This is a genomic window from Pseudomonas karstica (genome assembly GCF_009707515.1).
Lineage (GTDB): Bacteria > Pseudomonadota > Gammaproteobacteria > Pseudomonadales > Pseudomonadaceae > Aquipseudomonas > Aquipseudomonas karstica.
Window position 1 is genome coordinate 1 of sequence record NZ_WLYI01000016.1, and the last position, 113,779, is coordinate 113,779.

Genomic DNA, 113,779 nt, shown 5'->3' on the forward strand with positions numbered 1-113,779 from the left:
GAAATCAGATTGGGCTTACTTGAAGGACGATTTTTTCGCGCTGAACAGTCACCATCCTCTACATAAAACAGCGACTCAGCTTATTGACTTCCTCACGACCTGCTTTTGCCGTAAGCGGCATAACTCCGCCGTTTTTTCGACTCCGTGTTCATTCCTGTTTCCCTCTGCCTAAGCGCAAGCCATTGCCCTGCATGGACTTTTTATCGTTTAAGAAAGTTGGTTCGCAAATTGCTTAAGCCTCATCAGTACAGCGGTGGGCGGCAAACGTCCGTCAGAGAGAGGAATGAGCGTGGACAAGTACCTTTATGTGGCAATGACCGGCGCCAGCCAGAACGCACTGGCGCAAAAGGCTCATGCCAACAATCTGGCGAACATCTCCACCAATGGTTTTCAGCGTGACCTGGAACAGGCGCGTTCGATGCCGGTGTTCGGTGACAGCTTTGCGGCGCGGGCGTTTGCGCTGACTGAGCGGCCAGCGACGGATTTTTCTCCGGGATCGATGATTGAAACCGGTCGCGACCTCGATGTTTCGGTCAGCGGTGACGGCTGGATCGCCGTGCAGTCGCCGGACGGTGGCGAAGCCTACGTGCGCACCGCCAGCATGAACGTCGATGCCCTCGGCGTGCTGCGAGCCGGCAACGGTATGCCGATCATGGGCAACGGTGGCCCGATTGCCGTGCCGCCAGAACAGAAGATTGAAGTGGGCGATGACGGCACCATCAGCATCCGCGCCATGGGTGAAGGCCCACGGGTGATGGCCGAAGTGGACCGGATCAAGCTGGTCAGGCCGGACTTCGCCAACATGACCAAAGGCCTGGACGGTGCGATCCACACCAAGGATGGCCAGCCGGCTCAGGCTGACGCTGGGGTCAAACTGGTCTCGGGCTTCCTGCAGTCGAGCAACGTCAATGCCGTTGAGGAAATGACCGCGGTGTTGGCCCTGTCCAAGCAGTTCGAGCTGCATATCAAGATGATGAACAGCGCCAAAGAAGACGACCAGGCCATGACCCGCGTCATGCAGATGAGCTGATTCAGCGTCATTACTTGGCTTATTAAACAGACAGCGCAACGCAGCGCCAACAAACAGGCGCACGAAGGAGAACAGCATGCTTCCGGCTCTATGGGTTGCCAAAACAGGCCTGTCCGCCCAGGACACCAACCTGACCACCATTTCCAACAACCTGGCGAACGTATCGACCACGGGTTTCAAGCGTGATCGCGCCGAGTTCCAGGACTTGCTCTATCAGATCAAGCGTCAACCAGGTGCCAACTCGACCCAGGACAGCGAACTGCCATCGGGCCTGCAACTGGGTACCGGTGTGGCAATTGTCGGCACCCAGAAAAACTTCAGCGCCGGCAACCTGCAGCAGACCGGACAGCCGCTGGACATGGCCATCAACGGCCGTGGTTTCTTTCAGATCCTGCAACCGGACGGCACTACGTCTTACACCCGTGACGGTACCTTTCACCTGGACTCCGATGGCCAGATCGTCACCGCCAACGGTTTTGCCCTGGAGCCGGCCGTCGTGGTACCTGCCGACGCGAAGACCTTTACCGTCGGCAACGACGGTACCGTGTCCATCACCGTTGCCGGCAACCCGGCTTCGCAAGTGATCGGCAACCTGCAAACCGCTGACTTCATCAACCCGGCCGGCCTGCAAGCCATGGGTAATAACCTGTTCCTGGAAACCGCTGCCAGTGGCGCGCCGCAGATCGGTACGCCAGGGCTCAACGGTTTTGGTACCACCCTGCAAAGCACCCTGGAAACGTCCAACGTCAGCACCGTTGAAGAGATGGTCAACATGATCACCACTCAGCGCGCCTACGAGATGAACTCCAAGGTGATTTCCACTGCCGACCAGATGCTTTCGTTCGTCACGCAGAATCTGTAATCCAGTCTATGGGGCGCTCTTGAGAGTGCCTGCAACACCGTGAGGTAAGGGTCATGAATCGCTATGTTTGCGTCCTGGTAATGAGTGGGATCGCCGTGCTCGCGGGCTGTGTCGCCCCGGCGCCGAAACCCAATGACCCGTATTACGCGCCAGTGTTGCCGCGCACGCCGCTGCCGGCGGCGGCCAACAATGGCTCGATCTACCAGGCCGGTTTTGAACAGAACCTGTACAGCGACCGTAAGGCATTCCGGGTCGGTGACATCATCACCATCACCTTGAACGAGCGGACCCAGGCCAGCAAGAACGCCAATTCGCAGATCAACAAGAACAGCAAGACCAGCATTGGCTTGACTTCGCTGTTCGGCGGCGGCCTTAGCACCAACAACCCACTGGGCAGCGGTGACCTGAGCCTGGACGCCGGCTACAGCGGCGACCGCGCCACCAATGGTAAAAGCGCGGCGGGGCAGGGTAACAGCCTGACCGGTTCGATCACCGTGACTGTGGCCGATGTGCTGCCCAACGGCATCATCGCCGTGCGTGGCGAAAAGTGGATGACCCTCAACACCGGTGACGAGTTGGTGCGCATTGCCGGGATGGTCCGCGCCGATGATATCTCTACCGACAACACCGTACCGTCGACGCGGATTGCCGATGCACGCATTACCTATTCGGGTACGGGTTCGTTTGCCGACGCCAGTCAGCCGGGCTGGTTTGACCGTTTCTTCCTTAGCCCGCTGTTCCCTTTCTAGGTGATCACTTTGAACCTCAAACAGCTGATGGCCGCCGCAGTGTTGCTGGCCTTGAGCGCAGGCGCCCAAGCCGAGCGCCTGAAAGACATCGCGAGTATTTCCGGGGTGCGCAGTAACCAGTTGATTGGCTACGGCCTGGTGGTGGGGCTTAACGGTACCGGTGACCAGACTACCCAGACCCCGTTCACCCTGCAGACCTTCAACAACATGCTCTCGCAGTTCGGGATCAAGGTGCCGCCGGGTTCGGGCAACGTGCAATTGAAAAACGTCGCGGCGGTGTCTATCAGTGCCGACTTGCCAGCGTTCTCCAAGCCCGGGCAGGTGGTGGATATCACCGTGTCGTCCATCGGTAACTCGAAAAGCCTGCGGGGTGGGACCTTGCTGATGACCCCGCTCAAGGGTATCGACGGCAATGTCTACGCCATCGCCCAGGGCAACCTGGTGGTGGGTGGTTTTGATGCCGAAGGTCGCGACGGTTCGAAGATCACCGTCAACGTCCCGTCAGCCGGTCGAATTCCCGGTGGTGCCATGGTGGAACGTACCGTGCCCAGCGGTTTCAACCAGGGCAACAGCCTGACCCTGAACCTCAACCGTTCGGACTTCACCACTGCCAAGCGTGTGGTGGACAAGATCAACGACATGCTCGGCCCTGGCGTGGCCCAGGCCATCGACGGTGGCTCGGTTCGCGTGACCGCGCCGTTGGACCCAAGCCAGCGCGTGGACTACCTGTCGATCCTGGAAAACCTCGAAGTGGATCCGGGCCAGGCAGTGGCCAAGGTCATCATAAACTCCCGTACCGGTACCATCGTGATCGGTCAGAACGTCAAGGTGTCGCCGGCAGCGGTGACCCATGGCAGCCTGACCGTGACCATTACCGAAGACCCGATCGTCAGCCAGCCAGGGCCGTTTTCCAATGGCCAGACGGCGGTGGTTCCACGCTCTCGGGTCAATGCCCAGCAAGAAACCAAGCCGATGTTCAAGTTCGGCCCCGGCACTACCCTGGATGAAATCGTCCGTGCGGTGAACCAGGTGGGCGCGGCGCCCGGCGACTTGATGGCAATCCTTGAAGCCCTGAAACAGGCCGGCGCCTTGCAAGCCGACCTGATCGTGATTTGAGGCCATGGCCATGGACATGCGCAAGAGTGGCCTGACCAGCACGGCGGATTCGGGTTCCTACTCCGACCTCAACCGGCTTAACCAGCTCAAGGTCGGCGACAAGAACAGTGAAAGCAACATGCGCAAGGTGGCGCAGGAATTCGAGTCGCTGTTTCTCAGCGAGATGCTCAAGTCCATGCGCTCGGCCACTGAAGCCCTGGGCAAGGACAACTCGTTGAACACGCCGGCGGCCAAGCAGTATCAGGAAATGTACGACCAGCAACTGGCCGTGTCGTTGTCCCGCGAGGGCGGTGGCATTGGCCTGGCGGATGTGTTGATGCGCCAGATGAGCAAGGACAAACCAGTGGCCGCCGCCGATGCCACTTTGCAGGGGCCGGCCGTACCTGTGAAGAAAGTCGATGTGCCGACCGCGATCGCGGCGGGTACCTTGCCGGAGGGTCCGCTGGGTCGTTCCAATGGCCAGCGTCCATTGTGGGCTTACCGTGTAGCGACCACCGAGCGCAGCAACGATCCGACGGCCCATGCCAACGACATGGAACTGATGAATCAGCGGCGCATCGCGTTGCCGAGCAAGCTGACGGATCGCCTGTTGGCCGGCATTGTGCCAAGCACCGATAGCGCCACCACGGTCAAGACTGCACCGTTGCGTAACAGCGCTGCCGAAGACCGCGTCATTAATGGCGCTGCCCAGAGCTTCGCGGTACCGAGCGGGCACATGCAGGTCTATGGCCGCGCCATGGCCCAGCCGCCATTGGCGCCGGCGAAGAAGGCGTTCAGCTCACAAGATGAATTTGTCGTCAGCATGTTGCCGATGGCTAAAGAGGCCGCCGCGCGTATTGGCGTCGACCCACGGTACCTGGTGGCCCAGGCAGCCCTGGAAACTGGCTGGGGCAAGTCGGTGATGCGCCAGCAGGACGGCACCAGCAGTCACAACCTGTTTGGCATCAAGGCCGGCCAGAGTTGGCAGGGTGCCCAGGCGCGGGCGATCACCAGTGAGTTTCGTAACGGTGAAATGGTCAAGGAAACGGCGCAATTCCGTTCCTACGCCTCTTATCGAGACAGCTTCCATGACTTGGTCACGTTGCTGCAAAGCAATGATCGGTATCAAGAAGTCCTGAAGTCGGCCGACAACCCGGAACAGTTTGTACGCGAGTTGCAAAAAGCCGGTTATGCAACCGACCCGAACTACGCCAGCAAGATTTCGCAGATAGCCAAAACGATGAACAGCTACCAGAACTACGCTGCGGCAGGCGCTTCCACTCATTTATAAGGTCTGAATCATGAGTTTGCTCAATATCGGGATGTCGGGGCTCAATGCGGCACAAGGGTCGCTGGCGACCTTGAGTAACAACATTGCCAACGCCAACACCCCGGGATACTCGCGTCAGCAGACCACCCAGAATGCTAACGCGGCAAACCAGTTCGGTGGCGTGTTCATCGGCAGCGGTACCACCCTGGCCGACGTGCGCCGGGTGTACAACGAGTACCTAGACGCGGCTTACCAGAACAGCACTTCGCTCAACAGCGACGCCAAGGCCTACGCCAATCAGATCAGTGCTGTGGACAAGACCCTGTCGGACAAGACCACCGGCATGTCCTCGGTGCTCAGCGCATTCTTCTCTGCTGTGCAGACCGCTGCGGCTAACCCCAGCGATGTGTCTGCCCGGCAAGTGTTGCTGACCAGCGCCCAGACCTTGAGCAACCGTTTCAACTCGATCTCCGGCCAGTTGAACGAGCAGAAAGAAACCATCAACAGCCAGTTGGGCACCATGAGTGATCAGGTCAACCAATTGACCACGTCGATTGCCGCCCTGAACAAACAGATCACCCAGGCCCAGGGCTCGAGCAACACCGCTCCGGCCAACCTGCTGGATGCGCGCAACGAAGCCGTGCGCTCGCTCAATGAGCTGGTGGGTGTGACCACCAGCGAAAAGAACGGGGTGTTCAGTGTCAGCACCGGCACCGGCCAGTCCCTGGTGCTTGGCGATCAGGCCAACAGCATTTCCGCTGTGCCGAGCAAGGATGACCCAAGCCTGTACACCATCCAGCTCAACCTGGGCAGCACGTCGGTGGACATGGGCAACGTGCTCACCGGCGGCAGTATCGGTGGCCTGTTGCGTTATCGCAGTGATGCGCTGATCCCAGCCATCAATGATCTGGGCCGCATTGCCATTGCGACTGCCGACACCGTCAACAGCCAGTTGGGCCAGGGCCTGGACCTGAACGGAGAGTTTGGTTCGTCGCTGTTTTCGGACATCAACAGCGCCGCCGCGATTGCCCAGCGTAGCCAGGGAGCGGCGGGCAACAGCAGCGCCGGCAATCTGCATGTGACGATAACCGACAGCAGCAAGTTGTCGACCTACGACTATAAGGTCACCTTTTCCGACGACAAGAACTACACCGTGATGCGCTCGGATGGCAAGGCCATGGGCGCGTTCGTGATCGACCCGACCAAGCCGGCACCGGTGATTGATGGTTTCACCCTGGCCCTCGATGGCAAGGGGGATATGGCCAAGGGTGACAGCTTCAAGATCAGCCCAACCGCCAGCGGTGCCAGCAACATCAGCACCGAGCTCAAGGACGCCAACAAAATTGCGTTTGCCGCGCCCTTGCTCGGTGAAAACGGCAAGAACCAGGGTACCGGGACCTTTACGCCGCCGAGCCTGAGCGTGCCGCTGGATATCCATGGCGGTGCAGATACGGCGCAGTTGCGGACCGGGATCGAGCATTCGATGCCAGTGAAGATGGTGTTCGGCAAGCCCGCAGCCGACGGCACGCAGTCGTATACCGTCAACGATGCCCAGGGTAATTCTATCGGCAACGGCACCATTGTTCCGGGGCAGGGCAACAAGATCAGCATCGATGTGCCGATGCGCGATGCCAATGGCACCTTGCTCGACCCGGCCAAGAGCTTCAGTTTCGAGACCACTGTCGGCGGTTCGCCAGCCGACGGTGACAGCACCACCTTTTCTTTCAATGCCTCGGGCAAGTCGGATAACCGCAATGCCCAGGAACTGCTGAACCTGCAGACCAAGGCTACCGTGGGCCTGGCGGATGGCAGCGGTGGCGGGGTGAGCCTGGTGAGTGCCAACAGTCGCCTGGTGTCCTCAGTGGGCGCCAAGGCCGCCGCGGCGAACACCGACACCACCGCGACCGGTGCGGTGCTGGCTGCCAACAAGGCAGCCAGCAACTCGGTGTCCCAGGTCAACCTGGATGAAGAGGCGGGCGACATGATCAAGTTCCAGCAGTACTACACCGCGTCGTCGCAGATCATCAAGGCCGCGCAAGAAACCTTCAGCACACTGATCAATAGTCTTTAAGGGAGTCTGGGACGATGCGCATTTCTACACAGCAGTATTTCGACACCAGCTCCGCCAAGTATTCGGACAACTATTCCAGCGTGGTGAAGGCCCAGGACCAGGCGAGTTCCGGCGTGCGTGTGCAAACCGCCGCGGATGACCCGGTCGCGGCGGCGCGCTTGCTGATGCTGCAACAGCAGAAAGACATGCTGGGCCAGTTCAATGGCAACATCGCCAGCCTGAAAAGCTCCCTGACCAACGAAGAAAGCGTGCTCAGCTCGATCAACGACGCCATGCAGCGGGCCAGTGAGTTGGCCCTGCGTGCCGGCGGTTCGGTCAGTGATGCCGATCGCAAGTCCATTGCCAGCGAGATCGGCGCGATTGAGGACCAGGTGCTCGGCTTGCTCAACAGCAAGGATTCGTCCGGCAACTATATGTTCTCCGGGTCCAAGACCCAGACCCCGCCGTATTCGCGTAACAACGACGGCACTTACACCTACCAGGGCGATGAAACCCCCCTGAGCCTGCAAGTGTCCGACACCTTGAACGTCGCCGCTGGCGACACCGGCAAGAACATCCTCGAAGGTGCGGTCAACTCGGGTCGCACCCAGGCCTCGTGGATCCAGCCGCCGACGGTCCCGCCGGCGGATCCGGTGGTCAATGACAACAAGGTGTCGCTGTCTGCCGGGCTGGTCACCTCGGGCACCGACTACACCAAGAAGTTTGCCGACGGCCAGCCTTACAAGCTGACCTTCACCAGCAGCACCCAGTACACCGTGTCCGACAAGGACGGCAACGACATCACCTCCGAGATTCCAGGCAACGGTACATTTGACTCCACCAAGGAAGGCAGCTCCAGCGTGAGCTTGCGGGGCGTGAAGTTTGATATCAGCGCCGATCTCAAGGATGTCGCGACAGGTGTAGAAGCCGATGCACTGGTTGCGGGGCGCGAGTTTACCCTGGAAGCCAAGCCGGACAGCTTCAATGTCTCGCGTACGCCGAGCAATACCTCGACGGCGCAATTGACCAATGCCCATGTCGGCAGCCAGGCGGACTACAGCAGTACCTTCCCGGGCAATACGGGGGTGGTGATCAAGTTCAACGACCCCGACTCCACGGGCTATAACGTGTATGCCCAGCCTTACACGTCCAACAGCAAAGCGATTGCTTCCGGCGTTGTCTCGGATGCGACTACACCTAAAACCATCACGGCGGCGGGAGTTACCTTTGACCTGAGCGCCGATCCGGCACCAGGCGATCAGTTCTCGGTGGGCGCCAGCACCCAGAAGACCCAGAGCGCGCTGGACACCTTGAGCCAGCTGCGCAAGGCCCTGGAACTGCCGGCAGACGGCAACCCGGCGGCACAGGTCAAACTCAAGGATGCCCTGGACGCGTCCATCAGTAACCTGGCTAACTCCCGGACCCAGATGGATAACGTGCGCGGTTCCATCGGCGCGCGAATGAATGCGCTGGAGATTCAAACCGCCGAAAACACCAGTATCGGCCAAGCCAATACCAGCACCATGAGCGATCTGGCCAACGTCGACCTGGGGGAAGCAGCGATCAACCTGGCGTTGCAGCAAACCATGTTGCAGGCCTCGCAACTGGCCTTCGTGAAGATTTCTCAACTGAGCCTGTTCAACAAGATGTAATTATTCGCCCGATGCAGGTCAACGGCTCACCCTGGAAACAGGCTGGGCCGTTGGCGTTTTTGATGCGTGGGTTTGGTTCGTTTTTGCACAAAGCGCACAAAATTGAGTGACCTGTGAGTCATAAAGCGCATCTTCACTGTATCGTGTGAAAAGGATAAGCCGTCGCCAAGGTGTTCAGGCGGTTGACGTGGCGGGTTTTTTGCGGGGTTATCCCCTTTATTGTCAGCACTCCTGAATGCTTTCAGGGGTGTTCTCCAGCTATTTAGTATTGGGAAGCCACAATGATTGGCATAAAAAGCATCGCCAGCTACGTGCCGGCAGACGGGCTTGATAACTACGCCCAGGGTGCCAAATTCGCCAAGGATGAAGAATTCATCATTGGCAAGATCGGGTCGGCCTTTCTGCCGCGCAAGGATGCCGCGCAAGAAACTTCCGACCTGTGCGTCGAGGCCGTCAATGCCTTGTTCGCCAATAACCCGGATTTGAAGCGCGAGTCTATCGATGCGCTGATCGTCGTTACCCAGAACGGCGACGAAGAGGGTTTGCCCCACACTGCAGCTATCGTCCAAGACAAGCTGGGCCTGCCAACCCACGTGGCAGCCTTCGATATCTCCCTGGGATGCTCCGGCTACGTCTATGGCATTTATGCCATGAAAGGCTTCATGGAAGCCGCCGGCCTGAAAAACGGCTTGTTGGTGACCGCCGACCCGTATTCCAAGATCGTCGACCCGGAAGACCGCAACACCACCATGCTCTTTGGCGATGCCGCCACCGCCACCTGGATGGGTGAAGATGCACCTTGGGTGCTGGGCAAGGCCAAGTTCGGCACCGACGGCTCTGGTGCACCGCATTTGAAGGTCAGCGACGGCGTGTTCTTCATGAACGGCCGCCAGGTGTTCAACTTCGCTTTGCTCAAGGTGCCGGCGCATTTGCATGAGCTGCTCAATGAGTCGGACCTCAAGGCTGATGAGATCGATGCGTTCTGCATCCACCAGGGCAGTGCGGCGATTGTCGATGCCGTGGCCCGGCGTTTCGAAGACGCGCCGGTGGAGAAGTTCATCAAGGACATGGTCGAAACCGGTAATACCGTGTCCTCGAGCATTCCGCTGCTGCTGGAAAAGCACGTGATGGACGCCGAGTGGAAGCGCGTAGCCATCAGCGGTTTCGGCGTGGGCCTGTCCTGGGGCTCGGCGATTCTCTATCGGCCGTGATGCTTTAATAGGCTGCACAAAAAAACGCCCATGATCGAAAGATCATGGGCGTTTTTTTGTGGGGATTCCTGGGCTGTAACGCCTTGAATTGCAAGGGATGGCACAGGGCTAGTAAAAAAATTCAAAAAACCCCTCAAGCAACCTGCTTTCACGACGATAACTATTACGAAGGTTCTCAGGCCACACCCGGCGGTTGCCAGGGCCGGAAGCCACAGTATCCATCCAACGAGGATTTCGTCATGGCTTTAACAGTAAACACCAACATTGCTTCGATCACGACTCAGGGCAACCTGAACAAAGCTGGCGGCGCCCTGGCCACTTCCATGCAGCGCCTGTCTTCCGGCCTGCGTATCAACAGCGCTAAAGACGACGCTGCCGGCCTGCAGATCGCCAACCGCCTGACCAGCCAAATCAACGGCCTGGGCCAAGCGGTAAAGAACGTGAACGACGGTATCTCCATCGCTCAGACCGCTGAAGGCGCGATGCAGGCTTCGACCGACATCCTGCAAAAAATGCGTACCCTGGCCCTGTCCTCGGCTACTGGCTCCCTGAGCGCCGACGACCGTAAGTCGAACAACGACGAATACCAGGCCCTGACTTCAGAACTGACCCGTATCTCGCAAACCACTACTTTCGGTGGCCAGAAGCTGCTGGACGGTTCGTACGGTACTAAAGCTATCCAGGTTGGCGCCAACGCTAACGAAACCATCAACCTGAGCCTGGAAAACGTTTCGGCTAACAACATTGGTTCGCAGCAGGTCAAGAGCGCTCAGGTAGCTATTAATACTACTGGCCTCGCTGCTGCGGATATGGTCGTTACGGGTAACGGTCAATCCAAAACCATCGCTTACGATGAAGGTGCTTCTGCAAAAGACGTAGCTTCTCTGCTCAATGGCGCTGTAGGTGGCCTGAGTGCAACTGCAAGCACCCAAGTTAAGCTGAGTGTTGGTGCTGCAGCTGGCACCACTCCTGCCAACTTCACCCTGGCTGTGGGCACAGGCGCTGCTGTGAGTTTTATCGGTGTGACCGATACCGCTAGCCTGGCGGACCAGTTGAAGTCCAACTCGGCCAAGCTTGGTATCAGCGTCAACTACGACGAAGTGAATAAGACTCTCGAAGTGAAGTCCGATTCGGGTGAGAACCTGTCGTTTACCGGTGGTGCAGGTGCCGCTGCTATCTCGGTCAACGCCAAAGACGGTAACGGCGATTACAAAACCGTTGCTGCCACTGGTGCGGATGATTCTACCGGTCTGGTTGACGGTACTGTAAGCGTTGTGACTGGTCAGGTTTCTCTGGATTCCGCCAAAGGCTACACCTTGGCCAACGGTGCAACTGGTACCGGTGTTACGGATCTTTTTGGTCTGGCTACTGTATCGGCCAAGAAAACCGCTATCTCCGACACCACAGTGACTGACGCCAACAGTGCGCAAAACGCCCTGGCCGTTATCGACAAAGCCATCGGCACCATCGACAGCGTGCGTTCGGGCCTGGGTGCTACCCAGAACCGTCTGACGACCACTGCAGACAACCTGCAAAACATTCAGAAGAACTCCACCGCTGCACGTTCCACCGTTCAGGACGTCGACTTCGCTTCCGAAACCGCCGAACTGACCAAGCAACAAACCCTGCAATCGGCCTCCACCGCGATCCTGTCGCAGGCTAACCAACTGCCATCCGCTGTACTGAAACTGCTTCAGTAATCAGCGCGCTTGGTAACTGACGGAAGGGCGCGTTTACGTGCCCTTCCGTTTTTTCGGTTTAGAGGAGCTTGGGCATGGACATGAGTGTAAAGCTGAACCAGTTTTATCCACCGGCCGCACCTCAAAGCGCCCCGACACCAGTGGTTTCTGACAAAGACAAGTTGAGCGTTGAAGCCGTTGCGCCAACCGCAGGCGAGCCCGAGCGGGCCGACCTGGAAAAGGCGGTGACGGATATTCGAGAATTCGTACAAGCGGCCCAGCGCAAACTGGATTTCTCCATTGACGACTCGACCCATCGGGTAGTGGTCAAGGTCATTGCCACTGACAGTGGTGAAGTGATCCGCCAGATCCCTTCGGAAACGGCACTGAAACTGGCACAGAGCCTGTCCAGCGCAAGCCATGTGTTGTTTGACGACAAGGCCTGAGCTGGCATGAAACTTGTTGCTGCCATGGCTTGAGGCGTTGTTAGTCAAGAAAGCGGCAGCCACCGATTAGGAGATAGATGATGGCGGGTTCAACGGTTAGCGGTATTGGTTCGAATATCGATACGCAAGCGATCGTGAAGTCCTTGGTGGATGCTGAAAGAGCACCCAAGCAGACTCAGATCAATACCCAGACGCAGAAAGCGACCACTACGCTGTCGTCGATCGGCAAGATTCAAGCGGCTCTTGACGCTTTTCGCGGTGCCTTGGAATCGATGTCCACAGACACCAGTTTCACTGGCTTGACCGGCTCATCCTCGGATGAAAAGGTCGCCACCATGACGGCGAGTAATAGCGCTTCCAACGGCAGTTTCCGCTTGATCGTCGATCAATTGGCCCAGGCTTCCAAGTTGTCGAGCAAAACCTTTTCCGGCGGAACATCGACGGTGGTCAACACCACCGACAAGCCGACTACCCTGACGATCAGTCAATCGGGCAAAAGCTTTGATGTCAGTGTTCCGTCGGGCGCGACCCTGCAACAGGTGCGTGACTCGATCAACACCCAGTTCTCCACCTCGGGCCTGAGTGCCAACATCCTGACCGACTCCAACGGGTCGCGGTTGATCCTCACGTCGACGACCATGGGCACAGGCTCGGACCTGACGTTGTCAGGCACTTCGGGGCTGGATGTTGGCGCGACCGTAGTCGACAAGCCGTTGGACGCCCAGTACAGCATTGACGGCATCGCTGCGGTCTCCAAGACCAACAATATCGAAGGTGCCCTCAGTGGCGTAAACATCAAATTGGTCTCTGTTTCAACGGCCAAGACTGGCAGCACCGAAGTTCCTCCGGAAAAAAACGCCACACTCATTACTGTCAGCACCAATAACGCGGCACTCAAATCCGGGGTCAAGGGCTTTGTAGATACCTACAACGCCTTGCTGAGCGCGATGAACGCTGAAACCAAAGTCACCAAGAACGCCGACGGCACCTTCACCTCGGCAACCTTGACCAATGACTCGACGATGCGCTCGTTGCAGAGCTCCTTGCGTAATGAATTCAACGCCCTGTCCGGCACAGGCACGCTCAAGTCCCTGGCACAATTCGGTATCGGCAGCGACTCCAGCACTGGCCTGCTGACCATGGATGACAAAAAATGGGACAAGGCCGTGGCGACCAACGCCGCTGATATCAACAGTATGTTTGCCGGCAAGGACGGAATGCTGGCGCGCATGAAAGCCGCCACTGAAGACTACGCCAAGCCTGCCACCGGTATCCTGGCGACTCGTTCGACCACGCTGTCCGATAGCCTGAATGACTTGATCAAGCAGCAGTCCAGCCTGGACGAGCGCATGGAGGCACTGACCAAAAGCCTCTCCGACAAATACAACGCCATGGACACCTTGGTGGCGCAAATTCGCCAGCAAAGCGAAAACATCCTCGGCACGCTTAATGCCTTGAATAACCAGAAGAACAACTCGTAGCACCGACGGCGGGGTCTAAAGTTTTTTATGGCCCTGTCGACATATTGGTTACTGAAACCCTTTTCGCTGTTGCCTGTCACGAGGTAGAAACATGAATCCCATGAGAGCCCTTCGCCAATACCAGAAGGTCAATTCCCATGCCCAGATCTCCGAAGCCAGCCCGCATCGCCTGGTGCAGATGTTGATGGAAGGCGCGTTGGACCGCATGGCGCAGGCCAAGGGAGCATTAGCGCGCGGCGACATCGCGCAAAAGGGCCTGATGCTGGGCAAGGCCAGCGATATCATCATCGGCCTGCGTGACGGCCTGGACGCCGAAAAGAGCGAAAACCCGGCTTACGTGCAGCAACTGGAAAGCCTGTATGTCTACATGACAAACCGGCTGATGGACGCCAACCAGCAAAACGATGCCGGCCTGATCGACGAAGTCGCCCGTTTGATGATTACCGTAAAAGAAGGTTGGGATGCCATCGCAATGCCACAAGGCACAGCACAATAAGGCCGCAGGCCTTGAGGAACACGTCATGAGCCACGCACTGCAACGGATTGACGAAACCCGCGAAGCCCTGCTCGGCGCGTTGGCTGAACGCAACTGGGATGCCATCGGTGAACTGGATATGGGCTGCCGCACCGTGATCGATGAGGTGCTCAGCGAAGCGCCGGTGGATGAGGATGCCTTGCGTGAGAAGCTGGAAAGCCTGCTGGCGGTTTACCAGCAGTTGCTTAAGGTGACGACTGGGGAGCGTCAAATCATCTTCGAAGAGATGTCGCAGATCAACCAAGCGAAAAATGCGTCAAAGGTTTACCATCTGTTCGGTTGATCTGGCTCAGTTAATCCGAACATAGCGCGTCATAAATTTGACTGTGCACATTTTCTTGACTTAACTAGTGCTTTTTTCCGACATCAGATAGCTGTACCGCAGAGAATGCCTACAGTTTTCTAGATTGCCCCGACTCGAGGGCATTTGAGTTTTACTAGGGAAGTTGCTATTGCATGTGGCGTGAAACCAAAATCCTGCTGATCGATGACGATAGCGTGCGCCGCCGCGACTTGGCGGTGATCTTGAATTTTCTTGGGGAAGAAAATCTATCCTGTGGCAGCCATGACTGGCAGCAGGCGGTCAGCTCGTTGTCATCGAGCCGTGAAGTCATTTGTGTGCTGATCGGGACGGTAAGCGCTCCTGGCGCAATTCTCGGCTTGTTAAAGACACTGTCAACCTGGGATGAGTTCCTTCCAGTGTTGCTAATGGGCGATATTTCTTCCGTGGACCTTCCGGAAGACCAGCGTCGCCGCGTGCTTTCCACTCTGGAAATGCCTCCCAGCTACAGCAAATTGCTCGATTCCCTGCACCGTGCCCAGGTCTACCGCGAGATGTACGACCAGGCCCGCGAGCGCGGACGTCATCGTGAGCCCAACCTGTTCCGTAGCCTGGTCGGCACCAGCCGCGCCATCCAGCACGTGCGCCAGATGATGCAGCAAGTGGCCGACACCGACGCCAGCGTGTTGATCCTTGGCGAATCCGGCACCGGCAAGGAGGTGGTGGCGCGCAACCTGCACTATCACTCCAGGCGTCGCGACGGGCCTTTTGTGCCGGTCAACTGCGGGGCGATTCCCGCCGAGCTGCTGGAAAGCGAACTGTTCGGCCACGAGAAGGGCGCCTTTACCGGCGCGATCACCAGCCGTGCCGGGCGTTTCGAGTTGGCCAACGGCGGCACCTTGTTCCTCGACGAAATCGGCGACATGCCACTGCCGATGCAGGTCAAGCTGCTGCGGGTCCTGCAAGAGCGCACCTTTGAGCGCGTGGGCAGTAACAAGACCCAGAGCGTCGACGTGCGCATCATTGCTGCGACTCACAAGAACCTCGAAAGCATGATCGAGGTCGGCAGTTTCCGCGAAGACCTGTACTACCGCCTTAACGTATTCCCCATCGAGATGGCGCCCCTGCGCGAGCGGGTTGAAGACATCCCGTTGCTGATGAACGAGCTGATCTCGCGCATGGAGCACGAAAAGCGTGGCTCCATTCGTTTCAATTCGGCGGCGATCATGTCTCTGTGTCGTCACGGCTGGCCGGGCAATGTCCGTGAGTTGGCCAACCTCGTGGAGCGCATGGCGATCATGCACCCGTACGGGGTGATCGGCGTGGTTGAACTGCCGAAAAAATTCCGCTACGTCGACGACGAAGATGAGCAATTGGACAGCCTGCGCACTGACCTGGAAGAGCGGGTGGCGATCAACGGCCATACCCCGGACTTCAGCGCCCCCGCCATGCTGCCGCCAGAAGGCCTGGATTTGAAGGACTACCTCGGCAACCTGGAACAAGAGCTGATCCAGCAGGCCCTGGACGACGCCGGCGGTATCGTAGCCCGTGCCGCCGAGCGCCTGCGCATTCGCCGTACCACGCTGGTGGAGAAGATGCGCAAGTACGGCATGAGCCGTCGTGACGGTGATGAACAGGCGGATGATTGACGCCTGTTTTTCAACTGGCTGTTTTATAGGAAGTTTTTTTTAGGCACGGGTATTGCTATAGCACTCGCAACGTTCCGTTTAACTGACGGTCAGCCAAGCGAGAGAGCATGATGCCCCACGCCGCCCAACTATCTTCGGTCCCTGACACTCAGGGGCCTGCCCCTACCAAAGAGCAGATCAGCCGACTTGGACTTGAGCAGGCGTTTTCGCTGTTCAACCAGATGTCCAGTCAGTTGACCGATTCCTACAGCCTGCTGGAAGCCCGGGTATCCGAGCTTAAGGGCGAGCTGGCGGTGGTCAGTGCTCAACGCATGGAAGAACTGGCTGAGAAAGAGCGCTTGGCCAATCGCCTGCAAAACCTCCTCGACCTGTTGCCTGGTGGCGTAATCGTCATCGACGACCAGGGCCGCGTGCGCGAAGCCAACCCCACCGCCTGCGATTTGCTGGGGCTGCCCCTGGAGGGTGAGCTGTGGCGCCACGTCATCAGTCGTTGCTTTGCGCCACGTGAAGATGATGGCCATGAAGTATCGCTCAAGGACGGCCGCCGGCTCTCCATCGCCACGCGCTCCCTGGATGCCGAGCCTGGGCAGTTGGTGTTGCTCAACGACCTGACGGAAACCCGTCACCTGCAGGATCAATTGGCACGCCACGAACGATTGTCGTCCCTGGGGAGGATGGTTGCTTCCCTGGCGCATCAGATTCGTACACCGTTGTCCGCTGCGCTGATCTATGCCAGTCATTTGACTGACGAGCAGTTGCCTGCGGCCACCCATCAGCGTTTTGCCGGGCGGCTCAAGGAGCGTCTGCACGAGCTGGAGCATCAAGTGCGCGACATGCTGGTATTCGCCCGGGGCGAATTGCCCCTGACCGACCGCGTCACACCAGCAGCATTGATGCAGGCCCTGCAAGCGGCCGCGGCGACCCATATTCAAGACGTATCGATGCGCTGGCAGTGCGATAGCCACCTGGGTGAGTTGCTGTGCAATCGCGACACCCTGGTGGGTGCGCTGCTCAACCTGATTGAAAACGCCACCCAGGCCAGCGGCCCCGGGGCGCGTCTCAAGGTGCATCTGTATAACCGTGGCGACACCCTGCGCCTGTGTATCAGTGACAGCGGCAGCGGGATCGAGCCGGCAGTGCTGCAACGCCTGGGTGAACCGTTTTTTACCACCAAGACCAACGGCACCGGCCTCGGGCTGACCGTCGTCAAGGCTGTCGCCCGTGCTCATCAGGGGCAATTGCAACTGCATTCCCGGTTGGGTCGTGGCACATGTGCGCTGATGACGCTGCCGCTGTTTTCAAGCGCGCCATGCGCGGAGTAAAAACAATGGCGATCAAGGTTCTACTGGTTGAAGACGACCGCGCCCTGCGCGAAGCCCTGGCGGACACGCTGCTGTTGGCCGGTCATGACTATCGGGCGGTCGGTTGCGCCGAGGAAGCCCTCGAGGCGGTCGCAGAGGAGTCCTTCAGCCTGGTCATCAGCGACGTCAACATGCCGGGCATGGACGGCCATCAATTACTCGCCTTGCTGCGTGCCCGCCAGCCGCAATTGCCGGTCTTGCTGATGACGGCACATGGCGCCGTTGAGCGTGCCGTGGATGCCATGCGCCAGGGCGCGGCGGATTACCTGGTCAAGCCGTTCGAGCCCAAGGCCCTGATCGAACTGGTCGCCCGGCATGCCTTCGGCACTCTGGGCGCGGCCGATGGCGAAGGCCCGATTGCCTTTGAGCCGGCCAGTGCCCAGTTGTTGGAACTGGCTGCCCGCGTAGCTCGCAGCGATTCCACGGTATTGATCTCCGGCGAGTCCGGCACCGGCAAGGAAGTCCTGGCGCGGTATATCCATCAACAATCCCATCGCGCCAGCCAGCCGTTTATTGCGATCAACTGTGCGGCGATCCCCGACAACATGCTTGAAGCTACCTTGTTCGGCCATGAAAAAGGCTCGTTCACCGGTGCCATTGCGGCCCAGGCCGGTAAGTTCGAGCAAGCTGATGGCGGCACAATCCTGCTGGACGAAATCTCGGAGATGCCCCTGGGCCTGCAAGCCAAATTGCTGCGGGTACTGCAAGAGCGTGAAGTGGAGCGGGTGGGGGCGCGCAAACCGATCCAGTTGGACATTCGAGTGGTTGCTACCACCAACCGCGACCTGTCGGGCGAAGTGGCGGCGGGGCGTTTTCGCGAAGACCTGTTCTATCGGCTCTCGGTCTTCCCCTTGGCCTGGCGCCCGTTGCGTGAGCGCCCGGCGGATATCATTCCCCTGGCCGAGCGCTTGCTGGGCAAGCACGTCAATAAAATGAAGCACGCCCAGGCGCGACTGTCGGCTGAGGCCCAGGCCTGCCTGATCGGTTATCCATGGCCCGGCAACGTGCGGGAATTGGACAATGCGATCCAGCGTGCGTTGATTCTGCAACAGGGCGGCTTGATCCAGCCCCAGGACTTCTGCCTGCCCATGGGAGGCACCAGTGCGCCGTTGCCAAGCCTGGCGGCCACCGCAGACGTTGAAAGGGTTCACGTTGAATCGGCCGGGGTCTTGGGTGACGACCTGCGCCGGCGTGAGTTCCAAATGATCATCGACACCCTGCGCGCCGAGCGCGGCCGCCGCAAAGAGGCCGCCGAGCGCCTGGGCATCAGCCCGCGCACCTTGCGTTACAAGCTGGCGCAAATGCGTGATGCCGGGATGGACGTTGAAGCTTACCTTTTCGCCACCTGATACTCCCTTGAGCTGACAGGGTCAGTCGTCTTTTCTTACGGGTAGCCACGGAGCTGGCACCCTTGTTGCTACCACCCCAGGTAACCGCTGCGTAGTGTCAAAAAATTGCGGGTCGTCGGAGAGAGAAGGTCATGAGCCAAGGTGTTGAGTTCAATCGGTTGATGTTGGATATGCGATCCATGCAAATGGATGCCATGGCTCGTCCAAAATCCGTCGCCGAAGTGCCGGAGTTGGGCAAAAGCAATTTTGCCGACATGCTCGGCCAGGCCATCAATAAAGTCAGCGATACCCAGCAAGCGTCCAGTCAGTTGGCCAGTGCCTTCGAGATCGGCAAGAGCGGCGTGGACCTGACCGATGTGATGATCGCTTCGCAAAAGGCCAGTGTTTCGTTTCAGGCGTTGACCCAGGTGCGTAACAAGCTGGTGCAGGCCTATCAAGACATCATGCAGATGCCGGTTTAAGGACGAGATTTAAGTCATGGCAGAAGCAGTCGTGGATAACGTACCCGCCAAGACAGACGGCAAGCCGCCGCTGTTTGGCCTGTCGTTCCTGGAAAACCTCTCCGAGATGACCATGTTGCGTCAGGTGGGCCTGATGGTCGGCCTGGCTGCCAGTGTGGCGATCGGTTTTGCCGTGGTGTTGTGGTCCCAGCAACCTGATTATCGGCCGCTCTACGGCAGCCTGGCGGGAATGGACGCCAAGCAGATCATGGAAACCCTGGCCGCTGCCGACATTGCCTACACTGTCGAACCCAACTCTGGCGCCTTGCTGGTCAAGGCCGACGACGTGTCTCGTGCGCGGATAAAACTGGCTGCGGCTGGTGTCACGCCGACTGACGGCAATATCGGCTTTGAGATCCTCGACAAGGATCAGGGCCTGGGCACCAGCCAGTTCATGGAAGCCACCCGTTACCGGCGTGGCCTGGAAGGCGAGCTGGCACGGACTATTTCCAGCCTGAACAACGTCAAGGCCGCCCGGGTACACCTGGCGATTCCGAAAAGCTCGGTGTTTGTGCGCGACGAACGCAAGCCCAGCGCTTCGGTACTGGTTGAACTGTTTGCCGGCCGCTCCCTGGAGCCTGGCCAGGTGTTGGCGATCATTAATCTGGTGGCCACCAGTGTCCCTGAACTGAGCAAGTCGCAAATCACCGTGGTCGACCAGAAGGGCAACCTGCTCTCCGACCAGGCGGAAAACTCCGCGTTGACCATGGCCGGCAAGCAGTTCGACTACAGCCGCCGGATGGAAAGCATGTTGACCCAGCGGGTGCATAACATCCTGCAACCGGTACTGGGCAATGATCGCTACAAGGCCGAAGTGTCCGCCGACGTGGACTTCAGTGCCGTCGAATCGACCTCCGAACAGTTCAATCCGGACCAGCCGGCCCTGCGCAGCGAACAGTCAACCAGTGAGCAACGCACTGCCGCCAACGGCCCGCAAGGTGTGCCCGGTGCCCTGAGCAACCAGCCGCCGGCCCCGGCCACAGCCCCGCAAACCACCGGTGGCGCTGCTGCTACCGCTGGTGCGATTCAGCCTGGCCAACCTCTGCTGGACGCCAATGGCCAGCAAATCATGGACCCGGCCACCGGCCAGCCGATGCTTGCACCGTACCCTGCGGACAAGCGTCAACAATCCACCAAGAACTTTGAACTGGACCGCTCCATCAGCCACACCAAGCAGCAACAAGGCCGCTTGAACCGGCTGTCGGTGTCGGTGGTGGTGGATGACCAGGTCAAGATCAACCCGGCCAATGGTGAAACCACCCGCGCTCCGTGGGGCACCGATGAATTGGCGCGCTTTACTCGGCTGGTGCAGGACGCCGTCGGTTTTGATGCCAGCCGTGGTGACAGCGTCAGCGTGATCAACATGCCGTTCTCCCTGGAGCGCGCAGAGGTGATCGCCGATATTCCTTTCTACTCCCAGCCGTGGTTCTGGGATGTCGTCAAGCAAGTACTGGGGGTGTTGTTCATTCTGGTGCTGGTGTTCGGCGTGCTGCGTCCGGTGCTCAACAACATCACCGGCGGTGGCAAGAAACAACTGACGCCGTTCGGTGGCAGTGATGTCGAGTTGGGTGGCATGGGCGGCCTGGATGGCGAACTGGCCAACGACCGGGTCAGCCTCGGCGGCCCGCAAAGCATTCTGTTGCCAAGCCCGAGCGAAGGCTATGACGCGCAGTTGAACGCAATCAAGAGTCTGGTGGCAGAAGACCCGGGTCGTGTGGCCCAGGTCGTGAAAGAGTGGATTAACGCAGATGAATGATCGAGCCGTCGTGGCCAAGCTCTCCCGGGTCGACAAAGCCGCCGTGCTGCTGCTGTCCCTGGGCGAAACCGACGCTGCACAAGTGCTGCGCCACATGGGCCCCAAGGAAGTCCAGCGGGTCGGCGTGGCCATGGCGCAAATGCGCAACGTGCACCGCGAGCAAGTCGAGCAAGTGATGAGCGAGTTCGTCGAGATCGTCGGCGACCAGACCAGCCTGGGCGTCGGCTCCGACAGCTACATTCGCAAAATGCTCACCTCCGCCTTGGGCGAGGACAAGGCCAATGGCCTGATCGACCGCATCCTGTTGGGCGGCAACACCAGCGGCCTCGACAGCCTGAAGTGGATGGAACCCCGGGCTGTGGCGGACGTGATTCGCTATGAACACCCGCAGATCCAGGCGATCGTCGTGGCTTACCTGGACCCGGACCAGGCGGGTGAAGTGCTCGGCCACTTCGACCACAAGGTGCGGCTGGATATCATCCTGCGGGTGTCATCGTTGAATACCGTACAGCCGGCCGCCCTGAAAGAATTGAACAACATTCTCGAGAAACAGTTCTCGGGCAACTCCAACGCTTCGCGTACCAGCCTGGGTGGCATCAAGCGTGCCGCCGACATCATGAATTTCCTCGACAGTTCTATCGAGGGCCAGTTGATGGACTCGATCCGCGAGATCGACGACACCCTGTCCGTCCAGATTGAAGACCTCATGTTCGTCTTCAACAACCTCTCCGATGTCGATGACCGTGGCATCCAGGCGCTGCTGCGCGAAGTGTCCTCCGACGTGCTGGTGCTTGCCCTTAAAGGCTCGGATGAGGGCGTCAAGGAGAAAATCTTCAAGAACATGTCCAAGCGAGCCTCCGAACTGTTGCGCGACGACCTCGAGGCCAAGGGCCCGGTGCGCGTCAGCGATGTGGAAACCGCGCAGAAGGAAATCCTCACCATTGCCCGCCGTATGGCCGAAGCCGGAGAAATCGTTCTCGGCGGCAAAGGCGGCGAAGAAATGATCTAAGGCGCCGCCTATGTCGAACAAAGATGAGACGCCCAGCGATCTGATTCGCGCCCGGGACGTCGGAGGGTTCGACGTCTGGTCGCTGCCCAGTTTCGACCCGCACCCGCCTGAACCCGAGCCCGAACCGGTAGAAGACGTGCCGGTGGCGATGGAAGAAGTGCCGCTGGAAGAAGTCCAGCCACTGACCCTGGAAGAATTGGAAAGCATCCGCCAGGAGGCCTACAACGAAGGCTTTGCCACGGGTGAAAAAGAAGGCTTCCACAGCACCACGCTCAAGGTCCGCCAGGAAGCTGACGCCGCCCTGAGCGTTAAACTGGCCAGCCTTGAGCGGTTGATGGGGAGCCTGTTCGAGCCGATCGCCGAACAGGATTCGCAGTTGGAAAGGGCCATGGTCGAGTTGGTGCAGCATATCGCTCGCCAAGTGATCCAGCGCGAGTTGGTGATGGACTCCACGCAGATTGAAAGCGTGATGCGCGAAGCCCTGAAGTTGTTGCCCCTGGGTGTTGGTAACGTCCGGTTGTATATCAACCCCCAGGACTTCGAGCAGGTCAAAGCCTTGCGCGAGCGCCATGAGGAAACCTGGCGGATTGTCGAAGACGCTTCGTTGCAACCGGGTGGTTGCCGGGTCGAGACAGAACATAGCCGGATTGATGCAACGGTCGAGACCCGCATCAGCCAGATCATGGCCAAGCTGTTCGATCAGTTGCACGAGCAGGCGCTGCACCCGGCGGCAGCTGATTTGAGCCTCGAGCTGGATAGCCCCGATGCGCCTTGATCGCACCAGTTTCGTCAAGCGCCTTGGAGGTTATGCCGAGGCTACCCGGTTACCCGGACAGCCGGTTCTTGAAGGTCGTTTGTTGCGCATGGTCGGCCTGACTCTCGAGGCCGAAGGCCTGCGTGCCGCCATGGGCAGCCGCTGCATGGTGATCAACGATGACAGCTACCACCCGGTGCAGGTGGAGGCGGAGGTCATGGGGTTTTCCGGCAGCAAGATTTTCCTGATGCCTGTCGGCAGTCTCGCCGGTATCGCCCCTGGCGCGCGGGTTGTGCCGCTGGCCGACACTGGCCGCCTGCCCATGGGCATGAGTATGCTCGGGCGCGTCCTTGATGGCGCCGGTCGCGCCCTCGACGGCAAGGGTGGGATGAAGGCCGAAGACTGGGTGCCAATGGACGGACCCACCATCAACCCCCTCAAGCGCAACCCCATCAGCGTGCCGCTGGACGTGGGCATTCGTTGCATCAACGGTTTATTGACAGTGGGGCGTGGCCAGCGCCTGGGCCTGTTTGCCGGTACCGGCGTGGGCAAGAGTGTGCTGCTGGGGATGATGACCCGCTTTACCGAGGCCGACATTATTGTGGTGGGGCTGATCGGTGAGCGGGGGCGTGAGGTGAAGGAGTTCATCGAGCATATTCTTGGCGAAGAAGGCCTCAAGCGTTCGGTGGTGGTCGCCTCGCCAGCGGATGACGCGCCGCTGATGCGTTTGCGCGCCGCCATGTACTGCACGCGGATCGCCGAATACTTTCGCGACAAGGGCAAGAATGTCCTGTTGCTGATGGACTCCCTGACCCGTTTTGCCCAGGCGCAACGGGAAATTGCCTTGGCCATCGGTGAGCCGCCTGCGACCAAGGGTTATCCCCCATCGGTGTTCGCCAAGCTGCCGAAGCTGGTGGAGCGGGCCGGTAATGCCGAGGCCGGCGGCGGTTCCATCACTGCGTTTTACACCGTACTGTCGGAAGGCGATGACCAGCAGGACCCGATTGCCGATTCGGCCCGTGGCGTGCTCGATGGGCACATTGTGTTGTCCCGTCGCCTGGCGGAGGAGGGGCACTACCCGGCCATCGATATCGAGGCGTCCATCAGCCGGGTGATGCCGTCGGTGGTCACTCCCGAGCACATGGCCCGTGCCCAGCAGTTCAAGCAGTTGTGGTCGCGCTATCAGCAGAGTCGCGACCTGATCAGCGTCGGCGCCTATGTGGCCGGTGGTGATCGTGAAACCGACCTGGCGATTGCCCTGCAACCGCAGTTGGTGACCTATCTGCGCCAGGGCCTGAACGACAACATCAGCATGGCCGAAAGCGAGGCCCACCTGGCCTCGGTGTTCGCCCCTGCGCCAGGCGGCTAAGCCATGGCCACCCGTCGCGCCGCCCGTCTTGCACCCGTGGTGGAAATGGCTGAAAGCACTGAGCGCACCGCTGCCCAGCGCCTGGGGCATTTCCAGGGACAAGTCCGCTTGGCGCAAAGTAAGCTGGGCGACCTGGAAGGGTTTCGCGGAGAGTACCAGCAGCAATGGATCAGTCGCGGCAGCCAAGGTGTTTCCGGGCAGTGGTTGATGAATTACCAGCACTTCCTCAATCAGCTGGAAACCGCCGTCGGCCAGCAACGCCAAAGCCTGGCCTGGCACCAGGCCAATCTCGACCAGGCCCGCGACAGTTGGCAGCAGGCCTATGCCCGCGTCGAAGGGCTGCGTAAGTTGGTGCAGCGCTATATCGATGAAGCCCGGATGCTGGAAGACAAGCGCGAACAGAAATTGCTGGATGAGTTGTCCCAGCGCTTGCCGCGTCAGGACCACTACTGACTGTGGCTACAGGGACCATCGATCACCGATCACTTGTAGCCGCTGGCGCAGCCTGCGATCGGCTGTGCAGCAGTCGCCTGGATTTTGAAATCGCCGAAGGTCCTTCGGCCCTTATCGCAGCCTCGTGCCTCGACAGCGGCTACAAGGACCGATCACCGATCACTTGTAGCCGCTGGCGCAGCCTGCGATCGGCTGTGCAGCAGTCGCCTGGATTTTGAAATCGCCGAAGGTCCTGCGGCCCTTATCGCAGCCTCGTGCCTCGACAGCGGCTACAGGGACCATCGATCACCGATCACTTGTAGCCGCTGGAGCAGCCTGCGATCGGCTGCGCAGCAGTCGTTTGGGTTTTGAGATTGCCGAAGGTCCTGCGGCCCTTATCGCAGCCTCGTGCCTCGACAGCGGCAAGGACCGTCGATCACTGATCACCTGTAGCCGCTGGCGCAGCCTGCGATCGGCTGCGCAGCAGTCGCCTGGATTTTGAAATCGCCGAAGGTCCTTCGGCCCTTATCGCAGCCTCGTGCCTCGACAGCGGCTACAAGGACCGATCACCGATCACTTGTAGCCGCTGGCGCAGCCTGCGATCGGCTGCGCAGCAGTCGTTTGGGTCTTGAGATTGCTGAAGGTCCTGCGGCCCTTATCGCAGCCTCGTGCCTCGACAGCGGCTACAGGGACCATCGATCACCGATCACTTGTAGCCGCTGGCGCAGCCTGCGATCGGCTGCGCAGCAGTCGCCTGGATTTTGAAATCGCCGAAGGTCCTTCGGCCCTTATCGCAGCCTCGTGCCTCGACAGCGGCTACAGGTAAACCTGCTCACACATTTGGTTTGGTATGTTGCCCATCTCCCCATCAACTGCTAAACCTTGTTTCATATTATCAATGGCCGGGAAGCAGTCGTATGTCAGTTGAGTCAGAAGTATCCCAGGATGGGAAAAAGTTGACGATCGCAATCAAGGGGCGATTTGATTTCACCAGCCACCAACACTTTCGTGATGCCTACGAGCGCTTCTACAAAGTGCCCGAAACCTACGTGGTGGACTTGAAAGAGGCCACCTATATGGACAGTTCGGCCTTGGGCATGCTCCTGCTCCTGCGTGACCATGCCGGTGGTGACGATGCAGAGATACAGGTGGTCAACGGCAACTCTGATGTGCGCAAGATCCTCGCTATTTCCAACTTCGACAAACTGTTCGATATCAATTGAGCACCCTGGCGCCGGTACTGGAAGCCCTCACCGTGCTGATTGCCGAAGACAGTGCGGCCGACCGACTGTTGCTGTCGACTATCGTTCGCCGCCAGGGTCATGGTGTGCTGACCGCCAGCAACGGTGAAGAAGCGGTGCAGGTGTTCGCCCGTGAGCGCCCGCAGTTGGTGTTGATGGACGCACTGATGCCGGTGATGGACGGTTTTGAGGCCGCCCGACAAATCAAACAATTGGCGGGTGAGGCGTTGGTGCCGATCATCTTTCTCACGTCCTTGCGCGAGAGTGAAGCCCTGGCCCAGTGCCTGGATGCGGGTGGCGACGATTTTCTGCCTAAACCCTATAACGAGGTGATCCTCGCAGCAAAGATCAACGCCATGGACCGCCTGCGCCGTTTGCAGGCCACGGTTCTGCATCAGCGGGACCTGATCGCCCGACACCATGACTACCTGCTCCAGGAGCAACGCGTCGCCAAGGCCGTGGTCGACAAGGTGGCCCATTCCGGCTGCTTGAACGCCGCGCCCAATATCCGTTATCTGCAATCGCCTTTGGCCCTGTTCAACGGTGATTTGCTGTTGGCAGCGTATACGCCGTCGGGGGATATGCACGTCCTGCTGGGCGACTTCACCGGGCATGGCTTACCGGCAGCAGTGGGGGCGATGCCCCTGGCGGAAGTATTCTATGGCATGACGGGCAAGGGCTATGGCCTGGCGCAGATCCTGCGGGAGATGAACGCCCGGCTCAAGCGCATCCTGGCGGTAGACATGTTTTGTTGTGCCACGTTGTTGTGCCTCAGCACTGAGCGGCGAGTGGTGGAGGTGTGGAACGGCGGCATGCCGGATGGTTATGTGCACGAGATTGCTACTGGGCAGCGCACGTCGTTGGTGTCGCGGCACTTGCCCCTTGGCGTGCTGGCGACCGAGGCCTTCGAGGATCGCACGGAAGTCTGGCCCATGGCCCTGGGCGACCGGATCTTCCTGCTGTCTGATGGCGTTCTGGAAACCGCTGATGTCAATGAGCAGTTGTTTGGTGCCGAGCGCCTGCAACAGGTATTCGCCGCCAATCGTGATCCTGATCACCTGTTCGAGGAGATTGAACAGGCATTGGCGGGCTTTCACGGCCAGGTGCGGGATGACATCAGCATGGTGGAAATCAGCCTGTCGCCCGATCAACCCTTGCGTTCGCCGGCCCTGGCCTATTCCGACAGCGGCCAGCCGAGCCCGCTGGATTGGTCGGTGAGTTTTGAGTTTCGCGCCGAAACCCTCAAGCGCTACAACCCGTTGCCGTATTTGCTGCAACTGTTACTGGAAATCCATGGCCTGCGCGGGCAGAGCGGGACACTGTATAGCGTGATGGCCGAGGTGTATTCCAATGCCCTGGAATATGGGGTGTTGGGCCTGGACTCCAACCTCAAGTGCGATGCCCAGGGGTTTGCCGATTATTACCGTCTGCGCAATGAGCGTTTGGCGCAATTGAGCAGCGGTTATGTGCGTGTGCATATTCAAGTGCTACCTGCTCATCTGGGCGGTCGCCTGACGTTGCGGGTCGAGGACAGCGGGGCGGGATTCGACGTGGAAAAGGTCCTGGCTCGACCGCTGGAGGTCGACCGCCTGTCCGGTCGTGGCCTGAACCTGGTCCGTGAACTCAGTAGCGATGTGCGCTGGTCGGACGGAGGGCGTAGTGTCTGCGTGGAGTTTTGCTGGGAGGCTCTGGCATAATTCGCCGATTCTTGATCAAGGAGCGAGCAAGTGGCTGAAATTCATCTGGACCCGGCAGTGTTGACGGACCTGCAGGACGTCATGGAGAGCGAGTATCCGAAACTGCTCGACACGTTTCTGGACGACTCGCAAAAGCGCGTCGATGCGTTGTGCAAGGCGCGGGACGATGCCAAGGCGCTGGGCAGGATTGCCCACAGTTTCAAAGGCAGCAGTGGTAACTTGGGGGCTGCGCGGCTGGCGGAACTTTGCCAGCAGTTGGAAGACTGCTCGGCGCAGCGATCCGATGGCGACCTTGGAGAACTGGTGGATAAGATCGACCACGAGTTTGCCCTGGTAAAACCGCTGTATGAGCAGGAACGGCAACGCTTTCCGCTTTGATTGCAGGCTGGGTCAGCACGGGTTGAGTCATCTGGCCCGACTCTTGCTCTGGCTCTTCTTACTGCGCCCTCGACCCCTGTGCAGTGGAGACCTTTACTCATGCCTCTTGTCCCGAATTCGCTCCTTCAGGCTGCCTCCGTGGCCAAGCCTCAAGCGCCTGCTGCCAATTCTCTGGCCCCGGCCGCGGACCCGTGGAGCAGGGCCCCGGCTTTCGCTCAGGTGCTTGCCAAGCAGGCGTCCGCACCTGTGGCGAGGTCTACCGATGTCGGCGTCAAAACGGGCCGTGACAAGTCCGTCGACATCGGCTCCAAGCCTGCGACCAATAACGATAAGCCTGCCACCCAAGCCCCTGCGATTGCCGATAGCGGCAAGACTTTGCCTGCCAATCCAGCAGGCAAGTCCGATACGTCGGTCAGTAATGAGAATGATGCCGCCTCGGAGCCTGCGGTGGTGCAGCAGCCTTCAGTCGACCCGGCGCTGATGGCGGCGGTGGTGCCGGTTGAAACCCCGGTGCCGGCAGTCACGGATGAGAGCGTCCAGCCCGCCGTCGCGGCCGCACTGGTGGTGTCGACCGCTGAAGCCGACCCGGCATTCGATCCCGAGGCCGACCCACTGGATGCATTACCGGCCGTACGCCTGGCGATGGAGCAGGGCGGACACGTCTCCGCCAGTAGTCAGGCAGCGCAAAAAAATACCCAGGCCCAGGCTGAGCCGACCGCTGCACAGAGCTTTGCCAACGGCCTGGCGGCCATGGTCGATCAGCAAACTGCCAAAGACAGCACCGATCAAGGTGGCGACAAGGCTTTCAGTGGCTTGATCGAAGAGGGCCTCAAAGACTTGATGAGCGCCGACAGCGACACCCGTGTCGACGACTTTGCCAATCGCCTGGCCGCACTGACCCAGGCCGCCACGCCGAAAACCGTCAACGCCTTGCCACCGGTGGCCAATGCGCCGTTGGCCATGCACCAGAGCGGTTGGACCGAAGAGGTAGTGAACCGGGTGATGTACCTGTCCAGCGCCAACCTGAAATCAGCGCAGATTCAGCTGCAGCCAGCGGAATTGGGTCGCCTGGATATTCGCGTGAATATCACTGCCGACCAACAGGCCCAGGTCAACTTCATCAGTGGCCATGCTGTGGTGCGCGAAGCCCTGGAAAGCCAGTCGGGCCGCCTGCGGGAAATGTTCGTCCAGCAGGGCATGGGGCAGGTGGACGTCAATGTCTCTGACCAGTCCCGCGGATGGCAGGGGCAAGGACAGGAGCAACAGCAACAACAGGAGCAACAGCAACAACAGAGCCAGGCTCGTGGTGTCAGTGGCAATGGCGGGCGTGGCGATGGCATTGACGCTGGCATCGCTGGCGACGTGCCTGAAGCCGCGGCTTCGATCGTCAGCACCGTCATCGGCTCCAGCGCCGTGGACTACTACGCCTGATTTTCTCCCTCAATTACGCCTGACTTCCCTTGTAGAGACCGTCTTGCCCGTCACCGGGCAAGAGCCAATTTCGGGTTATACATTTGGCCCGACTTGAGAGCGCCGAATGATGTGCAGCATTTTACGCATCCCCGCGCAGCCGATCGCAGGCTGCGCCAGCGGCTACACGTCTTGCAACTCTGGCATAACACTTGCTCTGGCCTTGCCGTGGATCTGTGAAAACCCGAATAGTGACGGATTATTGGCATGGCAAAGAGCGACGAAGCAGCGCAAGAACCCGCAGGCAAGGGCAAGCTCAAGCTTGTCCTGTTGATTGTCCTGGCTTTACTCCTGGCGATCGGCGTGTCCGTGGGGGCTACCTGGTACTTCATGCACAGCGCCCAGAGCGAACCGTCCCCGGCGCTTGAGACCACCAGCAACGCCAGGCAACCGGCGATCTACGAATCGATGCTTCCGGCCTTTGTCACCAACTTCAATCAGAACGGCCGTCAGCGCTACCTGCAGGTGAGCATTACCCTGCTGGCGCGTAACCAGGCGGACCTGGATGCCCTCAAGGTGCACATGCCGGTACTGCGTAACAATCTGGTGATGCTGTTCTCCGCCCAAAGTTTCGACACCCTGGCCACCCCGGTGGGCCAGGAAATGCTGCGCCAGAAAGCCACTGCCAGTGTGCAGGAAGTGGCCCTGAAGGAAGTCGGCAAAGTTGTGGTCGAGCAGTTGCTCTTCACTAATTTCGTATTGCAGTAGGATCACGACATGGCCGTGCAGGACCTGCTGTCCCAGGATGAAATCGATGCGCTGCTGCATGGCGTCGATGATGGTCTGGTACAGACCGAAATGGCTGCCGAACCCGGCAGCGTCAAAAGCTACGACCTGACCAGCCAGGATCGCATCGTCCGTGGGCGCATGCCGACCCTGGAAATGATCAACGAGCGTTTTGCCCGGTATACCCGCATCAGCATGTTCAACATGCTGCGCCGTTCGGCGGACGTGGCGGTAGGCGGCGTACAGGTAATGAAGTTCGGTGAATACGTGCACTCGCTGTACGTGCCCACCAGCCTCAACCTGGTGAAGATCAAGCCGTTGCGCGGCACTGCGTTGTTCATCCTCGACGCCAAACTGGTGTTCAAGCTGGTGGACAACTTTTTTGGCGGCGACGGCCGCCACGCCAAGATCGAAGGACGTGAATTCACCCCCACCGAACTGCGCGTGGTGCGCATGGTGCTGGAGCAGGCTTTCATTGATTTGAAAGAAGCCTGGCAGGCGATCATGGAAGTCAATTTCGAGTACATCAACTCGGAAGTGAACCCGGCCATGGCCAACATCGTTGGCCCCAGCGAGGCCATTGTGGTCTCCACGTTCCACATCGAACTCGATGGCGGCGGCGGCGATCTTCACATCACCATGCCGTACTCGATGATCGAACCGGTGCGGGAAATGCTCGATGCGGGCTTCCAGTCCGACCTGGACGACCAGGACGAGCGCTGGGTCAAGGCCCTGCGCGAAGACCTGTTGGACGTTGACGTGCCGCTGAGCGCCACCGTGGCCCGACGCCAGTTGCGCCTGCGGGACATTCTGCACATGCAACCGGGAGACGTGATTCCCGTCGAGCTACCGGACGAGTTGATCATGCGCGCCAATGGCGTGCCGTCGTTCAAGGTCAAGTTGGGCTCCCACAAGGGCAACCTGGCGTTGCAAGTGATCGAACCGATCAACCGTCGCTGATCCACCCTAACTCATGAATCAATGCTTCGCCGAGGACATGTAATGGCTACCGAACACGAGAACACTTCCGCCGAAGACCAGGCCCTGGCTGATGAGTGGGCGGCGGCCCTGGAAGAAACCGGCGATGTTGGCCAGGACGATATCGACGCGCTGCTGGCTGCCGATGCGGCCAGCGCGCCGGCCGGCAACCGGCTGCCCATGGAAGAGTTTGGCAGTGTGCCGAAGAATAACGACCCGGTAACCCTGGACGGTCCGAACCTGGATGTGATTCTCGACATCCCGGTGTCGATTTCCATGGAAGTGGGCAGCACCGAAATCAATATCCGCAACCTGCTGCAACTCAACCAGGGCTCGGTGATCGAACTCGACCGCCTGGCCGGTGAGCCGCTGGATGTGCTGGTCAACGGCACGCTGATCGCTCACGGCGAAGTGGTGGTGGTCAATGAGAAGTTCGGGATTCGCCTGACCGACGTGATCAGTCCCAGCGAACGCATCAAGAAGTTGCGCTGATATGCAGTATTTCTCTGCAGGTTGGGCGGTGGCAGGGCTTTCAGTCGCGCTGCCATTGAGCGCCCTGGCAGCCGAACCCGTGGCCCAGGCCGTGGCGGCAGCGCCGCTCGGCAGTGGTATCGGTGGGCAATTGACTCAGTTGGTGCTGGGCCTGTTGCTGGTGGTCGGGTTGATCTTCGTTCTCGCCTGGCTGATGCGCCGCGTGCAGCGCATTGGCCCGGGCAATGCCCAAGTCATCGAACTGATCGGCTCACGGGCCCTTGGCCCGCGTGATCGCCTGGTGCTGGTGCAGGTGGGCGAGGAGCAGGTTCTGCTGGGTATCACCCCTGGCCGTATCACCCCGCTGCATGTGCTCAAGCAACCGGTGGACGTGGCCCCGACCCAGGCGGCCACGCCGGAGTTCGCCCAGCGCCTGCTGGAACTGATGGGTAAGGACCAGAAGGATAAGAAGTAATGCGCGTTCTATTGACGCTCATGTTGTTGCTGGCTGCGCCGATGGCGTGGGCGGCGGACCCGTTGTCGATCCCGGCGATCACCTTGGGCACCAACGCGGCGGGCGCCCAGGAGTATTCGGTCAGCCTGCAGATCCTGCTGATCATGACCGCGCTGAGCTTTATCCCGGCGTTTGTCATGCTGATGACCAGCTTCACCCGGATCATCATCGTCTTCTCGATCCTGCGCCAGGCCCTGGGCCTGCAGCAGACGCCGTCGAACCAGATCCTCACTGGCATGGCGTTGTTCCTGACCCTGTTCATCATGGCGCCAGTGTTCGACAAGGTGAACCAGCAAGCCCTGCAACCCTACCTGGCGGAAAAGCTCTCGGCCCAGGACGCGGTGGACAAGGCCCAGGGGCCGATCAAGGACTTCATGCTGTCGCAGACCCGCTCCAGCGACCTCGAGCTGTTTATGCGCCTGTCCAAGCGCACCGACATCGCCACCCCCGACCAGGCACCGTTGACGATCCTGGTGCCGGCGTTCGTGACCTCGGAGCTCAAGACCGCGTTCCAGATCGGCTTCATGATCTTCATCCCGTTCCTGATCATCGACCTGGTGGTTGCCAGTGTGCTGATGGCGATGGGCATGATGATGCTGTCACCGCTGATCATTTCCCTGCCGTTCAAGATCATGTTGTTTGTGTTGGTGGATGGTTGGGCGCTGATTATCGGCACGTTGGCGGGCAGTTTTGGAGGCGTATAGCGCATGACCCCGGAAGTTGCAGTCGACCTGTTCCGTGAAGCCCTGTGGCTGACCACCATGATGGTCGCCGTGTTGGTGGTGCCCAGTCTATTGGTGGGCTTGCTGGTGGCAATGTTCCAGGCCGCGACCCAGATCAATGAACAGACCTTGAGCTTTCTGCCGCGTCTGTTGGTGATGCTGATCACCCTGATCGTCGCGGGACCCTGGCTGGTACAAACCTTCATGGAATACATCCTGCAGTTGTACGGCAGTATTCCGCAGTTGATCGGCTGACATGGATTCCCTGCTGGCGTTGACTGACACTCAGATCAGCACCTGGGTGGCCTCGTTCATCCTGCCGCTGTTCCGGGTGACGGCAGTGCTGATGACCATGCCGGTGTTCGGTACCACTCTGGTGCCGCGGCGTATCCGCCTGTATTTCGCCGTAGCGATCACGGTGGTGATCGTCCCGGGGTTACCGCCGATGCCGCCGGTCAATGCCCTGGACCTCAGCGCGTTGCTGTTGATTGCCGAGCAGATCCTCATCGGCACGCTGCTGGGCTTCTCCCTGACGCTGTTCTTCCAGGCCTTTGTGATTGCCGGGCAAATCATCTCGATCCAGATGGGCATGGGGTTCGCGTCCATGATCGACCCCACCAACGGCGTGTCGGTGGCGGTGATCGGCCAGTTCCTGACCATGCTGGTGACCTTGCTGTTCCTGGCCATGAACGGCCATTTGGTGGTGTTCGAGGTCATGACCGAAAGCTTCACCACCTTGCCGGTGGGGTCGGGGTTGGCGGTCAACCATTTCTGGGAACTGGCGGGGCGCCTCAGTTGGGTATTGGGCGCGTCGCTGTTGCTGGTATTGCCGGCCATCACCGCACTGCTGGTGGTCAACATCGCATTTGGCGTGATGACCCGCGCGGCGCCGCAGTTGAATATCTTCTCTATCGGCTTCCCGTTGACCCTGGTGCTGGGCATGGGGATTTTCTGGGTCGGCCTGGCTGACATTCTCAATCAGTATCAACCGCTGGCCAGCGAGGCCTTGCAGTTTTTACGTGACTTGGCACGGGCGCGCTGAGCCATGGCAGAGAGCGAGAGTGGCCAGGACAAAACAGAAGACCCCACGGAAAAACGCAAAAAGGATTCCCGGGAAAAGGGCGAGATTGCTCGCTCCAAGGAGCTCAACACCCTGGCGGTGATGCTGGCCGGCGCTGGTGGGTTGCTGGTCTATGGCGGTGCTTTGGCCGTAGACCTGATGGACCTGATGAAGCTCAATTTTTCCCTGCCCAGGGAGGTGTTGCTCGATACACGCTCCATGGGGCTCTACCTGCTGCACTCCGGGAAAATCGCCATCCTGGCGGCGCAACCGGTGTTGATCACCTTGTTGCTGGCGGCGATCATCGGGCCGATTTCTCTCGGTGGCTGGTTGTTCGCGGCCGGCAGCCTGGCTCCCAAATTCAGCCGAATGAATCCGGGCGCCGGGCTCAAACGGATGTTTTCGGCCAAGGCGCTGGCGGAGTTGCTCAAGGCCCTGGCCAAGTTCTTTCTCATCCTGTTCGTGGCGTTGACGGTGTTGTCGTCCGACATCGACGATTTGCTGCGCATTGCCCATGAACCGCTGGACCTGGCGATCATTCACAGCGTTCAGGTGGTGGGCTGGAGTGCGTTGTGGATGGCCTGCGGGCTAATCCTGATTGCCGCCGTGGATGTGCCGATCCAGTTGTGGGAAAGCCACAAGAAACTGCTGATGACCAAGCAGGAAGTACGCGACGAACACAAGGACCAGGAAGGCCGTCCGGAAGTGAAGCAGCGGATTCGTCAGCTACAGCGGGAAATGTCCCAGCGCAAGATGATGGCAGCCGTGCCCGATGCTGACGTGATCATCACCAACCCGACCCACTACGCCGTGGCCCTCAAATACGATTCGGAGAAAGGCGGGGCGCCGATGTTGCTGGCCAAGGGCAGCGATTTCATGGCGCTGAAGATCCGCGAAATAGGCGTGGCCAACGACGTGCTGCTACTGGAATCGCCGGAGTTGGCCCGTTCGATCTTCTACTCCACCGAACTGGAGCACGAGATTCCCGCCGGGCTGTACCTGGCCGTGGCCCAGGTATTGGCCTACGTCTACCAGATCCGCCTGTACCGCGCCGGTAAGGGCAAGCGCCCGGATCCGCTGAAGGATCTGCCGATTCCGCCGGATTTGCGTCGCGACGCGTGATCCCTGGTGGGTTATGTGGGCAGATTAGTCATGTATGACTCTTGCTCAGTATTTTGAATGATGTTTCCTCTGGTGTTTAATACTAAACTAGTAGAGGTATAAGTTTGTCCTGCTGTTTTACGTAACGTTTGAGTTGAAGTTCCGGTATGTAAGTGGTGCGGCAGTTATTCTGCTTTTACTCTTGGATGCAATGTCTTGATGCTTTTGCGCAGGGAACGTGCGGTGCTTTGGTTCCACTAACCAATTGCAAGTCAACGCGGCATGTTCACTGTTCAGGATGTGCCAAAAACATAGTCATTCAGGAATTGATCAATGAAGTGGAATATTGCTCCGTATATGCCTGCACCCATTAGCACTTTTGAACACCGGCATAGTGAGAAGCCGGAAACCAAAGGCCGGCCAGGGAGTTTTCCCGGCGTTCAACACAACACACAAAATGTGCAGGGCGATAGCGATGTTTGGCGCAGCCCGCTCCAATTGATTGACCGGAACCGACCAGGGCTCGGAATGCGATATCAACCTTCGAGTCTTTCCCCGTCGACACACAGCTTGCCGATCCAGCCGCCTTTCCTGGCCTTTTTGAATCAGATCACCCCGGACGAGCTTGGGACGTTCCAGAAGCTGCAGGGGCGCAGGCCTGAAACGGTGGATGAGCAGAACGTTGCGAATAAATTCGACAGGCTTGCCCGTGGTGGAGTCGAAGACGTTCGCCCGGTCAGGGTGGATTACACGCCAAAGGCTGCGAATAAAGCAAGTAGCATGGGCAAACTTCTGGCGACAGCCATGGAGACGATTACTTCTCGAGATCAGCAAATTTTTGAAATGCTCGACGGGCGGCGGCCAAAGACCAAGGAAGAGTTAAGTGCGGTCGAGAAGTTTGAAATTATCGAAAAGGAGTTACAGAAAACGTTAACCAAACACCCAAGTGAATACACCCATCAAACAATACCAATTGAAACGACTGACCTTGAGCAAATATTACTGCATGAAGGATTTCCTACGCGCCGTGAAAGTGATGTTATCTGCAAGTTGTATGAAGGAGGGACTTTGACGTTGGAGGAGCAGATAATTGCTTTGAAAATAAACCTTCTTGGTTATTGATGTTGACTGCCAGGCTCACTGGTGTGCCCTCCTGTTAGAAACTGCGGATGGCTAGGGGCTGGAGGTCAAGGAAGGTCAAAAAATCCACAAGCGGATAACGCCTGTCCGATCCAGGGTGTCTGCCTCCAACAAAAACTATCCACCGATATCCCTCAGGCAAAAGTTGGAAGGCTTCTTGCAATAGCGCCTGCAAGTCGCCTTCAGGCGTCAAAAGTTTGCTTCAAGGAAACGAGGAATACCGGTGGATCGTTCTCAAATGCTCAGCACTGCCCGTGGCACGGTGGCCGACCTTTCGCGAGGGAATCTGGGTGTGCCGTTGTTGCTGCTGGTCATGCTGGCAATGATGATGTTGCCGATGCCGCCGTTCCTGCTGGACGTGTTTTTCACCTTCAATATCGCCCTGTCCATCGTCGTGCTGCTGGTCTGTGTGTACGCCCTGCGGCCGTTGGATTTTGCCGTGTTTCCCACCATTTTGCTGGTCGCCACGTTGCTCCGGCTGGCGCTCAACGTCGCTTCCACCCGGGTGGTGATGCTCCACGGCCAGGATGGCCATGCCGCGGCAGGCAAGGTGATCCAGGCGTTCGGCGAGGTGGTGATCGGCGGTAACTACGTGGTCGGTATCGTGGTGTTCGCGATCCTGATGATCATCAACTTCGTGGTGGTGACCAAGGGCGCCGGGCGGATTTCCGAGGTGAGCGCGCGTTTCACCCTCGACGCCATGCCCGGCAAGCAGATGGCTATCGACGCCGACCTCAATGCCGGCCTGATTGATCAAAACCAAGCCAAATCCCGCCGCCTGGAAGTGGCCCAGGAAGCCGAGTTCTATGGCTCCATGGACGGTGCCAGCAAGTTTGTGCGCGGGGATGCCATCGCCGGCCTGCTGATTCTGTTTATCAACCTGATCGGCGGCATGGCGGTCGGTATCTTCCAGCACGGCATGACCTTCGGCGATGCTGGCAAGGTGTACGCCTTGCTGACCATCGGTGACGGTTTGGTGGCGCAATTGCCATCGCTGCTGTTGTCCACCGCCGCGGCGATCATGGTGACTCGTGCTTCGGGCTCTGAAGACATGGGCAAGCAGATCAATCGCCAGATGTTTTCCTCGCCCAAGGCCCTGGCCGTGGCGGCCGGCATCATGGCGATCATGGGCATTGTGCCGGGCATGCCGCACGTGTCTTTCCTGAGCATGGCCGCCTTGGCGGCGGGCGGTGCTTATCTGTTCTGGAAAAAGCAGAACACCGTCAAGGTTCAAGCGTTGCAAGAGGTCGCGCGCCAGCAAGAGTTGCTGCCGTCGCCGGCCCGCGCCCAGGAAACCAAAGAGCTTGGCTGGGATGACGTTACCCCCATCGACATGATCGGCCTGGAGGTCGGCTACCGCCTGATTCCGCTGGTGGATCGCAACCAGGGCGGCCAGTTACTGGCGCGGATCAAAGGCGTGCGCAAGAAGCTGTCCCAGGACCTGGGCTTTCTGATGCCCACCGTGCACATTCGCGACAATCTCGACCTGGCCCCCAGCGCCTACCGCCTGACCTTGATGGGGGTAACGCTGGCTGAAGCCGAGATCTATCCCGACCGCGAATTGGCGATCAATCCGGGCCAGGTGTTCGGCACCCTCAACGGCATTACCGCCAAAGACCCGGCCTTTGGCCTGGAAGCGGTTTGGATCGAAGTCAGCCAGCGCAGCCAGGCACAGTCCCTGGGCTATACCGTGGTGGATGCCAGTACGGTGGTCGCCACTCACCTCAACCAGATTCTCTACAAGCACTCCCATGAGTTGATTGGCCACGAAGAAGTCCAGCAACTCATGCAATTGTTGGCCAAGGCCTCGCCGAAGCTGGCCGAAGAGCTGGTGCCGGGGGTGCTGTCGCTGTCGCAGTTGCTCAAGGTGCTGCAAGCGCTGCTGGCCGAGCAGGTGCCCGTCAGGGATATTCGCAGCATTGCCGAGGCCATCGCCAACAATGCCGCCAAGAGTCAAGATACTGCCGCCCTGGTGGCTGCGGTGCGCGTTGGATTATCCCGCGCCATCGTTCAAAGCATTGTAGGGCTTGACTCTGAGCTGCCTGTGATCACCCTGGAGCCCAGGTTGGAACAAATATTGCTCAATAGTATTCAAAAGGCCGGGCTTGGCCAGGAAGAAGGCGTTTTGCTGGAGCCAAGCATGGCTGAAAAGCTGCAGCGTTCGTTGATCGAGGCCGCGCAGCGCCAGGAAATGCAGGGCCAACCGGTGATTTTGCTGGTGGCGGGCCCGGTCCGGGCGATGTTGTCGCGGTTTGGACGCCTGGCAGTACCGAATTTGCATGTTTTGGCTTACCAGGAAATTCCTGACAATAAGCAAGTGACTATCGTCGCGACAGTAGGGCCCAACGGCTGAGGTAGTGGGTTATGCAAGTGAAGCGTTTTTTCGCCGCCGATATGCGTCAGGCCATGAAGCTGGTGCGTGATGAGCTGGGCGCCGACGCCGCGATTATCGGAAACCGCCGCATTGCCGGCGGCGTCGAGCTGACGGCTGCCCTGGACTACACACCTTCGGCGCTGGCGCCGCGGGTACCGAACATGGAGCTGGAAGACGAGCTGCGCAAGACCGCCTCGCGCATTGTCTCGGCCCAGGCCGAATTGAGCATGCGTGGCGACAGCGACGCCAATACCAATCGCCAACTGTTTGCCGGCCTGCCCCTGACCGCCTCCGAGCCGCTGGTAGAGCCGACCTTCGTCGAGCCGCCGCGTCCAGCAGCGCTAGCTCCTGCTCCAGCTGTCGATCAGCGGGTGTTCGACTCAATGCGTTTTGAACTCAATGGCCTGCGTGAGCTGCTGGAAGTACAGTTGGGCTCCCTGGCGTGGAACCAGTTGCAGGGCAGTCGTCCGCAACAGGCAAACCTGTGGCGTCGCCTGCAACGCATCGGCCTGTCCGGTCCGCTGTCTCGCGACCTGCTGGCGCTGACCAGTGAAATTGAAGAACCTCGCCAGGCCTGGCGCATGCTTTTGGCCCATCTGGCGCGGATGATCGCTACTCCCGAAATCGAACCCCTGGAAGAAGGTGGTGTGATTGCCATGGTCGGCCCCGCCGGCATGGGCAAGACCACCACCCTGGCCAAGCTGGCTGCCCGTTATGTGCTCAAGTACGGCGCACAGAACATCGCTTTGGTGAGCATGGACAGCTATCGCATCGGCGCCCAGGAACAGCTCAAGACGTTGGGCCGCATCCTCAATGTACCGGTAACTCACGTCGACCCGGGCCAGTCCCTGGCCAACGCCCTCGACCCGCTGCTGCGAAAACGCGTAGTGTTGATCGACACTGCGGGGCTGCAAGCCAGCGATCCAGCCTTGCGCATGCAGTTGGAAAGCCTGGCCGGGCGAGGGATCAAGTCCAGGAATTACCTGGTGCTGGCCACGACCAGCCAGAAGCAGGTGCTGACTGCCGCCTATCACAGCTACAAGCGGTGTGGGCTGGCGGGCTGTATTCTGACTAAACTGGACGAGACGGCGAGCTTGGGCGAGGTGTTGAGCCTGGCCATCAGTCATGAGTTACCGGTTGCCTACCTGACCGACGGGCCGCGGATCCCGGATGATTTGCATCTGCCGCGCCGTCATCAATTGGTCAGCCGGGCCGTCAGTGTGCAAATGCAGGAAGAACCCAGTGAAGAAGCGATGGCTGACATGTTCGCTGATCTTTACCACAGTCCCGCCAAGCGGGTCGGCTGAGGTCAATGTGAACATGCAACATCAACGACAGTGCAATGTACCTACATCGATGGCCTGCAAGCAGTTACCGCGGCCAACTTATGTAGCCTGCGTCTAAGCAAGACAAGGTAAAGAAAGAACATGGGCAGCATGCATCCCGTACAGGTGATCGCGGTGACCGGCGGCAAAGGTGGCGTCGGGAAAACTAACGTGTCAGTGAATTTGTCCCTGGCCCTGGCAGAGCTTGGCCGTCGCGTCATGCTGCTGGATGCCGACCTGGGCCTGGCGAATGTCGACGTTCTGCTGGGGCTGACGCCCAAACATACGCTGGCCGATGTCATCGAAGGCCGCTGTGAGCTGCGCGACGTACTGTTGCAGGGCCCCGGTGGAATCCGCATCGTGCCGGCTGCCTCGGGTACCCAGAGCATGGTGCATCTGAGCCCGGCGCAGCATGCCGGGCTGATCCAGGCCTTCAGCGATATTGGCGACAACCTCGACGTACTGGTGATCGATACCGCCGCGGGGATTGGCGAGTCGGTGGTCAGCTTCGTTCGCGCAGCCCAGGAAGTGCTGCTGGTGGTATGCGACGAGCCTACCTCAATCACCGACGCCTATGCGTTGATCAAACTGCTGAACCGTGACTATGGAATGAACCGCTTCCGGGTGCTGGCCAACATGGCCCAAAGCCCGCAAGAAGGGCGAAACCTGTTCGCCAAGTTGACCAAGGTCACGGATCGCTTCCTCGATGTCGCCTTGCAATACGTCGGCGCAGTTCCCTATGACGAGTGTGTGCGCAAGGCTGTGCAAAAGCAGCGTGCAGTCTATGAGGCGTTCCCTCGTTCCAAGTGCGCACTGGCGTTCAAGGCCATTGCCCAGAAGGTCGACTCCTGGCCGTTGCCTGCCAATCCCCGGGGGCATATGGAGTTTTTCGTCGAGCGATTGGTGCATCAGACGAGTGCAGGACCGGTGCTATGACAGCCAGCGGCTACAACCTTTACAAAACGTCGGCACGTGACAGCCAGGGTGAGTTGATCGAGCGCTATGCGCCTCTGGTCAAGCGCATTGCCTATCACTTGCTGGCACGCCTGCCAGCCAGTGTCCAGGTCGAAGACCTGATCCAGGCCGGGATGATCGGTTTGCTCGAAGTGTCGACCAAGTACGACGCGAGCAAAGGCGCGAGTTTCGAGACGTATGCGGGTATCCGCATCCGTGGTGCGATGCTCGATGAAGTGCGTAAAGGTGATTGGGCGCCGCGTTCGGTCCACCGCAATACACGGATGGTGAGTGATGCCATTCGGTCAATTGAAGCAAAAACCGGTCGTGACGCTAAAGATCACGAAGTTGCGGCCGAACTCCAATTGAGTCTCGACGATTACTACGGGATTTTGAACGATACCTTGGGCAGTCGCCTGTTCAGTTTCGACGACCTCTTGCAGGACGGCGAACATGAAGGGCTGCACGAGGACGGCGCGAGTGCTCATCCCGAACCGTCGCGCGATCTGGAAGATGAACGTTTCCAGGGTGCACTGGCGGACGCAATCGCCAATTTGCCGGAGCGTGAGCGACTGGTGCTGGCGCTGTACTACGACGAAGAGCTGAACCTCAAGGAAATCGGTGAGGTCCTGGGGGTCAGCGAATCGCGTGTCAGCCAACTGCACAGCCAGTGCGCGGCCCGCTTGCGGGGGCGTTTGGGAGAGTGGCGAGCGCGCTGACAGGCAGTGTGGGGACACTGCGAACGACACCGTCCATGGTTTGCCCCGGACGGGTTCACCCCGTGGTGCGCCCCTGGTAGTCCTTATGTGTAACGCCTGAATGATTGAAATGGCGCGCCCAGGTGCTGGACGCGTTTAAGACTGCTTGGAGGTCGAATTGGACAAGAACATGAAAATCCTCATCGTTGATGACTTCTCAACGATGCGGCGGATCATAAAAAACCTGTTGCGTGACCTTGGGTTCACCAACACGGTCGAGGCGGATGACGGCACCACGGCGATTCCGATCCTCAACAGCGGGAGCATCGACTTTCTGGTAACCGACTGGAACATGCCGGGCATGACCGGTATCGATCTGCTGCGCCATGTGCGCGCGGATGAAAAACTGCGCAGCCTTCCTGTGCTGATGGTGACCGCCGAAGCCAAGCGTGAACAGATCATCGAAGCCGCCCAGGCCGGGGTCAACGGCTATGTGGTCAAGCCATTCACTGCATTGGCCTTGAAAGAGAAGATCGAGAAAATCTTCGAACGCATCGGTCATTGATGTCGCCACGGGGGAGCTATGGAGCATAACGAATCATCACAGGCCGACTTCGAGTCGACCCTGAAAAAGCATGCTCACCAGTTGGTCGACAGCCTTGAAAAAGGCCAGTTCGGCGACGCGGTGCAGTTGATCCATGAGCTCAACCAGACCCGTGATCGCGGCCTGTACCGGGAGGTCGGCAAGCTGACGCGCGAGTTGCACAGCGCGATCGTGAATTTCCAGATTGACCCGCACATGCCCCAGGCTGAGGAGGTCTCGCAGATCACCGATGCTACCGAGCGCTTGTCCTATGTGGTCAAGCTGACCGAGGCGGCAGCCAATCGCACTATGGACCTGGTGGAGAACGCCACGCCGCTGGTCAATGGCATGACCAGCGAAGCCAAGGCCCTGGGCATCGACTGGGGGCGCTTCATGCGTCGGGAAGTGGGCGCTGAAGAGTTTCGCGAACTGGCCCGCCGGATCGAAGGCTTCCTGGCTCGCAGCGAGCAGGACAGTCGCACGGTGTCGAGCAACCTCAACGACATCCTGCTGGCCCAGGATTACCAGGACCTTACCGGCCAAGTGATCAAGCGCGTGACCCAACTGGTCACCGAAGTGGAAAGCAACCTGCTCAAACTGGTGCTGATGGCCAGCCAGGTCGACCGTTTTGCCGGCATCGAACATGACCGCGAAGCGATCCTCTCGGAAAAAAATCCACAAAAACACCTCGCCAAGGGTGAAGGTCCGCAGATTCATGCCGATAAACGTGAAGACGTTGTATCCGGTCAGGACGACGTAGACGATTTGCTGTCCAGTTTAGGCTTCTAGGGAGCACGCAATATGAGCTTCGGCGCCGATGAAGAAATCCTTCAGGATTTCCTTGTAGAGGCCGGCGAAATTTTAGAGCAACTGTCCGAACAACTGATCGAGCTGGAAAGCCGACCGGATGATGCGAACCTGCTCAATGCAATTTTTCGCGGTTTTCACACTGTAAAAGGGGGCGCCGGCTTCCTCCAACTCCATGAACTGGTGGAGTGCTGCCACATCGCCGAGAACGTGTTCGACATCCTGCGCAAGGGTGAGCGGCACGTCGACTCGGAATTGATGGACGTAATTCTCGAAGCGTTGGACTCGGTCAATGGCATGTTCAATGAAGTGCGCGAGCGTGCACCGGTCACGGCAGCCACTCCACAACTGTTGGCGGCCCTGGCGCGACTGGCTGAACCGGCGGCCAATGTGCCTGTCGCTGCGCCTGTTGCCGAGCCTGCCGGAGATGTCACCGACAGCGAATTCGAACAACTGCTGGATTCGCTGAATGCCATCAAGGCCCAGGCCGAGGTGCCAGTGGCCGTCACTGCGACCACCAGTGAAGACATCACCGACGCCGAGTTCGAATCCTTGCTCGACCAGTTGCACGGCAAGGGCCAGTTTGCCCCGGATGCCGTGGCCGCTGCACCAGTGCCTGCCGCGCCGGTAGAGCCTGCCAGCAATGAAATCACCGATGACGAATTTGAAGCACTGCTGGATCAGTTGCATGGCAAAGGCTCGTTTGCCGTTGATGCTCTGCCAGAAGTCGCTGCGGTTGCTGCGCCAGTTGCTTTAGTTGCCAGCGCCGCACCGGCCGGCGATGGACTTATTTCTGATCACGAATTTGAAGCCTTGCTCGATGAGCTGCACGGCAAGGGTAAGTTCACCGACGTCGCGCCTGCCGCGCTGCCAGCCACCTCGGCTGTTGTCACCAAGGCTCCGGTGGCTGCCGCCAAGGCCGCTGCGCCAGTGGCCGCCAAGCCCGTGCCGGCTCCCGCCCGGGCGCCTGCCTCGGCGCCGGACAAGCAACCGGTCAGCGAAGCCGAGACCACCGTGCGGGTCGATACCGCACGCCTGGACGACATCATGAACATGGTCGGCGAATTGGTGCTGGTGCGTAACCGTCTGGTACGCCTGGGGCTCAACAGCGGCGATGAAGCCATGCAAAAGGCTGTGTCGAACCTCGACGTGGTTACCGCCGACCTGCAAACCGCGGTGATGAAGACCCGAATGCAGCCGATCAAGAAAGTCTTCGGCCGCTTCCCGCGCCTGGTTCGTGACCTGGCACGCCAGTTGAAAAAAGAGATCAACCTGGAGCTGGTGGGTGAAGAAACCGATCTCGACAAAAACCTCGTCGAGGCCCTGGCCGACCCGCTGGTCCACTTGGTGCGCAACGCCGTCGATCACGGTGTCGAAACCCCCGAAGAACGTGAAGCGGCGGGCAAGCCCCGTGGCGGTAAAGTGATTCTGGCGGCGGAACAGGAAGGCGATCATATCCTGCTGTCCATCACCGATGACGGCAAAGGCATGGACCCGAATATCCTGCGAGCCATCGCGGTCAAGCGTGGGGTGATGGACAAGGATGCCGCTGATCGCCTGAGCGATACCGAGTGCTACAACCTGATCTTCGCGCCGGGTTTCTCCACCAAGACCGAGATTTCCGATGTGTCCGGCCGTGGCGTGGGCATGGACGTGGTGAAGACCAAGATCAGCCAGCTCAACGGTTCGATCAATATCTACTCGACCAAGGGCCAGGGCTCGAAGATCGTCATCAAGGTGCCGTTGACCCTGGCGATCATGCCGACCCTGATGGTGATGCTGGGCAATCAGGCGTTCGCTTTCCCGCTGGTCAACGTCAATGAGATCTTCCACCTCGACCTGTCGCGCACCAACGTGGTGGACGGCCAGGAAGTGGTGATCGTGCGCGACAAGGCACTGCCACTGTTTTATCTCAAACGCTGGCTGGTGGCGTCGGCCAAGCATGAAGAGCAGCGCGAAGGCCACGTGGTGATCCTTTCCGTGGGCACCCAGCGCATCGGCTTTGTGGTCGATCAACTGGTGGGCCAGGAAGAAGTAGTCATCAAGCCTTTGGGCAAAATGCTGCAGGGGACCCCGGGCATGTCGGGTGCGACCATCACCGGTGACGGGCGGATCGCGCTGATTCTCGATGTCCCGAGCATGCTCAAGCATTACGCCGCGCGGCGTATTTGATTCTGGTGGGGTTTGGGCGGTCATTGCCCGACCCACTTAACGGAGTGTTTATGGTAGTCAAGGTCCTGGTAGTGGACGATTCGGGTTTCTTCCGCCGCCGCGTCTCGGAAATTCTTTCAGCCGATTCCAATATCCAGGTGGTCGGTACGGCCACCAATGGCAAAGAGGCGATTGATCAGGCCCTGGCCCTCAAGCCGGACGTGATCACCATGGACTACGAGATGCCGATGATGGACGGCATCACGGCGGTGCGGCATATCATGCAGCGCTGCCCGACCCCGGTGTTGATGTTTTCCTCGCTGACCCACGAAGGCGCCCGGGTAACCCTGGATGCGCTGGACGCCGGCGCGGTGGACTTCCTGCCGAAGAACTTCGAAGACATCTCGCGTAACCCGGAAAAGGTCAAGCAACTGCTTTGCGAAAAGGTGCACAGCATCTCTGGCAGCAACCGCAGTAGCTTCAGGGCGTCTGCGCCGGCTCCGGTGGTCGCGCCGGCTGTGGTGCCGAGCACGTTCGGGCGTCCGGCGCCTGTACCGGTTGCGCGTCCTGCGGTAGCGCCGGCCCGTGCGCCCGCACCTGTACCCGGCCCTCATTCGTCCGCGCCCAAGCGAAAAGCCTACAAGCTGGTCGCTATCGGCACCTCCACCGGTGGCCCGGTAGCCCTGCAACGTGTACTGACTCAACTGCCAGCCAACTTCCCGGCCCCCATCGTGTTGATCCAACATATGCCCGCGGCGTTCACCAAGGCATTCGCCGAGCGCCTGGACAAGCTGTGCCGCATCAGCGTCAAGGAAGCCGAGGATGGCGATATCCTGCGCCCAGGCCTGGCGCTGCTGGCTCCCGGCGGCAAGCAAATGATGATTGATAGCCGTGGCGCAGTGAAAATCCTGCCGGGTGATGAGCGCCTGAACTACAAGCCGTGCGTGGATATCACTTTCGGTTCTGCCGCCAGATCCTATGGAGACAAAGTCCTGGCGGTGGTGCTCACCGGCATGGGTGCCGATGGTCGTGAAGGCGCACGCCTGCTCAAGCAGGGTGGCAGTGCGATCTGGGCCCAGGATGAAGCCAGTTGTGTGATCTATGGCATGCCCATGGCTATCGTCAAGGCCGGCCTGGCTGATGCGGTCTACACCCTGGACGACATCGGCAAACACCTGGTGGAGGCCTGCCACTGATGGATGTGTTGAGCCTGATTGGCATCATCATGGCGTTCGTCGCCATTATCGGTGGCAACTACCTCGAAGGCGGGCACCTCGGCGCCCTGGCCAACGGCCCGGCGGCGCTGATCGTGATCGGCGGTACTGTGGGCGCGGCGTTGTTGCAATCGCCCATGAGCTCGTTCAAGCGCGCCATGCAAATCCTGGTATGGATCCTTTTTCCACCCCGTGTCGACTTGGCCGGCGGCATCGATCGCGTGGTCAACTGGAGCCTGACGGCCCGCAAGGAAGGCCTGCTGGGCCTGGAAGGCGTAGCCGACGCCGAACCAGACAGCTACGCCCGCAAAGGCCTGCAATTGCTGGTAGACGGTGCCGAACCGGAAGCCATCCGCAGCATTCTGGAGGTGGACTTCTATACCCAGGAAAGCCGCGATATCAACGCTGCCAAATTCTTTGAGAGCATGGGCGGTTACGCGCCGACCATCGGTATTATCGGCGCGGTCATGGGCCTGATCCACGTGATGGGCAACCTGGCCGATCCGTCGCAATTGGGCAGTGGCATTGCCGTGGCGTTCGTCGCCACCATCTACGGCGTGGCCAGTGCCAACCTGGTGCTGTTGCCGATAGCCAGCAAGCTCAAGTCCATCGCCATGCGCCAGTCCCGTTATCGCGAGATGTTGCTTGAAGGCATCTTGTCGATTGCCGAGGGCGAGAACCCGCGGTCCATCGAATTGAAGCTCCAGGGCTTCATGGATTGATGGGAATGAGCATTTGCCTCTCTGTAGGAGCGAGCTTGCTCGCGAAGGTCGTGAACGATAACGCGGGTTTACCGGTTAAACGCGGCGTTCTCGGGTTTTTCGCGAGTAAGCTCACTCCTGCAGGTGATTCCTTTTTTGGAGGTGATCGCCTGTGAGCCGTCGCCGCCGCGAGCCTGAAGAACACGTCAACCATGAGCGCTGGCTGGTGTCCTACGCCGACTTCATCACGCTGCTGTTCGCGTTTTTCGTGGTGATGTACTCCATCTCATCGATCAACGAAGGCAAATACAAGGTTATTTCCGAAGCGTTGGTGGGGGTGTTCAGCGACTCGGACCGTGCGCTCAAGCCGATTCCCATCGGTGACGAGCGACCCAGGACCGTGACCCCGGCCAAGCCTCTGGTCAAGGACAGCGATGAAACCGACGCTGGCATCAGTGGTGCCAGCGACCCGCTGAAAAGCATTGCCGACGACATCAGCGCAGCGTTTGGCGACCTCATCAGCTCCAACCAGATGACCGTGCGCGGCAACGAGTTGTGGGTCGAGATCGAACTCAACTCCAGCCTCTTGTTCGCCAGTGCCGATGCCATGCCCAGCGACCAGGCCTTCACCATCATCGACAAGGTGGCGGCGATCTTGAAACCCTTCGACAACCCGATCCACGTCGAGGGCTTTACCGATAACCTGCCCATCCGCACGGCGCAGTACCCCACCAACTGGGAGCTGTCGTCGGCACGTTCGGCAAGCATTGTCCGCATGCTGGCGATGCAAGGCGTAAACCCCGGGCGTCTGGCGTCGGTGGGTTATGGCGAGTTCCAGCCGGTGGCCAATAACGCCACCGTGGAAGGGCGTGCGCGCAACCGGCGAGTGGTGTTGGTGGTGTCGCGCAACCTCGATGTGCGCCGCAGCCTGACCGGCACCGGTACTGCCAATGCGCGACCGGATGCCGCATTGAAACGGGCTGGCACACAAACTGCACCGCCCCCCGTAAAGCCGCTGGTACGTGAGAGCGCCGTCAATTCTCCGTCACCGGTTCTATAACCCGTCCTATTTCTCGGTCGAGCCAACGCCAGCCGGGAGGAACAATCCGAATGAGAGTCTGGGCAGTTGCCAATCAAAAGGGTGGAGTCGGCAAGACCACCACTTCCATCGCCTTAGCCGGCTTGCTGGCCGAGGCGGGCAAGCGTGTGGTCGTGGTTGACCTCGACCCCCACGGCTCCATGACCAGCTATTTCGGCTACGACCCGGATGCGCTGGAGCACAGCGGCTACGACCTGTTTCTGCACAAGGGCAGCGTGCCCGACGGCTTGCCCGGGCAACTGCTGCTGCCCACCAGCAACGAGGCGATTTCCCTGTTGCCTTCCAGTACCGCCCTGGCCACCCTTGAGCGCCAGTCGCCGGGGCAGAACGGCCTGGGCCTGGTGATTGCCAAGAGCCTGGCGCAACTGTGGAAAGAGTTCGACTACGCGATCATCGACAGCCCGCCGCTACTGGGTGTGCTGATGGTCAACGCCTTGGCGGCCAGCCAGCAATTGGTGATTCCGGTGCAGACCGAACACCTGGCGGTCAAAGGCCTGGAGCGGATGATCAGTACCCTGGCGATGATCAACCGTTCGCGCAAACAGACGCTGGCGTTCAGCATTGTCCCCACTTTGTTCGACCGCCGCACCCAGGCGTCCCTCGGCACCTTGCGCGTGTTGCGCGATGCCTATCCTGAGACCATCTGGCAAGGCTACATTCCGGTGGACACGCGTCTGCGGGATGCCAGCCGAGCGGGGTTGGCGCCGTCGCAGTTCGACGGTAAAAGCCGTGCCGTGCTGGCGTATCGGGCGTTGCTCAAGCACCTGTTGTCCCAGCAGCTTGTGGCGCAGGTGGCATGATGATGACTGTGCATTCAAGTCTGCGGGCCCCCAGGCCGATAACCTTTGCATACACGGTGACCGGGGCCTGCGCGTGGGCATACAGATGAGTCGTCCTGTCGATCTCAAGAGCCGGCCGCAGTTGGCGCTGGAGTCCTACCTGGACGCCTTGCTGCAGGACGCGACCGAGGAGCAACTGCCGGAGCCGATCCTGGTTCTGGATGAAGTGATTGAGCCAGAAAACACGTTGGACGAGTTTCAGTTGGCGGTACTGGAAGAGCAGGTCCGTGATGCGCGGGTAGTGATACCGGCCCGGGAACCTGTTCAATCTGGAGCACTGGCTGCACCTGTGGTGGTCGAGCCCGTGGTGGACGTTCACCTGCCGCCGAGCATCACGCCGCCACCGGTGGAGCGTGACGGTCGCCCTGTGTGGGCAGCCGAGCCATTTGAATGCCTGCTGTTCGACGTGGCCGGGCTGACCCTGGCTGTGCCGCTGGTGTGCCTGGGCTCGATCTACTCCCTGCAAGGCCAGGAGTTGACGCCGCTGTTTGGCCAGCCCGAATGGTTCCTCGGGATCCTGCCGAGCCAGCAGGGCAACTTGAAGGTGCTCGACACCGCGCGCTGGGTCATGCCCGAGCGTTATCGCAATGATCTGCGCCAGGGCCTGCAATACGTGATCTCGGTCCAGGGCTACGAGTGGGGGTTGGCAGTGCATCAAGTCAGCCGCTCGTTGCGCCTGGACCCCAACCAAATCAAATGGCGCAGCCACCGTGGCCAACGGCCGTGGCTGGCGGGCACCGTGATCGAACACATGTGCGCCTTGTTGGATGTTGCCGAACTGGCGGAGCTGATAGCCAGTGGCGCAGTAAAAGATAGGCCGCTTAACCAACGTACTTGAACAAGAGTGAGCAACACCTTTGTGCTGCTTAGAGAGAACACACACCGTTTGCAACGGTTTTTGAAGGGGTCAGGGGTATGAACAAGTCAGCGTCCGCACAAAGTCTGGATGATCCAATCCTGCAATGGGTGACCTTCAAACTGGACAACGAGTCCTACGGCATCAACGTGATGCGCGTGCAGGAAGTGCTGCGCTACACCGAAATTGCCCCGGTACCGGGCGCGCCGAGCTACGTGCTGGGTATCATCAACCTGCGCGGTAATGTCGTTACCGTGATCGACACCCGCCAGCGTTTTGGCCTGGTGCCGACCGAAGTCAACGACAACACTCGCATCGTGATCATCGAAGCCGACAGGCAAGTGGTCGGGATCATGGTCGACAGCGTGGCCGAAGTGGTTTACTTGCGCCAATCGGAAGTCGAGACAGCGCCGAACGTCGGCAATGAAGAGTCGGCCAAGTTCATCCAGGGCGTGTGCAACAAGAACGGCGAACTGCTGATTCTGGTTGAGATGGACAAGATGATGAGCGAAGAAGAATGGCTGGATGTGGAGAATATCTGATTGATTCTTGAGCTGGCGGTGATCGTCCTGGCCATCCTGTGGCTCGGGACCCTGGGCTTTTTGCTGCGCTACATGCGCCAGCAGCGCGTATTGGCCCTGCAACAGGCCGAGCGTGATGCGGTGCATGACCGGCGCATCGTGGAGTTGGCCAAGCGGGTCGACCATTACCAGCAGAGTGCGGTGCGGGTTGGGGACGATGTGCACGAACTGCGCTCGATCCTGACGCCCTTGCCGGACAAACTGGCGGCGCTTGAACAGCGGGACCCCTCGAACCTGTCCTTTGCCCAGGCGGCCAAGCTGGTGGGCATGGGCGCCACGGTGGATGAGCTGACGCAGTCTTGTGGGTTGACCCAGGCTGAGGCGCAGTTGATGAGCAAGTTGCACAAGAGCAGTTGAGAGCTGCGAGCTTGAAGCCTACAGCTCGCCTCTGCTGCCCCTCTGCGTCACATCCCGCTCCATCGGCCCTGCATCAGGGTCGTACCCCACCGGAAATTTGCCCTTTAACGTCCATGCAAACGCAATGATCTCGGCGATGGTCCGGTACAACTCTTGCGGAATACTGTCGCCCAGTTCCATGCGTGCCAGTAATTTGACCAGCTCGGGGTTTTCATAAATCGGCACTTCATGTTCCCGTGCCAGTTTCAGGATGGCTTCGGCCAGGGCGTCGTCGCCCTTGGCGGTCAGGGTCGGGGCTGCTTGGCCGTCGTATTTGAGGGCGATGGCCTGGCGGGGCAGGTTGGGAGTTTTCATGCGGTTTCATCCACCCAGCGTTGATCAAGCCCGGTTTTCGGACCCTGGGGCGGTGAGCCAAGGTGGCAATCCAGGTCGCCGACGTTGAGCCCCGAGGCTACCAGGCGTTCGCGCAGGTTGCCCAAGTGGCTTTCGATCAGGCTGGCGGTGTAGGGGCGGGTGGCCCACAGCTGGCTGGAGAGTTTGCCCTGGCTCAATTGCGCCTGGACCTGCAATGGCCCCAGGGGCTCCATGTCGAAGGCCAGGTCTACGCGCCAAAGCATTTGCCTGGGTTCCTTGTTGGTCTTGTGTTCGGGTTGCTCTTTGTCCGGCGCAGGTTCTTCGCGCTGGAACTTGACTTGAAGCGGCACAATGTCTTGCAAGGTGCGCATCGGGATTTCCAGTTGCCAGGTAGTCAGCAGTTTGCCGTCGGCGGTGGTGCCGGTTTGTTCCAGGCTCGATAACTGATGGCTTTGCAGTCGGGAAATGGCCCCGGCGGCCAGGCGCAGCAGGTTTTCCAGGCTGCTTTCGCCTTCCAGGCGCTGCATCAGTCGCTCCGGCAAGGGGAAGGCGGCGGGCGTGGTGCGGGCGCCGACCTGGCCGAGGGTGCCCAACGGGCTACGTACGAAGTTGGGGAGCACCTGGGCCAGGGTGTTGGCGGCGAGAATGGCATTGAGGTTGGTCGCCGGGGGCAAGGTGGGCAGCAATTGCGCCACCAGACGCAGCAGGCTGCCTTTCATGTCGGGTGGCGCAAGCAGCGGGTTTTGCCCTGCCAGCAGCTTGGCTTCGAGGAATACGCCGCTGTTTTGCAGCGATTGGGCCAGGCCCTTGGGGGTGGTGACTTGCGCCAGGTCTGGCAGGCTTGAGAGCAGGCGTTGCACGGCAGCCCGCAGCTCGGTCGAAGTCTGGTCGCTGGTTGGCAAGCTTTGCAAGGCGTTGAACAAACCCTCCAAAGACCCCTGGCGGCTTTGCTGGGTGGAGAGTTGTTGCGTGATGGCCAACAGCTCCTGACGACCGCTCAATGGCACAAAGCTCAAGGTCTGGGCGTTCTGGACCACGGCGCTGAGCAAACTGCCCACGCGCAACGGTTGCGGGCTCTCGATTGCCAGGGTACTACCGCTCATGGCGCTGTTGAGCACACTCACCAGGGCGCGGTAGAGCGTCGCCTGGCCGGCGCCTTGGGGCAGCGCTTGGGTGGTGATCACCTTGCCCTGCAGCAGGGTACCCACCGGTAATTGGTGGGTATCGATGCGGGTCAGGGTGGCCACCGTGGAGCTGAGGGCTTGTTGCAGGCTGATGGTCAGGTTGCCCGAGGGCGCCTGGCTCACCGCTACATTGCTGCCCAAGGCCAGTGGCTGATTGCTGGAGGCCTGGATCAGGGTCTGGCGTCCCCCTTCGAGGGTCAACTTGAGCAATAACTGAAAGGTGTCGCCGCCTTGCTTGAGGGCCAGCACCTCGGCATTCGCGGTTTTCCCGGGACCAATCAGTCCTGTCTGGGGCTCCAGCAGTTTCAACAGTTCACTCACTGGCGCAGCAGGGCGAGGCGCGGCCGGTGGTGTCGGGGGAAGCACTGGGAGGTTGATGTCACCGGTCATTGCGGGCGCCGTCTCAAGGGAAATTGCCCTCTTTAGAGTAGGGCATCGCATGTATAATGCCGCCCGTCTTCAACGAGAGCGGTTAAAACCGTACAACTATTTGATCCAGCTCTCTAAACTGGCCGTCAAAGCATCTATTCTGCATCTCTTTAACGGCCGCTCCACCGCCGACTTGAACCGTAAAGGCTTCGATCTCTTGACCAGCCCTTTTCTAGAAACCATAGCGCTTACCTGTGAACGCGACCTGCGGATGCTCTTCGAGCACCTTGAGTTGCGTCTGGCGGGCGGCGATATGGTGCAGATCAGTGGGCCCAACGGCAGCGGCAAGACCAGCCTGTTGCGCCTGTTGGCTGGCTTGATGCAGCCGACGGCGGGCGAAGTGCGGCTCAACGGCAAACCCTTGGGCGAACAACGTACCGAGCTTGCCCGCAATCTGGTATGGATCGGTCACGCCGCCGGGATCAAGGACGTACTGACCCCTGAAGAAAACCTCAGTTGGCTTAGTGCGCTGCATCATCCGGCAACTCGCGAGTCAATCTGGCGGGCCTTGGCCGCCGTGGGCCTCAAGGGCTTTGAAGACGTTCCCTGTCATACGTTGTCAGCCGGCCAGCAGCGCCGCGTGGCCCTGGCTCGCCTGTATCTGGAGGGTCCACCATTGTGGATTCTCGACGAACCCTTCACGGCTCTTGATAAGCAAGGCGTTGCCCAGTTTGAAGAACACCTGGCGGCTCATTGCGAGCAGGGCGGCATGGTGGTTCTTACCACCCACCACACCCTGGCCCGCATGCCAGCCGGTTACCGTGATCTCGATCTGGGCCGGTGGTCGGTATGAGTGTGTTTGCCTTGCTGGTCGCCCGTGAAGCGCGGTTGTTGTGCCGGCGCCCGGCCGAATTGGCCAACCCCCTGGTGTTCTTTGCAATTGTGATCGCCTTGTTCCCGTTGGCGGTGGGCCCCGAGACTAAACTGTTGCAAACCTTGTCGCCGGGACTGGTCTGGGTGGCGGCCCTTTTGTCCGTCCTGCTCTCGCTGGACGGGCTGTTTCGCAGTGATTTCGAAGACGGTTCCCTTGAGCAGTGGGTCCTTTCGTCGCACCCCCTGCCTCTTCTGGTTCTGGCCAAGGTGCTGGCACACTGGGCGTTTTCCGGCCTGGCGCTGGTATTGCTCGCGCCACTGCTGGCGATGATGCTGGGGTTGCCCGCCGAGTGCTTGCCGGTGTTGCTCCTGTCATTATTGCTGGGCACACCGGTGCTCAGTTTGTTGGGGGCCGTGGGGGCGGCACTGACGGTTGGCTTGAAGCGGGGTGGCCTGTTACTGGCGCTGTTGATTCTGCCTTTGTATATCCCGGTATTGATTCTGGGCAGCGGCGCTTTGCAAGCCGCGCTGCAGGGCATGCCGGCGACGGGTTACCTGTTGTGGCTTGGCAGCCTGGCCGCCCTGGCGGTAACCCTGACACCCTTTGCTATAGCGGCTGGCCTGAAGATCAGCGTCGGCGAATAATGAGGTCTGGTTAAGCGTTTTAACCAGTAAAGACCCTTGGTTCTTTGCAATGTCGAAGAACACCGTGATGGAAACAGCAATGAACTGGACCTGGTTTCACAAGCTCGGCTCGCCCAAGTGGTTCTATGGCATCAGTGGCAAACTGCTGCCGTGGTTGAGTATCGCCGCCGTTTTGCTGATCGGCATCGGCCTGGTCTGGGGGCTGGCCTTCGCGCCGCCGGACTACCAGCAAGGCAACAGCTTTCGCATCATCTACATCCACGTTCCTGCCGCGATGCTGGCCCAGTCCTGCTACGTGATGCTGGCGGTGTGCGGCATCGTCGGGCTGGTGTGGAAGATGAAACTGGCCGACGTCGCCCTGCAATGCGCCGCCCCCATTGGCGCCTGGATGACCGCCGTGGCGCTGGTTACCGGGGCCATCTGGGGCAAGCCGACCTGGGGCTCGTGGTGGGTCTGGGACGCGCGACTAACGTCGATGCTGATTCTGCTGTTCCTGTACTTCGGTCTTATTGCGCTGGGCAACGCCATCAGCAACCGTGACAGCGCTGCCAAGGCCTGTGCGGTGTTGGCGATTGTCGGTGTAATCAACATCCCGATCATCAAATACTCCGTGGAGTGGTGGAACACCCTGCATCAGGGCGCAACCTTCACCCTCACCGAAAAACCGGCGATGCCCGTACAAATGTGGGCGCCGCTGCTGTTGATGGTACTGGGGTTCTACTGCTTCTTCGGCGCTGTGTTGCTGATGCGCATGCGCCTCGAAGTGCTCAAGCGCGAAGCCCGCGCCAGTTGGGTCAAGGCCGAAGTACAAACCAGCCTGGGAGCCCGTGGATGAGTTTTGCCTCTTTCAGTGATTTTCTCGCCATGGGCCATCATGGCCTGTATGTCTGGACGGCCTATGGCATCTGCCTGGCGGTGCTGGCGCTCAACGTTGCTGCGCCGATCCTGGCCCGCAAGCGTTACCTGCAACAAGAGGCGCGTCGTCTGCGCCGGGAGACCGATAAGTGAATCCGCTGCGTAGAAAGCGCCTGTTAATCATCCTGGCCATCATGGCTGGCGTTGGCATTGCCGTGACCCTGGCCTTGAGTGCCCTGCGGGAGAACATCAACCTGTTCTACACCCCGACCCAGATCGCCAATGGCGAAGCGCCGCTGGACACGCGGATTCGTGCGGGCGGCATGGTCGAAGCCGGCTCCTTGAAACGCTCCGGTGATTCCCTGGACGTGACCTTTGTGGTCACCGACTTCAACAAGTCCGTGACCATCACCTACCGCGGCATCCTCCCGGACCTGTTCCGCGAAGGGCAAGGCATTGTCGCCCTGGGCAAACTCAACGACGACGGCGTAGTGGTGGCCGATGAAGTGTTGGCCAAGCACGACGAGAAATACATGCCGCCGGAAGTGACCAAGGCGCTCAAAGACAGCGGCCAGTCTGGCCCAACTCCAGCCTCAGCTCCTGCCAGGGAGGGCTAAGCGATGACCTCTGCACTGTTTATTCCTGAGCTCGGCCAGTTGGCGATGATCCTCGCCCTGTGCTTTGCCATCGTCCAGGCCATTGTCCCTCTGCTGGGCGCCTGGCGTGGCGACCGTTTGTGGATGAGCCTGGCCCAGCCGGCGGCCTGGGGGCAGTTTGCTTTTCTCGCCTTCGCGTTCGGTTGCCTGACGTACGCGTTCATGATCGACGACTTTTCCGTGGCCTATGTTGCCAACAACTCCAACAGCGCCTTGCCCTGGTACTACAAGTTCAGCGCGGTGTGGGGGGCCCACGAAGGTTCCTTGCTGCTCTGGGCGTTGATCCTCGGTGGCTGGACCTTTGCGGTGTCGGTGTTCTCCCGGCAGCTGCCGCAAGTGATGTTGGCCCGGGTGCTGGCGGTGATGGGCATGATCAGCATCGGCTTCCTGCTGTTTTTGATCATGACCTCCAACCCGTTCGCGCGCATCCTGCCGCAGATCCCGGTGGACGGGCATGACCTCAACCCGCTGTTGCAGGACATTGGCCTGATTGTCCATCCGCCGATGCTTTACATGGGCTATGTCGGCTTCTCCGTGGCCTTCGCCTTCGCCATTGCCGCCTTGCTTGGCGGGCGTCTCGACGCCGCCTGGGCGCGCTGGTCGCGGCCATGGACCATCGTTGCCTGGGCCTTTCTCGGCATTGGCATCACCTTGGGCTCCTGGTGGGCTTACTACGAACTCGGCTGGGGCGGCTGGTGGTTCTGGGACCCGGTGGAGAATGCGTCCTTCATGCCATGGCTGGTGGGCACGGCGTTGATTCACTCGTTGGCCGTCACTGAAAAGCGTGGGGTGTTCAAGAGTTGGACCGTGTTGCTGGCCATTGCGGCGTTCTCCCTGAGCTTGCTGGGCACCTTCCTCGTGCGTTCCGGCGTGTTGACCTCGGTTCATGCCTTTGCATCCGACCCGGAGCGCGGGGTGTTCATCCTGATCTTCCTGCTGTTTGTGGTCGGCAGCTCCCTGGCCTTGTTCGCTCTGCGCGCTCCGGTGGTCAAGAGCCATGTCGGCTTCAACCTCTGGTCCCGGGAAACCCTGCTGCTGGGCAATAACCTGGTGTTGGTCGTAGCGGCGTCGATGATCCTGCTGGGCACTCTGTACCCGCTGGTGCTCGATGCATTGACCGGCGCCAAGCTGTCCGTCGGCCCACCGTACTTCAACGCGTTGTTCATCCCGTTGATGGGCCTGTTGATGGTGGTGATGGCCATTGGCATGCTGGTGCGCTGGAAAGACACCCCGGTGAAATGGCTGCTGAGCATGCTGACTCCGGTGCTGTTGGGCAGTGCCACGTTGGCCGTGGTGGCCGGGATCGCCTATGGCGACTTCAACTGGGCCGTGCTGGCGACCTTTATGCTCGCCGCCTGGGTTCTGCTGGCCGGCATACGCGACATCTTCGACAAGACCCGCCACAAAGGCCTGATCAAGGGCCTGCCGAGCCTGACCCGCAGTTACTGGGGCATGCAGGTGGCGCACATCGGCATCGCCATCTGTGCCCTGGGCGTGGTGCTGTCCAGCCAGAACAGTGCCGAGCGCGACCTGCGCCTGGCGCCTGGCGAGTCGATGGACCTGGCCGGTTATCACTTTATCTTCGAAGGCGCCAAGCACTTTGAAGGGCCAAACTTCACATCCGACAAAGGCACCGTGCGCGTGGTGCGCAACGGCAAGGAAATCGCTGTGCTGCACCCGGAAAAACGCCTGTACACCGTACAGAACTCGATGATGACTGAAGCGGGCATTGATGCCGGGTTCACCCGTGACCTTTACGTTGCCCTGGGCGAACCGTTGGGCGATGGCGCCTGGGCCGTGCGGGTTCATGTCAAACCGTTTGTGCGCTGGATCTGGTTCGGCGGCTTGCTTACCGGTTTTGGCGGTTTGTTGGCGGCGCTGGATCGGCGTTACCGGGTCAAGGTCAAGAGCCGGGTGCGTGAAGCCCTGGGCCTTTCAGGAGCGCCAGTATGAAGCGTTGGTTGATGGTTTTACCGCTGGCCTTGTTCCTGGTGGTGGCCGTGTTCCTGTATCGCGGCCTTTACCTGGACCCTGCCGAGCTGCCGTCAGCGATGATCGGCAAACCGTTCCCGGCGTTTTCCCTGCCGACGGTGCAGGGTGACAAGACCCTGACCCAGGCCGACCTGCAGGGTAAGCCGGCCTTGGTCAACGTCTGGGCTACCTGGTGCATTTCCTGTCGCGTGGAGCATCCGGTGCTCAACAAGCTGGCCGAGAAAGGCGTGGTGATCTACGGCATCAATTACAAGGACGACAATGCAGCGGCCCTGAAGTGGCTGGCGGAGTTTCACAACCCGTACCAGTTGGATATCCGCGATGAGGACGGCAACCTCGGCCTGAATCTCGGCGTCTATGGTGCTCCGGAAACCTTCTTCATCGATGCCAAGGGTGTGATTCGCGACAAGTACGTCGGGGTGATCGACGAAGTGGTCTGGCGTGAACAACTGGCTGCCAAGTACCAGGCGCTGGTGGATGAGGCCAAGCCATGAAGCGTTGGTTAGCCGCCGCTGTATTGGGCCTGTGCATGACCGGCTTGGCCCACGCTGCCATCGACACCTACGAATTTGCCAAAGACGGCGACCGCGAGCGTTTTCGTGAACTGACCAAGGAACTGCGCTGCCCCAAGTGCCAGAACCAGGACATCGCCGACTCCAACGCGCCGATCGCCGCCGACCTGCGCAAAGAGATCTTCCGCATGCTCGGCGAGGGCAAGGACAATCAGCAAATCATCGACTTCATGGTCGATCGCTACGGTGAGTTCGTGCGCTACAAGCCGGCGCTGACCGGCAAGACCGCGCTGCTGTGGTTCGGCCCGGCGGGCCTGTTGCTCGCAGGCGTCGTGGTCATGGCGGTGATTGTGCGTCGCCGCCGCGTCGTGCCGACCGATGGGTCGGACTCGCTATCTGCCTCCGAGCGCCAACGCCTCGACCAACTGCTGGACAAAAATACTGATGATTGATTTCTGGCTCGCAGCAGGGCTGCTACTCCTGGTTGCCTTGAGTTTCTTGTTGATCCCGGTTTTGCGCGGCCGCCGTGCCCAGCGTGAAGAGGATCGCACCGCACTGAACGTGGCGCTCTATCAAGAGCGCGTGGCGGAGTTGCAAACCCAGCAGGACGAAGGTGTGCTCAATACGGCGCAGTTGGATACTGCCCGCGCTGAAGCGGCCCGTGAGTTGCTGGCCGATACCGAAGGCGTGCAAAAACCTCGGGAGTCACGCCTGGGCAAGCCGTTGCCATTGCTGGCAGCCGTGCTTGTCCCGGTGCTGGGTCTTGGCCTGTACCTGCATTTCGGTGCCAGCGACAAAGTTGAACTGACGCGCGAATTTTCCCAGCCGCCGGTGTCCATGGAAGACATGACCCAGCGCCTGGAACGGGCTGCCGCCGCGCAACCGGATGCACCGGAAGGCTTGTACTTCCTGGGGCGGGCCTACATGGCCCAGGACCGTTCAGCAGAGGCGGCGAAAGTCTTCGAACGCGCTGCGGCTCTGGCCGGGCGTCAGCCGGAACTGTTGGGGCAGTGGGCCCAGGCGCAGTATTTTGCCGACAACAAACAATGGTCGCCCAAGGTTCAGGCGTTGACCGATGAGGCGTTGAAGCTGGACCCGAAGGAAGTCACCAGCCTTGGCTTGTTGGGCATCGCAGCCTTTGAAGGCCAGCGTTATCAAGAGGCGATTGATTACTGGAACCGTCTGTTGGCCCAGTTGCCTGAGCAGGACAACTCCCGTGCAGCGCTGCAAGGCGGGATTGACCGGGCGGCCGAGCAGTTGAAAGAGGGCGGTGGTGCAGTGGCGCCAACCAAGGCCGCAGCGTCGCTCAAGGTGCGTGTCGATCTGTCGGCTGAAGTGAAGGCCAAAGCCTTGCCGGGCGACAGCGTGTTCATCTTCGCTCGCGCTGTCAAAGGCCCGCCAGCGCCCTTGGCCGTCAAGCGCCTGACCGTCGCCGACTTGCCGGTAACCGTTGAGCTGGGTGACGCTGATGCAATGATGGCGCAGTTGAAACTGTCCAACTTTCCCGAAGTCCAACTGGTTGCGCGCATATCCCGGGCCGGTCAACCGACCGCTGGCGAGTGGATCGGCCGCAGCCAACCCCTGGCCAGCAGTACCACCACGACGCAGCAACTGACCATCGACAGCCCGGATAAAAAATGAGGAAGTGCCCATGACCGCCATTGCTCGTATCACCCTGCTCAGCCTGGTTTTAGGCTTGAGTGCTTGTGCGGTTCATCGGCCACCGGCCCCTACCGGTCCTACCGGCCCGACCATCCCACCCTCAGGCCCTTCGACCCAGCCGAGCACCAAACCTTCCGGGCCTGTGACGGCGCCGCCCAAGGCACCACCGAGCACCTCCGCCACCTTCGCACCGCCACCTGGGGCTGCCAGTCATTGGGATGGCAGAATGCAGGTGTATGTGTTGGACGAACAGTCGGACACCTTTTACCGCCAGCGCACCTACTATCGCTGGAGCAATGGCTGGAGCCGTTCCATCAGCCCGAACGGGCCATGGGAGGAGACCGACATCCACGGCGTGCCGCCGGGGTTGAGCAAGCAATACGGGCAATGAAAAAAGGCGACCTTCGGGTCGCCTTTTTTGTGCCTGGCTTGGAGTGCGCCGACCAGGCGAGGCGGGACGCGGAGCGTCCCAAGAGGCATTCCCACGCAGAACGTGGAGACGATCAAACTCGCCAACCAATCCCAACCTTTCATCAAACCTTCATCAAATGGTTTTTCTCCGGTCACATGCAAGTCATAGGCCTGACACTTCCCGCGCTTACTGTCGTTTGAACTCAAATACGGCCACGGAAGGCTGTTCAACCAAGACAGAGATGCCTATGACTCTCGCTATCCATGTCGATCATCTGAACAAGACCTTTGCGAAGAAGTCCGCATTGGTCGACCTCGACCTCACCATTCCTTGCGGTGAGATGGTCGCGCTGATTGGCGCTTCCGGTTCCGGCAAGTCCACCTTGTTACGGCATCTCGCGGGCCTGGCCTGTTGCGACAAGAGCAACGGTGGCAGCGTCAAGGTATTGGGCCGGGAGGTGCAGGCGAGCGGGCGGTTGAATGGCCAGGTGCGGCGGTTGCGGGCAGACATTGGTTATATCTTCCAGCAGTTCAACCTGGTCAATCGCCTGAGTGTGATCGACAACGTGCTGCTCGGTTGCCTGGGCCGTATGCCGCGCTGGCGCGGCAACCTCGGGCTGTTCAATGCCGAAGAAAAACAGTACGCCATGGAGTCCCTGGCCCGTGTTGGCCTGGCCGACCTGGCCGCGCAGCGTGCCTCGACCTTGTCCGGTGGCCAGCAACAGCGCGTGGCGATTGCCCGGGCGTTGACCCAGCGTGCCGAAGTGATCCTGGCTGACGAGCCCATCGCCTCCCTGGACCCGGAGTCGGCGCGCAAGGTCATGGAGATCCTTGCCGACATCAATCGCCGCGACGGCAAGACCGTGGTGGTGACCCTGCATCAAGTCGATTACGCCATGCGTTATTGCCCCCGGGCCGTGGCGCTCAAGGGCGGGCGGATTCATTTCGATGGCCAGGCCAGCGCGATGAGCAGCCAGTTTCTCAACGATTTGTACGGTGCCGACGTCGACACCAGCCTGATGTTTGCCGACCAGACCCGCCGCCCCGAAGTGCCCCCTCGGCTGGCCCTGGCTCGCGCTTGAAAACCTCCCACGACCTCTAGGAAGCCATTCCATGTTGAACCGCATCGGTCATGTTTTTCTGTCTGCCGCGCTGTTGGCCTGTGTCGGCTTGGGCAATGCCCAGGCTGCCGACAAGGCCATCAACTTCGGCATCATGTCCACCGAGTCTTCGCAAAACCTCAAGAGCATCTGGCAACCCTTTTTGGACGACATGCACAGCAAGACCGGCCTGACCATCAAGGCCACCTTCGCCTCCGACTACGCCGGCCTGATCCAGGGCATGCGCTTCAACAAGGTCGATGTGGCCTGGCTGGGCAACAAAGCCGCAATAGAAGCAGTGGACCGTTCCAACGGCGAGGTCTTCGCCCAGACCGCTGCCGCCAACGGCTCCGCCGGTTACTGGAGCGTGCTGATCGTACGCAAGGACAGCCCGATCAACTCTGTCGAAGACATGCTCAAGAACGCGAAGAGCCTGACCTTCGGCAACGGTGACCCGAATTCCACCTCGGGCTACCTGGTGCCGGGTTACTACGTGTTCGCCAAGAACAATGTCGACGCCGCCACCGCCTTCAAGCGCACCCTCAACTCCAGCCATGAAGTCAACGCACTGAGCGTGGCCAAAGGGCAGTTGGATGTTGCGACCTTCAACACCGAAAGCTGGGACCGCCTGGAAGTCACCCAGCCGGACAAGGCTGCGCTGCTCAAGGAGATCTGGAAGTCGCCGCTGATCCCTGCCGACCCGTTGGTGTGGAGCAAGGCCCTGAGTGAAAGCGAGAAAACCAAGATCCGCGACTTCATCTTCAACTACGGCAACACCGATGAAGAGAAGACCGTGCTGAAGAACATGCAACTGGGCAAGTTCCTCGCTTCCAGTGATGACCAACTGTTGCCGATCCGCCAGTTGGAACTGTTCAAGCAGCGCACCACCATCAGCGCCGACGAGAAGTTGGCGGCCGCCGACAAGGCGAAGAAGCTCGCCGACATCGACGCCGACCTCGCCAAGCTGCAGCAACGCCTCACCGAACTGGACAAGAAGACCGCCGCTAACGGCTGACGCCAGGCGACTGCGGAATCTGTAGGAGCGAACTCGCTCGCGAAAAACGCAAGAGCACCGCGTTTCTACAGGTTCCCCGCGTCATCGTTAACGACCTTCACGAGCAAGTTCGCTCCTACATTGAGAGGGATTCATGACCACTCTGCACGCTGAAGCCGTCGGCAAGCGTACCTGGCCACAATACTTTGGTTGGGGCCTGTTCCTGGTGTTGCTGGCCTGGGCCTGGCACGGCGCCGAAATGAACCCGCTGGCGCTGTACCGCGACTCCGCAAACATGGCGACCTTTGCCGCTGACTTCTTCCCGCCCGACTTCCACGAATGGCGCTCCTACCTCAAGGAAATGCTCGTTACCGTGCAAATTGCCCTCTGGGGCACGGTGCTGGCGATTGTCTGCTCGGTGCCGCTGGGCATTCTCTGTGCCGACAACATCACCCCGTGGTGGGTCCACCAGCCGCTGCGCCGGGTGATGGATGCCTTCCGCTCGATCAACGAAATGGTGTTCGCCATGTTGTTTGTGGTGGCAGTCGGCCTGGGTCCGTTTGCCGGTGTCTTGGCGCTATGGATCAGCACCACCGGTGTGCTCGCCAAGCTGTTTGCCGAGGCCGTCGAGGCCATCGATCCAGGCCCGGTTGAAGGTGTACGCGCCACCGGTGCCAGTGCTTTGCAGGAAGTGATCTACGGCGTGATCCCGCAAGTGATGCCGCTGTGGGTCTCCTACGCGCTCTACCGTTTAGAGGCCAACGTGCGCTCGGCGACGGTGGTGGGGATGGTGGGCGCTGGCGGTATCGGCGTGATCCTGTGGGAGAACATCCGCGCTTTCCAGTTCACCCAGACCTGCGCGGTGCTACTGGTGATCATCGTGGTGGTCAGCCTGATCGACGTGCTGTCCCAACGCCTGCGCAAGCAGTTCATCTGACATCGGAGGGGTGCCCCAAGGCGCTTTTTTTTAAGCATGCAGTTGTCTAGACAAGATGAGCCAGTGTACCGCGAACTCGCGGATATCCTGCGCCGCGAACTGAGCAGCTACCAGGCCGGGGACTTCCTGCCGGGGGAGGTGCAGTTGGCCGAGCGTTTCGGCGTCAACCGTCACACCCTGCGCCGCGCCATTGATGAGTTGGTGTTCGAAGGCAGCCTGTTGCGCTTGCAGGGCAAGGGCACTCAGGTACTGGACCGGCCGCTGATTTACCCGATGGGCGCCGACACCGCCTACAGCCAATCACTGTCGGCCCAGGGCCATGGGGTGGAGGCGGTGTTGCTCAAGCGCCGTTACTGCTACGCCAGCCGTGAAGAGGCAGGGCACCTGGGCATTGCCGAGATGGCGCCGATGATCGAGCTGCAAACACTACGCAAGCTCGACCACCAGCCCGTGAGCCTGATCCGCCATCGTTACTGCGCCAGCCATGCGTCGTTGCTGGCGGACTATGCCGGCGGCTCCCTGCGCCAGTACCTGCGCGAACGGAACCTGCCGTTGACCCGCACCCTGAGCCTGATTGGCGCCCGTTTACCCAACCGTGACGAAGCCGCGCTGCTGATGATGCCTCGGCATTTGCCGGCGCTGACCGTGTTCACCCTTTCCCGCGATCGCGATGGCCGCCCGGTGGAGCTGGCGCAGTCCACCAGCCGTTCAGATCGTTTCCAGTATCAGGTACTGACCTGATGGAGAGCTTGATGCAGACCCCGATGAGCCTGTCCCCACGTCAACACTGGATCGGTGTGCTCGCCCGCGCCCTTCGCAGTGAAATCCTGCCCTTTGAGGCGGCCCTGCGCGATGCGGATTATCAACTGATCCGTGCCCCGGAAATCGGCATGACCTTGGTGCGTGGCCGCATGGGCGGCAATGGCGCGCCGTTCAACGTCGGTGAAATGAGCGTCACCCGTTGCGTGGTGCGCCTGGCCGATGGCCGCACCGGCTACAGCTACCTGGCGGGTCGCGACAAGGATCACGCCGAACTGGCCGCCTTGGCCGACGCCCACCTGCAAGACGCGCAACCGAGCGTGTGGCTCAGCGATTTGATCACCACGTTGGCCACGGCCCAGGCCACGCGCCAAGCACAAAAAGCGGCTGAAACCGCCGCCACCAAGGTGGAGTTCTTCACCTTGGTACGAGGAGAAAACTGATGAATGCACAGCTGTTGCAACCGGCTTTTGTCGACCCGGTGCTGGATGCCCAGCGGGGTTTTCGTGCGGCCCTCAAGGCGCTCGCCGAACCCGGCCTGATCCAACATTTACCGTCGGCACCGCGTCTTGATGGCCTGGCACCTGCGACTTATGCCTTGTGCCTGGCGTTGCTGGATGTCGACACGCCGCTATGGCTGGCACCGTCCTTCGACACACCGCTGATTCGCGCCAACCTGGCCTTTCACTGTGGTTGCCCGCTGACCACACGCCGGGAGGAAGCGGTATTCGCCTTGCTCGATGAACAGGACCTGCCGGACCTCGGCGGCTTCGATCATGGCAACGACCGTTACCCGGACCAGTCCTGCACCTTGTTGGTCCAGTTGAGCGATTTGCAAACCGGGCCGACCTTGAGCTGGCGGGGGCCGGGCATCGAGGCCCAGCGCCAGGTCAATTTGCCGGTGAGTGGGGCCTTCTGGCTGCAACGTCAACACCGCGAAGCCTTCCCCCGCGGCCTGGATGTGCTGTTCGCTGCCGGCCACCATCTGATTGGCTTGCCGCGCAGTACGCGAATCACAGAGGAGTTTGCCTGATGTACGTAGCCGTCAAAGGTGGCGAACAGGCCATCGACAATGCCCACTGCCTGCTGGCGAAAAAACGCCGGGGCGATACCGCCATTCCCGAACTGAGCGTCGAACAGATCCGTCAGCAATTGCCTCTCGCTGTCGCGCGGGTGATGAGCGAAGGCTCGCTGTACGACGAAGAGTTGGCCGCGCTGGCCATCAAGCAAGCGGCGGGGGATCTGGTGGAGGCGATCTTCCTGCTACGGGCCTACCGCACGACGTTGCCGCGCTTTAGCCCGAGCCTGCCGATCGATACCGCGCAGATGGCGCTGAGCCGGCGTTTGTCTGCGACTTTCAAGGATGTACCCGGCGGCCAACTGCTGGGCCCGACCTTTGATTACACCCATCGCCTGCTGGATTTTGCACTGCTGGCCGAGGGTGAGTATCCGGGGCCGCAGGCCAACCCGCAGGCCAGCCTTGAAGCGTGTCCGCGGGTGCTGGGTTTGTTGGCCAAGGAAGGTTTGATCAAGAGCGAGGCCGACGACACCGGCACCGTCGCCGACATCACTCGCGACCCGCTGGAATACCCTGCCAGCCGCGCCGAACGCCTGCAAGCGTTGGCTCGGGGCGATGAAGGGTTTCTGCTGGCGCTGGGTTATTCGACCCAACGCGGATACGGGCGTAACCACCCGTTTGCCGGTGAGATTCGCATTGGCGAGGTCGAGGTGTGGATCGACCCCGAAGAGCTGGGATTTCCCATTTGCCTGGGCAGTATCGAAGTCTCCGAATGCGAGATGGTCAACCAGTTCGTCGGTTCGGCCACGGAGTTGGCGCAGTTTACCCGTGGTTACGGCTTGGCGTTCGGGCATGCCGAGCGCAAGGCGATGGGCATGGCGTTGGTGGACCGTTCACTGCGGGCCGAGGAGTACAACGAAGAGATCGTCTCACCGGCCCAGCGTGAAGAGTTCGTGCTGGCCCATTGCGACAACGTCGAGGCCGCCGGCTTTGTCTCACACCTCAAGTTGCCTCACTACGTCGATTTCCAGTCCGAGCTGGAACTGATCCGCAAACTGCGCCAACCGGCTGAGGGCAACCGCCATGAATGACCTGACCCAGACGCCTGCGCGCGACCCAGCCTACAACTTCGCATACCTTGATGAGCAGACCAAGCGCATGATCCGCCGTGCCTTGCTCAAGGCGGTGGCGATCCCCGGCTACCAGGTGCCGTTTGGTGGGCGCGAGATGCCGTTGCCTTACGGTTGGGGTACCGGCGGCATGCAATTGACCGCAGCGATTCTCGGTGCCGACGATGTGCTCAAGGTCATTGACCAGGGCGCTGATGACACCACCAACGCGGTGTCGATCCGCCGTTTTTTTGCGCGCACCGCCGGTGTCGCCACCACCGAAAGCACCCCCGATGCGACGGTAATCCAGACGCGTCACCGTATTCCGGAAACCCCGTTGCAGGCTGACCAGATCCTGGTCTACCAGGTGCCGATCCCCGAGCCGCTACGCTTTATCGAACCCTCGGAAACCGAGACCCGCACCATGCACGCCCTCAACGATTATGGGGTGATGCACGTAAAACTTTATGAAGACATCGCCACCTTTGGCCATATCGCCACCGCCTACGCCTACCCGGTAACAGTCGACGAGCGCTACGTGATGGATCCCTCGCCGATCCCCAAGTTCGACAACCCGAAACTCGACATGAGCCCGGCGCTGATGCTGTTCGGTGCCGGTCGCGAAAAGCGTCTGTACGCGGTACCGCCGTTTACCCGGGTCACCAGCCTGGATTTTGAAGACCACCCGTTCGAAGTGCAGAAGTGGCAGCACAGTTGCGCCATTTGCGGCAGCCGCGAGTCGTTCCTCGATGAGCTGATTCTCGACGATGCCGGTACCCAGAGTTTTGTCTGTTCCGACACCTGGTATTGCGCCCAGCGGGTCAAGGAGAGCAACCAATGATCCAGTCCCTGATGAAACAACTACCCGTGAGTGTGCCCGTCGAACCGTTGTTGCAAGTACGCGACCTGTCCCTGCTGTACGGCCCGGAGAAGGGCTGCCAGGGCGTGAGCTTCGACCTGTATCCCGGCGAAGTGCTGGGGATTGTCGGTGAGTCCGGCTCGGGCAAGTCCACCTTGCTTTCGTTGTTGAGCGGGCGCTTGCCGCCCCAGGCTGGCAGCATCAGCTATCGCGGCAAGGACCAGCAATGGCTGGACCTATACAGCGCCAGTGAAGCGCAGCGCCGCACCTTGCTGCGTACCGAATGGGGCTTCGTCGAGCAGAACCCGCGGGACGGCTTGCGCATGGGGGTTTCCGCCGGCGCCAATATTGGCGAACGGTTGATGGCGCAAGGCGTACGCAACTACCAGCAACTCCGCGGCGCGGGACTTGATTGGCTGAACCAGGTGGAAATCGACCCGCTGCGCATCGACGACTTGCCCCGGACCTTTTCCGGCGGCATGCAACAGCGCCTGCAAATTGCCCGCAACCTCGTATCGAGCCCGCGCCTAGTGTTTATGGATGAGCCCACCGGTGGACTCGACGTTTCGGTGCAAGCACGTTTGCTCGACCTGTTGCGCGGCCTGGTGCGTGAACTGGACCTGGCGGTGGTGATCGTCACCCACGACCTGGCCGTCGCACGTCTGCTGGCTGACCGCTTGATGGTGATGCGCCGCTCACGGGTGGTGGAAACCGGGCTCACGGATCAGATCCTTGACGATCCACAGCACCCTTACTCTCAACTGCTGGTGTCTTCGGTACTGCAGCCATGATGAATGCCCTGATCGAAGTTCGTGACCTCTCGAAAACCTTCACCTTGCACCAACAGCACGGTGTGGTACTCAACGTACTGCAGGGGGTGGAATTCAGCGTGCAGGGCGGTGAGTGCCTGGTACTGCATGGCCAGTCCGGCGCCGGTAAAAGCACCTTGCTGCGTACCTTGTACGGTAACTATTTACCGGCTGGCGGCAGCATTCGTGTGCAGCATGCCGGGGCCTGGCTGGAACTGGTGGGCGCCGAGCCACGGGACATTCTCCAGGTGCGCCAGCAGACCTTGGGCTACGTCAGCCAGTTTCTGCGAGTAATCCCTCGGGTGGCTTGCCTGGACGTGGTGATGGAGCCTGCCCTGGCCCGTGGTTGGTCCAAGGCGCTGGCGCGTTCCCGTGCCGAACTGTTGCTCAGCCGCCTGAATATTCCTGAACGCCTCTGGCAACTGGCGCCAGGCACCTTCTCCGGTGGCGAGCAGCAGCGGGTCAATATCGCTCGCGGGTTCATGGTGGATTGGCCGGTGATGCTGCTGGACGAACCCACCGCCTCCCTGGACGACAACAATCGCCACGTTGTTTTGGAACTGATGAACGAAGCCAAGGCCGGTGGCGCCGCGCTGATCGGTATCTTCCACGACCGCACCGCCCGTGAAACCGTCGCCGACCGTCATTTCGACATGACGCCCACTGCCGTCGCCGAAGAGGAATACGCCCATGCCCGCTGAACAGATCCTCAGCAATGCCCAAGTGGTCACCGCTGATCGTGTCTTCACCGGTGCAGTGGTGTTGCGCGACGGGCTGATCGTCGATATCGCCGAGGGCCGCAGCCAGTTGCCTCAAGCCCAGGACCTGTGCGGTGATTTCCTGCTGCCGGGCCTGGTGGAATTGCACACCGACAACCTGGAAAAACACATGACTCCGCGCCCCGGCGTGGACTGGCCGTCGACCTCGGCGGTGCTCAGCCATGATGCGCAAATCATCGCTGCCGGGATCACCACGGTGTTCGATGCGGTGTCCATCGGTGACGTCAATCCCAAGGGCAACCGCATGCAGAAACTGCCGGGCATGCTCAATGCCATCGCCGCTGCCGAAGTCGCCGGCCTGACTCGCGCCGAACACCGCCTGCACCTGCGTTGCGAACTGTGCCACCCCGATACCCTGAGTGTGTTCCGCGACCTGGTGGAAAACCCGCTGGTGCAACTGGTATCGGTGATGGACCACTCGCCGGGCCAGCGCCAGTTTGTGCTGGAATCCAAGTACCGTGAGTACTACATGGGCAAGTACCACTTGAACGATGAAACCATGGACGCCTTTATCGTGCTGCAAAAGGCCAACTCCAGGGCATATAGCGACCGTTATCGCGCCGCCATCGTTGAACATTGCCTGGCCCGTGGCCTGTCGGTGGCCAGTCATGATGATGCGACCCTGGCGCATGTCGAGGAATCGGCGCGGTATGGCATGACCATTGCCGAATTCCCGACCACCCTGGAAGCCGCGCGTGGCTGCCGGCAATTGAACATGAAAGTTTTGATGGGCGCGCCGAACGTGGTGCGTGGCGGGTCCCACTCGGGTAATGTGGCCGCCGCTGGCCTGGCTGCCGAGGGTTTGCTGGATATACTTTCCAGTGACTACTACCCGGCGAGCCTGCTGCAAGCGGCCTTTACCCTGGCAGCACAGGACAACGGCTGCGATTTGCCCCAGGCGGTCAAGATGATCAGCCTGGCCCCTGCGCGAGCGGCGGGCTTGAGCGATCGCGGCGAAATTGCCTGCGGCCTGCGGGCGGACTTGGTGCAGGCCAGGAGCCAGGACGGGCTGCCAGTGGTCCAACAAGTCTGGCGACAAGCGAAGAGGGTGTTTTGATGGCGGGCAGGTTGATCTATCTCATCGGACCATCGGGTTCGGGCAAGGACAGCCTGTTGGATGCCGCGCGTGCGCGCTTGGCCGAACGCGGCTGCCGCATTGTGCGGCGGGTCATCACCCGCTCGCCGGAATCGGTGGGTGAGGCGGCCCAAGGTGTCAGCCCTGGGCAATTTGCAGTGATGGACGCCGAGGGTGCGTTTGCCCTCAGTTGGCAGGCCAACGGGCTGTCCTACGGTATTCCACGGGAAATCGACGATTGGCTGGCGGCGGGGGAGGACGTATTGGTCAATGGCTCCCGTGGGCATCTGGCGCAAACCCGGCTGCGCTATCCGAGGCTGCTGGTACTGTTGCTGACCGTCGAGCAGGCGGTGTTGCGCCAGCGCTTGCTGGCGCGGGGCCGCGAATCCCTGGCCGATATCGACGAGCGCCTGGCGCGTAACGCACGGTTCAGCGAAAGCCTGGCTTCGGCGCCGGGGGTGTTCCTGCTCGACAACTCCGGCCCGCTGGAGCGCACGGTCGAGCGCCTGCTGGGCTGCCTGGACGGGCAATCTGCATGCGCCTGACCCTGCTGGGCACCGGCGACGCCCGCCAAGTCCCTGTCTACGGGTGCGACTGCGCCGCCTGCACGCTGGCCCGCAGTAATGCGAGCCTGCGTCGCTTGCCTTGCAGCGCACTGATTGAATGCGGCGATCAGCGTTGGCTGATCGACAGTGGCTTGCCAGACCTCACCGAACGCTTCCCGCCACGCAGCTTCAGCGGTATTTTGCAGACCCATTACCACGCCGATCATGCCCAAGGCCTGCTGCATTTGCGCTGGGGCCATGGCCTGGTCATTCCGGTCCACGGTCCAGTGGATCCGCAAGGACTGTCCGATCTCTACAAACACCCGGGCATCCTCGATTTCAGCCAGCCCTTTGCTGCGTTCGAAACCAGGCACTTTGGCGAACTGGCCGTCACCGCGCTGCCACTGCAACATTCCAAACCCACTTTCGGCTATCTGCTGGAAGGGCAAGGGCGACGCATCGCCTACCTGACCGACACCACAGGCCTGCCCCCGGCTACCCTCGACTGGTTGCAGCGTGAAGCGCTCAACGTGCTGGTCATCGACTGCTCAATGCCGCCGCAACCGCAACCACCGCGTAACCACAATGACCTGACACTGGCGTTGCGCTGCATAGAAGACGCAGGCGCCGAGCTTGGCGTGCTGACCCATGTGGGGCATACGCTGGATGCATGGTTGCTGGAGCACCGTCGGGAGTTGCCGCAGCATGTGACGGTGGGGTGGGACGGGCGAGTGATATAGCCGCAGGCAACTGTTTTTTTTGTGCGAAAAGCACTTTGGCGAAAGTGGTAAATGTGAGCGGGAGTTGTTGGTTTCTCTATGTTTGCAGAGAGAATGTTTTCGGGTTTTTTAATGATCTTAAATTTCTCTGTGCATAAGCTTATTTGGGTGGGGTATATAGTTGCCTTGTGTGTTTCTGGTTTTTTTGCGAAAGTTTATTTGTGGATTTTTATAGGGCTTTTAATGAGGGTAGATGTTTGTAGTTTTGTTTTTTTTCTTAAAAATCAGTTGGATGTTTTTTTGTCGCGAGTGTATTTATTTCATTGTTTAAATTGAAGATTTATTTTGTTTTGTTGGTCGCTTGAGGAACTCGTAAAGCCTGATTCACTAGAAACTAAATACAGGTTGGTATGGCTTTTATCGTATGCAAGATTAAGTGGGGTGGGTAATTTTTGGCGGTGAGCTGGCGCATGTGCAATGGCTTATATGGGCTGAAATTAACCGACTCAATTAGTCAGTGCACTCGGAGAGCATCTCATGAACGAAATAGTTAAACGCGACCCACTCCCTTCGGCATATGCAGATAGAAACTGCCAGGATAACCCTTGGTTTTTCCGAGGTTCGGCACTCGGTTATGGCAAGCGCTCGTTCACCACAGAGCAGGCAGCCACTCACCTTACGCGCAATAACTCGCGGTTTTACGACCGTGATGGTGACAATAAGATAGACGTGTCCTTCAAGTTGAATGAGTTCAGCGAGCGCCAGCGACAATGCGCCCGCCAGGCTTTGCAGTCCTGGCAGGATGTGGCCAATATCAACTTTCATGAAAGCAGCCGTCAGGCTGACGGTTCCATACAGATATCCGGATCCCGCCAAATGGCGTCAGGGGTTGCTACCGGGCCCAGTCGCTCGCATCCAGACGCCTGGGCCAGGATCGGAACGCAGCAAGCGCCGGACGCTCCCAGGCAAGGCAGCTACTTCTCGACGATCATGATTCATGAGATAGGGCATACGCTAGGGTTGGCGCACCCCGGAAGTTACAACGGCAGCGGCACTTACGAGCGTGATGCGCAATATGCGCAAGACACAAAGGCGCGCAGTGTCATGAGCTATTGGTCCGAGAGGAAACAGCCGGGCTACGATTTCAGGGGGTTATCTCCTTCTGCTCCGATGATCGATGACATCGCCGCGATGCAGAAGCTGTATGGGGCCAACCATCAAACCCGAAATACCGATACGACCTACGGCTTTAATTCCAACACCGGCCGTGAGTGTCTCAGCCTGAAGGGGCCCCGGGATTCCGCGCTCTTTTGCGTATGGGATGGCGGTGGCAACGATACGTTGGATTTTTCCGGGTTCTCCCAGAACCAGACCATCAATCTCAATGCCGAATCGTTCTCGAACGTCGGCGGGCTGCGAGGGAACGTCTCTATTGCCAAGGACGTTACGCTGGAAAATGCGCTCGGCGGATCAGGCAATGATTCCTTGATCGGCAATGAGGTGGGTAATCGGCTCATGGGGGGAGCAGGTGCCGACAGGCTGCGCGGCGGCGGCGGGGCGGACACATTTGTCTACGCTCAGGCGGCTGACTCTACATCACAGGACCCTGATGTGATTGAGGATTTTTCCAGTGGTGTGGATAAGGTCGATATCAGCACTGTATTAAAAGGTGCCGGTCTCAATAGCCTCAATTTCTCTGATCAATTCAGTGGTCGCGCTGGTGAGGCGGTGCTCAGTTACGACCCGCGCACTGATAAAGGAAGCCTGTCGATTGACCTGACGGGCAATGGCAAGCCAGACCTGCTGGTAACCAGCAAAGGAGAAATCAAGCAAGGGGATGTGATCGTGGGTGGTGAGAGGCCGCAGCCGCAACCGGTGCCGCCTCAGCCGTTACCCCAACCGGTTCCCCAGCCACAACCGGACCCGCAACCCCAGCCTCGGCCTGCTCCTGACCTGATGAGCACTATCGCGTCTTTGCTTCGTGACGCACTTTCATTCTTCCAGCAGATGTATCACTGGTTTCGCCGTCAAGGCGCACAGTAAGTATCAACGCCGATGCACCAGGGACGGTGCTGGTTTGGCGGCACGACTTTTTCTCCTGTGACGAACTGACTCACGCTATCTGACCCTCGTTTACCCCCCCTGTGTTAGCACGTCGAAAAACAACCGCCAGTCAGGACAGGCCATTCTGTGCTTGAGTAAAGATAACTCCAGGGTTGCTTTATTTTGGTCGAGGCAAGGAGGCTATGGTGCAAGGCAGGCTATTGATCAAAGAGCTGCAGGAGGCAGGTTGGGCGCTGGAGAAGTTGGTGCGGTTGTAACCCATCCGGTTTATGCCATCGCGACCGCTTCCTGCCTGGATACCCGCAAAAACCGCAGCAACGCCACCAGCGGGAACGCGCTGCCCACCAACACCACCCCGAGCCAGCCGCCATGTTCATACACACTGCTGGCAATCGCCGAGCCGAAGGCACCGCCGATGAAGATGCTGGTCATGTACAGCGCGTTCAGGCGGCTGCGGCTGTTGGCGTCGAGGGCGTAGATGGCGCGTTGGCCGAGGACCATGTTCATCTGCACGCAGAAGTCCAGGACCACGCCGGTCACCGCCAGGCCAATTACGCTGTAAAGCGGATGGACGAAGGCCGGCAGAAAACTCAGCGCCGCAAACAGTATTGCCAGCAACGAAGCCTTGTGGGTGTGGCCGGCATCCGCCAGGCGTCCGGCGATGGGCGCGGCGATAGCGCCGATGGCTCCCACCAGGGCGAAGATCGCGATCTGGGTTTGGCTCAGGCCGTGGCTGCGCACCAACTCCAGGGGCGCAGCGGTCCAGAACAGGCTGAAGGTGGCGAACAGGCATCCCTGATAAAACGCGCGCTGGCGCAATACCGGCTGCTGGCGTAGCAGGGTGCCCAGGGAGCTCAACAACTGGCCGTAACTGGCGGTGTGATCCGGCTGGCGCTTGGGGATGGTCACCAGCAGCACCACGCTGATAAGCGCCATCAACGCCGCGGCGGCCATGAACATCGCACGCCAGCCGAAGTGATCAGCGACAACGCTGGAAACCGGGCGCGCCAGCAGAATACCCAGCAACAGGCCACCCATGATGCTGCCGACCACCCGGCCCCGGGACTCGGCCGGAGCCAGATGCGCCGCCAGCGGGATCAGGACCTGCACCGACACCGAGCTGAAACCGATCAGCAGTGACACCAGCAGGAACAGGTTCGGCTGTTCGGTAAAGGCTGCCCCCAACAGGCTGGCGATGGCCACCACGGTGGTGATGATCATCAGCCGGCGGTTTTCCAGCAGATCGCCCAAGGGCACCAGGAAGAACAGGCCCAACGCATAACCGATCTGGGTCAGGGACACGATCAGGCTGGCCAGGGCCGGGCTCAGGCCGATGTCCGGTGCGATCAGCTCGATGATCGGCTGCGCGTAGTAGAGGTTGGCGACGATGGCACCGCAACAGAACGCAAACAGCATCACCATGCCACGGGTCATGGTGGTGGGGTGGGAGGGCGTAGCGATCATGGTGGGCTCTTTAACGCGAGGAAGAATAGCGTGAGAGAGTAAAGGGTCGGCGAGTCAGGGAACAGAGCGCTTGTGCTGATTTCACTCATGCCCGTGATTGATGGCTGGGCCCTTGATCGTTCCCGCGTGCGTGGGAACGATCAAGGGCCCCAGGCTTTACTGCCCGCTATAGATCTGGTCAAACACCCCGCCATCATTGAAGTGGGTCTTCTGCACGGTGCGCCAGTCACCAAAGGTCTTCTCTACCGACAGGAAGTCGACTTTCGGGAAACGGTCGGTGTACTTGGCGAGCACCGCCGAGTCACGTGGACGCAGGTAGTTTTTGGCGGCGATTTCCTGGCCTTCTGGCGACCAGAGGTATTTCAGGTAGTCTTCGGCAGCGCTACGAGTGCCTTTCTTGTCGACCACTTTATCGACGACCGACACCGGTGGCTCGGCTTCAGCCGAGACGCTTGGGTAGACCACTTCAAACTGATCGCGACCGAATTCCCGGGCAATCATTTCTGCTTCATTTTCAAAGGTCACCAGCACGTCGCCGATCTGGTTGGTCATGAAGGTCGTCGTGGCTGCACGGCCGCCGGTATCCAGCACCGGTGCCTGTTTGAACAGCTTGCCGACAAAGTCCTTGGCCTTGTTCTCGTCGCCGCCGTTCTTCAGCACATAGCCCCAGGCCGACAGGTAGGTATAACGCCCGTTACCCGAGGTTTTCGGGTTGGGTACTATGACTTGTACGCCGTCCTTGAGCAGGTCGGGCCAGTCTTTCAGGGCCTTGGGATTACCCTTGCGCACGATGAATACAGTGGCTGAAGTGAACGGCGCGCTGTTGTTCGGCAGGCGTGTCACCCAGTTGTCTGGCACCAATTTGCCGTGGTCCACCAGGGCGTTGATGTCGGTGGCCATGTTCATGGTGATGACGTCAGCTGGTAGGCCATCGATCACCGAGCGTGCCTGTTTGCTGGAGCCTCCGAAGGACATCTGCAAGGTGAGCTTGTCGTCGGGGTGTTCGGCTTGCCAGTGCTTCTGGAACGCTGCGTTGTAGTCCTTGTAGAAATCGCGCATCACGTCGTAGGAGACGTTGAGCAGGGTGGTCGGTGCGGCCTGGACGGCGCCAGCCAGGGCGAGGCCGGCGGCTAGAAGGGAGGCGCTAACGAGTTTTTTCACTGCTCATTCCTTGTTGTTGGATCTGATGTGGGCAATATGCCGGCGACTATAGCCGGGCGTGCATAGTCATTTAAAGATTAAAAAGAACTTTGCTTATTCCTCTTTCTTGAAAAGCCCATTGCCACAGCGTGAGCAAAACGCAGCGCTCGGCTCATGACTGCTTTTTTTGCACACGGGGCAATCCTGTTGCAGCACTTCGCCGCGCATGGCATTGGCCAGTTCAGCGGTAAAGATCCCGGTGGGCACGGCGATGATCGAGTAACCGGTAATCATCACCAGCGATGAAATCACCTGGCCCAGCGGGGTCTTGGGCACGATGTCGCCAAAGCCCACGGTGGTCAGGGTGACAATTGCCCAATAGATGCCCTTGGGAATGCTGGTGAAGCCGTGTTCCGGGCCTTCGATCACGTACATCAAGGTACCGAACACCGTCACCAGGGTGCAGACGCTGACCAGGAATACCACGATCTTCTGCTTGCTGCCCCGCAGCGCCGACATCAGGTAGTTGGCTTGCTTGAGGTACGGGCTGAGCTTGAGCACGCGGAAGATCCGCAGCATCCGGATGATGCGGATGATCAGCAGGTATTGGGCATCGCTGTAATACAGGGCGAGGATCCCGGGGACGATGGCCAGCAAGTCCACCAGGCCATAGAAACTGAAGGCGTAACGCAGTGGCTTGGGCGAGCAGTACAGCCGTAAGCCGTACTCGATGGCGAAGATGATGGTGAAGCCCCATTCGATGTAGGCCAGCACGCGGGCGTAGTTCTGGTGCACCTCATCGATGCTGTCGAGGATCACGATCACCAGGCTGGCGAGGATGATCAGCAGCAGGAGGCTGTCGAACCGACGCCCGGCCGGGGTGTCGGTTTGGAAGATCATCACGTAGAGGCGTTGGCGCCAGTCGTTGTTGCTTTCCATGGAAGTCGCCTGAATCGAATATCGGGCAAGCCTAGGGGGATTCGAACGGGCTGTCCATGTTGGCCCTTTGCATCATGCGCACTGTGGCGCGCACCAGCCAGCAGGCGAGGATAAACGGTGCGGTCAGGGGCGCCAGGTGCAAGGCGCAGAAGCCTGAAGTGAGGATGATTGCGAGGAAAATACCCACCAACGGTAGCCAGGCTTGGCGCTGGTACTGGCTGAGCGCCAAGGCGGCGAGCGCCGGGTTGTAGCTGTGCAGGCCGAGCAGGGCAGCGGCGGGTTCGTTCGACAGCAAGGCGAACAGCACGCCGAGGCTGGCGCCGATCAGGGCCCACACCGCAGCGCGGTAATTGGCAAGCAGCAGGCCGAGGGCGATCAACCCACCGGCCAGGGGTTGATCCACGAGGATAATCTGGGCCAGGCCGACCCATGGCGCACTGAGCAAGGAAAGCGTATCGGGTTCGCTCATGGCAAGCACTGCCGCCGGAGTGGCGCCGAGCAACAACCAGCTCAAACCCACAAAAGGCGCGGTGTAGGCGGGCAAGGCATCGGGGCGTGTCGCGCGCTTGAGCCATTGCCGGGTGAGTATCGCACTGAGGCCGCCGCCGGCCAGGATCAACGGTGGCAACAGGGCGGACCAGGTGAAATGCAGGCTGATCAGCAAACCCAACAGCACCCCGTTGTAGCTGTAGAGCCCGGCCTGGCGCTCGGCCTTGGGGTAGTCTCGGCGCTGGGCCGTAAGCAGGCCCGCGACGCCGCCCAACAGGGCGCCGCCAAGCAGGGCCGGGGCGCAGAGTAATATCGCCAGCAGGCAGAGCAAACCGCACAGTGGGTGGCGCTGGAGGAAAATCTGGCTGAAGCCGTTGAGCAGGGCTTCAGCCCAGTCGGGGCAGGATGGGTTGGGCATGGTGGTGGCAGTTCCCTGCAGGAGCGAGCTTGCTCGCGAAGAACTTGAGATCGCCGTGGGGTATCAGGCTCCCCGCGTCATCGTTGACGACCTTCGCGAGCAAGCTCGCTCCTACAGCAATGTTTCTATACGCAGTGAATTAGTCGACCCGGGTTGCCCGAACGGAACCCCCGCGGTAATTACCAACGTATCCCCACGTCGCGCCATACCTTGCGCCTGGGCAATCTCCAGCGCCGTGGAACACACCTCGTCCACCTGCCGCAACCGATCATTGACCACCGAATGCACGCCCCACGCCACGCTCAAGCGCCGCGCCGTAGACAGGTTTGGCGTCAGGTTGAGGATCGGCACCGATGGCCGCTCCCGCGCGGCCCGCAGGCTGGAACTGCCCGACTCGCTGTAGTTCACCAGCACCGCCACCGGCAGGATGCTGCTGATGCGGCGGATCGCGCAGCTGATGGCGTCGGACACCGTGGCATCGGCCTTGGGGCGGCTGACATCCAGTTGGGCCTGGTAGTCCGGGCCGTTTTCCACCTGGCGGATGATCTTGCTCATCATCTGCACTGCTTCGAGTGGGTAATCCCCGGAAGCGGTTTCCGCCGACAGCATCACGGCATCAGCGCCTTCAGCCACGGCATTGGCCACATCGGTGACTTCGGCGCGGGTGGGTGCCGGGGAGAAGCGCATGGACTCGAGCATCTGTGTCGCCACCACCACCGGTTTGCCCAACTGGCGGCAGGTGCTGATGATGTCTTTCTGAATTTGCGGCACGCTCTCGGCCGGAACTTCTACTCCCAGGTCGCCCCTGGCGACCATGATGGCGTCGCTCAATTCAGCGATTTGCCGCAGGTGTTGAACGGCCGAAGGTTTCTCGATCTTGGCCATCAAAAAGGCCTTGTCGCCGATCAATTCGCGGGCCTCACGAATATCCTCCGCACGTTGCACGAACGACAGCGCCACCCAGTCCACCCCCAGCTCCAGGCCGAAGCTCAGGTCGCGACGGTCTTTGGTCGTCAGTGGGCTCAGTTCCAGCAAGGCCTGGGGCACGTTGACCCCTTTGCGGTCCGACAACTCACCGCCGTTGAGCACCGTGGTGTCGATGGCATCGGCATGCTTGGCAGTCACCCGCAGGCGCAGTTTGCCGTCGTCCAGCAACAGGTCCATGCCGGGCTCAAGGGCGGCAATGATCTCTGGGTGTGGCAGGTTGATCCGGCGCTGGTCGCCAGGTGTTTCGTCCAGGTCCAGGCGCAGGGCCTGGCCGCGAATCAGTTGCACTTTACCGGCGGCAAATCGTCCGACCCGCAGCTTTGGCCCTTGCAAGTCCATAAGGATGCCGAGGGGGTAGTTGAGTTGTTTCTCCACCTCGCGAATCCACTGGTAGCGCTGGGCATGGTCGGCGTGATCGCCATGGCTGAAGTTCAGGCGGAAGATGTTCACGCCAGCTTTCACCAGTTCGCGGATGTCATCGATACCATCGGTGGCCGGGCCCAACGTGGCGAGGATTTTGACCTTCTTGTCAGGCGTCATGTTCAGGGCACTCTTTTTCAGGGCTTTCAAGGATCACAATGGCGCGAAAGTCGTTGACGTTGGTACGAGTCGGCTCGGTGATAATCAAGTCGTCGAGTGCAGCGAAATAACCGTAGCCATTGTTGTTATCCAGCTCGTCACTGGCAGACAAGCCCAAAGCTTCGGCGCGGCCGTAGCTGTCGGGGGTCATGATTGCCCCGGCGTTGTCTTCGGAGCCGTCGATGCCGTCGGTATCCCCGGCCAAGGCGTAGACCCCGGGCAGGCCCTTGAGGCTGTCGGTCAGGCTCAACAGGAATTCGGCGTTGCGCCCACCACGGCCATTGCCGCGCACCGTGACCGTGGTTTCACCTGCGGAGAGGATCACGCAGGGCGCCGACAGCGGTTGGCCGTGCTGGATAATTTGCCGGGCGATACCTGCGTGCACCTTGGCCACGTCACGGGCTTCGCCTTCCAGGTCGCCAAGAATCAGCGGGCTGAAACCGGCTTTACGGACTTTTACCGCCACCGCCTCCAGGGATTGTTGCGGGCGGGCGATCAACTGGAAGTGGCTGCGGGTCAGGATCGGGTCACCAGGTTTGACGGTTTCCGATTCTGGACTCTGCAACCAGTTGCGCACGGACGCAGGAACTTCGATCTGATAGCGCTTGAGGATCGCAAGGGCTTGTTGCGAGGTGCTCGGGTCGCCGACCGTGGGACCGGACGCGATAACCGTAGCCTGGTCGCCCGGCACATCGGAAATGGCATAGGTGTAGACCGTCGCCGGCCAGCAGGCTTTGGCCAGTCGACCGCCCTTGATCGCCGAGAGGTGCTTGCGCACGCAATTCATCTCGGCAATGGTGGCGCCGGATTTGAGCAGGGCTTTATTGATGGCTTGCTTGTCGGCCAGGGTGATGCCTTTGGCCGGAAGCGCGAGTAGCGCAGAGCCACCACCGGAAAGCAGAAAGATGACGCGGTCGTCTTCACCCAGGTTGCTGATCAGCTCCAGCACGCGCTTGGCCACGGCAAGGCCGGCGGCATCGGGTACCGGGTGAGCGGCTTCTACCACTTCGATTTTTTTGCAGGGCGCACCATGGCCGTAGCGGGTGACGACCAGGCCTGTCACCTCGCCTTGCCAGGCGCTTTCCACCACTTGGGCCATGGCCGCGGCGGCTTTACCGGCACCGATGACGATCACACGGCCGCTGCGGTCGATGGGCAGGTAGGGTTCGAGGACTTGCCGGGGGTGGGCTGCGTCGATGGCTGTGGCAAACAGCTGGTGAAGCAGGTGTTGCGGATCGACCGACATAAGCGGGCTCCCGGGGATTCTTGTTATTAGAGGTACACAGATTTCAGGTGGGAATACGGCCACCTGCAGGAGCGAGCTTGCTCGCGAAAAAACTGAGGACGCCGGGGTTTTTCAGGTACCCAGCGTCATCGTTGACGACCATCGCGAGCAAGCTCGCTTCTACTTACGAATCGAAAAATTCGCCATATGCTCCAGGCCTTTGATCAGCGCCGAGTGGTCCCAGTTGCCGCCACCGATGGCTGCACAGGTGCTGAACACTTGCTGGGTTGCGGCGGTGTTGGGCAGGTTGATTCCCAGCTCCTTGGCACCTGCCAGGGCCAGGTTCAGGTCCTTCTGGTGCAGGTTGATGCGAAAACCCGGGTCGAAGGTGCCTTTGATCATCCGCTCGCCATGCACTTCCAGGATTTTCGACGAAGCGAACCCTCCCATCAGTGCTTCACGGACCTTGGCTGGATCCGCGCCGTTTTTTGCGGCAAACAGCAGGGCTTCGGCCACTGCCTGGATATTCAGCGCTACGATGATCTGGTTCGCGACCTTGGCGGTCTGGCCGTCGCCGTTGCCACCCACCAGGGTGATGTTCTTGCCCATGCTCTGGAACAGCGCCAGGGCGCGTTCGAAGGTTTGCGGTTCGCCACCGACCATGATGCTCAGGGTACCGGCCTTGGCGCCGACTTCACCGCCGGATACCGGCGCGTCGAGGTATTGCGCGCCGCTCTGATTGATTTTGGCGGCGAAGGCCTTGGTGGCAGAGGGCGAGATCGAGCTCATGTCGATCACGACTTTGTTCGGCGACAGGCCAGCGGCTACTCCGTCTGCGCGGAACAACACGTCATCGACTTGTGGGGTGTCGGGCACCATGACGATGATGAATTCCGCTTCCTGGGCGACCTGTTGCGGGCTGGCCAAGGCCACGGCACCGGCGTCGATCAGTGCGGCCGGAGCCTTCTCGTGGTGTTCGGAGAGAAACAGTTGATGACCTGCCTTCTGCAGGTTCGCCGCCATAGGCTGACCCATGATGCCGGTGCCGATAAATCCGATTTTAGCCATGAAGAAATCCTCTTTATTATTCGATGTTGATCGTTCCCACGATCTGCGTGGGAATGCCGCCCCTGACGCTTTGCGTCACAAGAGCGGGCGTGGAACGTGGGAGCGATCATTCGTCAGATCGCGTTGTGGCTCTTGAGCCAGCCAAGACCCGCTTCGGTGGTGGTCAGCGGTTTGTACTCACACCCAACCCAGCCCTGATAACCAATGCGGTCCAAGTGCTCGAACAGGAAGCGATAGTTGATCTCGCCGGTGCCGGGCTCATTGCGCCCGGGGTTGTCCGCCAACTGGATATGGTTGATCTCTCCCAGATGCATCGCCATGGTCCGGGCCAGGTCGCCCTCCATGATTTGCATGTGATAGATGTCGTATTGCAGGAACAGGTTGGCGCTGCCCACCTGCTCGCGGATCGACAGGGCCTGAGCTGTGTTGTTCAGGTAGAAGCCTGGAATGTCGCGGGTGTTGATGGCTTCCATCACCAACTTGATGCCTTCCTCTTGCAGCTTGTCGGCGGCATATTTGAGGTTGGTGACGAAGGTTTTTTCCAGGGTGGCCTCGTCAACGCCTTGTGGACGGATACCCGCCAGGCAGTTGACCTGGGTATTGCCCAGCACCCGGGCGTAAGCGATAGCCTGGTTCACGCCGGCTCGGAACTCCTCGACCCGGTCCGGGTGGCAGGCCAGGCCGCGTTCACCCTGGGCCCAGTCACCGGCCGGCAGGTTGAACAGCACTTGGGTCAGGCCGTAGGCGTCGAGTTGCGCCTTGATTTCAGCGCAGCTGAATTCGTAGGGGAACAGGTATTCCACGCCGCTGAAGCCAGCGTCGGCGGCAGCTTTGAAGCGGGCAAGGAAGTCCTGCTCGGTGAACAGCATGGACAGGTTGGCGGCGAAACGCGGCATGGGAGCCTCCTCAAAAACGGTAGCGTTCCCGCGCTACGCGGGAACGCATACTCTTTAATCAAGTATCATTAATCGAGCAACGAAATCGCGGTAGGGGCGTCATTGCCCACCAGCGCCAGGTCTTCGAACTCATTGACGGCGTTGATCTCGGTGCCCATGGAAATATTGGTCACCCGCTCCAGAATAATCTCGACGATCACCGGAACCTTGAACTCCTCGATCATTTCCTGGGCACGGCGCAATGCCGGCTGGATCTGGCTCGGCTCGAACACCCGCAGGGCCTTGCAACCCAAGCCTTCAGCGACGGCCACATGGTCGACACCATAACCATTGAGTTCTGGAGCGTTGAGGTTGTCGAAGGACAGCTGCACGCAGTAGTCCATTTCGAAACCGCGCTGGGCCTGGCGGATCAACCCCAGGTAGGAGTTGTTCACCACCACATGGATGTACGGCAGTTTGAACTGCGCACCCACCGCCAGCTCCTCGATCATGAACTGGAAATCATAATCGCCGGACAGCGCCACCACCTTGCGGGTCGGGTCGGCCTTGACCACCCCCAGCGCCGCTGGAATGGTCCAGCCCAACGGGCCTGCCTGGCCGCAGTTGATCCAGTGCCGAGGCTTGTAGACGTGCAGAAATTGCGCGCCGGCAATTTGCGACAGGCCGATTGTGCTGACGTAGCAGGTGTCTTTGCCGAACACCTGGTTCATCTCTTCGTACACCCGCTGCGGCTTGACCGGCACGTTGTCGAAGTGGGTCTTGCGATGCAGGGTGGCCTTGCGCTGTTGGCAATCGTTGAGCCAGGCACTGCGGTCCTTGAGCTTGCCTGCGGCTTTCCACTCACGGGCGACTTCGATGAACATCGTCAGGGCCGAGCCGGCGTCGGAGACGATGCCCAGGTCTGGCGTGAATACGCGACCGATTTGCGTCGGCTCGATGTCGACGTGAATGAATTTGCGGCCTGCGGTGTAGACCTCCACCGAGCCGGTGTGGCGGTTGGCCCAACGGTTGCCGATGCCTAGCACCACATCCGACTTCAACATCGTCGCGTTGCCGTAGCGATGGGAGGTTTGCAGGCCGACCATGCCCACCATCAACGGATGATCGTCCGGGATGGTGCCCCAGCCCATCAAGGTCGGGACCACCGGGATACCGGTCAGCTCGGCGAATTCCACCAACAGTTCGCTGGCGTCAGCGTTGATCACGCCACCACCGCTGACCAGCAACGGGCGCTCGGCCTGGTCCAGCAGGGCGAGGGCTTTTTCCACCTGGGTGCGGGTAGCCAGAGGCTTGGCCAGGGGTAATGGCTGATAGGCATCAATGTCGAATTCGATCTCGGCCATCTGCACGTCAAACGGCAAATCGATCAGTACCGGGCCGGGACGGCCAGAGCGCATTTCATAAAAGGCTTTCTGAAAAGCGTAAGGCACCTGGCCGGGTTCCATCACCATGGTTGCCCACTTTGTCACCGGCTTGACGATGCTGGTGATGTCCACGGCCTGGAAATCTTCCTTATGCATGCGGGCCCGTGGCGCCTGACCGGTAATGCACAGAATCGGGATCGAGTCGGCCCAGGCACTGTACAGGCCGGTGACCATGTCGGTGCCGGCCGGGCCCGAGGTGCCGATACACACACCGATATTGCCGGCCTTGGTGCGGGTGTAACCCTCAGCCATGTGCGAAGCGCCTTCAACGTGGCGAGCAAGGACATGATCGATGCCACCGACCTTCTGCAAGGCCGAATACAACGGGTTGATCGCGGCGCCGGGAATACCGAAGGCGGTATCGACCCCTTCACGGCGCATCACCAGAACGGCGGCTTCGATTGCTCTCATTTTGCTCATGTTTTGGTGCCTCTTGCGTTTTGTAATTGTATACAAGTGGTGGTGCGTCAAAGTGTATTCACGGCGAGCGGCGCAGGTCAATCCATTTTATTCATTGGCCTTTACGTTCGTCGGATGCTTTTTAAGCGAGAATATTTCGACGTATGGTGTGAATATTCTGAATTATTGTATACAAAAAATAAATATATTGTGTTCTATTTGTCGCGCTCGGCTCTTGGTCAAACAGAGCCCGTGGTTTTCCCCAATAACAAAATAAGGACGGCACCATGAGCGCTTTAACCTTGAAAATCGCAGTCAACCTGGCCAACCAGGCCATTACCGCAGGCCGCGAGATTGACTCAGCGCCACTGACCATTGCAGTGCTCGACAGCGGCGGGCACTTGATCACTCTGCAGCGGGAAGACGGCGCGAGCCTGCTGCGCCCGCAGATCGCCATTGGCAAAGCCTGGGGCGCGATAGCCCTGGGCAAGGGCTCCAGGTTGCTGGCGCTGGATGCCCAGCAGCGGCCGGCGTTTATCGCGGCGTTGAACAGCCTGGGGCAGGGCAGCGTGGTGCCGGCACCGGGCGGTGTGTTGATCCGGGATCAGGCTGGGCGAGTACTGGGGGCGATTGGTATCAGCGGGGATACGTCAGACATTGATGAGCATTGCGCGATCAGTGCCATTGAAGGGGTGGGGTTGTTGGCAGATGCGGGGGTGTCGGCATAGGTTAATGATCGCTCCCACGCTCTGCGTGGGAGTGTCTCGCTGGACGCTCTGCGCCCGATCAATCTAAAGATCCGGCTCACATCCCTTGAGCACCAACCGAATAATCGTCTGCGCCGCCGCCTCATAATCGGCCTCATCCAGCTTGGCTTTACCCGTCACCGCCGAGATCTGCCAATCAAAGTCTGCATACGTCTGGGTCGCGGCCCAGATGCTGAACATCAGGTGGTTGGGGTCAATGGCTGCAATCTGGCCACGATCAACCCAGCTCTGGATGCAGTCGATGTTGTGCCTGGCCTGGGCGTTGAGTTGCTCGACCTGCTCGGGGCTCAAGTGCGGGGCACCGTGCATGATTTCGCTGGCGAACACTTTTGAGGCGAAGGGCAGGTCGCGGGAGATGCAGATTTTCGAGCGGATATAGGCGCTCAGCACTTCCTTGGGATCGCCGTCCGGGTTGAACGGTGTGGAAGCAGCCAGGATCGGCTCGATAATGCTTTCGAGCACCTCGCGGTAGAGGTTGTCCTTGGACTTGAAGTAGTAGTAGACGTTGGGTTTAGGCAGCCCGGCCTTGGCGGCGATGTCGCTGGTTTTGGTCGCGGCGAAGCCCTTGTCGGCAAACTCCTCACTGGCAGCCCGCAGGATCAGTTCTTTGTTGCGCTCGCGAATGGTGCTCATAGACCAGATGATTCCTTGCCAGGACAGGCGGTTGCGCATGGTAGCACCGGCTATCTGCGGGCCTCAAGAATGTGCCCGTAAAGAGAATGTGCCCGTAAAGCGCCACGCCGGGCTATGCTCGACACATCTTATTCTCAAGGACACCTGATCCATGGCAGGAAGCAGCTTACTGGTATTGATCGACGACATCGCTGCGGTACTCGACGACGTGGCACTGATGACAAAAGTGGCCGCCAAGAAGACCGCTGGCGTGTTGGGTGATGACTTGGCGCTCAACGCCCAACAAGTCTCCGGCGTGCGTGCCGAGCGAGAGATTCCCGTGGTGTGGGCAGTGGCCAAGGGCTCGTTCGTCAATAAACTGATCCTGGTACCGGCCGCACTGCTGATCAGCGCTTTTGCGCCGTGGGCGGTGACGCCATTGTTGATGCTCGGTGGCGCTTACCTGTGTTTCGAGGGTTTTGAAAAACTCGCGCACAAATTCCTTCACAGCAAGGCTGAAGACCAGGCCGAACACGCCCAACTGGTTGAGGCCGTGGCGGACCCGGCGACGGATTTGGTGGCGTTCGAGAAGGACAAGATCAAGGGCGCCATTCGCACTGACTTTATCCTTTCGGCCGAAATTATCGCCATCACCCTGGGCACTGTGGCCGATGCGCCGTTGATGCAACAAGTGATCGTGCTGTCGGGCATTGCCATTGTCATGACGGTAGGCGTCTACGGTCTGGTGGCCGGTATCGTCAAGCTCGATGACCTGGGCCTGTGGCTGACCCAAAAGCCGGGCCAGGTGGCGCGCAGCATCGGCGGCGGGATTCTGCGGACGGCACCGTACATGATGAAAAGCCTGTCGGTGATCGGCACGGCGGCGATGTTCATGGTGGGCGGCGGGATCCTGACCCACGGTGTACCGAAGGTGCACCACTGGATCGAGACCGTGAGCCAGAGCACCGGTGGCCTGGCGTGGCTGATGCCGACCTTGCTCAATGCAGTGGCGGGCATTATTGCCGGGGCGGTGGTGTTGGCGCTGGTCAGTGTTGTGGGCAAAACCTGGAAGACGCTCAAGGCTTGACCCATTGCAATGGAAAAAGGCCATTCAAATGAATGGCCTTTTTTGTCTGCGCTTGCCGTTACTCGGCAATCTGCAACTTGCGCGCCTCGGTATACACGTAGCGCACCTTTTCGTACTCGAACGGCGAGTTCAGTTGACCGTAGCGGAAGCTGGTCTGGTAGCGCTTGTCCACCGCACGCAGGGCCCAGACTTCAGGATGGTTGGAACTGACCTCAGACACATTGAGGAAGTTGATCTGCGATTCGGCGCTGTAGTCCACGAGCAGCCCGCCAGTGTCCCGCAGGTTCGAGGGGCCGAAGATCGGCAGTACCAGATAGGCGCCGCCCGGCACGCCATAGAAACCCAGGGTCTGGCCGAAATCTTCGCTCTGGCGCGGCAAGCCCATGGCGGTGGCCGGGTCCCACAGGCCAGCGACACCAATGGTGGTGTTGAGCAGCAGGCGCCCGGTGGTCTCCAGCGAGCGGTGGCCTTTGAACTGCAGCAGGCTGTTCAACAGGTTGGGCACATCGCCCAGGTTGTTGAAGAAGTTGCTGACGCCCGTGCGCAGGAAGCTTGGGGTGACGTAGCGATAACCGTCGACCACAGGCAGAAATACCCATTGGTCGAAGCGGTAGTTGAAGTGATAGACCCGACGGTTCCATGACTCCAGCGGGTCATAGACGGTGAGGGCGGTCAGGGTCGAGCGCTCGAACTCACGCTGGTCCAGGCCAGGGTTGAACGTGAGCTTGCTGAGCGGCTCCTTGAAACCGTCGGCGTCGGCTACGGTCGGCGTGTGGGCCTTGCTGTTGTCGGCATTGGCCACGCCGGCGCACATCAAGGCGGCGAGAAGCAGGAGGTATTTAGCCACGGAAGAACTCCAGCATGGCGTCGGCGTTGACGCGGTAGTTGAGGTTGCCGCAATGGCCGCCCAGAGGGTAAACGGTCAAGCGCTCGCCGAAGGTTTTACGCAGGAAGCCCAAGTCGCCAGGGCCGAGGATCACGTCGTCAGCGTTGTGCATGACGGCAATTTTCGGGCTGTCGTGCAGGTAGTCCTTGAGTGCATACAGGCTGACTTGGTCGATCAGTTGCAACAGGCTGCCGCCGTCGGTGCGGGCGCGCCACATTGGGATCACTTGCTCGGTGAGGTAGCAGTCGAAGTCGCATTGCAACGCACGCTTGAGGAACGGCGTGAGGCTGGTGCCTTCGGTGATCGGGTATTTGGGCGGGATGATCAGGCCACGGCGGTTGATCAGGTCCGAGGTGAAGGCAATGTCGGCCGCGGAGAAGCGGAACGAGGTACCGATCAGCATGGCCATCTGTTCGTTGGTCAGGTGTTCCTTGGAGCTTTGGAAGTCGTAGAGCAGGGCATCGTTCAGGTCGATATAACCCTTTTGCTGGAAGTAGCGGGTCAGTTTGTTCAGCACCAGTTCATAGAAGGTGGTGCTGTTGTTGATACCCTTGACCTCGGTCTGTACCAGCTTGTCGAGGTTGGTGATTGAGGTGTACAGGTTGACCGGCGGGTTGAGCAGCAGGACTTTCTTGAAGTTGAAGCTGCGGCGGGTTTCGTCCAGCTTGCTGACGAAGGCCGCGTCCAGGGCGCCGAGGCTGTAGCCGGTGAGGTAAAAGTCGGTGACCGGCAGCGTCGAGTTTTGCGCGCGCACGGCCTGCATCACGCGGTACATGTCTTCGGCGTCTTCCTGGGTCACGCCTGGGGTGGCGAAGCGCGAGGCAGCGCTGATGAAGTCGAAGCTGGTGGGCGACGACAGTTGGACCACGTGGTAACCGGCCTTGTAGTAGAGTTTTTTCAGGTATTCATTGTGGGTGCTGTCAAACCGGGCACCGGTGCCGGAGATCAGGAAAATCAGCGGTGCGGCACGGTCCTGCTTGGCGATGCGGTAGGTGAGCTTTTTCACCGCCCAGAAGTTGTCGGGCAGGCTGAACTCGCGCTCGGGGCGCATTGTCAGGCTGTAGTCGGACTGGTTGATTTCATCATCGCTCGGCAGGTCAGGCCGAAGGTTGGGCGGGGTCGTGGCGATGGTCGCTTCGAACGGGTTGGTCAAAGGGTAGCCATAGCTGGCCTGGTCGATATCGACCGCCAGTGCTGACGCACTCAAAAAAAGGCCACCCAAGAAAGCTGCGCAGCGCAAGGAACGGAGCATGACTAAATCCCCAAGAGGAAAACGTGCTGAAGGAAGTTCGCAGGCTATGACCACCGCGTTGCCGCCGAAGTGCCAGCCTTCGGCACGAAAAATCGGAATAACTGCGTGAATCGGGGTAATAGTAGCTAGACGATACACTTTGGCACGCCTTGATGAACAGTTATCTATCTACAAGCCTTGCCAACGGCCACCGGGAGATTAAGCTGGGCGCCGTTTTTGCCTATCGGAGTGCCCCATGTCCCGCCGTTTTCCGTTGATTTTGCTGCTCATTGCCTTGCCGTTATGGCTGGCCGCCAGTTATGGAGCTCGTTACGGCTTCATGGAGGATGGCCAATGGGTAGGCATCTGCGCGGATGAAGCGAACCGTTGGGAATGCCAGGTGCGGGCCAACCTGGGGCTGATGATTCATTTCAAGGTATTGGGTTGGGCGGCACTGGTCACCTCGGTGCTGGCATTTTTTGTGCCGGGGCGTGTCGGGTGGGGCTTGGCGGTGCTGGGGCTGGTGTTTGGGGTTCCGGCGTTGGCGTTGTACAACACCACCTTTGCGGTGTTTGCGGTGGTGATTGCCGGGTTGCGGTTGGTGCGGGCACCTCACTCTGTAGGAGCGAGCTTGCTCGCGAAAAATCCTCAACGATAACGCTGGCAACCTGGATGAACGCGGCGCCTTTGGGTTTTTCGCGAGCAAGAACTAGGCGTCCCCCTCGCGCTTACAGGAGATAGCCTCAGGCCTTGCGCACCCTCAGGCAACGCCACAACGCTGCAACCATCAGTATGCTCACCAGCGCCCAACCCCACGCCTGCTGGTTCAGCAGGCCCTCGCGGTACAACTGCGGCGCAATGCCTGCACCGATAATGAAGGTCAGCAACGCAATCTCCCGGCGCGGACCGCTCACTGGTCGAATCAGGTACACCAAGGCCGGCAGCAGCAACGCTGCACTGGGGAAGCTGCGATAGCGTGGATCAAACACCAGCGCCAGCATCATCACCGCTCCGGCAAACCCGGCGATTGCCACTAGCCAGCCTGCGTGTTGCTCAAGCCAATTGAAGGCCCGTTCGCGCCAACCTTCCCGAGCGCTCAGGGCCAGGGCCGCGTGAGCTAGCACCAACAGGTTCAAGGCTATTAACAGTCCCGCCCAAACCCATTCATCGCTGAAGCGCGCCGTCACGCGGGTGAGTTCGGCCCAGGTGCCAATCGAGCTGGCCGCGACGGCGCCGAGCAGCGGCAGCAGCCAGGCGGCGCGAGTCGTACGAACACGCCCACCGAGCGCCAGGGTACCCAGCAGGATGATCCCGCCAGCTCCCAGCCACAGCGGCCAGTACGGCACATTGGTAACGGGCCCGGCGAGGATTCCTTTGTCTTGGCGATCGGCATCGAACAGGCCCCAATAACCACCTACGGCCCCTTCACTGGCACGCTTCCATGGCTGGTCAAAGGCTTCGATCAGGTTGTAGCGCCAGCCATTGGCCTCGGCCATGGCAACAAAACCGCGCATGAACTTGGCCTCATTGACCCGGCTCGGCACCGCGGTTTCCCGCTGACGACCTTCGCTGGGCCAGCCGGTCTCACCGATCATCACGTCCTTGGGAGCGAATGTGTGGCCGAAGGTCTGGCGAATGTCACCGACGTGCTTGAGGGCCTGGTCGATCCCGGCCGGGTCATCCTCCCAATACGGCAGCAGGTGAATGGTCAGGAAGTCCACTGCCGGGGCGATTTTCGGGTGCTGCAGCCAGAACTCCCAGACATCGGCATAGGTGACCGGTTGCTGGATCTGGCTCTTTACTTTATGGATCAACTTCACCAACTGCGTGGCAGTGATTTCCTTGCGCAGCAGCGTTTCGTTGCCAACGATCACCGAGGTCACTACATCAGCATTGGCATTGGCCGAGGCGATCAGGGCGTCGATTTCCTTGGCGGTATCCACCGGATTGCGGCTGACCCAGGCGCCGATCATCAACTTAAGGTTGTGTTTGCGCGCCAGGTCCGGCAGGGTTTCAAGGCCCGTCATGGAGTAGGTGCGAATGCATTCGAAGCGGCTGGACAGCAATGCCAGGTCGGCATCCATGCGCTCGGGGCGCAGTTTGAACGGCTGGTCGAAGGGCGATTGGTCTTTGTCGAAGGGCGTGTAGGAGGCGCACTGCAGCTTGTGCGTGGCGCTGGCTACGTCTGGCAATACCACTGACTGGCCGAGGCCATACCAATAGCCACCGAGAGCAAACAGACTGAAGATCAAGGCGAATAAATAAGGCAGCACAGGGAAGCGGGCAGTCGCAGGCATGGTCAGGCCGTCTGGGGCAAAGCCGCGCATCTTACCTGTATTTGGTGCCTCTCAGTTGAGCCGCATGATTTTGACATGCAAAGTTCGGGCGGGATTTGCGCAAGAACACCTACAAACTTCATGGATGGCAATGTGATGTCGCTTCTGACTCCACTGAGGTCGCAGTCAGAGCAGGTCTCCTGCAGCAGCAGGTTGATGATCGAAGCGTCAGTACTCCACTGATGTCGTGAGAACATGATCGATGCGCGTGAAGGGGGCGCGGGGCACCCTATAACAACAGATTGACGTCGCTCGGCATCCGTCGGGCGCAGCACTTTCGGGGAAGCACTATGAAGATGCGACGACTCTTGGGCGCAGCTGCCACGCTGGTAGTTGCGATGAGCTCCACACTGGTCAACGCCGACAGCAAGACTCTGAGCATCGGCTATGTGGATGGCTGGTCGGACAGTGTTGCCACGACTCATGTGGCGGCAGAAGTGATCAAGCAGAAGCTGGGGTATGACGTAAAACTGCAGGCGATCGCCACCGGGATCATGTGGCAGGGCGTGGCTACCGGTAAGCTCGACGCGATGCTCTCGGCCTGGCTGCCGGTGACTCACGGCGAATATTGGGCCAAGAACAAGGATAAGGTGGTCGACTACGGCCCCAACTTCAAAGACGCCAAGATCGGCCTGATCGTGCCGGAATACGTCAAGGCCAAATCGATTGAGGACCTGAAGACCGACACCAGCTTCAAGAACAAGATTGTCGGTATCGATGCCGGTTCAGGCGTGATGCTCAAAACCGATGAAGCCATCAAGGCCTATGATCTGGACTACAAACTGCAAGCCAGTTCGGGTGCCGCGATGATCGCCGAACTGACCCGTGCCGAAGACAAGAAGCAATCCATTGCCGTCACCGGTTGGGTGCCGCATTGGATGTTCGCCAAGTGGAAACTGCGTTTCCTTGACGATCCAAAAGGAATTTATGGTGCTGCTGAAACCGTCAACAGTATCGGTAGCAAAGACCTGGAGAAGAAAGCGCCGGAAGTCGTGGCCTTTCTGAAAAAATTCCAGTGGGCCTCCAAGGACGAAATTGGTGAAGTGATGCTGGCGATCCAGGAAGGTGCCAAGCCTGACGCAGCGGCCAAGGAGTGGGTCGCCAAGCACCCTGAGCGTGTTGCCGAGTGGCTCGCTAAGTAGTTCCCCCTGTGGGAGTGGTTTTGCTCGCAATGCAGGCCCGCTCCCACAAAACCTCACCCCCGCCAATGTTTGCGTCATCTCCCAATTCCCTCGCTACACTCCTTCTACTACTAAGGTCGTCTGGAACCTGTTCCGCAGCCGCATACAGTGGATATGTTCCAATAATAAAAAAGCTGTGCTGCGAGGATAAAAACAATGAACGACAGCATTTACCTCTCGATTCAAAACAGCCCACGTTTCAAGGAGCTGGTGAAAAAAAGGGAAAAGTTCGCCTGGATACTCTCGGCGATCATGCTTGGGCTGTACTCCGGATTCATCCTGTTGATTGCCTATGGGCCACACTTGCTGGGGGCCAAGATCAGCCCCGACTCGTCCATTACCTGGGGAATCCCGGTCGGGGTCGGGCTGATTATCTCGGCCTTTATCCTGACTGGCATCTATGTGCGACGTGCCAACGGCGAATTTGACGACCTGAACAATGCGATTCTCAAGGAGGCTGCGCAATGATCCGTCGTCTATTGGCTGTATTCGGTGCTTCGCTCTTTGCTCCTGCCATTTGGGCGGCGGACGCATTGACCGGTGAAGTGCAAAAACAACCGCTTAATATCTCGGCCATTGTGATGTTTGTCGCCTTTGTCGGCGCCACGCTGTGCATCACCTACTGGGCTTCCAAGCGCAACAACTCGGCCGCCGACTACTATGCAGCCGGCGGCAAGATCACCGGTTTCCAGAATGGCCTGGCCATTGCCGGTGACTATATGTCGGCGGCGTCCTTCCTGGGGATTTCCGCGCTGGTGTTCACCTCCGGCTACGATGGCCTGATCTACTCGATCGGCTTCCTGGTGGGCTGGCCGATCATTCTGTTCCTGATCGCCGAGCGCCTGCGTAACCTGGGCAAGTACACCTTTGCCGACGTGGCGTCCTATCGTTTGGGGCAAACCCAGATCCGCAGCCTGTCGGCCTGTGGCTCGCTGGTGGTGGTGGCGTTCTACCTGATCGCGCAGATGGTGGGGGCGGGCAAGCTGATCCAGCTGCTGTTCGGCCTCGATTACCATGTGGCGGTGATCCTGGTGGGTATCCTGATGTGCCTCTATGTGTTGTTCGGCGGCATGTTGGCAACCACCTGGGTACAGATCATCAAGGCGGTATTGCTACTGTCCGGTGCCTCGTTCATGGCGCTGATGGTGATGAAGCATGTGAATTTTGACTTCAACATGCTGTTTGCCGAGGCGATCAAGGTTCACCCTAAAGGTGAAGCAATCATGAGCCCTGGCGGCCTGGTGAAAGATCCGATTTCGGCATTCTCCCTCGGCCTGGCCTTGATGTTCGGTACCGCCGGCCTGCCGCACATCCTGATGCGTTTCTTCACCGTGAGTGACGCCAAGGAAGCTCGCAAGAGCGTGCTGTACGCCACAGGCTTCATCGGCTACTTCTATATCCTGACCTTTATCATCGGCTTCGGCGCGATTCTGCTGGTCAGCACCAACCCGGCGTTCAAGGACGCGGCAGGTGCCTTGTTGGGCGGCAATAACATGGCGGCGGTGCATTTGGCCGATGCGGTGGGCGGCAGTATCTTCCTGGGCTTCATCTCGGCCGTGGCCTTTGCCACCATCCTTGCGGTGGTTGCCGGCCTGACCCTGGCGGGTGCTTCGGCGGTGTCCCATGACCTGTACGCCAGCGTGATCAAGAAAGGCAAGGCCAACGAGAAGGATGAGATTCGTGTATCGAAGATCACCACCATCGCCCTGGCCGTACTGGCTATTGGATTGGGTATCCTGTTCGAAAGCCAGAACATTGCGTTCATGGTCGGCCTGGCGTTCTCCATCGCTGCCAGCTGTAACTTCCCGGTGCTGCTGCTTTCCATGTACTGGAAAAATCTCACCACCCGTGGCGCGATGATTGGCGGCTGGCTGGGGTTGGTCAGCGCCGTGGGCCTGATGATCCTTGGCCCAACCATCTGGGTCTCGATCCTGCACCATGAAGAGGCCATCTTCCCTTACGAGTATCCAGCGTTGTTCTCGATGATCATTGCGTTCGTCGGTATCTGGTTCTTCTCCATCACCGACAAATCGGCGGCGGCAGAGAAAGAACGTGCGCTGTACTTCCCGCAGTTTGTGCGTTCGCAGACTGGCCTGGGGGCGAGTGGGGCGGTTAACCACTAAGGTTGTAGCTGAATAAGAAATGCCCCGGTCGAAAGGCCGGGGCATTTTTTTTGTAGGAGGTTGGAGCAGCACAAATAAAGACGGCCTCCACAAGGGAGGCCGTTTTCAGTGCAGCTAAGCGGTTAAATGCTTATTTGCGGTCTTCCAGCTTGGTGATGTCGCGCGACTCGTAGCCGGTGTACAGCTGGCGCGGACGGCCAATCTTGTACGGGCTGGAGAGCATTTCCTTCCAGTGGGAGATCCAGCCCACGGTCCGCGCCAGGGCGAAGATCACGGTGAACATGCTGGTTGGAATGCCGATCGCCTTGAGGATGATTCCCGAGTAGAAGTCGACGTTCGGGTACAGCGAGCGCTCGATGAAGTAGGGGTCGGTCAGGGCGATCTCTTCCAGGCGCATGGCCAGTTCGAGTTGCGGATCGTTCTTGATGCCCAGTTCCTTCAACACTTCGTCGCAGGTCTGCTTCATGACGGTAGCGCGCGGGTCGCGGTTCTTGTAGACCCGGTGACCGAAGCCCATCAACTTGAACGGATCGTTCTTGTCCTTGGCCTTGGCGATGAACTTGTCGATGTTGGACACATCGCCGATTTCATCGAGCATGGTCAACACGGCTTCGTTCGCGCCGCCGTGGGCAGGACCCCACAGTGCGGCAATGCCGGCGGCGATACAGGCGAACGGGTTGGCACCCGAGGAGCCCGCCAGGCGTACGGTAGAGGTGGAAGCATTCTGCTCGTGGTCGGCGTGGAGGATGAAGATCTTGTCCATCGCCTTGGCCAACACCGGGCTGATCGGTTTGATCTCGCACGGGGTGTTGAACATCATGTGCAGGAAGTTTTCCGCGTACGTCAGGTCGTTGCGCGGGTACATCATGGGTTGACCCATGGAGTACTTGTAAACCATTGCGGCCAGGGTGGGCATCTTGGCAACCAGGCGGATCGCGGAAATTTCGCGATGCTGCGGGTTATTGATGTCCAGGGAGTCGTGATAGAAAGCCGACAGGGCGCCGACTACGCCGCACATGACGGCCATCGGGTGGGCGTCGCGACGGAAGCCGTTGAAGAAGGTCTTCAACTGCTCGTGAACCATGGTGTGGTTCTTCACGGTACTGACGAACTGGGCTTTCTGCTCGACTGTTGGCAATTCGCCATTAAGCAGCAGGTAGCAGGTTTCCAGGTAGTCCGATTGTTCAGCAAGCTGTTCGATCGGGTAGCCGCGATGCAGCAAGATGCCATTATCACCATCGATATAGGTGATTTTCGACTCGCAAGAGGCGGTCGACATGAAGCCTGGGTCGAATGTAAAACGGCCCGTGGCCGTGAGGCCCCGTACGTCGATAACATCGGGACCAACGGTGCCGGTTAAAATGGGCAGCTCGACGGGGGCTGCGCCCTCGATGATCAACTGCGCTTTTTTGTCAGCCATGTGGCCTCCTATTTATGCTTCATCATCAGACAGACCCCCCACGCAGGGCCCGCACCACTATAGTGAGATAAATTCAGATGTCAATTTGCCTAAAGTCTTGCTCCAGAAGGCTTTAACCATACTTTTTCCTCGAAATTGACTGCCGTTTACGCCTTTTATCCCGCCAGCGCAATCAGCTATTAGGGTGAGGTGCGCGCGTTGTCATTAGCGTCCTAACTGTCTATACTCGGCCACCGACCGCCAAGGGCTTTTGGGCTTGCTTTCATTGGGGGTCGCACTCCCTGGGTGGTGTTACCTGACCAGTGCACCCCCCAACAACTTTGCCCTGATTGTTAGGGGCTCTTCAGTGTGAAAAAAAGCCGTGAATAGCCAACGACCTGTAAACCTAGACCTAAGGACCATCAAACTCCCCATCACCGGCGTAACGTCATTCCTGCACCGTGTTTCCGGCATCATCCTGTTTCTCGGCCTGGGCATCATGCTTTATGCATTGAGCAAATCCCTGGGTTCGGAAGAAGGTTACGCCGAGGTGAAGGCATGCCTGACCAGTCCGCTGGCCAAGTTCGTGGCGTGGGGCCTCCTGTCCGCTTTGCTGTATCACTTGGTGGCAGGTATTCGCCACTTGATCATGGACATGGGTATCGGTGAGACGCTGGAAGGCGGCAAGCTGGGCTCGAAAATCGTCATCGCCATTTCAGTGGTGTTGATCGTTCTGGCGGGAGTTTGGATATGGTAACCAGCGTTACGAACCTGTCGCGTTCGGGCCTCTATGACTGGATGGCGCAACGTGTGTCTGCGGTTGTTCTCGCGGCTTATTTCATTTTCCTGATCGGGTACCTCGCTGCGAACCCTGGCATTGGCTACGAGCAATGGCACGGCCTGTTCGCTCACAACGGGATGCGTATCTTCAGTCTGCTGGCCCTTGTAGCCCTGGGCGCTCATGCCTGGGTTGGCATGTGGACCATCGCGACCGACTACCTGACGCCAATGGCGCTGGGCAAGTCCGCGACTGCAGTACGGTTTCTCTTCCAGGCAGTATGCGGCGTCGCGATGTTCGCTTACTTCGTCTGGGGTGTGCAGATTCTTTGGGGTATCTGATTCATGGCTAACACAGTTAATACACTCTCGTTCGACGCCATCATCATTGGCGGCGGCGGTGCCGGCATGCGCGCTGCGCTGCAACTGGCCCAGGGCGGTCACAAGACTGCCGTAGTCACCAAGGTGTTCCCGACCCGTTCCCACACCGTTTCGGCCCAGGGCGGCATTACCTGCGCCATCGCCTCCTCGGATCCAAACGATGACTGGCGCTGGCACATGTACGATACCGTCAAGGGTTCCGACTACATCGGTGACCAGGACGCTATCGAATACATGTGCTCCGTAGGCCCGGAAGCGGTCTTCGAGCTGGAGCACATGGGGCTGCCGTTCTCCCGTACCGAACAGGGTCGCATCTACCAGCGCCCGTTCGGCGGTCAGTCGAAAGACTTCGGTAAAGGTGGCCAGGCCGCCCGTACCTGCGCTGCAGCCGACCGTACCGGTCACGCGCTGTTGCACACCCTGTATCAAGCCAACCTGAAGGCTGGCACCGTATTCCTCAACGAATACTACGGTGTTGACCTGGTGAAGAACGAAGACGGTGCCTTTGTAGGCATGATCGTCATCTGCATCGAAACCGGCGAAACCTCTTACGTGCGGGCTAACGCCACCGTATTGGCGACCGGCGGTGCAGGCCGTATCTACTCTTCTACTACCAACGCCCTGATCAACACCGGTGACGGTATCGGCATGGCCCTGCGTGCAGGCGTTCCGGTACAAGACATCGAAATGTGGCAGTTCCACCCGACCGGCATCGCCGGCGCCGGTGTACTGGTCACCGAAGGTTGCCGTGGTGAAGGTGGTTACCTGATCAACAAGAATGGCGAGCGTTTCATGGAGCGTTATGCTCCGAACGCCAAAGACCTTGCAGGTCGTGACGTTGTAGCCCGTTCCATGGTTAAAGAGATCATCGCCGGTAATGGCTGTGGTCCCGATGGCGACCACGTGATGCTGAAACTCGATCACCTCGGTGAAGAAGTGCTGCATAGCCGTCTGCCGGGCATCATGGAGTTGTCCAAGACCTTCGCCCACGTTGACCCGGCTGTTGCGCCGATCCCGGTTGTTCCAACCTGCCACTATATGATGGGTGGCGTTGCCACCAACATTCATGGCCAGGCGATCACTCAGGACGCCGAAGGCGTCGACCAGATCATTCCTGGTCTGTTCGCAGTAGGCGAAGTGGCGTGCGTATCGGTTCACGGTGCCAACCGTCTGGGCGGCAACTCGCTGCTCGACCTGGTGGTATTCGGTCGTGCCGCTGGCCTGTTCCTGGAGCAGACCCTGAAGGAAGGCGTTGATTACGCCCGCCCTCGCCAGTCCGACATCGATGCGGCCCTGGCTCGTCTCGACGGTCTGAACGCACGTACCGACGGCGAAGACGTCGCTACCTTGCGCAAAGAGCTGCAAAGCTGCATGCAGAACTACTTCGGTGTGTTCCGTACCGGCGAATACATGCAGAAGGGCATCGCCCAGTTGGCTGACTTGCGCGGGCGCATCGCCAACGTCAAGATCAACGATAAGAGCCAGGCGTTCAACACCGCTCGTATCGAAGCCCTTGAGCTGCAAAACCTGCTGGAAGTGGCTGAAGCGACGGCGATCGCCGCCGAGGTTCGTAAAGAATCCCGTGGTGCTCACGCTCGTGAAGACTATGAAGATCGCGACGACGAAAACTGGTTGTGCCACACCCTGTACTTCCCGGGTGACAAGCGCGTAACCAAGCGTGCCGTGAACTTCTCTCCGAAGACGGTTCCGACGTTTGAACCGAAGATTCGGACTTACTAAGGGTGGCTGCCATGTTGAAAGTCAGTGTTTATCGTTACAACCCTGATCAGGACGCCGCGCCGTTCATGCAGGAGTTTCAGGTTGATACCGGTGGTAAAGACCTGATGGTGCTGGACGTGCTGGCCCTGGTTAAAGAGCAGGACGAAGGTTTCTCCTATCGTCGCTCTTGCCGTGAAGGTGTTTGTGGCTCAGACGGCATGAACATCAACGGCAAAAACGGCCTGGCGTGCATCACGCCGCTGTCCGCCGTGGTTAAAGGCAACAAGCTGATCATTCGTCCACTGCCAGGTTTGCCGGTTATCCGTGACCTGGTTGTCGATATGAGCATCTTCTACAAGCAATACGAAAAAGTTAAGCCGTTCCTGCAGAACGATACGCCGGCTCCGGCTATCGAGCGTCTGCAGTCCCCGGAAGAGCGCGAAAAGCTCGATGGTCTGTACGAGTGCATCCTGTGCGCTTGCTGCTCGACTTCCTGCCCGTCCTTCTGGTGGAACCCGGACAAGTTCCTGGGTCCAGCTGCCCTGCTGCAAGCGTACCGCTTCCTGGCAGACAGCCGTGACACCAAGACGTCCGAGCGTCTGGCTTCACTGGATGACCCGTTCAGCGTATTCCGCTGCCGCGGGATTATGAACTGCGTCAACGTATGTCCCAAAGGCCTGAACCCGACTAAGGCCATTGGTCACGTACGTAACATGTTGCTGCAAAGTGGCGTGTAACTGACGTTGTAGCAAAAGCAGGACCGTTGTGCCCGTAGATGCTACGGCGCAGGCTTCAACCGGCGCCGTAGTTTTAACCTGAGCAGCGACTTATAACGCGCGGCTCTTATTTTGAAGAAATGAGACAAGCAGGGGCATCCGGGTTGGTACCCGGACTATCAGCGTGATCCTAAGTGGCTTGTTTTGGTCGCTGCACTCGGACTTTGCAAGCAAACTCGGTGTCTTCGCCGGTGGTGTCCCCTAACCGAGGGTGACCAAGCATGCAAGAAAGCGTGATGCAGCGCATGTGGAACAGCGGCTATCTTTCAGGTGGTAACGCTGCCTATGTGGAAGAGCTTTATGAGCTCTACCTGCACGACCCTAACGCTGTGCCAGAAGAATGGCGCACCAAATTTCAGACGTTGCCCGCTGACGGCAACGCTGCCACCGATGTATCGCACGCTACAATTCGCGATCAGTTTGTGCTGCTGGCAAAGAACCAGCGCCGCGCTCAACCGGTTTCCGCCGGGAGCGTGAGCAGCGAGCACGAGAAGAAGCAAGTTGAAGTACTGCGACTGATCCAGGCCTACCGTATGCGTGGCCACCAGGCAGCCCAGCTTGACCCGCTGGGGCTGTGGCAGCGTCCTGCACCTGCAGACCTGTCGATCAATCATTACGGCTTGACCAATGCCGATCTTGATACGACCTTCCGTGCCGGCGACCTGTTCATCGGCAAAGAGGAAGCGAGCCTACGCGAAATTCACGAAGCGTTGCAGCAGACATATTGCCGCACCATCGGCGCTGAGTTCACGCATATCACCGATTCCGAGCAGCGCCACTGGTTCCAGCAGCGCCTGGAAGGCGTGCGTGGCCGTCCGGTGTACTCCGCTGACATCAAGGGCCATCTGCTTGAGCGTGTCACCGCGGGCGAAGGCCTGGAAAAGTACCTGGGGACCAAATACCCAGGCACCAAGCGTTTCGGTCTGGAAGGCGGCGAAAGCCTGATTCCGATGCTCGACGAACTGATCCAGCGTTCCGGCTCCTACGGTACCAAGGAAATCGTCATCGGCATGGCCCACCGTGGCCGTCTGAACGTACTGGTCAACACCTTCGGCAAGAACCCGCGTGAGCTGTTCGACGAGTTCGAAGGCAAGAAAAAGGTCGAGCTGGGTTCCGGTGACGTTAAATACCACCAGGGCTTCTCGTCCAACGTGATGACCACCGGCGGCGAAGTTCACCTGGCCATGGCATTCAACCCGTCCCACCTGGAAATCGTTTCCCCGGTGGTCGAGGGTTCGGTGCGTGCTCGCCAGGATCGTCGTAACGATCCGACCGGTGAAAAGGTCCTGCCAATTTCCATCCACGGTGACGCGGCATTCGCCGGGCAAGGCGTGGTCATGGAAACCTTCCAGATGTCGCAGACCCGCGGCTTCAAGACTGGCGGCACGATCCATATCGTCATCAACAACCAGGTTGGCTTCACCATCAGCAACCCGGAAGACTCCCGTTCCACCGAGTACGCCACCGACGTTGCGAAAATGATCCAGGCGCCGATCCTCCATGTAAATGGTGATGATCCGGAAGCCGTCTTGTTCGTGACCCAGTTGGCCATCGACTACCGCATGCAGTTCAAGCGTGACGTGGTGATCGATCTGGTCTGCTACCGTCGTCGCGGCCACAACGAAGCGGACGAACCAAGCGGCACCCAGCCGTTGATGTACCAGCAGATCAGCAAGCAGCGCACCACTCGTGAGCTGTACGCCGAGAGCTTGACCAAGGCCGGTGTGGTGGACGATGCACGTGTTCAGGCCAAGATCGATGAATACCGCAACGCGCTGGACAACGGTCTGCATGTAGTGAAAAGCCTGGTCAAGGAACCGAACAAAGAGCTGTTCGTTGACTGGCGTCCGTACCTGGGCCACGCCTGGACTGCGCGTCACGACACCACGTTTGATCTCAAGACCCTGCAAGAACTGTCTGCCAAGCTGCTGGAAATTCCAGACGGCTTCGTGGTGCAGCGCCAGGTTGCGAAGATCTACGAAGACCGCCAGAAAATGCAAGCCGGCGGCCTGCCGATCAACTGGGGTTATGCCGAAACCATGGCATACGCGACCCTGGCCTTCGAAGGTCACCCGATCCGTATGACCGGCCAGGACATCGGCCGTGGTACGTTCTCCCACCGTCATGCGGTGTTGCACAACCAGAAAGACGCGGGTACCTACATCCCGTTGCAGAACCTGTACAAAGGTCAGCCACGTTTCGATATGTACGATTCGTTCCTGTCCGAAGAGGCCGTACTGGCGTTCGAATACGGCTACTCCACCACCACGCCTGAAGCGTTGGTGATCTGGGAAGCCCAGTTCGGCGACTTCGCCAACGGTGCGCAGGTGGTTATCGATCAATTCATCACCAGCGGTGAGCATAAGTGGGGCCGCCTGTGTGGTCTGACCATGCTGCTGCCACACGGTTATGAAGGTCAGGGGCCGGAGCACTCCTCGGCCCGTCTGGAGCGTTACCTGCAATTGTGCGCCGAGCACAACATCCAGGTGTGCGTGCCGACTACGCCGGCCCAGATCTACCACTTGCTGCGTCGCCAGGTGATTCGTCCCCTGCGCAAGCCATTGGTAGTCCTGACGCCTAAATCGCTGTTGCGTCACAAATTGGCCATCTCGACCCTGGAAGATCTGGCCGAAGGTTCGTTCCAGACCGTTATTCCGGAAATCGATGCGCTTGACCCGAAAAAGGTCACCCGTCTCGTGCTGGCGAGCGGCAAGGTCTATTACGACCTGCTGGAAAAACGCCGTGCCGAAGGTCGTGACGACATCGCCATCGTGCGTCTTGAGCAGTTGTACCCATTCCCTGAGGACGACTTGATTGAAGTCCTGGCTCCTTATTCCAACCTCAAACACATCGTTTGGTGCCAGGAAGAGCCGATGAACCAGGGTGCCTGGTACTGCAGCCAGCATCACATGCGTCGCATCGTTGGCGGTCACAACAAGTCTCTCGTACTCGAGTACGCGGGCCGTGACGCCTCTGCTGCACCTGCTTGTGGTTATGCATCGATGCACGCCGAGCAGCAGGCAAAACTGCTGCAAGATGCTTTCACTGTTTAACGCCTTCGCGCTGACTGAAACCGAATTTTAAGGACCTACAGATAATGGCTATCGAAATCAAAGCCCCCTCATTCCCGGAATCGGTTGCCGATGGCACCGTTGCCACCTGGCACAAGAAGCCAGGCGAAGCCGTCAAGCGTGACGACCTGATCGTCGACATCGAGACCGATAAAGTCGTACTCGAAGTACTGGCCGAAGCCGACGGCGTCCTGGGCGCCATCGTTGCCGAAGAGGGCGCTACCGTCCTGTCCAACCAGGTGCTGGGCTCGATCGAGGAGGGCAGTGCCGCTGCCGCTCCAGCCGCTGCTGCTCCGGCTGCGGCCCAGGCTGCTGCTCCCGCCGACGCTGGCGAAGACGATCCTGTTGCTGCACCGGCTGCTCGCAAGCTGGCTGAAGAGAACGGTATCAACATCGCTTCCGTTGCCGGCACCGGCAAAGGCGGTCGTGTGACCAAGGAAGACGTGGTTGCAGCCGTTGCTGCCAAGAAAGCCGCTCCGGCTGCCGCGCCTGCCAAGGCTGCCGCCCCGGCTGCCGCTGCTCCTGTGTTCGCCGCAGGCGATCGCACCGAGAAGCGCGTGCCGATGACCCGCGTTCGCGCCACCGTGGCCAAGCGCCTGGTTGAAGCTCAGTCGAACATGGCGATGCTGACTACTTTCAACGAAGTGGACATGACCGAAGTCATGGCCTTGCGTTCGAAGTACAAGGATCTCTTTGAGAAGAGCCATAACGGTGTGCGCCTGGGCTTCATGTCGTTCTTCGTGAAAGCGGCCACCGAAGCGCTGAAGCGTTTCCCGGCGGTCAATGCTTCCATCGATGGCAGCGACATCGTTTACCATGGTTATGCAGACGTCGGCGTTGCCGTCTCCAGCGACCGTGGCCTGGTGGTGCCGGTGTTGCGTAACGCCGAGCTGATGAGCCTGGCTGAAATCGAAGGCGGCATTGCCGGTTTTGGCAAGAAAGCCCGTGACGGCAAGCTGACCATCGACGAGATGACCGGCGGTACTTTCACCATCACCAACGGTGGTACTTTCGGTTCGATGATGTCGACCCCGATTGTCAACCCGCCGCAAGCCGCAATCCTGGGTATGCACAACATTCTGCAGCGTCCTATGGCAATCAACGGTCAAGTCGTGATCCGTCCGATGATGTACCTGGCCCTGTCTTACGATCACCGCCTGATCGACGGTAAAGAAGCCGTGACGTTCCTGGTGACCATCAAGAACCTGCTGGAAGACCCGGCCCGCTTGCTCCTGGATATTTGATTGAAGCAGTTTCAAGTTGCAAGGCTACAAGCTGCAAGAAAAAGCAGCTTGGCTTGCGGCTTGAAGCTTGAAGCTTGCCGCTAAATAGAGGATCTATTTTCATGTCTCAGAAATTTGACGTTGTAGTGATTGGTGCGGGCCCTGGCGGTTACGTTGCCGCCATCAAGGCCGCACAACTGGGCCTCTCGACTGCTTGCATCGAAAAGTACACTGACAAGGAAGGCAAACTGGCGCTGGGCGGTACTTGCCTGAACGTTGGCTGCATTCCTTCCAAGGCGCTGCTGGACAGCTCCTGGAAATTCCACGAAGCCCAGGACGGTTTTGCCATCCACGGCATCAACCACGCTGGCGTGACCATGGACGTGCCAGCGATGGTCGGCCGCAAGGCCAACATTGTTAAAGGCCTGACTTCCGGCGTTGCTACCCTGTTCAAGGCTAATGGCGTCACTTCCCTGCAAGGTCACGGCAAACTGCTGGCCGGCAAGAAAGTTGAAATCACCAAGCCTGACGGTTCGACCGAAATCATCGAAGCCGAGAACGTGATCCTGGCTCCAGGTTCGCGTCCAATCGACATTCCACCGGCTCCAGTGGACAACAACGTTATCGTTGATTCCACCGGCGCCCTGGAATTCCAATCGGTTCCAAAACGTCTGGGCGTGATCGGCGCTGGCGTGATCGGTCTGGAACTAGGTTCGGTCTGGTCCCGCCTGGGTTCTGAAGTTACCGTACTGGAAGCTCTTGATACGTTCCTGCTGGCTGCCGACACCGCGGTTTCCAAAGAAGCCTTGAAGACCCTGACCAAACAAGGTCTGGACATCAAGCTGGGCGCTCGCGTGACCGGTTCCAAGGTCAAGGGCGAAGAAGTCGTTGTGACCTACACCGACAAGGATGGCGAACAAACCATCATTTTCGACAAGCTGATCGTAGCCGTTGGTCGTCGTCCTGTGACCACTGATCTGCTGGCTGCTGACAGTGGCGTGAACATCGACGAGCGTGGTTTCATCCACGTTGACGATCACTGCGCCACCACCGTCCCGGGCGTCTTCGCCATTGGTGACGTGGTTCGTGGCATGATGTTGGCCCACAAGGCATCCGAAGAAGGCATCATGGTTGTCGAGCGCATCAAGGGTCACAAGACCCAGATGAACTACGACCTGATTCCATCGGTTATCTACACCCATCCGGAAATTGCATGGGTCGGTAAAAACGAACAGCAGTTGAAAGCTGAAGGCGTTGAAGTTAACGTCGGCACCTTCCCGTTTGCCGCTTCGGGCCGTGCCATGGCAGCCAACGACACCGGTGGCTTTGTCAAAGTCATCGCTGATGCCAAGACTGACCGCGTTTTGGGCGTCCACGTGATTGGCCCGAGCGCTGCCGAACTGGTTCAGCAGGGCGCAATCGGTATGGAATTCGGCACCAGTGCCGAGGATCTGGGCATGATGGTCTTCTCCCATCCGACCCTGTCTGAAGCGTTGCACGAAGCAGCGTTGGCAGTGAATGGCGGCGCCATCCACATCGCCAACCGCAAGAAGCGCTAAGCGAGATAATAAGAAACCACGGCGGTTGCCCGTCGTGAGCCTTGCGCGCAAGTCTCACCGCGGAATATCCGCTGGACGCAGTCTTGTGCGGTTTTGCGACCCAAAGCCCAGGCTTTTGGTAGTGGAACGGCACAAGCAGCAGTCACAGGTGGCGCGGCACTCATCAAGAGCGCAGCGCCGAATGCGCAGTACCTAACGAAGACGGTAATAAGCATGAATCTTCACGAGTATCAGGGTAAGCAGCTGTTCGCTGAATACGGACTGCCAGTATCCAAGGGTTACGCAGTAGACACCCCGGAAGCAGCAGCAGAAGCGTGCGACAAAATTGGTGGCACCGAGTGGGTTGTCAAAGCCCAGGTCCACGCTGGTGGTCGCGGTAAAGCGGGCGGCGTCAAGCTGGTTCGCAGCAAAGAAGACGCCAAGGCCTTCGCACAGCAGTGGCTGGGCAAGCGTCTGGTGACTTACCAGACTGATGCCAACGGTCAGCCAGTCACCAAGATCCTGGTTGAGTCGTGCACTGATATCGCTAAAGAGCTGTACCTGGGCGCTGTCGTTGACCGTTCGAGCCGTCGCATCGTGTTCATGGCATCCACCGAAGGTGGCGTGGATATCGAGAAGATCGCTCACGAAACCCCAGAAAAAATTCTGAAAGCCACTATCGATCCACTGGTTGGCGCCCAGCCATTCCAGGGTCGCGAGCTGGCATTCCAGTTGGGTCTGGAAGGCAAGCAAGTTACTCAGTTCGCCAAGATCTTCGTAGGCCTGGCCAAACTGTTCAAGGATCACGATCTGGCCCTGCTGGAAGTGAACCCGCTGGTGATCAAGGCTGACGGCGATCTGCATTGCCTCGATGCCAAGATCAACATCGACGCCAACGCCATGTACCGTCAGCCTAAGCTGAAGACTTTCCACGATCCGTCCCAAGACGATCCGCGCGAAGCGCACGCTGCCAAGTTCGAACTGAACTATGTAGCCCTGGAAGGTAACATCGGCTGCATGGTCAACGGTGCTGGCCTGGCCATGGGTACCATGGACATCGTCAACCTGCATGGCGGCAAGCCAGCCAACTTCCTCGACGTGGGCGGTGGTGCTACCAAGGAACGCGTTACCGAAGCGTTCAAGATCATCCTGTCCGACTCCAACGTCGCCGCAGTATTGGTCAACATTTTCGGCGGCATCGTTCGTTGCGACATGATTGCCGAAGGCATCATCGGTGCAGTGAAAGAAGTCGGCGTTAAAATCCCGGTGGTTGTTCGCCTTGAAGGCAACAACGCTGAACTGGGCGCTAAAGTACTGGCAGAAAGCGGTTTGAACATCATCGCTGCTACCAGCCTGACCGACGCTGCTCAACAAGTTGTCAAAGCTGCGGAGGGCAAATAATGAGCGTCCTGATCAATAAAGACACCAAAGTTATCTGCCAGGGTATTACCGGTTCGCAAGGTAGTTTCCACACCCAGCAAGCCATCGAGTACGGCACCAAGATGGTTGGTGGTGTTACTCCTGGTAAAGGCGGCACCACTCACCTGGACTTGCCTGTCTTCAACACTGTGAAAGAAGCCGTAGAAGCCACTGGCGCCACCGCCAGCGTGATCTACGTTCCAGCTCCTTTCTGCAAGGACTCGATCCTGGAAGCTGCCTTCGGTGGTATCAAGCTGATCGTTTGCATCACCGAAGGCATTCCTACCCTGGACATGCTGGATGCCAAGGTCAAGTGCGACGAACTGGGTGTTACCCTGATCGGCCCTAACTGCCCAGGCGTGATCACTCCAGGCGAATGCAAGATCGGCATCATGCCTGGTCACATTCACTTGCCAGGTAAAGTCGGTATCGTTTCCCGTTCCGGCACCTTGACCTACGAAGCTGTTAAGCAGACTACTGACGCCGGTTTCGGTCAGTCGACTTGCGTCGGCATCGGCGGTGACCCGATCCCAGGCTCGAACTTCATCGATATCCTGAAGCTGTTCCAGGAAGACCCGAAGACCGAAGCGATCGTGATGATCGGTGAAATCGGCGGTTCGGCTGAAGAAGAAGCGGCTGCCTACATCAAGGCACACGTGACCAAGCCAGTTGTTTCCTACATCGCTGGTGTGACTGCCCCTGCGGGCAAGCGCATGGGCCATGCGGGCGCAATCATCTCTGGTGGCAAAGGCACTGCAGACGAGAAGTTTGCTGCCCTGGAAGACGCGGGCGTGAAAACCGTGCGTTCGCTGGCAGACATCGGCAAGGCTTTGTCCGAGCTGACCGGTTGGGCGGTCAAGTAAGAGCAGCTAAAAGTTGCAAGCTTCAAGCTACAAGATGAGGAGGCTTCGGCATTTTTGCTTGTAGCGATGATTGCAGCATGCTCTGTTGACGCTTTACCAACAAAGGCCACCTTCGGGTGGCCTTTGTTGTTTTAAGGGCAGCTATAAGTGGCAAGCTTTAAGCTGCAAGAGAAAAGCACGTGGTCCTTCTTGCCGCTTGAAGCTTGCCGCTTGCCGCTGTTCTTATAAGAACACGACATTAAAATGTCGCTTATCGGACAGTTCGCCCCGCAACAGTGCGTTTTCCAGGCAAATTCGTTAGGCTAGCCGCCTCTTTATGCGTGCGCATCCCAAAAGGAAGCCCCGCGCTAGACCGGTCGGTCCCCATCAGGCCCGGCAGCATTTCCCTCATCCATAGGGAAGCCCTCTCTAAATTCCGATTCAGTAGTGTGGTATTTCCTCAAATGAAAGTGTTGAAAAGCCAGGATATCCTGGCGTTGGGCTTTATGACTTTTGCCCTGTTCGTGGGCGCCGGTAACATCATCTTCCCGCCAATTGTCGGTTTGCAATCCGGGCCTCATGTCTGGATGGCAGCGCTGGGCTTCTTGATTACCGCCGTCGGCTTGCCGGTGGTCACGGTGATCGCCTTGGCCAAAGTCGGTGGTGGTATGGACGCGTTGAGCAGTCCTATCGGCAAGATCGCTGGCGGCATCCTGGCGGCCGCGTGCTACCTGGCGGTCGGTCCGTTGTTCGCCACACCGCGTACGGCGACCGTCTCCTTCGAAGTCGGCCTGGCGCCATTGACCGGAGAAAGCCCGCTGGCGCTGTTCCTCTACAGCGCGGTGTATTTCCTGCTGGTGTTCTTCATTTCCCTGTACCCGGGGCGTCTGCTAGATACCGTGGGGCGCTTCCTGGCGCCGTTGAAGATCATAGCTCTGGCCGTGCTGGGCATCGCTGCCTTTGCCTTGCCGGCCGGAGATGTGGGTGTCGCGACGCCTGAATATGTCGCTGCGCCGTTCTCTCAGGGCTTTATCAATGGTTACCTGACCATGGATACCCTTGGCGCACTGGTGTTTGGCATCGTTATCGTCAACGCCATTCGCTCCCGTGGCGTAGAGTCGCCGCAATTGATTACCCGTTATGCGATCATCGCCGGGCTGATTGCCGGTGTGGGCCTGGCGTTGGTGTACATCAGCCTGTTCCGCCTGGGTTCGGGCAGTCATGAAGTGGCCGCCGGTGCCGCCAACGGCGCAGCAGTGCTGCACGCTTACGTACAACATACCTTCGGCTCTCTGGGCAGTGGCTTTCTCGCCGTGCTGATTTCCCTGGCATGCCTGGTGACGGCCGTTGGCTTGACCTGTGCCTGTGCCGAGTATTTCAGCCGCGTACTGCCGTTGTCCTACAAAACCCTGGTAGTGATCCTTGCGGTATTTTCGTTGTTCGTGTCCAACCTGGGCCTGACCAAGCTGATTGCGTTCTCGATCCCGGTTCTCACCGCGATCTACCCGCCGTGCATCGTCTTGGTGGCACTGAGCTTCTGTAAGGATTTCTGGCAGGAGCAAGGGCGGATTGTCGGTCCGGTGATGCTGGTGTCGTTCATCTTTGGCTGCATCGACGCGCTGAAGGGCGCAGATCTGGCAGGCTGGATGCCTTCGCAACTGGCCAATCTGCCGCTGAGCGAGCAGGGACTAGCGTGGCTGGTCCCCTCAGTGATCATCCTGGTAGCCGCTGTAGGGGTTGACCGTCTGTTGGGCAAGCGCAGCGAAGCCATCGCTTAAAGTGCCTGGTCATGCACTGACATCGCTTTTTATCCATGAGAAATGCCCCGTATCAAACGATCCGGGGCATTTTTTATGGGCGTCAGGCAGTGTCTTTTTCTTTGAGCTAACGTCGAAGGTGTACGAAAAACTGAGTTTAACTCTGGTCATGTAGGAGCAGGCAAGTCAGCTCCCACATTGGGCCGCACTCCCCAAACCCTTCGTGTAAAAGGATCTGCATGTCGTTTGTCGAAGCTAATCTTATCCATTTGCTTGCTGCTCTCTGGTTTGTCATCTGCTGGGGCGGCTATACCCGTTACGCCTGTTGGAAGGCCCGTGATACGGCGTGCCTGGCCAGTGTGCTGCACTTGTACCGTGAAGACTGGATGCGCCGCATGCTGCTGCGGGACAACCGCATCGCCGATGCCAGCGTGATCGGTAACCTGGAGCGCAACGCGTCATTCTTCGCCTCCAGTACCTTGATTATCCTCGCTGGTATTTTCACCGTGCTCGGCGCTTCGGAGCGGGCAGTGTCGTTGTTGGCGGACATTCCCATGGTGCAGCAAGCCTCTCAGGGTATGTCGCAGATCAAGCTGCTGTGCCTGGCCCTGGTGTTTGTCTACGCCTTCTTCACGTTCAGTTGGTGCATGCGCCAGTACAACTTTGCGGCGGTGCTGGTGGGGTCGGCACCTATGGTCGGCGAGCGGCATATCAGCGAGCAGGAGCGCAAGGCCTTTGCTTCCCGGTCCGCACGGGTGATTTCCATGGCCGCCAACCAGTTCAATTTGGGCCTGCGTGCCTATTACTTCGGTATGACCATGTTGGCCTGGTTTGTCAGTCCGTGGCTGTTCATGCTGATGAGCAGCGGGGTAGTGCTGGTGTTATATCGTCGGGAATTCCATTCCGATGTGCTGGATGTGATGGTCTACACCCCGACTGAGGCGCCTTTGCCTGAGTTGAATAAGGACGCGACTTCGTGACCTTGCCTGTGGGGAGCTGTTTTCGTTATTGCTGATGCTTAGTCCAGGTTTTCGTACTTTGCGTTTCTGAACAATTGCCCGGGCAAAAGAAAGCCCGCACTAGGCGGGCTTTCTTTTGCAGCATGGTTTTTCAACCCACGGCGTTCAAGTCTTCAGACTCAAGAACCGGTTGCTGGTGCTGCTGGTGCTGCAGGTGCTTCTTCTACTGCTGCTTCATTCGATTCCTGCTGGGCTTTGGCAGCATCAGCGTTTTCTTTTGCAGCGTCGTTCACTTTATCCTGAGCTTCGCTCATTTTTTCTTGAGCTTGTTCAGCGTGTTGAGTGGCATCCTGAGCTTTGTCTTCGGATTTATTATCGCAGGCAGCGAGGCCCAGGGCGGCGGCTAACATCAAGGAAACAGCGAAAGTCTTGCGCATGGGGTGTTTCTCCTTATTGAAGATATCTACTGGCCTTTCGAGCCTGTGGTGAGCGCTTAGTTCCTTTAATCCCACAGATATATAAGCGTTTTCGTCATGGAACTTTTATCTGGGATTACAACTCTGCCAGATTAACACTAATAAGAGTCGCTATTAAATGACCGAGAACCTTCTTTTAGAGCGGGCCACGGGTTTTGTTTCAGCCTTGCGCGATTGCCTGGTACTGAATATTCAGATTGCAAAGCACCCAGGCCGAACCTGTCGCCACCGCTCGGGCCCATTTCAAAATCCAGGAGCATGCCCACCCTTGAAATCCTGGTCTTAGCCCCCAACTTTGATGACAACCCACCGCCAACCCTCAAGGGCGCGGCCACTGCCATCCAATTGGAGTTAGATGACCATGAGTGTGGAAACTCAAAAGGAAACCCTGGGCTTCCAGACCGAGGTGAAGCAACTGCTGCACCTCATGATCCATTCGCTGTATTCCAACAAGGAAATTTTCCTTCGCGAATTGATCTCGAACGCCTCTGATGCTGTCGACAAATTGCGTTTCGAAGCCCTGTCCAAGCCTGAGTTGCTGGAAGGCGGCGCGGAACTGAAAATCCGTGTGAGCTACGACAAAGACGCCAAAACCGTCACCCTCGAAGACAACGGTATCGGCATGAGCCGCGAGGATGTGATCACCCATTTGGGGACCATCGCCAAATCTGGCACCGCTGATTTCATGAAGAACCTGTCTGGCGACCAGAAAAAAGATTCACACCTGATTGGCCAGTTTGGCGTTGGTTTCTACTCCGCGTTCATTGTTGCCGACCAGGTTGAAGTGTTCAGCCGCCGTGCCGGCCTTGCCGCCAGCGAAGGCGTGCATTGGTCTTCCAAGGGCGAGGGCGAGTTTGAAGTCGCAACGGTCGAGAAGACTGATCGCGGTACCCGCATTGTCCTGCATTTGAAGTCTGGTGAAGACGAGTTCGCCGATGGCTGGCGCTTGCGTAATATCATCAAGAAGTACTCCGACCATATCGCACTGCCGATTGAGTTGCCGAAAGAACAAGCGGCGGCCGAAGGCGAAGAGGCACCTGCCCAGGAATGGGAAGTCGTCAACCGCGCGAGCGCCTTGTGGACTCGTCCTCGTACTGAAGTAAAAGACGAGGAATACCAGGAGTTCTACAAGCACATCGCCCACGATTACGAAAACCCGCTGAGCTGGAGCCACAACAAAGTTGAAGGCAAGCTGGAATACAGCTCGCTGCTCTACGTACCGGCCCGTGCTCCGTTCGACCTGTACCAGCGTGAAGCCCCGAAAGGCCTGAAGCTGTACGTGCAGCGCGTGTTCGTCATGGACCAGGCGGAATCCTTCCTGCCACTGTACCTGCGTTTTATCAAAGGCGTGGTTGATTCCAACGACTTGTCGCTGAACGTGTCGCGGGAAATCCTGCAGAAAGACCCGATCATCGATTCCATGAAGTCGGCGCTGACCAAGCGTGTCCTCGACATGCTGGAAAAACTGGCGAAGAACGAGCCTGAGCAATACAAGGGTTTCTGGAAAAACTTCGGTCAGGTCATGAAAGAAGGCCCGGCGGAAGATTTTGCCAACAAGGAAAAAATCGCCGGCCTGTTGCGTTTCGCCTCCACCCAGGGCGAAGAGGGCGAGCAGGTTGTGTCGTTGGCTGAATACCTGGCACGCGCCAAGGAAGGTCAGGACAAGATTTACTACCTGACCGGCGAAACCTACGCCCAGGTCAAGAACAGCCCGCATCTGGAAGTCTTCCGCAAGAAAGGCATCGAAGTGCTGCTGCTCACCGATCGTATCGACGAGTGGTTGATGAGCTACCTCAGCGAGTTCGACAGCAAGAGCTTTGTCGACGTGGCCCGTGGCGACTTGGACTTGGGTAACCTGGACTCCGAAGAAGAGAAGAAAGAAGCCGAAGAAGTGGCCAAGGCCAAAGAAGGCCTGGTTGAGCGGATCAAGACTGCCTTGGGCGATGCTGTCAGCGAAGTGCGGGTTTCCCACCGTCTGACCGACTCTCCAGCGATCCTGGCCATCGGCGAGCAGGACCTGGGCATGCAGATGCGCCAGATTCTGGAAGCCAGCGGTCAGAAGGTTCCGGACTCCAAGCCGATCTTCGAATTCAACCCGGCTCACCCGCTGATCGGGAAACTTGACGGCGAGCAGAGCGAAGAGCGCTTTGGCGACCTGTCGCATATCCTCTTCGACCAGGCAGCCCTGGCTGCTGGCGACAGCTTGAAAGACCCGGCCGCCTATGTGCGCCGACTGAACAAGTTGTTGGTTGAATTGTCGGTTTAACACCGTTGTAAGAAAACCCCGCTTCGGCGGGGTTTTTCGTTATGGACCCCCTTCAATTGGAGAAAATGATGAGCCAAGTCACCGTGCGTTCTGTGGTCTATCAGATTGATGGCCAAACTTACGAAAGTCGGCTGGCCTTTGATGCCAGCCATAAAGGTTCGCTGCCAGGGTTGTTGATGGCGCCAAACTGGATGGGGGTTGGTGCGGGTGCCGAGGAAATCGCCAGGACCGTCGCCGGCAAGGGTTACGTGGTGCTGATCGCCGACCTGTATGGGCAGGGTGTTCGTCCTTCCAACGGCGACGAGGCGGGCGCGGCGATGATGCCGTTGAAGAACGACCGTGCGTTGCTGAACAAGCGCATGCAAGTGGCGTTTGAGCAACTGCAAGGCCAGACCGAAGCGGCAGTCGACACTTCGAAACTGGCAACCTTCGGTTTCTGCTTCGGCGGTTGCTGCTCTCTTGAGCTGGCCCGTACCGGTGCGCCGTTGAAGGCCGCAGTGTCGTTCCACGGTACCCTCGACACGCCAAACCCGGCGGATGCGAAGAACATCAAGGGCTCAGTACTGGTGCTGCATGGCGCTGCCGACCCACTGGTGCCGAAAGAGCAACTGCCGGCGTTTGAGGAAGAAATGAATGCCGCCGGTGTGGATTGGCAATTGCTCAGCTATGGCGGTGCGGTGCACTCGTTTACCGACCCCCATGCCAATGTGCCGGGCAAGATGATGTATGACGCGAAAACCGCTGCGCGGGCTTTCCTGTCGATGCACAACCTGTTGGATGAAGTGTTCAAGGGTTGATGTGTTCAGCCCCTGTGATCGTTCCCATGCTCCGCGTGGGAGCGATCATCAGTTGCCCGGCAACTCAATCCGCTCAACTTCCCCAGGTACAGTCGGCCAATCCCCGGCGGTCCAACGCTGCCGCGCCTGCTCGATCAGCGCCGGATCGCTCGCCACGAAGTTCCAGTTGATCCGCCGTGGCCCATCCAGTGGTGCGCCGCCAAACACCACCAGATGGCAGTCAGTTTCGGCAAACAGCGTGATGCTCTGGCCTACAGGCAGCACCACCAGGCTATGAACCTCCACGGAGACG

At 59.4% G+C, this 113,779-nt stretch carries 109 protein-coding genes and 1 pseudogene (1 of these 110 cut by a window edge); 92 read left to right on the forward strand and 18 right to left on the reverse strand.

What is annotated here, in order from left to right:
* Positions 1 to 289 precede the first annotated feature (289 nt).
* From GIR22_RS12960 to GIR22_RS13200, 49 genes are all read left to right on the forward strand, one after another.
* Positions 290 to 1,030 (forward strand): flagellar basal body rod protein FlgF, encoded by a 741-nt coding sequence (locus GIR22_RS12960; protein ID WP_178122232.1) that lies wholly within the window; start codon positions 290 to 292, stop codon positions 1,028 to 1,030.
* A 76-nt stretch (positions 1,031 to 1,106) separates the two neighbouring features.
* Entirely contained in the window at positions 1,107 to 1,892 is a 786-nt protein-coding gene (flgG, locus tag GIR22_RS12965) for a flagellar basal-body rod protein FlgG (RefSeq protein WP_154743709.1), read from the forward strand.
* A 53-nt stretch (positions 1,893 to 1,945) separates the two neighbouring features.
* A complete protein-coding gene (flgH, locus tag GIR22_RS12970) occupies positions 1,946 to 2,641 on the forward strand; it encodes a flagellar basal body L-ring protein FlgH (protein WP_154743710.1) in 696 nt (231 codons plus the stop codon).
* A gap of 27 nt (positions 2,642 to 2,668) precedes the next feature.
* A complete protein-coding gene (locus tag GIR22_RS12975) occupies positions 2,669 to 3,757 on the forward strand; it encodes a flagellar basal body P-ring protein FlgI (protein WP_154743807.1) in 1,089 nt (362 codons plus the stop codon).
* Between the two features lie 4 nt (positions 3,758 to 3,761).
* Positions 3,762 to 5,027, forward strand: coding sequence for a flagellar assembly peptidoglycan hydrolase FlgJ (gene flgJ, locus GIR22_RS12980; RefSeq protein WP_154743711.1), 1,266 nt, complete (start codon positions 3,762 to 3,764; stop codon positions 5,025 to 5,027).
* Positions 5,028 to 5,037: 10 nt separating this feature from the next.
* Entirely contained in the window at positions 5,038 to 7,077 is a 2,040-nt protein-coding gene (flgK, locus tag GIR22_RS12985) for a flagellar hook-associated protein FlgK (protein WP_154743712.1), read from the forward strand.
* Between the two features lie 14 nt (positions 7,078 to 7,091).
* Positions 7,092 to 8,708, forward strand: a complete 1,617-nt coding sequence (locus GIR22_RS12990; RefSeq protein ID WP_154743713.1) for a flagellar hook-associated protein 3 — start codon at positions 7,092 to 7,094, stop codon at positions 8,706 to 8,708.
* Positions 8,709 to 8,989: 281 nt separating this feature from the next.
* Positions 8,990 to 9,919 (forward strand): ketoacyl-ACP synthase III, encoded by a 930-nt coding sequence (locus GIR22_RS12995; protein WP_154743714.1) that lies wholly within the window; start codon positions 8,990 to 8,992, stop codon positions 9,917 to 9,919.
* Between the two features lie 239 nt (positions 9,920 to 10,158).
* Positions 10,159 to 11,619 (forward strand): flagellin N-terminal helical domain-containing protein, encoded by a 1,461-nt coding sequence (locus tag GIR22_RS13000; protein WP_154743715.1) that lies wholly within the window; start codon positions 10,159 to 10,161, stop codon positions 11,617 to 11,619.
* Positions 11,620 to 11,693: 74 nt separating this feature from the next.
* Positions 11,694 to 12,044, forward strand: a complete 351-nt coding sequence (locus GIR22_RS13005) for a flagellar protein FlaG (protein ID WP_154743716.1) — start codon at positions 11,694 to 11,696, stop codon at positions 12,042 to 12,044.
* A gap of 80 nt (positions 12,045 to 12,124) precedes the next feature.
* On the forward strand, positions 12,125 to 13,525 hold the full coding sequence (gene fliD / locus GIR22_RS13010) for a flagellar filament capping protein FliD (RefSeq protein ID WP_154743717.1): 1,401 nt from the start codon (positions 12,125 to 12,127) through the stop codon (positions 13,523 to 13,525).
* Positions 13,526 to 13,616: 91 nt separating this feature from the next.
* Positions 13,617 to 14,021 carry a flagellar export chaperone FliS gene (gene fliS, locus GIR22_RS13015; protein ID WP_154743718.1) on the forward strand — a complete coding sequence of 135 codons (405 nt, stop codon included), beginning with the start codon at positions 13,617 to 13,619 and terminating at the stop codon, positions 14,019 to 14,021.
* A gap of 25 nt (positions 14,022 to 14,046) precedes the next feature.
* Positions 14,047 to 14,343, forward strand: coding sequence for a flagellar protein FliT (gene fliT, locus GIR22_RS13020; protein ID WP_154743719.1), 297 nt, complete (start codon positions 14,047 to 14,049; stop codon positions 14,341 to 14,343).
* A gap of 173 nt (positions 14,344 to 14,516) precedes the next feature.
* Positions 14,517 to 15,989: a sigma-54 dependent transcriptional regulator gene (locus tag GIR22_RS13025; RefSeq protein ID WP_154743720.1), complete on the forward strand. Its 1,473-nt coding sequence runs from the start codon at positions 14,517 to 14,519 to the stop codon at positions 15,987 to 15,989.
* 110 nt (positions 15,990 to 16,099) lie between these two features.
* The gene (locus GIR22_RS13030) at positions 16,100 to 17,311 is read left to right on the forward strand and encodes a sensor histidine kinase (protein WP_154743808.1); all 1,212 of its coding nucleotides are present in this window, start codon (positions 16,100 to 16,102) and stop codon (positions 17,309 to 17,311) included.
* A gap of 5 nt (positions 17,312 to 17,316) precedes the next feature.
* Positions 17,317 to 18,699 (forward strand): sigma-54-dependent transcriptional regulator, encoded by a 1,383-nt coding sequence (locus GIR22_RS13035; protein ID WP_154743721.1) that lies wholly within the window; start codon positions 17,317 to 17,319, stop codon positions 18,697 to 18,699.
* Positions 18,700 to 18,830: 131 nt separating this feature from the next.
* Positions 18,831 to 19,160, forward strand: coding sequence for a flagellar hook-basal body complex protein FliE (gene fliE / locus GIR22_RS13040; RefSeq protein ID WP_154743722.1), 330 nt, complete (start codon positions 18,831 to 18,833; stop codon positions 19,158 to 19,160).
* 16 nt (positions 19,161 to 19,176) lie between these two features.
* Entirely contained in the window at positions 19,177 to 20,955 is a 1,779-nt protein-coding gene (gene fliF / locus GIR22_RS13045; RefSeq protein ID WP_154743723.1) for a flagellar basal-body MS-ring/collar protein FliF, read from the forward strand.
* Positions 20,948 to 21,964 (forward strand): flagellar motor switch protein FliG, encoded by a 1,017-nt coding sequence (gene fliG, locus GIR22_RS13050; protein ID WP_154743724.1) that lies wholly within the window; start codon positions 20,948 to 20,950, stop codon positions 21,962 to 21,964. The genes fliF and fliG overlap by 8 nt, the downstream gene beginning before the upstream one ends.
* A gap of 10 nt (positions 21,965 to 21,974) precedes the next feature.
* Positions 21,975 to 22,739, forward strand: coding sequence for a flagellar assembly protein FliH (gene fliH, locus GIR22_RS13055; RefSeq protein WP_154743725.1), 765 nt, complete (start codon positions 21,975 to 21,977; stop codon positions 22,737 to 22,739).
* Positions 22,729 to 24,087 (forward strand): flagellar protein export ATPase FliI, encoded by a 1,359-nt coding sequence (gene fliI, locus GIR22_RS13060; RefSeq protein WP_154743726.1) that lies wholly within the window; start codon positions 22,729 to 22,731, stop codon positions 24,085 to 24,087. The genes fliH and fliI overlap by 11 nt, the downstream gene beginning before the upstream one ends.
* Positions 24,088 to 24,090: 3 nt before the next feature.
* Positions 24,091 to 24,540 (forward strand): flagellar export protein FliJ, encoded by a 450-nt coding sequence (gene fliJ, locus GIR22_RS13065; protein WP_154743727.1) that lies wholly within the window; start codon positions 24,091 to 24,093, stop codon positions 24,538 to 24,540.
* An 896-nt stretch (positions 24,541 to 25,436) separates the two neighbouring features.
* On the forward strand, positions 25,437 to 25,742 hold the full coding sequence (locus tag GIR22_RS13070) for an STAS domain-containing protein (protein ID WP_154743728.1): 306 nt from the start codon (positions 25,437 to 25,439) through the stop codon (positions 25,740 to 25,742).
* On the forward strand, positions 25,739 to 27,457 hold the full coding sequence (locus GIR22_RS13075; RefSeq protein ID WP_154743729.1) for an ATP-binding SpoIIE family protein phosphatase: 1,719 nt from the start codon (positions 25,739 to 25,741) through the stop codon (positions 27,455 to 27,457). Before GIR22_RS13070 ends, GIR22_RS13075 begins: the two co-directional genes overlap by 4 nt.
* A gap of 30 nt (positions 27,458 to 27,487) precedes the next feature.
* The gene (locus tag GIR22_RS13080; RefSeq protein ID WP_178122233.1) at positions 27,488 to 27,835 is read left to right on the forward strand and encodes an Hpt domain-containing protein; all 348 of its coding nucleotides are present in this window, start codon (positions 27,488 to 27,490) and stop codon (positions 27,833 to 27,835) included.
* Between the two features lie 99 nt (positions 27,836 to 27,934).
* Positions 27,935 to 29,266: a flagellar hook-length control protein FliK gene (locus tag GIR22_RS13085; RefSeq protein WP_154743730.1), complete on the forward strand. Its 1,332-nt coding sequence runs from the start codon at positions 27,935 to 27,937 to the stop codon at positions 29,264 to 29,266.
* A 246-nt stretch (positions 29,267 to 29,512) separates the two neighbouring features.
* On the forward strand, positions 29,513 to 30,013 hold the full coding sequence (gene fliL, locus GIR22_RS13090; RefSeq protein ID WP_154743731.1) for a flagellar basal body-associated protein FliL: 501 nt from the start codon (positions 29,513 to 29,515) through the stop codon (positions 30,011 to 30,013).
* A 9-nt stretch (positions 30,014 to 30,022) separates the two neighbouring features.
* Entirely contained in the window at positions 30,023 to 30,991 is a 969-nt protein-coding gene (fliM, locus tag GIR22_RS13095; RefSeq protein ID WP_154743732.1) for a flagellar motor switch protein FliM, read from the forward strand.
* A 42-nt stretch (positions 30,992 to 31,033) separates the two neighbouring features.
* A complete protein-coding gene (fliN, locus tag GIR22_RS13100; RefSeq protein WP_064453453.1) occupies positions 31,034 to 31,501 on the forward strand; it encodes a flagellar motor switch protein FliN in 468 nt (155 codons plus the stop codon).
* Position 31,502: 1 nt separating this feature from the next.
* Complete coding sequence (gene fliO / locus GIR22_RS13105; protein ID WP_154743733.1) at positions 31,503 to 31,955, forward strand: flagellar biosynthetic protein FliO; 453 nt, start codon at positions 31,503 to 31,505, stop codon at positions 31,953 to 31,955.
* Complete coding sequence (gene fliP / locus GIR22_RS13110; RefSeq protein ID WP_154743734.1) at positions 31,955 to 32,698, forward strand: flagellar type III secretion system pore protein FliP; 744 nt, start codon at positions 31,955 to 31,957, stop codon at positions 32,696 to 32,698. Before fliO ends, fliP begins: the two co-directional genes overlap by 1 nt.
* Positions 32,699 to 32,701: 3 nt before the next feature.
* Positions 32,702 to 32,971, forward strand: a complete 270-nt coding sequence (gene fliQ / locus GIR22_RS13115) for a flagellar biosynthesis protein FliQ (RefSeq protein ID WP_003214552.1) — start codon at positions 32,702 to 32,704, stop codon at positions 32,969 to 32,971.
* 1 nt (position 32,972) lies between these two features.
* Entirely contained in the window at positions 32,973 to 33,758 is a 786-nt protein-coding gene (fliR, locus tag GIR22_RS13120; protein WP_154743735.1) for a flagellar biosynthetic protein FliR, read from the forward strand.
* A 3-nt stretch (positions 33,759 to 33,761) separates the two neighbouring features.
* On the forward strand, positions 33,762 to 34,898 hold the full coding sequence (gene flhB, locus GIR22_RS13125; protein ID WP_154743736.1) for a flagellar biosynthesis protein FlhB: 1,137 nt from the start codon (positions 33,762 to 33,764) through the stop codon (positions 34,896 to 34,898).
* Positions 34,899 to 35,210: 312 nt separating this feature from the next.
* Positions 35,211 to 35,999: a hypothetical protein gene (locus GIR22_RS13130; RefSeq protein WP_154743737.1), complete on the forward strand. Its 789-nt coding sequence runs from the start codon at positions 35,211 to 35,213 to the stop codon at positions 35,997 to 35,999.
* A 256-nt stretch (positions 36,000 to 36,255) separates the two neighbouring features.
* Positions 36,256 to 38,370 carry a flagellar biosynthesis protein FlhA gene (flhA, locus tag GIR22_RS13135; protein WP_154743810.1) on the forward strand — a complete coding sequence of 705 codons (2,115 nt, stop codon included), beginning with the start codon at positions 36,256 to 36,258 and terminating at the stop codon, positions 38,368 to 38,370.
* Positions 38,371 to 38,381: 11 nt separating this feature from the next.
* On the forward strand, positions 38,382 to 39,698 hold the full coding sequence (gene flhF / locus GIR22_RS13140; protein WP_154743738.1) for a flagellar biosynthesis GTPase FlhF: 1,317 nt from the start codon (positions 38,382 to 38,384) through the stop codon (positions 39,696 to 39,698).
* Positions 39,699 to 39,818: 120 nt separating this feature from the next.
* Positions 39,819 to 40,652 (forward strand): flagellar synthesis regulator FleN, encoded by an 834-nt coding sequence (gene fleN / locus GIR22_RS13145; protein WP_154743739.1) that lies wholly within the window; start codon positions 39,819 to 39,821, stop codon positions 40,650 to 40,652.
* Positions 40,649 to 41,389, forward strand: a complete 741-nt coding sequence (gene fliA, locus GIR22_RS13150; RefSeq protein WP_154743740.1) for an RNA polymerase sigma factor FliA — start codon at positions 40,649 to 40,651, stop codon at positions 41,387 to 41,389. Before fleN ends, fliA begins: the two co-directional genes overlap by 4 nt.
* Positions 41,390 to 41,558: 169 nt before the next feature.
* On the forward strand, positions 41,559 to 41,933 hold the full coding sequence (locus GIR22_RS13155; RefSeq protein ID WP_169353513.1) for a chemotaxis response regulator CheY: 375 nt from the start codon (positions 41,559 to 41,561) through the stop codon (positions 41,931 to 41,933).
* An 18-nt stretch (positions 41,934 to 41,951) separates the two neighbouring features.
* Positions 41,952 to 42,740: a protein phosphatase CheZ gene (locus GIR22_RS13160; RefSeq protein ID WP_154743742.1), complete on the forward strand. Its 789-nt coding sequence runs from the start codon at positions 41,952 to 41,954 to the stop codon at positions 42,738 to 42,740.
* A gap of 12 nt (positions 42,741 to 42,752) precedes the next feature.
* Positions 42,753 to 44,930, forward strand: a complete 2,178-nt coding sequence (locus GIR22_RS13165) for a chemotaxis protein CheA (protein ID WP_154743743.1) — start codon at positions 42,753 to 42,755, stop codon at positions 44,928 to 44,930.
* A gap of 50 nt (positions 44,931 to 44,980) precedes the next feature.
* Complete coding sequence (locus GIR22_RS13170; RefSeq protein ID WP_154743744.1) at positions 44,981 to 46,105, forward strand: protein-glutamate methylesterase/protein-glutamine glutaminase; 1,125 nt, start codon at positions 44,981 to 44,983, stop codon at positions 46,103 to 46,105.
* Positions 46,105 to 46,845: a flagellar motor protein gene (locus tag GIR22_RS13175; protein ID WP_154743745.1), complete on the forward strand. Its 741-nt coding sequence runs from the start codon at positions 46,105 to 46,107 to the stop codon at positions 46,843 to 46,845. Before GIR22_RS13170 ends, GIR22_RS13175 begins: the two co-directional genes overlap by 1 nt.
* A gap of 151 nt (positions 46,846 to 46,996) precedes the next feature.
* Complete coding sequence (gene motD / locus GIR22_RS13180; protein ID WP_178122235.1) at positions 46,997 to 47,884, forward strand: flagellar motor protein MotD; 888 nt, start codon at positions 46,997 to 46,999, stop codon at positions 47,882 to 47,884.
* A gap of 50 nt (positions 47,885 to 47,934) precedes the next feature.
* Complete coding sequence (locus GIR22_RS13185) at positions 47,935 to 48,723, forward strand: ParA family protein (RefSeq protein WP_154743746.1); 789 nt, start codon at positions 47,935 to 47,937, stop codon at positions 48,721 to 48,723.
* An 85-nt stretch (positions 48,724 to 48,808) separates the two neighbouring features.
* Positions 48,809 to 49,600 (forward strand): CheW domain-containing protein, encoded by a 792-nt coding sequence (locus tag GIR22_RS13190; protein WP_154743747.1) that lies wholly within the window; start codon positions 48,809 to 48,811, stop codon positions 49,598 to 49,600.
* Between the two features lie 77 nt (positions 49,601 to 49,677).
* A complete protein-coding gene (locus GIR22_RS13195) occupies positions 49,678 to 50,160 on the forward strand; it encodes a chemotaxis protein CheW (protein WP_154743748.1) in 483 nt (160 codons plus the stop codon).
* Positions 50,161 to 50,556, forward strand: coding sequence for a DUF2802 domain-containing protein (locus GIR22_RS13200; protein ID WP_154743749.1), 396 nt, complete (start codon positions 50,161 to 50,163; stop codon positions 50,554 to 50,556).
* Positions 50,557 to 50,574: 18 nt separating this feature from the next.
* Here GIR22_RS13200 and GIR22_RS13205 read toward each other — a convergent pair whose 3' ends face one another.
* Together GIR22_RS13205 and fliK are read right to left on the reverse strand one after the other, a co-directional pair.
* A complete protein-coding gene (locus tag GIR22_RS13205) occupies positions 50,575 to 50,910 on the reverse strand; it encodes an EscU/YscU/HrcU family type III secretion system export apparatus switch protein (protein WP_154743750.1) in 336 nt (111 codons plus the stop codon).
* Positions 50,907 to 52,484 carry a flagellar hook-length control protein FliK gene (gene fliK / locus GIR22_RS13210; RefSeq protein ID WP_154743751.1) on the reverse strand — a complete coding sequence of 526 codons (1,578 nt, stop codon included), beginning with the start codon at positions 52,482 to 52,484 and terminating at the stop codon, positions 50,907 to 50,909. Before fliK ends, GIR22_RS13205 begins: the two co-directional genes overlap by 4 nt.
* A gap of 250 nt (positions 52,485 to 52,734) precedes the next feature.
* Between fliK and ccmA the strand changes: the two genes are divergently transcribed.
* The 24 genes from ccmA (at position 52,735) to GIR22_RS13330 (ending at position 72,815) form a co-directional block, all read left to right on the forward strand.
* Complete coding sequence (ccmA, locus tag GIR22_RS13215) at positions 52,735 to 53,316, forward strand: cytochrome c biogenesis heme-transporting ATPase CcmA (RefSeq protein WP_246208319.1); 582 nt, start codon at positions 52,735 to 52,737, stop codon at positions 53,314 to 53,316.
* A complete protein-coding gene (gene ccmB, locus GIR22_RS13220; protein WP_154743753.1) occupies positions 53,313 to 53,981 on the forward strand; it encodes a heme exporter protein CcmB in 669 nt (222 codons plus the stop codon). The genes ccmA and ccmB overlap by 4 nt, the downstream gene beginning before the upstream one ends.
* A gap of 79 nt (positions 53,982 to 54,060) precedes the next feature.
* Positions 54,061 to 54,816: a heme ABC transporter permease gene (locus GIR22_RS13225; protein WP_154743754.1), complete on the forward strand. Its 756-nt coding sequence runs from the start codon at positions 54,061 to 54,063 to the stop codon at positions 54,814 to 54,816.
* Positions 54,813 to 54,989, forward strand: coding sequence for a heme exporter protein CcmD (gene ccmD / locus GIR22_RS13230; protein WP_071487711.1), 177 nt, complete (start codon positions 54,813 to 54,815; stop codon positions 54,987 to 54,989). Before GIR22_RS13225 ends, ccmD begins: the two co-directional genes overlap by 4 nt.
* A complete protein-coding gene (ccmE, locus tag GIR22_RS13235; RefSeq protein WP_178122236.1) occupies positions 54,986 to 55,453 on the forward strand; it encodes a cytochrome c maturation protein CcmE in 468 nt (155 codons plus the stop codon). Before ccmD ends, ccmE begins: the two co-directional genes overlap by 4 nt.
* Positions 55,454 to 55,456: 3 nt before the next feature.
* The gene (locus GIR22_RS13240) at positions 55,457 to 57,445 is read left to right on the forward strand and encodes a heme lyase CcmF/NrfE family subunit (RefSeq protein ID WP_154743755.1); all 1,989 of its coding nucleotides are present in this window, start codon (positions 55,457 to 55,459) and stop codon (positions 57,443 to 57,445) included.
* Entirely contained in the window at positions 57,442 to 57,978 is a 537-nt protein-coding gene (locus GIR22_RS13245; RefSeq protein WP_154743756.1) for a DsbE family thiol:disulfide interchange protein, read from the forward strand. Before GIR22_RS13240 ends, GIR22_RS13245 begins: the two co-directional genes overlap by 4 nt.
* Positions 57,975 to 58,448 (forward strand): cytochrome c-type biogenesis protein, encoded by a 474-nt coding sequence (locus GIR22_RS13250; RefSeq protein WP_154743757.1) that lies wholly within the window; start codon positions 57,975 to 57,977, stop codon positions 58,446 to 58,448. The genes GIR22_RS13245 and GIR22_RS13250 overlap by 4 nt, the downstream gene beginning before the upstream one ends.
* Positions 58,441 to 59,637 (forward strand): c-type cytochrome biogenesis protein CcmI, encoded by a 1,197-nt coding sequence (gene ccmI / locus GIR22_RS13255; protein ID WP_154743758.1) that lies wholly within the window; start codon positions 58,441 to 58,443, stop codon positions 59,635 to 59,637. The genes GIR22_RS13250 and ccmI overlap by 8 nt, the downstream gene beginning before the upstream one ends.
* Positions 59,638 to 59,647: 10 nt before the next feature.
* On the forward strand, positions 59,648 to 60,049 hold the full coding sequence (locus GIR22_RS13260) for a hypothetical protein (RefSeq protein ID WP_154743759.1): 402 nt from the start codon (positions 59,648 to 59,650) through the stop codon (positions 60,047 to 60,049).
* Positions 60,050 to 60,317: 268 nt separating this feature from the next.
* Positions 60,318 to 61,151, forward strand: a complete 834-nt coding sequence (gene phnC, locus GIR22_RS13265; protein ID WP_154743760.1) for a phosphonate ABC transporter ATP-binding protein — start codon at positions 60,318 to 60,320, stop codon at positions 61,149 to 61,151.
* A gap of 31 nt (positions 61,152 to 61,182) precedes the next feature.
* Positions 61,183 to 62,184 (forward strand): phosphonate ABC transporter substrate-binding protein, encoded by a 1,002-nt coding sequence (gene phnD, locus GIR22_RS13270; RefSeq protein WP_154743761.1) that lies wholly within the window; start codon positions 61,183 to 61,185, stop codon positions 62,182 to 62,184.
* Between the two features lie 133 nt (positions 62,185 to 62,317).
* Positions 62,318 to 63,100 (forward strand): phosphonate ABC transporter, permease protein PhnE, encoded by a 783-nt coding sequence (gene phnE / locus GIR22_RS13275; protein WP_154743762.1) that lies wholly within the window; start codon positions 62,318 to 62,320, stop codon positions 63,098 to 63,100.
* A 36-nt stretch (positions 63,101 to 63,136) separates the two neighbouring features.
* Complete coding sequence (phnF, locus tag GIR22_RS13280) at positions 63,137 to 63,841, forward strand: phosphonate metabolism transcriptional regulator PhnF (RefSeq protein WP_154743763.1); 705 nt, start codon at positions 63,137 to 63,139, stop codon at positions 63,839 to 63,841.
* A gap of 23 nt (positions 63,842 to 63,864) precedes the next feature.
* Complete coding sequence (gene phnG, locus GIR22_RS13285) at positions 63,865 to 64,302, forward strand: phosphonate C-P lyase system protein PhnG (protein ID WP_154743812.1); 438 nt, start codon at positions 63,865 to 63,867, stop codon at positions 64,300 to 64,302.
* Positions 64,302 to 64,892: a phosphonate C-P lyase system protein PhnH gene (gene phnH, locus GIR22_RS13290; RefSeq protein WP_154743764.1), complete on the forward strand. Its 591-nt coding sequence runs from the start codon at positions 64,302 to 64,304 to the stop codon at positions 64,890 to 64,892. The genes phnG and phnH overlap by 1 nt, the downstream gene beginning before the upstream one ends.
* Positions 64,892 to 65,968 carry a carbon-phosphorus lyase complex subunit gene (locus GIR22_RS13295; RefSeq protein ID WP_154743765.1) on the forward strand — a complete coding sequence of 359 codons (1,077 nt, stop codon included), beginning with the start codon at positions 64,892 to 64,894 and terminating at the stop codon, positions 65,966 to 65,968. Before phnH ends, GIR22_RS13295 begins: the two co-directional genes overlap by 1 nt.
* On the forward strand, positions 65,961 to 66,827 hold the full coding sequence (locus GIR22_RS13300; RefSeq protein ID WP_154743766.1) for an alpha-D-ribose 1-methylphosphonate 5-phosphate C-P-lyase PhnJ: 867 nt from the start codon (positions 65,961 to 65,963) through the stop codon (positions 66,825 to 66,827). The genes GIR22_RS13295 and GIR22_RS13300 overlap by 8 nt, the downstream gene beginning before the upstream one ends.
* Positions 66,824 to 67,636 carry a phosphonate C-P lyase system protein PhnK gene (gene phnK, locus GIR22_RS13305; protein ID WP_178122237.1) on the forward strand — a complete coding sequence of 271 codons (813 nt, stop codon included), beginning with the start codon at positions 66,824 to 66,826 and terminating at the stop codon, positions 67,634 to 67,636. The genes GIR22_RS13300 and phnK overlap by 4 nt, the downstream gene beginning before the upstream one ends.
* Positions 67,636 to 68,355, forward strand: coding sequence for a phosphonate C-P lyase system protein PhnL (gene phnL / locus GIR22_RS13310; protein WP_154743814.1), 720 nt, complete (start codon positions 67,636 to 67,638; stop codon positions 68,353 to 68,355). Before phnK ends, phnL begins: the two co-directional genes overlap by 1 nt.
* Positions 68,345 to 69,490: an alpha-D-ribose 1-methylphosphonate 5-triphosphate diphosphatase gene (locus tag GIR22_RS13315; RefSeq protein ID WP_154743767.1), complete on the forward strand. Its 1,146-nt coding sequence runs from the start codon at positions 68,345 to 68,347 to the stop codon at positions 69,488 to 69,490. The genes phnL and GIR22_RS13315 overlap by 11 nt, the downstream gene beginning before the upstream one ends.
* Positions 69,490 to 70,053, forward strand: a complete 564-nt coding sequence (gene phnN, locus GIR22_RS13320) for a phosphonate metabolism protein/1,5-bisphosphokinase (PRPP-forming) PhnN (protein WP_154743768.1) — start codon at positions 69,490 to 69,492, stop codon at positions 70,051 to 70,053. Before GIR22_RS13315 ends, phnN begins: the two co-directional genes overlap by 1 nt.
* Entirely contained in the window at positions 70,044 to 70,793 is a 750-nt protein-coding gene (gene phnP, locus GIR22_RS13325) for a phosphonate metabolism protein PhnP (protein WP_154743769.1), read from the forward strand. The genes phnN and phnP overlap by 10 nt, the downstream gene beginning before the upstream one ends.
* Positions 70,794 to 71,309: 516 nt before the next feature.
* A complete protein-coding gene (locus GIR22_RS13330; RefSeq protein ID WP_154743770.1) occupies positions 71,310 to 72,815 on the forward strand; it encodes a M10 family metallopeptidase C-terminal domain-containing protein in 1,506 nt (501 codons plus the stop codon).
* A gap of 288 nt (positions 72,816 to 73,103) precedes the next feature.
* On the opposite strand, the gene GIR22_RS13335 is transcribed toward GIR22_RS13330, so the two are convergent.
* The 9 genes and pseudogenes from GIR22_RS13335 to gcl form a co-directional block, all read right to left on the reverse strand.
* Positions 73,104 to 74,258 (reverse strand): MFS transporter, encoded by a 1,155-nt coding sequence (locus GIR22_RS13335; protein ID WP_154743815.1) that lies wholly within the window; start codon positions 74,256 to 74,258, stop codon positions 73,104 to 73,106.
* A gap of 198 nt (positions 74,259 to 74,456) precedes the next feature.
* The gene (locus GIR22_RS13340) at positions 74,457 to 75,461 is read right to left on the reverse strand and encodes a sulfate ABC transporter substrate-binding protein (RefSeq protein WP_178122238.1); all 1,005 of its coding nucleotides are present in this window, start codon (positions 75,459 to 75,461) and stop codon (positions 74,457 to 74,459) included.
* A 93-nt stretch (positions 75,462 to 75,554) separates the two neighbouring features.
* The gene (locus tag GIR22_RS13345; protein ID WP_154743771.1) at positions 75,555 to 76,379 is read right to left on the reverse strand and encodes an ion transporter; all 825 of its coding nucleotides are present in this window, start codon (positions 76,377 to 76,379) and stop codon (positions 75,555 to 75,557) included.
* Between the two features lie 31 nt (positions 76,380 to 76,410).
* Positions 76,411 to 77,286 carry an urea transporter gene (locus GIR22_RS13350; protein ID WP_154743772.1) on the reverse strand — a complete coding sequence of 292 codons (876 nt, stop codon included), beginning with the start codon at positions 77,284 to 77,286 and terminating at the stop codon, positions 76,411 to 76,413.
* Between the two features lie 111 nt (positions 77,287 to 77,397).
* Positions 77,398 to 78,813, reverse strand: a complete 1,416-nt coding sequence (gene pyk / locus GIR22_RS13355) for a pyruvate kinase (protein ID WP_154743773.1) — start codon at positions 78,811 to 78,813, stop codon at positions 77,398 to 77,400.
* The gene (locus tag GIR22_RS13360; RefSeq protein ID WP_154743774.1) at positions 78,803 to 80,098 is read right to left on the reverse strand and encodes a glycerate kinase type-2 family protein; all 1,296 of its coding nucleotides are present in this window, start codon (positions 80,096 to 80,098) and stop codon (positions 78,803 to 78,805) included. Before GIR22_RS13360 ends, pyk begins: the two co-directional genes overlap by 11 nt.
* A gap of 159 nt (positions 80,099 to 80,257) precedes the next feature.
* A pseudogene (locus tag GIR22_RS13365) lies at positions 80,258 to 81,178 on the reverse strand (2-hydroxy-3-oxopropionate reductase); the annotation flags it as partial.
* 80 nt (positions 81,179 to 81,258) lie between these two features.
* Positions 81,259 to 82,041: a hydroxypyruvate isomerase gene (gene hyi, locus GIR22_RS13370; RefSeq protein WP_154743776.1), complete on the reverse strand. Its 783-nt coding sequence runs from the start codon at positions 82,039 to 82,041 to the stop codon at positions 81,259 to 81,261.
* A gap of 68 nt (positions 82,042 to 82,109) precedes the next feature.
* Positions 82,110 to 83,885 carry a glyoxylate carboligase gene (gene gcl / locus GIR22_RS13375; RefSeq protein WP_154743777.1) on the reverse strand — a complete coding sequence of 592 codons (1,776 nt, stop codon included), beginning with the start codon at positions 83,883 to 83,885 and terminating at the stop codon, positions 82,110 to 82,112.
* A gap of 266 nt (positions 83,886 to 84,151) precedes the next feature.
* On the opposite strand from gcl, the gene GIR22_RS13380 reads away from it, so the two are divergent.
* On the forward strand, positions 84,152 to 84,592 hold the full coding sequence (locus GIR22_RS13380; RefSeq protein ID WP_154743778.1) for a GlcG/HbpS family heme-binding protein: 441 nt from the start codon (positions 84,152 to 84,154) through the stop codon (positions 84,590 to 84,592).
* Positions 84,593 to 84,655: 63 nt separating this feature from the next.
* Here the strand turns inward: GIR22_RS13380 and GIR22_RS13385 are convergent, their stop codons facing one another.
* Positions 84,656 to 85,264, reverse strand: coding sequence for a TetR/AcrR family transcriptional regulator (locus GIR22_RS13385; protein ID WP_154743779.1), 609 nt, complete (start codon positions 85,262 to 85,264; stop codon positions 84,656 to 84,658).
* A gap of 151 nt (positions 85,265 to 85,415) precedes the next feature.
* On the opposite strand from GIR22_RS13385, the gene GIR22_RS13390 reads away from it, so the two are divergent.
* Complete coding sequence (locus tag GIR22_RS13390; RefSeq protein ID WP_154743780.1) at positions 85,416 to 86,330, forward strand: DUF808 domain-containing protein; 915 nt, start codon at positions 85,416 to 85,418, stop codon at positions 86,328 to 86,330.
* Between the two features lie 58 nt (positions 86,331 to 86,388).
* On the opposite strand, the gene GIR22_RS13395 is transcribed toward GIR22_RS13390, so the two are convergent.
* Positions 86,389 to 87,177 (reverse strand): MlaA family lipoprotein, encoded by a 789-nt coding sequence (locus tag GIR22_RS13395; protein WP_178122239.1) that lies wholly within the window; start codon positions 87,175 to 87,177, stop codon positions 86,389 to 86,391.
* Positions 87,170 to 88,468, reverse strand: coding sequence for a serine/threonine protein kinase (locus GIR22_RS13400; RefSeq protein ID WP_154743781.1), 1,299 nt, complete (start codon positions 88,466 to 88,468; stop codon positions 87,170 to 87,172). Before GIR22_RS13400 ends, GIR22_RS13395 begins: the two co-directional genes overlap by 8 nt.
* A 235-nt stretch (positions 88,469 to 88,703) precedes the next feature.
* Between GIR22_RS13400 and GIR22_RS13405 the strand changes: the two genes are divergently transcribed.
* Entirely contained in the window at positions 88,704 to 89,105 is a 402-nt protein-coding gene (locus GIR22_RS13405) for a hypothetical protein (protein WP_154743782.1), read from the forward strand.
* Positions 89,106 to 89,190: 85 nt separating this feature from the next.
* Here GIR22_RS13405 and GIR22_RS13410 read toward each other — a convergent pair whose 3' ends face one another.
* Positions 89,191 to 90,744 (reverse strand): glycoside hydrolase family 17 protein, encoded by a 1,554-nt coding sequence (locus GIR22_RS13410; RefSeq protein WP_154743783.1) that lies wholly within the window; start codon positions 90,742 to 90,744, stop codon positions 89,191 to 89,193.
* Between the two features lie 329 nt (positions 90,745 to 91,073).
* Here GIR22_RS13410 and GIR22_RS13415 point away from each other — a divergent pair, with 329 nt between their 5' ends.
* The 3 genes from GIR22_RS13415 to GIR22_RS13425 all read left to right on the forward strand — a co-directional run bounded on the left by GIR22_RS13415 (position 91,074) and on the right by GIR22_RS13425 (position 94,087).
* Positions 91,074 to 91,925, forward strand: a complete 852-nt coding sequence (locus GIR22_RS13415; protein ID WP_154743784.1) for a glycine betaine ABC transporter substrate-binding protein — start codon at positions 91,074 to 91,076, stop codon at positions 91,923 to 91,925.
* Between the two features lie 195 nt (positions 91,926 to 92,120).
* Positions 92,121 to 92,432 (forward strand): DUF485 domain-containing protein, encoded by a 312-nt coding sequence (locus tag GIR22_RS13420; protein WP_154743785.1) that lies wholly within the window; start codon positions 92,121 to 92,123, stop codon positions 92,430 to 92,432.
* Positions 92,429 to 94,087 carry a cation acetate symporter gene (locus GIR22_RS13425; protein ID WP_154743786.1) on the forward strand — a complete coding sequence of 553 codons (1,659 nt, stop codon included), beginning with the start codon at positions 92,429 to 92,431 and terminating at the stop codon, positions 94,085 to 94,087. The genes GIR22_RS13420 and GIR22_RS13425 overlap by 4 nt, the downstream gene beginning before the upstream one ends.
* Positions 94,088 to 94,217: 130 nt before the next feature.
* On the opposite strand, the gene gltA is transcribed toward GIR22_RS13425, so the two are convergent.
* The gene (gene gltA, locus GIR22_RS13430) at positions 94,218 to 95,507 is read right to left on the reverse strand and encodes a citrate synthase (RefSeq protein ID WP_154743787.1); all 1,290 of its coding nucleotides are present in this window, start codon (positions 95,505 to 95,507) and stop codon (positions 94,218 to 94,220) included.
* 361 nt (positions 95,508 to 95,868) lie between these two features.
* Here gltA and sdhC point away from each other — a divergent pair, with 361 nt between their 5' ends.
* The 11 genes from sdhC (at position 95,869) to GIR22_RS13485 (ending at position 109,969) form a co-directional block, all read left to right on the forward strand.
* Entirely contained in the window at positions 95,869 to 96,243 is a 375-nt protein-coding gene (sdhC, locus tag GIR22_RS13435) for a succinate dehydrogenase, cytochrome b556 subunit (protein ID WP_008433998.1), read from the forward strand.
* Positions 96,237 to 96,605: a succinate dehydrogenase, hydrophobic membrane anchor protein gene (gene sdhD, locus GIR22_RS13440; protein ID WP_045057756.1), complete on the forward strand. Its 369-nt coding sequence runs from the start codon at positions 96,237 to 96,239 to the stop codon at positions 96,603 to 96,605. The genes sdhC and sdhD overlap by 7 nt, the downstream gene beginning before the upstream one ends.
* A gap of 3 nt (positions 96,606 to 96,608) precedes the next feature.
* Positions 96,609 to 98,384, forward strand: a complete 1,776-nt coding sequence (gene sdhA, locus GIR22_RS13445; protein WP_154743788.1) for a succinate dehydrogenase flavoprotein subunit — start codon at positions 96,609 to 96,611, stop codon at positions 98,382 to 98,384.
* Positions 98,385 to 98,395: 11 nt separating this feature from the next.
* Entirely contained in the window at positions 98,396 to 99,100 is a 705-nt protein-coding gene (locus GIR22_RS13450; RefSeq protein ID WP_154743789.1) for a succinate dehydrogenase iron-sulfur subunit, read from the forward strand.
* 260 nt (positions 99,101 to 99,360) lie between these two features.
* Positions 99,361 to 102,192: a 2-oxoglutarate dehydrogenase E1 component gene (locus tag GIR22_RS13455; protein WP_154743790.1), complete on the forward strand. Its 2,832-nt coding sequence runs from the start codon at positions 99,361 to 99,363 to the stop codon at positions 102,190 to 102,192.
* A 44-nt stretch (positions 102,193 to 102,236) separates the two neighbouring features.
* Entirely contained in the window at positions 102,237 to 103,454 is a 1,218-nt protein-coding gene (odhB, locus tag GIR22_RS13460) for a 2-oxoglutarate dehydrogenase complex dihydrolipoyllysine-residue succinyltransferase (RefSeq protein WP_154743791.1), read from the forward strand.
* Positions 103,455 to 103,555: 101 nt separating this feature from the next.
* Positions 103,556 to 104,992: a dihydrolipoyl dehydrogenase gene (gene lpdA / locus GIR22_RS13465; protein ID WP_154743792.1), complete on the forward strand. Its 1,437-nt coding sequence runs from the start codon at positions 103,556 to 103,558 to the stop codon at positions 104,990 to 104,992.
* A 213-nt stretch (positions 104,993 to 105,205) separates the two neighbouring features.
* On the forward strand, positions 105,206 to 106,372 hold the full coding sequence (gene sucC, locus GIR22_RS13470) for an ADP-forming succinate--CoA ligase subunit beta (protein ID WP_094950711.1): 1,167 nt from the start codon (positions 105,206 to 105,208) through the stop codon (positions 106,370 to 106,372).
* Positions 106,372 to 107,253, forward strand: coding sequence for a succinate--CoA ligase subunit alpha (sucD, locus tag GIR22_RS13475; protein ID WP_154743793.1), 882 nt, complete (start codon positions 106,372 to 106,374; stop codon positions 107,251 to 107,253). The genes sucC and sucD overlap by 1 nt, the downstream gene beginning before the upstream one ends.
* Before the next feature lie 443 nt (positions 107,254 to 107,696).
* Positions 107,697 to 109,010: a branched-chain amino acid transport system II carrier protein gene (brnQ, locus tag GIR22_RS13480; RefSeq protein WP_154743794.1), complete on the forward strand. Its 1,314-nt coding sequence runs from the start codon at positions 107,697 to 107,699 to the stop codon at positions 109,008 to 109,010.
* A gap of 218 nt (positions 109,011 to 109,228) precedes the next feature.
* A complete protein-coding gene (locus GIR22_RS13485; protein WP_154743795.1) occupies positions 109,229 to 109,969 on the forward strand; it encodes a DUF599 domain-containing protein in 741 nt (246 codons plus the stop codon).
* Positions 109,970 to 110,127: 158 nt separating this feature from the next.
* Here the strand turns inward: GIR22_RS13485 and GIR22_RS13490 are convergent, their stop codons facing one another.
* Positions 110,128 to 110,385 (reverse strand): hypothetical protein, encoded by a 258-nt coding sequence (locus GIR22_RS13490; RefSeq protein ID WP_154743796.1) that lies wholly within the window; start codon positions 110,383 to 110,385, stop codon positions 110,128 to 110,130.
* Positions 110,386 to 110,785: 400 nt separating this feature from the next.
* Here GIR22_RS13490 and htpG point away from each other — a divergent pair, with 400 nt between their 5' ends.
* Positions 110,786 to 112,690 (forward strand): molecular chaperone HtpG, encoded by a 1,905-nt coding sequence (htpG, locus tag GIR22_RS13495; protein WP_154743797.1) that lies wholly within the window; start codon positions 110,786 to 110,788, stop codon positions 112,688 to 112,690.
* 68 nt (positions 112,691 to 112,758) lie between these two features.
* Positions 112,759 to 113,487 carry a dienelactone hydrolase family protein gene (locus GIR22_RS13500; protein ID WP_154743798.1) on the forward strand — a complete coding sequence of 243 codons (729 nt, stop codon included), beginning with the start codon at positions 112,759 to 112,761 and terminating at the stop codon, positions 113,485 to 113,487.
* Between the two features lie 48 nt (positions 113,488 to 113,535).
* Here GIR22_RS13500 and GIR22_RS13505 read toward each other — a convergent pair whose 3' ends face one another.
* A protein-coding gene (locus GIR22_RS13505) for a pirin family protein (RefSeq protein ID WP_154743799.1) crosses the window boundary here: on the reverse strand, positions 113,536 to 113,779 show its end. It continues 623 nt past the right edge of the window; the window shows 244 of its 867 coding nt (coding positions 624-867); the start codon falls outside the window, past its right edge — the gene reads right to left on this strand; its stop codon occupies positions 113,536 to 113,538.

Excerpts from the sequence above, each read along its gene's own strand:
- flgG (WP_154743709.1), top strand. The coding sequence starts at position 1,107 with ATGCTTCCGGCTCTATGGGTTGCCAAAACAGGCCTGTCCGCCCAGGAC.
- flgH (WP_154743710.1), top strand. The coding sequence starts at position 1,946 with ATGAATCGCTATGTTTGCGTCCTGGTAATGAGTGGGATCGCCGTGCTC.
- GIR22_RS12975 (WP_154743807.1), top strand. The coding sequence starts at position 2,669 with ATGGCCGCCGCAGTGTTGCTGGCCTTGAGCGCAGGCGCCCAAGCCGAG.
- flgJ (WP_154743711.1), top strand. The coding sequence starts at position 3,762 with ATGGCCATGGACATGCGCAAGAGTGGCCTGACCAGCACGGCGGATTCG.
- flgK (WP_154743712.1), top strand. The coding sequence starts at position 5,038 with ATGAGTTTGCTCAATATCGGGATGTCGGGGCTCAATGCGGCACAAGGG.
- GIR22_RS12990 (WP_154743713.1), top strand. The coding sequence starts at position 7,092 with ATGCGCATTTCTACACAGCAGTATTTCGACACCAGCTCCGCCAAGTAT.
- GIR22_RS12995 (WP_154743714.1), top strand. The coding sequence starts at position 8,990 with ATGATTGGCATAAAAAGCATCGCCAGCTACGTGCCGGCAGACGGGCTT.
- GIR22_RS13000 (WP_154743715.1), top strand. The coding sequence starts at position 10,159 with ATGGCTTTAACAGTAAACACCAACATTGCTTCGATCACGACTCAGGGC.
- GIR22_RS13005 (WP_154743716.1), top strand. The coding sequence starts at position 11,694 with ATGGACATGAGTGTAAAGCTGAACCAGTTTTATCCACCGGCCGCACCT.
- fliD (WP_154743717.1), top strand. The coding sequence starts at position 12,125 with ATGGCGGGTTCAACGGTTAGCGGTATTGGTTCGAATATCGATACGCAA.
- fliS (WP_154743718.1), top strand. The coding sequence starts at position 13,617 with ATGAATCCCATGAGAGCCCTTCGCCAATACCAGAAGGTCAATTCCCAT.
- fliT (WP_154743719.1), top strand. The coding sequence starts at position 14,047 with ATGAGCCACGCACTGCAACGGATTGACGAAACCCGCGAAGCCCTGCTC.
- GIR22_RS13025 (WP_154743720.1), top strand. The coding sequence starts at position 14,517 with ATGTGGCGTGAAACCAAAATCCTGCTGATCGATGACGATAGCGTGCGC.
- GIR22_RS13030 (WP_154743808.1), top strand. The coding sequence starts at position 16,100 with ATGCCCCACGCCGCCCAACTATCTTCGGTCCCTGACACTCAGGGGCCT.
- GIR22_RS13035 (WP_154743721.1), top strand. The coding sequence starts at position 17,317 with ATGGCGATCAAGGTTCTACTGGTTGAAGACGACCGCGCCCTGCGCGAA.
- fliE (WP_154743722.1), top strand. The coding sequence starts at position 18,831 with ATGAGCCAAGGTGTTGAGTTCAATCGGTTGATGTTGGATATGCGATCC.
- fliF (WP_154743723.1), top strand. The coding sequence starts at position 19,177 with ATGGCAGAAGCAGTCGTGGATAACGTACCCGCCAAGACAGACGGCAAG.
- fliG (WP_154743724.1), top strand. The coding sequence starts at position 20,948 with ATGAATGATCGAGCCGTCGTGGCCAAGCTCTCCCGGGTCGACAAAGCC.
- fliH (WP_154743725.1), top strand. The coding sequence starts at position 21,975 with ATGTCGAACAAAGATGAGACGCCCAGCGATCTGATTCGCGCCCGGGAC.
- fliI (WP_154743726.1), top strand. The coding sequence starts at position 22,729 with ATGCGCCTTGATCGCACCAGTTTCGTCAAGCGCCTTGGAGGTTATGCC.
- fliJ (WP_154743727.1), top strand. The coding sequence starts at position 24,091 with ATGGCCACCCGTCGCGCCGCCCGTCTTGCACCCGTGGTGGAAATGGCT.
- GIR22_RS13070 (WP_154743728.1), top strand. The coding sequence starts at position 25,437 with ATGTCAGTTGAGTCAGAAGTATCCCAGGATGGGAAAAAGTTGACGATC.
- GIR22_RS13085 (WP_154743730.1), top strand. The coding sequence starts at position 27,935 with ATGCCTCTTGTCCCGAATTCGCTCCTTCAGGCTGCCTCCGTGGCCAAG.
- fliL (WP_154743731.1), top strand. The coding sequence starts at position 29,513 with ATGGCAAAGAGCGACGAAGCAGCGCAAGAACCCGCAGGCAAGGGCAAG.
- fliM (WP_154743732.1), top strand. The coding sequence starts at position 30,023 with ATGGCCGTGCAGGACCTGCTGTCCCAGGATGAAATCGATGCGCTGCTG.
- fliN (WP_064453453.1), top strand. The coding sequence starts at position 31,034 with ATGGCTACCGAACACGAGAACACTTCCGCCGAAGACCAGGCCCTGGCT.
- fliO (WP_154743733.1), top strand. The coding sequence starts at position 31,503 with ATGCAGTATTTCTCTGCAGGTTGGGCGGTGGCAGGGCTTTCAGTCGCG.
- fliP (WP_154743734.1), top strand. The coding sequence starts at position 31,955 with ATGCGCGTTCTATTGACGCTCATGTTGTTGCTGGCTGCGCCGATGGCG.
- fliQ (WP_003214552.1), top strand. The coding sequence starts at position 32,702 with ATGACCCCGGAAGTTGCAGTCGACCTGTTCCGTGAAGCCCTGTGGCTG.
- fliR (WP_154743735.1), top strand. The coding sequence starts at position 32,973 with ATGGATTCCCTGCTGGCGTTGACTGACACTCAGATCAGCACCTGGGTG.
- flhB (WP_154743736.1), top strand. The coding sequence starts at position 33,762 with ATGGCAGAGAGCGAGAGTGGCCAGGACAAAACAGAAGACCCCACGGAA.
- GIR22_RS13130 (WP_154743737.1), top strand. The coding sequence starts at position 35,211 with ATGAAGTGGAATATTGCTCCGTATATGCCTGCACCCATTAGCACTTTT.
- flhA (WP_154743810.1), top strand. The coding sequence starts at position 36,256 with ATGCTCAGCACTGCCCGTGGCACGGTGGCCGACCTTTCGCGAGGGAAT.
- flhF (WP_154743738.1), top strand. The coding sequence starts at position 38,382 with ATGCAAGTGAAGCGTTTTTTCGCCGCCGATATGCGTCAGGCCATGAAG.
- fleN (WP_154743739.1), top strand. The coding sequence starts at position 39,819 with ATGGGCAGCATGCATCCCGTACAGGTGATCGCGGTGACCGGCGGCAAA.
- fliA (WP_154743740.1), top strand. The coding sequence starts at position 40,649 with ATGACAGCCAGCGGCTACAACCTTTACAAAACGTCGGCACGTGACAGC.
- GIR22_RS13155 (WP_169353513.1), top strand. The coding sequence starts at position 41,559 with ATGAAAATCCTCATCGTTGATGACTTCTCAACGATGCGGCGGATCATA.
- GIR22_RS13160 (WP_154743742.1), top strand. The coding sequence starts at position 41,952 with ATGGAGCATAACGAATCATCACAGGCCGACTTCGAGTCGACCCTGAAA.
- GIR22_RS13165 (WP_154743743.1), top strand. The coding sequence starts at position 42,753 with ATGAGCTTCGGCGCCGATGAAGAAATCCTTCAGGATTTCCTTGTAGAG.
- GIR22_RS13170 (WP_154743744.1), top strand. The coding sequence starts at position 44,981 with ATGGTAGTCAAGGTCCTGGTAGTGGACGATTCGGGTTTCTTCCGCCGC.
- GIR22_RS13175 (WP_154743745.1), top strand. The coding sequence starts at position 46,105 with ATGGATGTGTTGAGCCTGATTGGCATCATCATGGCGTTCGTCGCCATT.
- GIR22_RS13185 (WP_154743746.1), top strand. The coding sequence starts at position 47,935 with ATGAGAGTCTGGGCAGTTGCCAATCAAAAGGGTGGAGTCGGCAAGACC.
- GIR22_RS13190 (WP_154743747.1), top strand. The coding sequence starts at position 48,809 with ATGAGTCGTCCTGTCGATCTCAAGAGCCGGCCGCAGTTGGCGCTGGAG.
- GIR22_RS13195 (WP_154743748.1), top strand. The coding sequence starts at position 49,678 with ATGAACAAGTCAGCGTCCGCACAAAGTCTGGATGATCCAATCCTGCAA.
- GIR22_RS13205 (WP_154743750.1), bottom strand. The coding sequence starts at position 50,910 with ATGAAAACTCCCAACCTGCCCCGCCAGGCCATCGCCCTCAAATACGAC.
- fliK (WP_154743751.1), bottom strand. The coding sequence starts at position 52,484 with ATGACCGGTGACATCAACCTCCCAGTGCTTCCCCCGACACCACCGGCC.
- ccmA (WP_246208319.1), top strand. The coding sequence starts at position 52,735 with ATGCTCTTCGAGCACCTTGAGTTGCGTCTGGCGGGCGGCGATATGGTG.
- ccmB (WP_154743753.1), top strand. The coding sequence starts at position 53,313 with ATGAGTGTGTTTGCCTTGCTGGTCGCCCGTGAAGCGCGGTTGTTGTGC.
- GIR22_RS13225 (WP_154743754.1), top strand. The coding sequence starts at position 54,061 with ATGAACTGGACCTGGTTTCACAAGCTCGGCTCGCCCAAGTGGTTCTAT.
- ccmD (WP_071487711.1), top strand. The coding sequence starts at position 54,813 with ATGAGTTTTGCCTCTTTCAGTGATTTTCTCGCCATGGGCCATCATGGC.
- GIR22_RS13240 (WP_154743755.1), top strand. The coding sequence starts at position 55,457 with ATGACCTCTGCACTGTTTATTCCTGAGCTCGGCCAGTTGGCGATGATC.
- GIR22_RS13245 (WP_154743756.1), top strand. The coding sequence starts at position 57,442 with ATGAAGCGTTGGTTGATGGTTTTACCGCTGGCCTTGTTCCTGGTGGTG.
- GIR22_RS13250 (WP_154743757.1), top strand. The coding sequence starts at position 57,975 with ATGAAGCGTTGGTTAGCCGCCGCTGTATTGGGCCTGTGCATGACCGGC.
- ccmI (WP_154743758.1), top strand. The coding sequence starts at position 58,441 with ATGATTGATTTCTGGCTCGCAGCAGGGCTGCTACTCCTGGTTGCCTTG.
- GIR22_RS13260 (WP_154743759.1), top strand. The coding sequence starts at position 59,648 with ATGACCGCCATTGCTCGTATCACCCTGCTCAGCCTGGTTTTAGGCTTG.
- phnC (WP_154743760.1), top strand. The coding sequence starts at position 60,318 with ATGACTCTCGCTATCCATGTCGATCATCTGAACAAGACCTTTGCGAAG.
- phnD (WP_154743761.1), top strand. The coding sequence starts at position 61,183 with ATGTTGAACCGCATCGGTCATGTTTTTCTGTCTGCCGCGCTGTTGGCC.
- phnE (WP_154743762.1), top strand. The coding sequence starts at position 62,318 with ATGACCACTCTGCACGCTGAAGCCGTCGGCAAGCGTACCTGGCCACAA.
- phnF (WP_154743763.1), top strand. The coding sequence starts at position 63,137 with ATGCAGTTGTCTAGACAAGATGAGCCAGTGTACCGCGAACTCGCGGAT.
- phnG (WP_154743812.1), top strand. The coding sequence starts at position 63,865 with ATGAGCCTGTCCCCACGTCAACACTGGATCGGTGTGCTCGCCCGCGCC.
- phnH (WP_154743764.1), top strand. The coding sequence starts at position 64,302 with ATGAATGCACAGCTGTTGCAACCGGCTTTTGTCGACCCGGTGCTGGAT.
- GIR22_RS13295 (WP_154743765.1), top strand. The coding sequence starts at position 64,892 with ATGTACGTAGCCGTCAAAGGTGGCGAACAGGCCATCGACAATGCCCAC.
- GIR22_RS13300 (WP_154743766.1), top strand. The coding sequence starts at position 65,961 with ATGAATGACCTGACCCAGACGCCTGCGCGCGACCCAGCCTACAACTTC.
- phnK (WP_178122237.1), top strand. The coding sequence starts at position 66,824 with ATGATCCAGTCCCTGATGAAACAACTACCCGTGAGTGTGCCCGTCGAA.
- phnL (WP_154743814.1), top strand. The coding sequence starts at position 67,636 with ATGAATGCCCTGATCGAAGTTCGTGACCTCTCGAAAACCTTCACCTTG.
- GIR22_RS13315 (WP_154743767.1), top strand. The coding sequence starts at position 68,345 with ATGCCCGCTGAACAGATCCTCAGCAATGCCCAAGTGGTCACCGCTGAT.
- phnN (WP_154743768.1), top strand. The coding sequence starts at position 69,490 with ATGGCGGGCAGGTTGATCTATCTCATCGGACCATCGGGTTCGGGCAAG.
- phnP (WP_154743769.1), top strand. The coding sequence starts at position 70,044 with ATGCGCCTGACCCTGCTGGGCACCGGCGACGCCCGCCAAGTCCCTGTC.
- GIR22_RS13330 (WP_154743770.1), top strand. The coding sequence starts at position 71,310 with ATGAACGAAATAGTTAAACGCGACCCACTCCCTTCGGCATATGCAGAT.
- GIR22_RS13335 (WP_154743815.1), bottom strand. The coding sequence starts at position 74,258 with ATGGTGATGCTGTTTGCGTTCTGTTGCGGTGCCATCGTCGCCAACCTC.
- GIR22_RS13345 (WP_154743771.1), bottom strand. The coding sequence starts at position 76,379 with ATGGAAAGCAACAACGACTGGCGCCAACGCCTCTACGTGATGATCTTC.
- GIR22_RS13350 (WP_154743772.1), bottom strand. The coding sequence starts at position 77,286 with ATGCCCAACCCATCCTGCCCCGACTGGGCTGAAGCCCTGCTCAACGGC.
- pyk (WP_154743773.1), bottom strand. The coding sequence starts at position 78,813 with ATGACGCCTGACAAGAAGGTCAAAATCCTCGCCACGTTGGGCCCGGCC.
- GIR22_RS13360 (WP_154743774.1), bottom strand. The coding sequence starts at position 80,098 with ATGTCGGTCGATCCGCAACACCTGCTTCACCAGCTGTTTGCCACAGCC.
- hyi (WP_154743776.1), bottom strand. The coding sequence starts at position 82,041 with ATGCCGCGTTTCGCCGCCAACCTGTCCATGCTGTTCACCGAGCAGGAC.
- gcl (WP_154743777.1), bottom strand. The coding sequence starts at position 83,885 with ATGAGCAAAATGAGAGCAATCGAAGCCGCCGTTCTGGTGATGCGCCGT.
- GIR22_RS13380 (WP_154743778.1), top strand. The coding sequence starts at position 84,152 with ATGAGCGCTTTAACCTTGAAAATCGCAGTCAACCTGGCCAACCAGGCC.
- GIR22_RS13385 (WP_154743779.1), bottom strand. The coding sequence starts at position 85,264 with ATGAGCACCATTCGCGAGCGCAACAAAGAACTGATCCTGCGGGCTGCC.
- GIR22_RS13390 (WP_154743780.1), top strand. The coding sequence starts at position 85,416 with ATGGCAGGAAGCAGCTTACTGGTATTGATCGACGACATCGCTGCGGTA.
- GIR22_RS13400 (WP_154743781.1), bottom strand. The coding sequence starts at position 88,468 with ATGCTCCGTTCCTTGCGCTGCGCAGCTTTCTTGGGTGGCCTTTTTTTG.
- GIR22_RS13405 (WP_154743782.1), top strand. The coding sequence starts at position 88,704 with ATGTCCCGCCGTTTTCCGTTGATTTTGCTGCTCATTGCCTTGCCGTTA.
- GIR22_RS13410 (WP_154743783.1), bottom strand. The coding sequence starts at position 90,744 with ATGCCTGCGACTGCCCGCTTCCCTGTGCTGCCTTATTTATTCGCCTTG.
- GIR22_RS13415 (WP_154743784.1), top strand. The coding sequence starts at position 91,074 with ATGAAGATGCGACGACTCTTGGGCGCAGCTGCCACGCTGGTAGTTGCG.
- GIR22_RS13420 (WP_154743785.1), top strand. The coding sequence starts at position 92,121 with ATGAACGACAGCATTTACCTCTCGATTCAAAACAGCCCACGTTTCAAG.
- GIR22_RS13425 (WP_154743786.1), top strand. The coding sequence starts at position 92,429 with ATGATCCGTCGTCTATTGGCTGTATTCGGTGCTTCGCTCTTTGCTCCT.
- gltA (WP_154743787.1), bottom strand. The coding sequence starts at position 95,507 with ATGGCTGACAAAAAAGCGCAGTTGATCATCGAGGGCGCAGCCCCCGTC.
- sdhD (WP_045057756.1), top strand. The coding sequence starts at position 96,237 with ATGGTAACCAGCGTTACGAACCTGTCGCGTTCGGGCCTCTATGACTGG.
- sdhA (WP_154743788.1), top strand. The coding sequence starts at position 96,609 with ATGGCTAACACAGTTAATACACTCTCGTTCGACGCCATCATCATTGGC.
- GIR22_RS13450 (WP_154743789.1), top strand. The coding sequence starts at position 98,396 with ATGTTGAAAGTCAGTGTTTATCGTTACAACCCTGATCAGGACGCCGCG.
- GIR22_RS13455 (WP_154743790.1), top strand. The coding sequence starts at position 99,361 with ATGCAAGAAAGCGTGATGCAGCGCATGTGGAACAGCGGCTATCTTTCA.
- odhB (WP_154743791.1), top strand. The coding sequence starts at position 102,237 with ATGGCTATCGAAATCAAAGCCCCCTCATTCCCGGAATCGGTTGCCGAT.
- lpdA (WP_154743792.1), top strand. The coding sequence starts at position 103,556 with ATGTCTCAGAAATTTGACGTTGTAGTGATTGGTGCGGGCCCTGGCGGT.
- sucC (WP_094950711.1), top strand. The coding sequence starts at position 105,206 with ATGAATCTTCACGAGTATCAGGGTAAGCAGCTGTTCGCTGAATACGGA.
- sucD (WP_154743793.1), top strand. The coding sequence starts at position 106,372 with ATGAGCGTCCTGATCAATAAAGACACCAAAGTTATCTGCCAGGGTATT.
- brnQ (WP_154743794.1), top strand. The coding sequence starts at position 107,697 with ATGAAAGTGTTGAAAAGCCAGGATATCCTGGCGTTGGGCTTTATGACT.
- GIR22_RS13485 (WP_154743795.1), top strand. The coding sequence starts at position 109,229 with ATGTCGTTTGTCGAAGCTAATCTTATCCATTTGCTTGCTGCTCTCTGG.
- GIR22_RS13490 (WP_154743796.1), bottom strand. The coding sequence starts at position 110,385 with ATGCGCAAGACTTTCGCTGTTTCCTTGATGTTAGCCGCCGCCCTGGGC.
- htpG (WP_154743797.1), top strand. The coding sequence starts at position 110,786 with ATGAGTGTGGAAACTCAAAAGGAAACCCTGGGCTTCCAGACCGAGGTG.
- GIR22_RS13500 (WP_154743798.1), top strand. The coding sequence starts at position 112,759 with ATGAGCCAAGTCACCGTGCGTTCTGTGGTCTATCAGATTGATGGCCAA.